Here is a 112,679-nt window from a genome sequence, read left to right as displayed (position 1 = left end):
GGTACAATCCCTTGCTCTTTCAACTTCACAACTTCTTCTGTTAATTGTGCTCGTTTTTTCTCCGCAACTTCATTTCCTTTGATGATTACTGCTACCATTTTAAGATTCCCCCTTAAAGAATTTACAGTGTATCTTTTATATTAGATAAAACGCCGTTAATAAAACGACGAGATTCCTCATCCCCAAATGTTTTAGCAATTTCAATTGCTTCGTTAATTGTTACGTTGTGTGGAATTTCTTCCATGTATTTCATTTCATACACAGCTACACGTAAAATACTGCGATCAACAATACTAATACGCTCAAGCTTCCACTTTTTTAAGTTTTGACGAATCGCTTCATCGATTGCTTCTTTATTTTCTACAAAACCCACTACAAGTGACTCTAGAAACTCATTTGTTTCTTCGCCTTCATCTAGCGTGTTTTCCACTGCTACTTTCGGTTCTAATTCACCTGTAATATCCATTTGGTATAATGCTTGCATTGCTCTTTCTCTAGCCGTCCTACGTTTCATTGTAACTCTCCTTTATGCTTCAAGTCTTTCCTTATACTTTGTTATATTATTATAATTTATAAGCCGTCAATTCACTTACTCTTACAGTTTTCATTGATTTTCCAACCTTATAATACAATGATAATAACACAATTTATCGTTTCACACACGGGTTACAAGGCTGAAAAATAATAAAAAGATTAACTTCAAGTTCCATATCTTATCACAATGTACGTTTTTTGGAAAAACGACACATTTTCTTTTTTATTTCTTATTTTTTGAAATAGTATAATAATTAGAGGATTGTAATTTGTGAAGAAATGAAACGATAAAAAAGATGCCTATGTTACTAGGCACCTTTTCATTCTTACACTGGTTCGATTTCTGTTTTTTGTGTTTCGAATGTTACGCCAACGATGTGAACATTCACTTCTTTTGGCTCAAGTCCTGTCATTGTAAAGAGCGCTTGGCGAATATTGTCTTGAATCTTTTGAGCAACAACTGGAATTGCTACACCAAAATACATTACAACATAAAGGTCAACGATAATATCTTCGTTTGCTAATTCAACCTTTACACCTTTACCATGATTTTTCTTACCTAACTTCTCAACAACATCTGTAGCAAAATTACCGCGCATTGCCGCTACACCTTCTACTTCAGCAGCTGCAATACCTGCAATTACTTCAATTACTTCTGGTGCAATTTCTACTTTACCAAGAGTTGTATCTTGACCCATATCTAACATATGTTCAGCCATGAAAAAAACCTCCTTTAATGTATCACTGCGTCACAAGTTCATGCTCTTCCAAAAATTTCGTATTAAACTCACCTTTTACAAAATCAGGATGATCTAGCAATTGCAAATGGAACGGGATTGTTGTATGTACGCCTTCAATGACAAATTCACTAAGTGCGCGCTTCATTTTTGCAATTGCCTCTTCACGTGTTTTTCCGTGAACAATTAATTTAGCAACCATCGAATCATAGAAAGGTGGGATTGAATATCCCGGATATACAGCTGAATCGACGCGAATACCAAATCCTCCTGGTGGTAAGTACATTTCTACTTTACCTGGAGATGGCATGAATTTTTTGGCAGGGTTTTCCGCATTAATTCGACATTCAATTGCCCAACCATTAAATTGTACTTCTTCTTGCTGTAACGATAACTTTTCTCCTGAAGCAACAAGAATTTGTTCTTTAATTAAGTCCATTCCCGTTACCATTTCAGTAACTGGATGCTCAACCTGAATTCTCGTATTCATCTCCATGAAATAAAAGGTTTTCGTTTTATATTCATAAATAAACTCAACCGTACCAGCACCTGTATAATCAACCGCTACCGCCGCTTTAACTGCCGCTTCACCCATCTGCTTGCGAATATCTTCATCAAGTGCAGGTGATGGACTTTCTTCTAATAGTTTTTGCAAACGGCGCTGAATTGTACAATCACGCTCTCCTAAATGAATGGCATTTCCGTGTGTATCTGCCATTATTTGAATCTCAACATGGCGGAAATCTTCAACGTACTTTTCTAAGTATACACCAGGGTTCCCAAAAGCGGTACTAGCTTCTTGCTGTGTAATTTGAATTCCTTTTATAAGCTCTTCTTCATGGCGTGCAACACGAATACCTTTTCCGCCGCCACCTGCAGTCGCTTTAATAATGACTGGATATCCAATTTGATTAGCAAGCTCGATCGCTTCTTCGGTATTTTTAATAATCCCTTGTGAACCTGGTACAATCGGAACCCCTGCTTCTTTCATTGTATCACGAGCAACGTCTTTTGTGCCCATCTTTGAAATAGCTTCTGGACTTGGACCGATAAAAATCAAGTTACATTCACGGCATAACTCTGCGAAATCTGCATTCTCTGCTAAAAATCCGTATCCCGGATGAATAGCATCGCAGCCTGTTAACTTCGCAACGCTAATAATATTCGTCAAATTTAAATAGCTTTCTTTCGAAATCGTTGGTCCTACACAATACGCCTCATCTGCAATCTGTACGTGAAGTGACTCTTTATCTGCTTCTGAATAAATTGCAACTGTTTCAATGTCCATTTCTTTACAAGCACGAATAATTCGTACAGCAATTTCCCCACGATTGGCTATTAATACTTTTTTTATCATCACAAAGACTCCCTTATTACGCTTTTACAAGAAATAGCGGTTGTCCATACTCAACAAGCTGTCCGTTATTAACAAGAATTTCAACAATTTCGCCCTCTACATCAGCATCAATTTCGTTAAATAACTTCATAGCCTCGACAATACATACGATAGAATCTTTCGATACTCTATCCCCAATACTTACATATGGAGGTGTATCAGGTGAAGATGAAGAATAGAATGTACCTACCATTGGTGAGGTAATCTTATGTAGGTTTTCATCTTGAACAGTTTTCTTCTCTTCTTGCTTCGGTGCTTCTGCTTGCGCTGCTGCTACTGTCGTTTCAACTTCAACAGGCGCTACTGGTTGCATAGCTTGTTTTGCTGCAGGTGCTTGCACAGCAACAACTTCATTACCACGCTTTTTCATTTTGATTGTTGTACCGTCTTTTTTGTATTCAAATTCATCAATATTAGAGCTATCAATTAATTTAATTAATTCACGAACTTCTTGAATTTTAAACATGTAAAATCCACTCCCATACTCTTGTTTGTCCCGTTTTTACAGATTCTCGTCACAAAACTAGATTGACTGTAAAAATACGATGTATTCTATTAGAAAATATATTTCATTAACTAATAGAAATATTTACTATTTCCATCTTACGATAAATTTTTTAAACATTCCAATTTATATTTCTTTATAATAAATCGAAACTCCTGTAAAAAATATTATTCCAATAAAAAATTATTACCTAGTAATAATACCAAGTTTCACACGAAATTGGCAAGACCACTTCAAAAAAAAACATTGACTACTTTTGCAAAACGTTACATAGCAAACACGCCATTCCCTCTCCACTCTTCACCACATCTATAGTCAATAACATATTTTTACCAAATATTAATTTTTGTTTACACGCCGTTCATCATTCCTTCATATAAGAATAGTATGTTCAAAGTGTAGAAAATATATTGTGCTGAGGTGTGGAAATATGATATGGCTCATCCTCTTTTTACCTGCCGTAATCGTTTGGGCATGTGTTCTTTGCATCCACGTCAAATCCGGAAAAAGTAATCATCAGTACCATGAACCATTAATCTTTTACTCACAACGTGTTTCTCCATTCCGAGTTGAACATAGTAAAAATAACTACAAAGACAAAATAGAAAAAAGCTATCGAAAATGATAGCTTTTTTCTATTCACACGTACTTACATACTCTATTCCACTATTTGCATACCCTTTGCTTAGTAAAAGGTAATAATCCGCAGGGAAACCCCCTACGGATTAAAGTTTCACTTATTTCGCTGGTGGATCAAATTTCACACCTACATCTTTTGATCCGCCTTCACTTCTTACAAGTTGAATAATTTTATTTGCTTCTTTCTGTGAATGTTTTGCCGCTTTAACCGTTACTCTAATATCTGTACCATCAGCTCTTACAAGAGCATCTGGATATCCTCCTTGAGATTTAATTACTGTCTCAAGTAATTCTTGCTTCGTTTCCATTGTAGTGATTGCATCAAAGTTATCTTTCGCTTTACTCTTTTCTGTTGCTGAAGATTTCGAAGAATTCATCACTTCTTGTAATTTTGCTTTCGCTTCACTACGTTGATCTTCCATTTGCATACGTAAGGCTGTGAAATTCTCATCACTTGATTGAACTGATACATTACCCTCTTTTTTACTTGTTTCTTTTTTAGTATTTTCTTTTTTGTCTGTTTCTTTATTTGTTGTTTCCTTGCTTGTATTTTCTTTTTTCGAGGTTTCTTTAGGTGCTTCGTTTGTTACTGCTTTATCAGTACCTTGTTTTTCTTGTCCAATCTTTTCACCTGTTGCCGGCGATGCTGTATTCATTTTGTCAGGAGTTGTCACGTAATACACAGATAGTACAACAACTAAACTTAACATCGTTAATAGCCAAACTGTTTGTTTTTTTAACACTTTATTTCCTCCCTATCAATTTTTCGGTGAAACTGAAACGCGATGGGCTGGTACATCTAGCAGCCTTATCACAGCTTCTTTTACCATTGCTTTAACTTGTATATTATCCACTCCCTTTGCTACGACAAGAACACCACGTACTTTCGGCTTCTCTGTTCGTAAAACAACAGGAGTTTCTTTATCCCCTTCACGTATAATGACAGTCTTTTCATCAAGAGACTCGTCCTCTACTTCTCTCTTACCGCCTGTTTTATCTGTTTCACCTGTTGTTTGTGAGCGTTTCACTGTATTTTTCTCTAAAATTTTTTCTTCAGATGAATCTAAATTCACTTTAATCGTTACGTCTTTTACTCCTGCTATTTCTTCTAAAGCAGCTTTTAATTCTTGTTCATACGCTTTTTCATATTTTTCTACATTTGACATACTATCATTATTTTTTTGTCCGAAAGTTGGTAAGTCTTTTTCTTGGTTTTGAGTTTTTTGTTCTTTAAATACAGGTACTTCTTCTTTTTTACTTGAAAATAGACTACTAGAAAACATAAGCAAAATTCCAAGTATGAGTAGGACAAGTAAAAACTTAGGTGTTACCTTTTTACCCTTCTCGTTGCTTTCTTTTTGATCCCCATTCAATAAGTTTCGAAAAAATGAGAACTTCGAATTTTTATCTTTATTGTCCATTTACTCTACCTGTCCTCCCTTCCATTTGAACTTGGATTTGTTTACCCTCTAGTTGCCACCTGCTTGAAAAGAAATCTTTCATTTCCACATTCGTTTCTTCCACTTTTTTTGGAGGCTCTTTCGTATTAATTTCAATTGGCTTTACTGTTTCGATTGCATCATTTTTACTGCGTTCTTTTTCTTTCAACGTCACAACAACAGATTGAATATCTTTCGCCGACTTTACTTCTTCTGTATTTTCTGCTGCGACTATTTGTATTTCAGAGACAGTCATACCATACTTTTTCTCAAACTCTTTTCCTACTTCTTTTTTCATTTTGGTAGCCATCTCTTCTAAACTATATGCACGTGTTAGAGCTTGTATTTCTTTTTTCTTCGAATCTATTGAATTTTTTACAGATCCTTCTGCTACGTACTTTTCTTCATTAAAATTTGCAATTACTTCATTTACATCTGTCTGCAATAATTTAAAAAGAGGCGTTAAAATTAATACAACTAACAAAAGACTTACAACAAATTTAACGTATTTTTGCAAATTCGAATTTGGAAGAATAAGATGAAGCATTGTCGCTAAGAGCAAAAAAACGATAATATTTCTAATCCACTCTGTAACAAATTGCATACTCTTCACCTCCTACCGCATCATAAGTGTAATATTCCCCGCAGCAATAATAATTGTAATACTTAAAAAGAACATAAATGATACGATAGCTAAGCAAGCAAATACGTAAATGATGCTTCGTCCAATAATGTCTAAGCATTGAATAATTGCTCCGCTGCCAACCGGTTGCAATACTGCTGCTGCGAATTTATAAATAAATGCGATACAGAAAATTTGAATCGCTGGAAAGGCAACAATTAAGCATAAAATGACGAGCCCAATAATTCCGACTGTGTTTTTCAATAATCCTGATGCGCTAATAACAGTATCTGCCGCTTCTGTAAACATCCTTCCAACTACTGGAATGAAGTTTCCTGTTACAAATTTAGCAGTTTTCACAGCTATTCCATCAGCAACAGCTGTTGCTGTTCCTTGTACAGATAATACTCCTAAAAAAATCGTTAAAAAAATACCGATAATCCCAACGCTAACATTTTGCAGAAGCTTGGACAATTTCGTCACTTTATATTGATCACTCATTGTACTTACAATACTTAATATCGTTGCCAGTAATAAAAGTGGTAGAACGATATAATTCATAAGAAGCCCACTCGTATTCATTAAGAAAATGATAACCGGATGAAAAAACGATACAGATACAACCCCCCCGCCAGTTGCTATAAGCGCCAGCAAAATTGGCAATAATGCTAATATAAAATCTACCATTGTTTGTATCGTTTCTCTTGCATATGTCATAACGACATAAAAACTATTTAAAGCAAAAATAATAAGTACCATATATACAACAGCATCAGCAATTTTACTTACGCTACTTTTTGAAAAAGCGGATTGCAGTGATTGCAACAATGCACTAAAGATTGTGAGCATAATAAGTGTGCCAAGCAGTTTTCCATTAGCTGCAAGCTCATGAAATAAATATTTTAATAACCCTATCATCCACTCTTTTAGAGAGAATTCTTTTTCTCCCTTTACAAACTCCATAAAACTCCCTTTTTGACTCTCTGGCAAATAGCCTCCATATTTTGTAACAAGCCCGTCCCAAAATTGCTTCACATCTTCAATTCCGAGCTTATCCAATTGTTGATCAACGACGTTTGTTTCTACAGGAGAAGCTTGTACAACAACCGGTAAAGAAAAGAAAAGGAAGCAAGCAAATAGCAGCTTAGCTCCAAACCTCCTCAACATTCACTCCCCCTTATCCCGTCGGTAAAAATCCGAGAATAGTTTCAATTACAACCGTCAAAATAGGAATTGCCATAACGAGAATGAGGATTTTCCCAGCAAGTTCAATTTTCGAAGCGATGGCACCTTGACCAGCATCTTTTGTAATTTGGGCTCCAAACTCAGCAATATAAGCAATTCCAATAATCTTTAGTAACGTTTCCACATAGACGTTACTAACTTTCGCTTCACTCGCTACTCTCTCAATCATTTGTAAAATAGCATGAATTTGATCAATTAAAATAAGAAACATCACGCTACCTACGAACACAATAAATAAAGATGTAATGCTAGATTTATGCTGGTTCAAAACAGCAGCTAAAAACGTAGCAACGAGGCCTAATCCGACAATTTGTATAATTTCGATTCGAACCGCCTCCTTTACTGGAAGAGAAAGACACTTTTAATCTTGTCGAATAGCGTATTAATTAAAAATGCGACATGAAATAAAATGACGACAAAACCGACAAGGATAACCCAATTTGCAATATCCTCACGCTTCAATTCTTTTAGTACAGTATGAATGAAAGCTAAAACAATGCCGATTCCGGCGATTTGAAATATTAATCCAACATCAATGGACATCGCCTTTCTCCCCCCTATAGCAGTAAAATTACAATAAGTAGCCCTGCTAGTACCCCTAAGCTCTTGATCATTTTCTCGTATTGCAGTTGTAAAGCTTTTGCTTCCTCTTCTTCTCTCTCCAAATGTGTAATACATAAGCGAATATGTTTTTGTTGTGATTCACGATCATGTTGCCCGAGCGTTTCACCAAATTGCTGCAGTATTTCAAACTCGGTTTGTTGAAACGCCGTCAACTTCCAATTCTCTTTCAAACTATCTATCCAAGCTTCCCTTACTGTTTGTTCTCCACTTTCTAGTTTTTTAGCGAAACTTTGAAATATCCAATTTAATGGATTCGGCATTTGTTTAACTAATCGCTCGGCAGCCTCTGATAAAGGTGTGTGTCCATACATAATTTCTGCCTCTAATGATTGAAGTGCTGATTTTAATAATCTAAGTTGCCTCGGCCTTTCACTGTATCTTTTAGCGTATGAAAACCCGAAAAAGGTGCTGACCGCAACGATTAACACTGCACCAAATATTTTCACCATACGCCCTCAGCCTTTCTATTTGATAACACTGGTTTTCCATATTTATCTTTCACCTGCATAACCGTTCCTGGACCCCTCGCTTTTGACAACTCCACAAACCTATCAAATATACGAAGCTCTAGCACTGCCTTGAGCGATGGACGTCTCACAACATCCTCATAGGAAAATCCGTGTGCGCTTATAAAAAGCTGAACACCTGCATGCACTGCCTCCATAATTGCTTCACTATCTTCTTTACGACCAATTTCATCTACGATCAAAATATCAGGACTCATAGAACGAATCATCATCATCATTCCTTCTGCCTTTGGACATGCGTCTAACACATCGACTCGGGTACCAAAATCATATTGCGGGATCCCTTTCACACAGCCGGCAATTTCTGACCGTTCATCAACGATCCCCACTTTACAGGAAGGAATTTCCGAAGCACTTACCCCTTGACTCATGCAACGTGCTACATCTCTTAAAAGCGTCGTTTTTCCCGTTTGCGGAGGGCCAATTACCATCGTGTTTAACCATCTTTTTTCATACAAATATGGCAAAAGCGGTTCAGCAATCCCTATTTTTTGACGAGCAATACGAATATTAAAGGAAGAGACATCACGAATCATTTTCACTGCGCTTTTTTCTGTAATGACTTTTCCCGCTAACCCGATTCTATGCCCCCCGCGAAGCGTCACATACCCACGTTTTAATTCCTCTTCCATCGTATAAATTGAGAATTGACTTAACTTATTCAATAAGTAAATAGCATCCTCTGCAGTAGTGATATAGTCATAAAAAAACACCTTTCCGTGTGCAATACACTCTAGCGGTCTTCCAATTCGAACACGAATTTCCTCTAAAGCATCGTATTGCTCACATTCTTCAATTAAGTACTTCATCGTTTTTGGTAAAACTTCTAATACCTCTTTCATCGGCCTCTCCCCACTATACTCGACTTACTATTTCAGTAATGCGATAAAAATACAGCAAATTCCAAGCGCTAGAAAAAAGAGCTTCAAGAAAGAAATTTCACTTGCTACACTCGCTATCCCAATTGTCATTGTTAAAATTAATACGGTAGGTCCAACAAACGCCAACATACCATTTATAAACAACGCTTTCTTCGCATCATTCACATAAAGCATAAGCAAAGCAGCAAATATCTCCGCACTACCTGAAAATAATCGAAGTGCCCCCATAACAAGCACGGATGTTTCCATTGCCGCTAGCCACTGTTTCATTCTTCCACCTTCTCCCGTAACAGTTACTAACTTCGTATTCTAAAAAAGAATATATTTGTACAACCATATGCAGAGGTTGTCTATTTCAGAAGTAAAAACATAATTTTTCTCTAAAGTCTGAATTACAATCTGAATATTCGTATTATTTCATGGTATATTATGGTATATTTAGTTTAAAAGGGGTTTAAACCATGCAGCACGTCACTTTATTACCACTAGATTTATGCTATACAAATGTGATTTTCGAGCTATCAAGTGATCCACATATAAAAAATGCATTGGGGATAACGGTAGAAAACATCGAAGACACGAAAACATTTCTTCTTTTCGCAATAGAAGAAGAGCGTCAAAAGAAATCCTTATCGAGAATGATTGTGAATGAAGAAAATGAAATAATTGGCCTCACCACACTTAAACATATTAATAATGAGAAAAAGCAATCTCACATTGGTAGTTGGCTCGGCTATCCGTACTGGGGAAAAGGCTATAACGAGGCTGCTAAAAAAGAAATCTTTAAAATCGCCTTTTTAGACTTACAACTTTCCTACGTATTTGCTGGTGCTAAAACGAATAATATCCGCTCTTTAAAAGCACAAGAAAAACTACCTTATATTTCATTGCATGTGGAAAACAAGTTTCCAGACGAACACGCTGCACTAGAGAAAGAAGTAAAGTCACCTTGCTCTCTGCATGTCGTGTCACGTGAAAATTTTTTAAACTGGTTGAAATTACAGAATGAGGAGGCAAAATATGAAGGTATTGAAAGTTAGTTTAACCGTTGTAGTAGAATTAGCTCTTATTTATCTTTTTTCATTATTGGTCGGTTGGTCATTTATAGAGACCTTTTTCCTTGGTAGTTTAGCAATATTTGCAATTATGTGGTTAATTATTATGAGTAACCATAGAAATAACATTACAGATCACGCAATAAGTAAAACATTAACTGGCGTTGAGACTGGCGAAATAAAGCCATTTCAAATTGTTTTGACTCCATCTATTATGGGTACTCTTTCACTTGTTTTAGTCAGTTTTATAATAACAGTTATTTACTATCTACCCTATTTCCTATAAAAAAAGCACTCGTGAATTATCACGAGTGCTTTTTTACTATGCACGAGAAACGTATTTACCTTCACCAGTGTTGATGATAAGCATTTCGCCTTCGTTAATGAAGATTGGTACTTGTACAACAAGACCAGTTTCTAATGTAGCTGGTTTTGTTACGTTAGAAGCAGTATCACCTTTAATACCAGGCTCTGTTTCTGTAACTTGTAATTCAACTGTGTTTGGAAGTTCAACACCAAGTACTTCGCCTTGGTAAGTCATAATTGCTACTTCCATGTTTTCTTTTAGGAATTTAAGCTCGCGCTCGATTTGTTTTTCACCAAGTTCGATTTGCTCATAAGTTCCGTTATCCATAAATACGTGAGCCTCACCGCTTGCGTATAAGTATTGCATACGACGGTTTTCGATGTGTGCTTTTTCTACTTTCTCACCTGCACGGAATGTTTTCTCTTGAACAGAACCTGTGCGAATGTTACGTAGTTTAGAACGAACGAATGCAGCACCTTTACCTGGCTTTACGTGTTGGAAATCAAGTACTTGCCAAAGGGCATTGTCCACTGAAATTGTTAAACCTGTACGAAAATCGTTTACTGAAATCATGTAAAAAAATCCTCCTGTGTATTACAAAATAATAAGTTCTTTTGGTGATTTCGTAATTACTTCATTACCTTCACTTGTCACAATGATATCATCTTCAATACGTACGCCGCCAATACCTGGAATATAAATACCTGGCTCTACTGTTACAGCCATACCTGGTTCAAGTACTGTATCAGAACGGAACGCTAAACCTGGTGCTTCATGGAGTTCAAGACCTATTCCATGACCAGTAGTGTGTCCAAAGTATTCACCATATCCTTTTTCCGTTATGTAGTCACGCGTTAGCGCATCAGCCTCGCGACCTGTTAAACCAGCTTTAATACCGTTCACACCACGTAGTTGTGCTTCTAAAACGATATTATAAATTTCTTTTAATTTATCAGATGGTTCACCGACTGCAATCGTACGAGTAATATCAGAGCAATATCCTTTGTAATAAGCGCCGAAGTCTAATGTAACGAAATCTCCTGTTTCTATCACTTTTTCAGATGCCACGCCGTGCGGTAATGCCGAACGAAGACCTGAAGCAACGATAATATCAAACGAAGAAGATGTTGCTCCTTGTTTTCTCATGAAAAATTCAAGTTCATTTGACACTTCAATTTCAGATACTCCCGGGCGAATGAATGATAGAATATGCTCAAAGGCAGCATCTGCAATCTGTGCAGCTTCCTTTAATATCTTAATCTCTGAATCAGTCTTTATCAAGCGTAACTTTTCTACAAGTCCAGAAGTCGGGATAAATTCAGCATCAATCGCTTCCTTATGCACTGAATAAGAACTATATGTAAGAGTATCTTGCTCAAAACCAAGTTTTTGAATTCCAAGCTCTTTCACTTGCTTTGCCACTTCATCAATGATCAATCCTGCGTGCTGTACAACCTCATATCCAACCGCTTGTTTACTTGCCTGCTCGACGTAACGGAAATCTGTAATAAATTGAGCACGATCTTTTGAAATAAGAACAACGCCTGCTGTTCCTGTGAAGTTAGCCATATATCTACGACTATGTTCATTTGTTAACAAAATACCGTCAATGCCAGCCTCATCAAATGCACTTCGTAATCCTTCAATTTTCTCCATTACTCTATGCCCCCCTCAATTTCTCCATTAATGCAAATAACGCTAACTTATAGCCATAAAAACCAAATCCTACAATTTGACCTGCACAAACAGCTGCCGTCACAGATTCATGACGGAATGATTCACGCTGATGAATGTTAGAAATATGTACTTCAATAACAGGAATCGAAATGCTCGCAATGGCATCACGAATCGCATAGCTATAATGCGTAAATGCTCCCGGATTTAAAATGATCCCTTCATATATATCTTCCGCTTCATGAATAATGTCGATAATGGCACCTTCATGATTCGATTGGAAACATTCTAACTCCACTCCCATTGTTTCTGCTTCTTGCTTCATATCTGCTTCAAGTGTCGCTAGCGTGCCCTTTCCATATACATTTACCTCACGAACACCGAGGCGATTTAGGTTAGGACCGTTTACGAGGAGTAACTTTTTCATATTCTTAAAACTCCTTAATATTAATATCTATACAATATTTTAACATAGGAGTTACTTATTTGAATAGTTCGTCTTCTCTTGCCCTTCTTGTTCTACTTTATTGCTATTTACTGCATAAGAAACAGAATATGCTATAAACACACCATATAATATAAAAATACATATTGTCGTTACAATTGTCTCTTTTGGCAAATGGAGCGCACTTTTAATAACAGGAGCCATTAAACCCATCCCAAAAAACAGTAATGCCCACCAAAATAGCCCATAAATAATTCCCGCAATAATCCCTTCAAACTTTGCAAAAAATGCTTTATATAAAAAGGCAATCAAAATTGAAAGAAGTCCCATACACACTATTCCGGACACATTGCCCCATACCCCCTCTTTCCAACTTCCAAACGCAAATGGTAAAAGGAAATAATTCGGTCCCGCCTCCGTGAATGAAAATATATGAAGGAAATACCATATCCCGCCCCAAAAGATTCCACCAAACAAACCGATCTGCACAAAATTCCTTGTTCCTAATTGTTCTTGACTCACATCGACACCTCCGCTCAATAGTATGCCCGAAACTATTTTGAAGCATGTTTAAATCCTGCGAAATTTGTCTATAAAAAGAATAAGAAATGTCCGACTCTCATAATATTTTCCCTTGTCATCTACTTGTATTTGCCGATAAAATAAAGGAAACTCGGTGATTGTCTTATTTCAAAACGACAGAACCCAGTATGACAATTGCCTCTTTTTCTACATAAGAGAGAAACAAATACAGGTTGGTGTTAACATGGCAGAAGAGTCAAAACAAATATATGGCGGGCAAGCGGTCATAGAAGGAGTTATGTTTGGCGGTAGAGAATATACTGTTACAGCGGTTCGTCGTAAAGATAAATCGATTGAATTTTATCGATTACCACGCGTTCGTAATAAAGTATTATCTATCCTAAAAAAAATTCCATTTTTACGAGGGATTGCCGCTATTGTGGATGCAAGTGCGAATGGAGCAAAGCATTTAAACTTCGCTTCTGAACGATTTGACGTCCACCCAGAAGATGATGAACAAATTGCTAATAAAAAAGAAGAACAATCAAAATTAACGATGGTATTAGGAGTTGCAGCTGTTGGCGTTTTATCTTTCATATTCGGTAAAGTCATTTTCACAGCAGTTCCTGCACTATTAGCTGAATTAACAAGACCGATTTTCCCATCTCATACTGGGCAAATCATTGTCGAAAGTGTCATTAAGCTCATGCTATTATTGAGCTATATATACTTTATTTCTTTAACCCCACTTATTAAGCGGGTATTTCAGTATCACGGTGCAGAGCATAAGGTAATCAATGCTTATGAGAATGACCTTCCTCTGACTGTAGAAAACGTTCAAAAGCAAACTCGTCTCCATTATAGATGCGGCAGTAGCTTTATTATATTTACAGTCATTATTGGAATGTTCGTTTATTTCCTAGTCCCTACAGATCCTCTTTGGGCACGAGTTATAAACAGAATTTTATTAATTCCAGTTGTACTTGGTATTTCTTTTGAAGTATTGCAATTTACAAATCGATTACGAGATATTCCCGTATTACGCGTACTTGGATATCCTGGATTATGGCTACAACTATTAACAACGAAAGAACCAACAGATGATCAAGTGGAAGTAGCAATTGCATCGTTTGAAGAATTATTACGTTTAGAGAACAAACAATAATTATTTAAAAATGGTGTTCAACTCCTTTCCTCATCGTTAATATACTAATTTTAATATACGTTTTTAGGAGGTGTCCCTTATGAACGGTCGTTCGTTTACTTTCGCTATATTTGTGCTTATTATCGGATTGGCAATATTCGGCCTTGTTTCATCTGTTATTACAAATCCCATGGGTGTATTAAGAAATATCGGGTACATGTTACTTGTTGTCGGTATCTTTTACTTGCTATACAAGATGTTTACAAATTCCAGTGGTTCTGCAAATTCGCAAAGCTCATATAAGCGTGCGGCAAAACAATCGAACCGCAAACATGGGAAACAAAATGTAGCACCCCTAGGCAATTCTTTCTTTAAGTCAAATACTTCTAATGACAAAAGTAAAAAAGGGAATTCTTCCACTTTGAAACGAAAAAGAAAACAGTCTCATTTAACTGTCATTGAAGGCAAAAAAAGCAAAAAGAAAGACCGTGCTTCCTTTTAGGAAATACGGTCTTTTTTTATACTTTGAAGCACTTCTTTTAAACTTTTCTCTCTCATACTTTCAATTCGAAGATGATGATTTTCAAATGGTAAATTCCGTGTCACATCATTAGGTACCACAACGCACGTTAATCCCGCTGCAATTGCTGCTCTCAATCCATTTAATGAATCTTCAAACACAACAGCTTCAGACGGCTTAATTCCTAATTCTTCTATTGCAATTCGATAAAGAGCTGGATCTGGTTTTACCTTCTCAACATCTTCTCTCGTTTTAATAACTTCAAAATAATCTCGAATCTGTAGCTCTTCTAAAAAATGAATAACCCATTCTCTAGACGAACTAGAAGCTAGTGCGATTTTTAATCCCATTTCTTTCGCTTCTTCTAAATATTCTTTTACCCCGTCACGAGCTTTTGGTATTTTCATTTTCTCTTTATGTAAAGTTGCCACTTTTTCTTTTAATGCACTTTTGTTAAACTTCTCTTTTAATTGATCATTTAAATATGCATAAAGTACCTCATCTGTTGTTCCAATGCATTTCGCAAATTCCTCTAAAGGTAGTTCTTCGCCGTATTCACGAACAGCATCTCTGAAAGAGTGAAACCATATCGTTTCTGTGTCCACAATTAATCCATCAAAATCAAAAATAATTGCTTTCATAATTCTCCCATCCTTTTCGAATTGAAATAAAAAAGGAAACGCCATACGTTCCCCTTAATTACTTTTCTCTTCATTTGCTCTTTGAACACCGCGAAGTGTTTCCACTCGGACTGCATCTTGTTCAAAGTATTCCACTAAATCACCAATGCGATCAATCGCTTCCCAACTTAAATGATGCTCAATTCCTTCTACATCATTGTAAATTTTACCTTCATCCACACCGATAATACGCATAAATTGCTCTAGCAAGTCATGACGATATACGAGACGTTCTCCGATTTTTTTACCTTTTGTTGTTAATACAAGCCCTCTATATTTTTCATAAATTAGATATTCATCTTTGTCTAATTTTTGCACCATTTTTGTTACAGAGGATGGATGTACACTAAGCGCTTCAGCAATATCAGATACGCGGGCATAACCCTTTTCATCAATCAACAAATAAATTTGTTCAATATAATCTTCCATACTAGGGGTAGGCATCGGTTTCCTCCATCCAAGTTCATTTTGCTTATTCCGTACGAAGCAATCAATAAAATGATACACCAGAAAGAATAACGTGACAAGGTGGAAACGAGCCTAAATATATAAAACAAAAAAGAATCTGTATTTGCATACAGACTCCCCTTAAGTAAAGTATTGTATTTCTGCATTAGGAAAAAACTCATTTATATAACCTCTTATCGTTTCTTCCAATACTGCTGCTTCATCTTTTTTATATACGTATTTTCCGATGCCGTATCGTCCCCATTTATATTTACGCTTCTCTTCATCCATTTCAAGTTTCGTCTTCGGATAACGCTCTTGAATGACCTTTTTTGCCGGTTTTGTAAAGCGATGTTGAATTAATTCAAATGTTAAATTTGGTATCGACAAATCTTTTAGTGCATTGTACAGTCGCTCAAATAGTTCACGGTATCCTTCTTCCCACCCTTCATGCATATAAAGCGGCGCAACTATAAATCCAAGTGGATAACCCGCACCTGCTACTTTACGTGCAGCCTCTATTCGCTCCTCAAACGGCGATGTCCCTGGTTCAAAATTTTTAATTACATATCGTGAATTTATACTAAATCGAAAACGAGTTTTCCCATTATGCTTTGCATCTAATAAATGATCAACGTGCGAATATTTCGTGACGAAACGTAAGCGCCCATATTCACTTTCTCCAATGAATTCAATCGCCCGCTTTAATGCATGTGTTAAATGATCAATTCCAACAATGTCTGATGTACACGCTGCTTCAAATCTTGTTATTTCAGGTGCCCTTTCATCCATATATTGCTTTGCCTTCTCAAATATTTCATCAAGATTGACATACACACGAACGTAAGGCTTACTCCCAAGTGTCGTTTGCAAATAGCAATAATGACAATGTCCCATACACCCTGTTGCGAGCGGAATTGCATATTCAGCTGACGGTTTTGACGTATCAAACTTTAGCGTCTTCCTCACTCCAACGACAAGTGTAGCCTTTGCATTACGATACTTTTGCAAATCATTTTCTCCTGGCAAATTTCTAATTTGATTATGTGATGTCGTTTCACGAATTTCTAATCCCATCTTCGTAAACTTCTCATAAAGCTCTTTTCCAAGTGGATATTCAAGTGCCTTTGGTTCAAAGTAAACGAGTTTTGGCATAAATGGTTTCATATGCTTCCCTCCTCTCGTTAGTATGGGAAGCATTGAAAAATTAACACTCATTAAAGTTTTCCACTTCAGTAACTTGCTTTGCAAGTTACTGAATGTTATAATTTGGATAACAGCTACCTTGCACAGCAAGTTACCTAAATAAAAGGTGGTGAAATCATGCACAGCCAAATGTTAAAAGGTGTGCTCGAAGGTTGCATCCTATACATTATTTCACAAGAAGAAGTGTACGGATATGAACTGAGTACAAAATTAAATAAGCACGGCTTTACATTCGTAAGCGAAGGAAGCATATATCCGTTATTGTTACGTATGCAAAAAGAAAAATTGATTGAAGGAACATTAAAAGCTTCCTCACTCGGTCCAAAGCGAAAATATTATCACGTAACCGATAAAGGGTTAGAACAACTTGAAGAATTTAAACAAAGCTGGGGAATGGTTTCTACTACGGTAAATAACTTATTACAGGGGGAATGATAGGGATGAATGCACAAGACATGATTGAATTGAATAATAAAAAACGTGAGCTTCTAACTTCCGAAAACGAGGCTGCTTATGGTGATATGTTAGTATATCTTCGAATATCAAACGTACCCGAGCAACAAATGGAGGAACTGTTACTAGAAATATTAGATCACCTCATCGAAGCACAAGCAGAAAATAAAAACGCTTATGACATCTTTGGAGATAATTTACAATCTTATTGCGATGAACTTATATCAGCTTTACCAACTCAAACAAAGTTAGAAAAAACTTCTTTAATTGGATTTTCTATTAGCTTACTTCTTGCTATACAGTTTGGCATAAATGCAATTATTTCATTTTTTATGTTTCTCTTTGAAAAAAACAATACATTATCAAGTCCGCCTTTTAGCATCCTTGGAACTACTTTGTCTGTTTCAATAATTATACTAGGTATACTATTTATTTTATATTTATTAAAGCGTTACTCCTTTGATCAGAAAATGAATTGGAAAAGAAGAATTCTATTTGGATTCGCATTTGCTACTCCATTTTGTTCCGCTGTATTCTTAAATATTTATTTCCAAAAGCAACCTTATCTCATTTACCATCTAAACTTTTGGCAAAGTGCCTTAATTGCTATCTTATTTTTTATTTTATATAAATTACTATACAAAAAATCAAATTTTTAACAGCCCTTCAAAAGGCTGTTTTTCTTCTGTCTAATTTTACAAATTGAAAAATTTCATAAAGAAAATAAGAAAAATGCAAAATAATTAAAGTTAATTGTTGACGTGATGCTTTTATTATCGGTATCATAAATCTTCGTGAGCAATTATTTTTCGTTATACGATTTTTTTATTATTACTGAATTTTTGAGAGGAGAAATTAGATGTCAGTTAAGAAGAAAACGCAAGTACGCACCGGCAAAATGGTACGTGAACTAATGTTAGCAGACGAAGATGTAAATGCTTCGCTAATTATGGTATATAGTGAAAACGGTGTAAACGCAGAAATTAAAATCGAGGGCTTAACGCCGAAATGTAACGAAGAATTATTTTTGAGCGGAAACGTGGATTGGAACAAGAGTGTTATTTATAAAATTGTTGATTTCACTGGAAACGCTGAAGTTGGTAAAGTTACATTAACAGCGATGAACAAAAACAATGTTTCTCTAGAAATTGAACGCGTTATGTGGAGTAAAGAAAATAAAGACGCTGCCGAGCAAGAAGAAACACAGGTAGAAGCAGCGCCGAAAAAAGAAGTAGTTGTAGAAGCTCCAAAAGCAATTCCACCCGCTCCTAAGCCTGTTACGCGTGTGGAAACACCTGCTATGGCACCTAAGCCTACTCCGGTACCGACACCGAAGCCAGTAAGTGTAGAAGCGGCTGTAGAACTAACTACTCCAGCACCTGTGAAAAAAGTAGTCCCTACTCCAGTTACAAAGCAAGAAACAGCACCGGTTGCTCCTGCAAAACCGAAGCAGCCTGCTTTGACTGAAACAAATTCAAAACTACAAGAAAATTATGTTAAACTCGTGAAAAAGACAATTGAAGTTTGTCAAGATTACGAGCTTGGCATCGACATAGATGATTCTATTGAAAGCTTAAAAGAAGAACTACAAAGCCAAGGTATTAGCGTTACATTTGACAAAGAAATTATGGACGTTGTAAGTCGCCTTCGTTCTTTACAAGATAAAGGAATCAAAGTAGAAAAAGTACTTAATTTACTATAAAAAAATAAGAGGTGGCAATTGCCATCTCTTATTTTTTATAATTCCACTCATTACTTTCATACTTCTCTTTCGCTAACGTTTGAACTTCATGTAACTGTTCTTCTGTTAATTCATATGGAACAAGTTCTGCATCCAATCCTTTTTCAAACCCAATTTCAAACGCTTTAATTAACTGTTCTATCGTAAATGTACGGTCTGTTAATTCATTAATTGCTACCGCTTTAGAAGAAAACATACTTTTCATACGTTCCTTCACACGTTCATTTGGGAATAAAAATAGATCATATAGTTCATCTAAATCAATTTCTAATGGAATCGATCCATGCTGTAAAATAACACCTTTTTGACGTGTTTGAGCACTACCAGCAATTTTTCTTCCTTCCACTACAATTTCATACCAAGATGGTGCATCAAAACATACGCCTGAACGTGGATTTTTTAAATTTTCACGATCTGCTTCTGTTTTTGGAACTGCATAATATGCTTCTAGCCCTAATGCCTTAAAACCATCTAATAAGCCTTGCGAAATAACACGATACGCTTCTGTAACTGTTTTCGGCATATTCGGATGATCTTCAGACACAATAACACTATACGTTAACTCTTTGTCATGTAGTACACCCCTGCCGCCTGTTTGACGACGAACGAATCCATATTTCTTTTCGTTAACTACATCCATATTAATATCTTTTTCAACACGTTGAAAATATCCAACTGTTAATGTTGGTACTTCCCATTCATAAAAACGAATTGTTGGTGGCATTTTCTTTTCACTTTGCCAATTTAATAAACATTCATCTAACGCCATATTAAATGCCGGTGAACATTGACCAGAGTTAATATAACACCATTTTTCTTTTCCCATCCTGCACCTCATATAACCAAGTATTTTTCACATTCTCTAGTCTACCAAATTCGACAAAATTTGTGAAAGAATACGAAATTTCTTCTTATATGCAAATGAATCTGTTGCATAAATACATATGGGCATTATAATATTGAAAGTAGGATAAGAAAAAAGGGAGCGATAGAATCGTGTCAACAACTTGGATTATTTTATTAGCCGTAATCGTAGCATTCATCGGCTACACTGTATGGATGTACTTCTATCAGAAAAAATTAATTAAAACTCTTACAGAAGAAGAATTTCGCGCTGGCTACCGTAAAGCACAGCTTATCGATATTCGTGAAACAGATGAATATAACGCAGGGCACATTTTAGGTGCACGTAACATTCCGTTATCACAAATTCGCCTTCGCCATAAAGAACTTCGTCAAGATCAACCTGTTTACTTATATTGCCAAAGCGGATTCCGTACAGGTCGTGCAGCGCAATACTTAAAAAAACAAGGCTACAAAGATTTCTACCAATTACAAGGTGGATTTAAATCTTGGACAGGCAAAATTAAAAAGAAATAATAACATACAAAAAACTAGCTGAATAAATCAGCTAGTTTTTTCATTTCATCTTATTCGCAATGTATAATAAATTTTGCTTAATCGTGTCTTTATCGCTCTCTTCTACATTCCGATACAATAGCTGATATTCAATTCCTTTCTCTTTCCATAGAAGCGTAGCAAATTCGTCACCACGTTCATAATCATCTTTATTTTTAAAATAAGCAGACGTTCCATTATTTAGTTTCATTTGTTCTTGAAATCGCTTCTCTGCCACGAAATCCGGAAAACTATAAGGAAAGTTCGCGACATTTAACTCAATATACTCATTTCTACCTTGCTCCTGCTGTTTATATTTAATCGTTAAGACAGCCTTCTTTTTCCCAAGCGTTCTTACTTCACCCTTTACATCACTTATAATGTCGTACGGTAAAAACGTTGGAACTTTAAACTTCACCGGAAAATATTTTGGAATTTCCTTTAGCGGAATAGGATCCGTAACACGATCCATAGCTCCTCCTGTTGTTCCCACAAAGTGTTTTTCTTCTTGCATCGTTTGCTGAAACGAACACGAACTAAGTACAAAACTAGAAAACACGAAACAAATGATTCTTTTTTTCAATTTGTTTCCGCCCTTTCATACCGCTCTCTTAACGAACGAAGCGTTGATCCCGCACTAACGGCCCGATTAGTGCCGGCTAATAATCAGTGGGGGATGGCGCCCACTGATTAAAGTTTCACTTTATATGCTCTTCATATTCGCTTTGTCACCAAACTACACCTTTGAAAACTTTCCACGTTATTCTCACACATTTTGACAACACTTTTTGCAAACAAAAAAGACCCCTATCATTCTTACGCCCAAGTGAAAAGGTTACGCGAATAAAAAGAAGTCTTATTAATACCATAGTTTGTGAAAAGCTTTTCAGGTCAAGATTTTTTCTTTCTTATTATTTTCCCTTTATAATAAGAGAAAGAGGTGATACATATGGCCAATATAAAACAAATTGCTAAAACTGCTGGTGTATCGATATCAACTGTTTCTCGTGTCCTGAATAATCACCCTTACGTAAAAGAAGAAAAGCGTAAGCGTGTTCTAGATGCTGTTGAAGAATTAAACTACGCAAAAAATATAAATGCTGTCCATTTAATAAGAGGGAAAACATATACAATTGGCGTTATGCTCCCTTTCATTAACCTCCCCTACTTCAGTACCATTATTGAAGGAATTGGTAACGAAGCATTATTAGCTGGGTATCACATTAATTTATGCCAAACAAATTACGATAGCCTTGAAGAAATTCGTGTTCTTGAAATGATGAAAATGAAACAATTTGATGGGATGATTATTTGCTCCCGGACGAGCTCTTGGGAACAAATTGAACCTTTCGCAAAATTTGCCCCTATTATTTCATGTGAAAAAATGAACCATCCCCTCATTTCATCCATCTACGTAGATCATTATGAAGGCTTTCGTCTCGGTACTACCTATTTACTAAGTAAAGGCCATGAAAAGATCGGAATTTGTTTAGCGAGAAAAACAAGTGTAAATTCCATGGAGCGTGAAAAGGCGTTCGCCGATACACTTTGTAATGAAGGGAAGACGTTGCATCCTGAATGGATTTTCCACCAATGCTATACAATGCAGGACGGAGCACAAATACTCCATCGTATTTTAAATATGAAAAATCGTCCAACTGCTATTTTCACAGCGAACGATCAAGTTGCAGCTGGTTTATTAACAGAGGCTCGAAAACATGGCATCCGAGTACCTGAAGACCTTGCTATCCTTGGATTTGATAATCATGAAATTTCAAAGGCATTAGAAATTTCCACAATTGAACATCCCGGTCTCGCAATGGGCTCACATGCTTTTTCTTTATTCCATAAGCAGATTCAAAGCGAGCAAATTGTCGGCAGTCCAAAAGAGCTTTCATTCCATTTAATTAAGCGAGAGACTGTCTAAAAAGAGCGTTACCTATAACGCTCTTTTTCAGCTCTTCACCTATTGACATTATATTTTTCATCTCATATAATTAACCTAACGAACGGTAGGTAGGGGATGAAAATGACAGCAAACCGCATTAAAGCTGTAGCACTTTCTCATTTCGCACGCTACGGCTATGAAGGAACTTCATTGGCAAATATTGCTCAAGAAGTTGGGATTAAAAAACCATCGATTTACGCACACTTTAAAGGAAAAGAAGAGCTATATTTCATATGCTTAGAATCTGCTCTTCAAAAAGATTTGCAGAGCTTCACAGGCGATATCGAAAGCTTTTCCAATTCGTCCACTGAAGAATTGCTTTTAAAATTATTAAAAGGCTATGCAAAACGATTTGGTGAAAGTGAAGAATCAATGTTTTGGTTACGAACTTCTTATTTTCCGCCTGATGCATTTCGCGAACAAATTATTGATAAAGCAAATGTACACATTGAAAACGTCGGAAAACTTTTATTCCCTGTATTTAAAAGAGCAAGCGAACAAGATGAGCTGCATAACATTGAAGTAAAAGACGCCTTAGAGGCTTTTCTATGCTTACTCGATGGTCTTATGGTTGAACTATTATACGCAGGTTTAAATCGTTTTGAGACACGTTTAGACGCTTCTTGGAAAGTATTTTGGCGCGGACTTTCAAACTGACGGATTGCTCCTTTGCAATGCGTCGTTTTTAAGCACTTTACCTAACGACTGGTAGGAAGGAGAAATGACATATGGCATGGATTTATGTAATCATCGCTGGTATTATTGAAATCTTTTGGGTGATTGGACTAAAAAAAGCGGAGGCACCACTTGAGTGGGCTGGTGTTGCTCTATTAATTACAATTAGTTTCGTCTTATTATTTAGAGCTTATAAAGATTTACCTGTCGGCACTGTATATGCAGTCTTCACAGGAATCGGAGCTGGCGGAATCGTTCTTACAGAGATTTTCATCTTCGGAGAACCTTTCTCTATTGTAAAAGTTTTATTAATCGGTTTAATCTTCTTCGGAGTAATTGGTCTAAAACGAGTAACAGAAGAAAAAGAAACGAAGGAGGCTGCATAAAATGGCTTGGGTATTTTTAATTCTAGCTGGTATTTGTGAAATTATTGGTGTACTCTTTATGAAAGTAGCCACTGAAAAGAAAGGCTGGGCACCAAAAGTTATTTTAATCGCTAACTTCGGCGTAAGCTTCTTCTTCTTATCTCTTGCGATGAACACGTTACCGATGGGAACTGCTTACGCGATTTGGACTGGAATCGGAACTGCTGGAAGTGCACTTCTAGGCATTCTCATTTTCCGAGAATCAGCGGATTGGCGTCGTCTTGCTTTCTTAAGCTGCATTTTATGCGGCGCTGTTGGCTTAAAACTATTAAGCTAACGTGAGGTGAATGTCATGTGGAAAGAAAAAGGGAATCAACTGTTAGCATGGATTACACTCGGGATTGTCATTCTATTACAAATAAGTTTTCATATAATAGAATCATTGTTTCATAAAGTATTATCCATTCTCACATTCTTTCCTAACATGACACTTGAAATTATATCGATTGTTTGGTCCATTATCGCCTCCATTGCAATCGTCATTATATGGGTATCGCCAAACCGTGGAATACATTATTTAAAAAGGACAGTACTTCTGAAAAAGAGTAACTGTCCTTTTTTATATTCATTCAGACTTTCTGTAGAAGTTTGATATGATAAGACAAAGAAGACCAACGATGACAATACTTATACCAATCCCTTTATGCAAATTAGGAAATGGTGATGGTATATCGGAATAAACATTCCCTAATATGAGACCAATTGAAACGAAAAGTACCCCTATTCTATATAACCATTTTCTTTTGTTCATCATTCTCCCCTCCTAAAATTCTTCATACACTCCTTTCTTTTGGACATACTACCTAAAAAAGGAGTGAATAATATGCAAAATTCTATACATAAGCAGATCCTATTTTTATTTTTCTTCTTTCTCATTCTCGTTATCATTTTCAGCTTTATATTACATACTCCAAAAGATGTTGTACCGAATAGTCTCTCTGTTTATAAACTTTTACTTTCATATTGTCGTTATTGAATAAGGTGCCTTTTATAGGGCACCTTTTAAAATTCTCTTTTTTCATATATTTTTACTGAAACGAAGATAGATGCTATGAACATGCATATTGAACCAAAGAATAACAAGGTATTATATAATTGAATTTGTTCCAAGTTGATTTGAAACAAAACTTCTAAAACAACTATCGGTGCCATGAATATTACTATCGTAATAAAAATAGTTTTCTTATACCCTAGCCAAAAGGATATTGGTAATACAAAGCTTAAATACACTAAAATAAAGCTAATACTAGCAACTATTGTCGTTTCAATAAATTCAAATAAGTTAGCCCCGCTCTTCATTCCCATCGTGAAACAACCGACCGTTACACTTATAAAAAGAATAATAATTGCTACTATATATTTCGCATACACAATTTGTTTTCTCAATATTGGTAAACTATTTACTATAACTTCACTCTCATTTTTACTATCTGCTTCAAATGTTTTTACTGTTGCCCCAATTGTAATAATTACTGACATAATGATGAACAGATTTTCCGTATCTGTTAAGGCCATATAAAAGAAAACAGGATACAGTATGTACCAAATTAAAAATTTCCATTGAATGATGAAATCTTTTAAAATTAGTTGCTTGATCATGTATTACACCTCCTAATATAAAAATGTCCCTTCTATAACTCTGCCTCCTGAAACATTTTCATTGAGAGGAACATTGATACGAATATACTCACTAATACTCCGATACCAAGAACACCCATTGCTTGTGTAGCCTCTTGAGAGTGAAGTACTTTTAACATAATTGTTTTATCACCAAAAATATTGCACATAAGACCAATCATACCCATTAAAGGAAAAAGCATAATCAAATTCAAGACAGTAATAACTTTATATCCCCCAATGTAATTAGTCGGTATCGTTACTGCACAATAAATCAAAGTTGCTACTATTGCTGAAAATACTGCATATCCAGGCATAACTATATCTCTGTTCAATAGAATATTTCCTAATATTATGACTATAAAAGTTGTACTCAAACCAGCCATAATAAATAATGAACTTGCAATATATTTAGCTATAACTATCTCTGTTCTCGTTATAGGCAAACTCACTAATATTTTTTCTGTTTTACTTTTCTCTTCATAATAAAAAGAAATAGATATAATCGTACTACATGTTATAAATAACCCTATTGCAATCCCCATTGGTTGGACTAGATTCCTAAAAACAGAGAAAATAGGTATTAAAAAATATAAAGGAAACATCTTCTTCTGCAAGAAAAACTCCTTCAAAATCAATTGCTGCATATAAATTCTCCTCTCTATAAATCACGCGTTTCATAAATTTTAATTGTAAGAAACATAGAAGCGATATAAATACTAAATAATGTAATGAATCCAACTATAAATACACCAAGATGTAATGGATTCACAATCCAATCAATGAATGATGCCGTAGCGCTTTCTCCGTCACCAATAAACATTCCAACAATAACACCTATTCCAGCGGCTCCACCTGTAAATATTCCACGTACTATTTTTGATTTTGTTCCATAATAACTCGGGAATAATGCTGTAATATAAACTAAAGAATATACAGCACCTCTGACTACTACATACCAAGGAATTTCAATATACAAATTAGGATGATAAGCTCCAATATCACCAATGACAGCGATACCTCTTATAAGAAAAACAACTAGCATAGTAGAAATCATGCCACCTACAATGAATATTACACCCGAAATATATCTAGCAATAATGATATCCTTTCGTCCAACAGGTAAACTATTTATAATAACATCACTTTTATTTTTTTCATCCATCGCTATTAGTATCATAGAAGATGATATCGTTATGAGTAAGCAACTCATCGGAAATAACAATTCACCATCTGGCTCTAATCCAAAGAAAACAAGGGGCATAATAAAATAGACTAACCACGTAACCCGAAAAAAGAACAAATCTTTATAGATGAGCTGACGCATAAGCACCTCTCCCTTTCGCAGTGTAAACGATGATATCGTCTAATGTAGGCTTTTCTATTACAACCTCATTTCCAAACCAATCGATAATTGCTTGTTTATCCTTCGCTAAACCTTCAAAACCAAATTTGTTTTTTCGTAATCCAACAAATAGCTCTTTTCCTTCTCGATCCAATAAATCATTACTTCCCTTTACGCTTACGTAGTTCTCCATCAATTCATCTTTCTCACCAGTAAATATAATTTCTCCGTCATTGATAAACGTAATATAATCTGCAATACGTTCTAAATCCGTTGTAATGTGGGTTGAGAATAATACAGATACTTCATCTTCCATTACAATTTCTTGCAACATATCAAGTAATTCGCTCCGAACAACTGGATCTAATCCTGCTGTCGGTTCATCCATAATAATGAATTCGGCATGATGTGAAAGTGCGATTGCAATCGCAAACTTCATTTTCATCCCTTTAGATAGCTCTTTAATTTTTTTATACTTTGGAACTTGCAATCTGTGCATATACGATTGGTATTGATTTTCGTCCCACTTTTTATATAACGGTGCAATAATACGTTTCATTTGTTCACACGTTAAATCTTCGTAGTAATAGTTTTCATCATATACAAAACCAATATTTTGTTTTATGTCCTTTTCGGCTTTCTTATTGTCTTTGCCAAAAATTTTTATATTGCCGCTATCTTTTCTAATTAAATTCATAATCATTTTGATCGTGGTACTTTTCCCAGCACCATTCGGTCCGACAAACCCCATAATATATCCTCGTGGTAATGTAAAACTTATATTTTTCACTGCGAAATCTTCATAACTTTTACAAACATTTTTTAGCTCTAACATCTCTTATTCCCCCTTATATAAACACGCAATCATCTGCTGCAGTTCTTCAAGTGAAAGCTGCAACACTTTACTTTCTTTTACGATTTCTTCAGCCTTACTTTCCAATAGACGTAGCCGCTGTTCTTTTAGTAGTTCATTATTTTTACATGAAACATAAGTCCCCTTCCCAGCAACAGTTTCTATATATCCTTCTTTTTCAAGCTCCTCGTACGCACGCTTCGTTGTAATTACACTAATTTGCAATTCCTTCGCTAAGCTACGAATAGACGGTAATTGGTCTCCACCCTTTAAACCACCATTTAAAATAAGCTGGCTTAATTGTTTTCTTATTTGCACATAAATAGGGTCTTGGGAAGAATTCGAAATAATAATATTCATGTTTTCCTCCAGTTTGTGTATATACTGTATATATCTTATATACACAGTATATACACACCATCCTATTTTTGGCAAGAAAAAAAGACCAACATTTCCCTGTTGGTCTTTCGTATATGTATCACTTTTCAAAGCGATCTAACATCTCGTCTCTCATTCCGAAACTTACTACTGCAATTCCTATATACATAAACAGAAGAAATGCCGGATGAACTGTGTTGTACCAGCTGCTGTCAACGATTAAGTAAATCGTTAATGCCACAACAAGAACAAACGCTAAGATAAACATATAAAAGTGTCTTGTACTACCCATGATAAACTCCTCTCTTCTCACTTCACCATTCAACAGTTTATTTTATCGAATAATTCGATATGACTCAAGGTTAACTTTCTGTTATGTAATCAAGTTCCACCTTTACAATGTCCTCACATGCTATTGAAATGATTGTTCCTTGTTTATCAATTGCCGTCACTTCTCTATTATCCATTACACGATTTGCTACTCTTTCTAACACTTTCCCTTGGTCTCGATAGCAAAATTCTTTTACATCTTTAATTGTTTCTCCATTTTCTAAATGGTATACCATTCTATAACATCGATATCCCACACTTTCACCCCCGTCTTGCTCGTTTTTTCACATATACATAAAAATGAGTAATTTTTGCCTCATCACATCTTCTTAATTTCAATAAAATTCTAACAAAAATAAATACTTTTATCAAACCGACTTTTTCAACAAAACTACCTATAAAACTACACCTTTACACCATTAGGAAACAAAAAATATAATTTTTTAACATTTTCTTCACTATTTCTGCACAAATTCTCCATACAAAAAAAGAACCCGCCGCAGCGAGTTCTTTTTTTGTTATTCTAATCAAACTTGTACAGGAGCTGGCTTTGCATAACGTAAAACTGGTTTACGTGCAGCCATCGTTTCGTCTAAACGTTTAATGACTGTCGTATGCGGTGCTTCTTGTACAACTTCTGGATTTTCTTCTACTTCTTTAGCGATTTGAATCATCTTATCAATGAAACCATCTAATGTTTCTTTTGATTCTGTTTCTGTCGGCTCAATCATAATACATTCTTCCACATTTAATGGGAAGTAAATTGTTGGTGGATGGTAACCGAAATCAAGCAGACGTTTTGCAATATCTAATGTACGTACGCCAAGTTTCTTTTGACGACGACCTGATAATACAAATTCATGCTTACAATGTCTATTGAATGGAAGATCGTAGAATGGCGCTAATCTTCTCATCATATAGTTCGCATTTAATACAGCATACTCAGTTACTGCACGCAAGCCATCTGGACCCATAGAGCGAATATACGTGTATGCACGAACGTTAATTCCGAAGTTACCATAGAATGGCTTCACACGACCAATTGCTTCTGGACGGTCGTAGTTGAAGTGATAACCATTTTCCGTTTTTTCTAAAATCGGTTTTGGTAAGTACGGAATTAAATCAGCTTTCACACCTACTGGACCAGAACCTGGGCCACCACCGCCGTGAGGACCTGTAAATGTTTTATGAAGGTTTAAATGCACAACGTCAAACCCCATATCTCCTGGGCGCGCTTGGCTTAATACCGCATTTAAGTTTGCACCATCATAGTATAATTTACCGCCTGCATTATGGACAATTTCTGCCATTTCTAAAATATTTTCTTCAAATAGACCTAATGTATTAGGATTTGTTAACATAAGTGCTGCTGTTTCTTCATTGACAACACGTTTTAAGTCTTCTAAATCAACAAGGCCATTTTCATTTGATTTTACTGTAATTGTTTCAAAACCAGCTACAGTTGCAGATGCTGGATTCGTTCCGTGAGCAGAGTCAGGCACAATTACTTTCGTACGGTTAAAGTCACCATTTGCTTCATGGTATGCACGAATTAACATTAAACCTGTCCATTCTCCGTGTGCACCAGCTGCTGGTTGTAAAGTAACAGTATCCATACCTGTAATTTCGATTAAATGCTCTTGTAAGTCGTACATTAATTCCATTGCACCTTGTACTGTCTTTTCATCTTGCAGTGGATGAATATTTGCAAATCCTGCGAAACGAGCTACACTCTCATTAATTTTCGGATTATATTTCATCGTACAAGATCCAAGTGGATAGAATCCAGAATCAACACCGTGGTTACGGTTTGAAAGTGCTGTATAGTGGCGCATAATATCAAGTTCAGATACTTCTGGTAGCTCTGCATCTTCTACTCGAATATAATCGCTCTCAAACACATCTTCTAGTTTCACTTCTTCTACATCTAATTTGGGTAAGCTATATCCTACGCGTCCTTCTTTAGTCACTTCAAAGATAAGTGCTTGGTCTTGGTTCTTCATTGGATAGCCCCCATTTCGTTTACAAGTGTGTCAATTTCCTCTTTCGTACGAAGCTCAGTTACCGCTACAAGCATATGGTTTTCATGCTCTTTATAATCACGGCCTAGATCGTAACCGCCGATAATATTCTTTTGTAATAATGCATCGTTTACTTCTTTCACTGGACGTTTGCAATCTACAACAAACTCATTGAAGAGTGGTCCAGCAAATGTTACTGTGAAGCCTTTCGCTTCAAATTGACGTTTTGCATATTGTGCTTTAGAAATGTTTTGACGTGCCATTTCTTTCACACCTTGTTTGCCAAGTGCCGTCATTGCAACAGAAGCTGCTAATGCATTTAACGCTTGGTTTGAACAAATGTTAGATGTCGCTTTATCACGGCGAATATGCTGTTCACGTGCTTGTAACGTTAATACAAATCCACGTTTACCATCTGAATCTACAGTTTGTCCAACAAGACGTCCTGGAATTTTACGCATAAATGCTTTCGTTGTTGCAAAGTAACCACAATGCGGTCCACCAAACTGCGTTGGGATACCAAATGGTTGTGCATCACCGATTACAATATCAGCACCAAATTTCCCTGGTGGTGTTAATGCGCCTAATGATAATGGATTTGAAGAAACGATAAATAATGATTTTTGTTGATGAACGATTTTTTCAATATCAGCTAATTTTTCAACTTGTCCAAAGAAGTTTGGATATTGAACGATTACACAAGCAACTGTATCATCTACTTCACTTTGTAATACGTCTAAATCTGTTACACCATCTTTATGATTAATTTCAACAACTTCAAGATTTTGACCTTTTGCATACGTTTCAAGTACTGCTCTTGATTCTGGATGAACCGCGCTAGATACAAGAATTTTCTTTTTGCGAGTATGGCCAGCTGCTAACATTGCCGCTTCAGCTAAAGCTGTACCTCCGTCATACATAGAAGAGTTTGCTACATCCATTCCTGTTAATTCACAAATCATTGTTTGGAATTCAAAGATTGCTTGTAATTCCCCTTGTGAAATTTCCGGTTGGTATGGTGTGTAAGCTGTATAAAATTCTGAGCGAGAAATAACATGATCTACAATTACTGGAGCATAATGATCGTATACGCCTGCTCCTAAGAAAGAAGCGTATTCTTTTAAGTTAGCATTTTTACTAGCCATTTGAGATAGCTCTTTTAAAAGCTCTGGCTCTGATTTTGCTTCTTTAATTTTTAAATCCCCTTTAAAACGAACACTCTCTGGAATATCAGAGAATAATTCATCGATCGTTTGAACGCCGATCGTTTGTAACATTTCTTTTTTGTCTTCTTCTGTCATTGGAAGATAACGATGCAACATGAAATCTACCCCTCTCCCCGTTACTTTGAACGTTTGTAAAATGGTGTTGGAACAACTACTGCTTTGACGCGTTTATTACGAATTTCAATTTCTACTTCTGTATCAACTGCTGCGTATTTTACATCAATTAGTGCTAAACCAATGCTTTTCTTTAACGTTGGAGATTGTGTACCACTCGTTACTTCCCCAATTTTTTCTTCACCAATAAATACAGGGTAATGCGTACGAGGAATTCCACGTTCGATTACTTCGATGCCGACTAATTTACGAGGCGCACCGTTTTCTTTTTGCTCTTTTAACGTTGCTTTTCCAAAGAAGTCTGCTTCTTTATTTGTTTTTACCGCAAAGCCAATTCCAGCCTCAATCGGTGTAATATCTTTTGATAATTCTTGTCCATAAAGTGGTAATGTTGCTTCGAATCGAAGTGTATCACGAGCACCTAAACCACATGCTTTTAAGCCCTCTTCTGCTCCAACTTCAAGAAGTTTCTCCCAAAGTTTTGCAGCATCTTCACTCTTACAGTAAATTTCGAATCCATCTTCACCTGTGTAACCTGTACGAGATACAAGTGCTGGAATTCCATCTACAAGAATATTGTTTTTAAATTTAAAGAACTTAATTTCTTTCAAATCTTCTGACACAACTTTTTGTAAAATGCCTTCTGCTTTTGGTCCTTGAATTGCAAGCTGTGCAACTTCACTAGAAACATTGACTACTGTCGCATCGCCAATTACATGACTTGCTAACCATTCGTAATCTTTCTCTATATTTGATGCATTGATTACTAATAAATAGTCTTCTTCACCACGTTTGTAGATTAATAAATCATCTACTGTACCACCATTTTCGTAGCACATAGCTGTATATTGTGCGCCCCCTACCTTTAAGGTAGATACGTCATTTGTAACAACACGTTGTAAAAATGCTAAACTATCTACACCTTTTACTTCAACTTCTCCCATATGAGACACGTCGAACAAACCTGCAGCTGTACGTACAGCTTCGTGTTCTTCTTTAATGCTTGAAAATTGAACTGGTAATTCCCAACCACCGAAGTCGATTGTTTTCCCACCATACTTCGCGTATACATCAAATAACGGTGTACGTTGTAATGTAATCATGCTCTCTCCCCCTTATGCTTTGACAAATCAATAAAAGTTGCTTCCTTTTTCTAAACATTTTCATTCTGAAAAGATAGGATATACGGAATCTCATTATATTTTTTTATGAAAGCGTAAATAAAAAATCACTTTCTTGGATAAAATACGAAAGATTCCACACATTTCACACCATTATCCTAACATCATTCGCTATATTTCATCAATATTCTAGCATAAAAAATAATTTAGAATTTTTTATGTTAAAACACAATAAATACAGCTTTTGAGATTTAATACTTTATTATTGTCTATCATATAGCCTTTAATAACGATAATTATGCCTTCTTTTGAGGCAAATCATCATACATTAAAAAATAATTACTTTAGTTTATAAAAGGTGGGAGAGTCGTAATGAATGTCGATATTTCCGTAGATCGGACGTGGCAAAACAATTTTTTAAATAGAATTGATGAAGATGGTCCTTGGACAAACTGGGATTTATATCACTTAGCTTATGAAACAGAAAAATCGTTACTTGTTCCTACTTTTGATGGACTACAAGCACCGAAACATTTATCCCATTTCACGCCGCTTCCGCATCAATTAGAAGTCGCTCAAAATGTGATTGAACAAATGAATGGTAAAGCGATTCTAGCAGATGAAGTAGGTCTTGGAAAAACAATCGAAGCTGGACTTATTTTGAAAGAATACATGGTCCGCGGGCTTGTGAAAAAGGTACTTATACTTGTCCCAGCCTCGCTCGTATCACAATGGGCATACGAGCTGAATACAAAGTTTTTCATTCCCGCTGTAGCACAAAAGAAAAGCTACTCGTGGGAACAAGCTGACGTAATCGTATCATCAATTGATACTGCGAAACGTTCACCACATCGCGATATCGTGTTGAACTTAGAATATGACCTTATTATTATCGATGAAGCACATAAACTGAAAAATAATAAAACAAAAAACTATGAATTTGCACAACGATTAAAAAAGAAGTTTTGTTTATTACTAACCGCTACTCCTGTTCAAAATAAGATTGATGAAATTTTTAACCTTGTTTCTTTATTAAAGCCAGGACATTTAGGCAATCAATCCAACTTTGAAGAATATTACGCTTCCAAAAATCGCTCAGCCGAATCAGATGAAGACTTAAAAGCTCTCATTAACAAAGTAATGGTGCGAAATAGACGACATAATACCGGTATCGATTGGCCGAAGAGACATGTACGTACAATTTTTGTTGAGTTTAATGAACAAGAACAAGCTCTATATAATGATATCGAAAATTGGCGAGGACAAGACGCCTTCACATCTGCTTTCTCATCGTTAACTTTAAAACGGGAAGCGTGTAGTAGTCGTGAGGCTGTTTACTATTCATTGAAAAAGCATGTAGAAAAAAGACAGAAAGAAAATGAACATTATATAAAAGATCCACATATCGATGTGCTAATGGACAAAATTAATCATATTCCTTTCAACTCGAAAGCAACTAAAGCTCTAGAGCTTATAAAAGAAATTGACGATAAAGTCGTCATTTTCACGGAATACCGAGCATCACAGATGTACTTACAATGGTTTTTACAACAACACGGTATTTCTTCTGTCCCATTCCGCGGCGGATTTAAACGCGGGAAGAAAGATTGGATGAAGGAACTTTTCCAAAATCGTGCCCAAGTGTTAATTGCAACGGAAGCTGGCGGAGAAGGCATTAACTTACAGTTTTGTAGCCATATGATCAATTATGATTTGCCATGGAATCCAATGCGTCTTGAGCAAAGAATCGGACGTATTCACCGTCTCGGTCAAAAGAATGATGTTCATATTTATAACTTAGCTACAAAGCATACTGTTGAAGAACATATTTTGAAACTGTTATATGAAAAAATCAACTTATTCGAGCGTGTTATCGGTGAACTCGATGAAATTTTAACGAGAATTAATATGAAAAACATCGACGCGCACATTCAAGAAATTTTCGCGCAATCAAAAAGCGAAGGTGAAATTAGAATTAAGATGGAAAACTTAACATCTATTATCGACTTTGCGAAACGAAATGAAGCTGAGGTGCAAGGCTATGCAGCAACATGAAATTCATAATTACTTATACAATTTCTTTGAGGCGAATAACTGTGAAATTTTAGAACGTTCTCCTCATTTATTAGATGTACAGTTAACAATTGAGATGGATAAATTATTAATGAATCGCCCTTTTTATTGGCACTATCTTGAGAAAACAGGAGGCGTACCGAATCCGATGCGCCTTACTCTTATTACAAATCCAGAAAATGAAGAAAATGAAGAAAATGATGGTGAGCTTATTCACTACGGTTCACCACGTCTACATCAAATTTTCCAAACGACAAAAGAATTAGGCTCTTACATACGTTTATATGAGGATGTAAGACATAATGGGGCAACACATACACCGCTCCACCCTTGGCTCGGTATTAATATAAAAGTTTCCTATCAATGTGATCGAAAAAAAGACATCCTTCACTCGATTGGCATTCATCTCATTTCTGGAACAATGATGGCAAACTTTCATGAAACATTAACAAACATTAAACTTACACCAAAAATACCTGATTTTTGTTTTACGCTCTCGCCCATCATTAAACCTCAAAGTGGTTTACAACGCATAGAAGACGCTTTAAAAAATATAATTGCAGAAGATGACCATACGTGGGCAAAAGAAGCAAGAGTGCGTTGGAATCATGATCTAGACCTTTTAAACCGTTTTTATGAAGAAAGTGACGAACTTCCTGAGAGCTATGAAATTGAAAAACAAGCTCTGCAAGAACAGTATGAACCACGTATTACAGTGCAAATTATTAACGGTGGCCTTTTTTATGTTACCGCGAATCATTTTCTATCTTGAAGAAGCTCCTTCTGCTTTAGAAGGAGCTTCTTTTGAGCTATTTTCTACCCTACTCGCTATCGCCACTACGCTCTTGCTGTTTTTTCTGTGCCATACGTTTCTGCTGTGCACGATCCTTTGCGCTCACATGATTTGCATCAGTTGGAAGATTTTCTTTCGAACGTCCAATTCCATTGCTCATCTTTCCCACTCCTTTTTGCGTTTTTCAAAATACATGTTTATTTTCAGCTAGAGTTTCAATCCTTATACAAAAAAATAAGAGCAGCCATTGGCTACTCTTACTCGCTCACATATTTTTGAAACATATCATGGATGCCTTTATTTACTAGGTTCGAGATCTGCTCGTCAGATTTATTCGGATAACGATCACGCAATCTGATAGATGCCTTCACCATTAAATTTTCTAATACAGAACGGCCACCTTCTCCATAAATAATTTCAGCATATTTAACAAGCCTTCCATCCTCTACTGTTGCTGGATTATGATTGAAGAAAAATTTACTCATTGTCTCCACCTCTCTCTTTTGATAACGTTTACATTTATATAGATTATTTATGTTATTTATTTCACAATATTGTATGCATGTATATTTAATTAGTTTCATTATAAAGCAACATATCGATAGTAAATATGTGATTTTCCGTCCATTTTGTGAACAAACTAAAAATGAAAGCGTTTCCTTTATTATATACTAAAAAAACTTACTACGCTAGGGGCAATTTTTTTCAATCTACTAATCCCTCAAAAATTGATATATTTTTTCTTTTCCCATTAAACCTTATACAATTTTCAGAAATTATATTATAAAATATATGTATGACTTAAGGAGGCTTTGTATGAATCAAAATAAAAAAGCTATATTAGATCTTGTCTTTTATCTCGTAATCCCATTCCTCATTTGGAAATTTGCAAAACCTTATATCGATCCTTATTACGCGATGTTACTTTCCTCTGTTCCGGGGATTATTTATACACTGTATACCTTTAAAAAAGAAAAACAGTTTAACGTGACAGGATTCTTTATTTTAATTACACTCATTTCTAATACAACGGTAGATCTATTATCTGGGTCAGCTGAACGAATGTTATGGAACGATGCGTATTATCACATCGTACTCGGTATTATCGTCATATGTACAATTTTTATAAAAAAACCACTTATGTTATATTTCGCAGCAGATATTGCAGCGCTGCAAGGCCATGACCGCGATAAAAGTCGTGAGCTTTATCGTGATAGTCGTATATATCCAGCACTGCAATATTTAACGTTATTTTTCGGGCTACAATTTATATTAAAAAGCTTTTTAAAAATTTATTTCATCTCTGTTTTTGGTGTAGATGGCTACGGTGAAATGAGAGCGATTATGACCGCTGTCGGCTGGGGCATTTCTATTTGTATCGGAATAGGGTTCGTATGGGTGAACAATAAAATACATGCCGTTACGGAAGAACAAGAATCCGTGCAGTAAACAAAGATCCCCTAGTGTATTACGACACTAGGGGATCTTTGTTTTGCTAGACATATGACTAAAATTTAACTTGATTTTTTTCTTTTACTTTTTACATTTCGATAAAACAAAGCAGCACTCAGCGGCATAACACCAAACCACTTATTCATAAATGGCTCTTTTTCAGCACGGCGTTGTTCTTTCTTTTGTTTTCGATCTTCTTTTGGAGCATCCATATACGACACAAACTGCTGCGTCACAAAGCGAACATAATCATTAGTAGACATATTATCATCACCTCTACTTGATTAGTATGTCCACTTTTTTATACATTAATCTTTTCCTTTAATTCATTCATAATTTGCTTTACAGACTTATTTGTCGTATCGATATGAATATGAGCCTCTTCATAATAAGCTCGGCGTGATTCAAATTTCTTTACGAATGCATCTATATCTTTCTTTTGAAATAGTGGACGTGTCGTATCTTCACGAAGCCTTTCTGCAATTACATTTGGATCACAATATAAATACACGACAGTTCCGTTCTCTTTCATCCACTTGCGATTTTCCGCTCGTTCAATAATTCCCCCACCAGTTGTAATAATGACATTATGGACTGGTAGCGAACGTAACATTTCGCTTTCATATTCCCGAAAAGTCATTTCGCCTTCTTCGGCAAAAATATCACGAATTGCCTTCTTTTGCTTCTCTTCGATTTTTTGATCAGTATCTACAACATCCATTTGAAGTTCTTGACTTAATGCTTTTCCAATTGTTGTTTTCCCTGCTCCCATATAGCCGGTTATGTATATAGATTTCATTTTCTGTCCTCTCAATCGTCATTTATTAATTGTTATTATAACGAAAGATGCTACTTTGTTTAATAAAAAAACGTTTTGTTCTTATACTATGAAGAACAAAACGTAACACTCGCTTTTACTTATAAGTACCTCTTCTCACCCACTGCGTTGCAATCCATTTCTCGCCTTTCGTTACAGGTGCCCCTCCATGTAACGTAAGCTCATTTAGTGATTGATCTTGATAAAAATACTCAAAGTATACTGCCATTCCCTTTCTAGGATGTACAGAAAGATTTAATTTCGGGAAGTACGTTTCCCCGCCTTCTTCTACATCATTTAAATACATTACAAGCGTACTAATACGATTGTTAACAGCTGATCTACTATGTTCCGCAAAATAATCATAGTGTGCTTTATATTGTTGATCCACTTCATAATTTAAAATGTGCAACCCTTCTCCATGCGACGCAGGAACATTCATGATAGATGAAATTCGTTTTTCAATCTTTGAAGTAAGTTCATTGTCTTCCAAAAATGCACCGCTACTTGTTCGAATATCATTTACATCACGTGATGAACCAACTTTAGAACGCTTCATTTTATTTTTAGACATTTCAATCAATTCATCACACTCTTCATCACTTAGTACATTTGCTAATACGACAATAAGAGGTTCTTCGAATTTTGAAATAATGTGTATTTCTCTATCTTCTGTCATAATCGTATTTCCTTTATGATCAAAAATAGTTTGTTCCTTATTTTCACCTATTTGATTGTTATTTGTCATTTCCCTATTCTCCCTAAAAATAATGATTGGATAGCATGAATATATCATATTCTTTCTACCTTTCTCTTTTTTGAGAAAATTTAAACTTTTAATCATTATATTTATCCATTTCTTCTAAAAAGTCAATTCAATTTATAATAGAAACCCCTGGTTTATCTCCATATATTTCACATATTATCCTTCTATCCAATCGACTATTTTTCCATCCTTTTTTCTATACCGAAAGCTCACCGTATAAATTTTTTTGTTTTGTTTCACACTGCAAGGAAATGAAAACCGTATTACTTTCAAGGCGGTACTTCCCACTCGCTTACATTGTCTATTTAACGAGATTCATTTATGATATTAATAGAATTTCCGGAATGAATTACATGAAACATGTAAAAAGAAAAAATTAGTTTCTTCTACAAATTAGTAATCTCTTTTAGTAACCTCAATACAAGACCCCCAAAATAATTGGCGGTCTTGTATAAATACCGTTTTAAAAACTGTTTTAGTTTATCCCGATTTCAAACAGTTTTAATTTTATTTTTAATTCATCAACGAATGTATTATCATTATCTCTTTCCAAATTTATAATTTTATATTTATCATTTACATATTCATCTTCTTTTTTATTAAACGAATCATTAAATGTGACTAGCACAAATTGCATATCTTTATTTTCACCCCAAAGCAAATTACGCGCTCTATACGAATCCTCATCAATCTTTACTGTTTGAGCTGCCTTTACTGAAATTCCCCTTAGGATTTTTGGTTCTCCACCAGTATTTCCTTTTGTATAAGAATCAACAAGTGCAATATCGATTTCATTCTTTCCTTGAAGATGATTTAAATATTTTTGGTTTGTCTCAATTTTGTACTTACCTTTGTCAATTTGGCTTTTACATAGATAATACATAAATCGGTGTACCAAATACTCTGGCAAACTTTTATAGTTTTGATGTATACCCGTCATTTGTATGGAAACGTCTAGAAAAGTTTGATAACAATCTCGAACTTCCACACATGTAATAGAATTTAAGTTTTTTTCAATGTATCTATCTAATTCCATCAAATAAATTTCGGATAGTTTATTTAACATATTTTCCCCTTTTTTATTTTTCTAGGAGAGAATTTAAGATTCTCGACTAAATGAAATTTCAAATTTCCGCCAAAAATAACACTTCTATATTTTCACAAATCTTATCAATAAAATTACTATAAAAATATATATCGAGCATTAAAGAAGGATGTACAAATGCAAAAAGATGTTCTAGTCACCTTTCATTTAAACAAAAGGACAAACAGAACAAATTATCCGCGAACAAAACCTTATAATATAATTTCATGGCTTTTTAAATAAATATTACCCGTTTGCGAAGCATGTCTTCTTTTCAACGATAATAATTGTACTAAATCAATTCTACGTTCTAATACAGCCTTTAAATCACTACCATCCATATTACAAAACATTACATTAAAAATCTCACCGTTTATCTCAAGTACGTTTCAAATCAAAAACTAATATTTTTTCCTTGTTACGACACAAGAAATTTTCAATATGATGCGGTTCTAATATTTGCAGTTCCTTAGGCAGACAATCTTTAGTGACGTAGGGATATTTTTCATCTCTTAAAAAGAATTTTATATGTTTTTCAAGTTCCATTTTACCTATCAAATTAATTATCCCGTCTAATACGCCACGGTGTAAATAAATCACCTTCGGGTATAAGTTAAACATCGCTCCTATTCTAAGAGACGTATCGTACACGCATAACGAACTAAAATTAGGAATTCTCAATTCGTACACAATTATAAAGATATCATCAAAACATGTAGCCCTTTTTATCTCTTCCATAATTAACGGGTCCAATAACCTTTTGGTCATTTCTTCTAGAACTGCTTTTGAGATTTGGCACTGATGTGAATCCCTTTTCAAATTTGGAAGGTACCCCCAAACAGCATCTTTAATTAATTCCTCCATTGACTTCGTTCGATTTTTAAAATCACTTAACTTCCACTCTTCATGGCGAGCATAATTTTTATTGTATATATCTATTAAATCGGCAAGTGCCTTCATGTATTCTCCTCCGAATAAAAGATAATTCTACCCTTTTTACATTAAAACCCAAACACAAATATTTAACAGAACCAAAGTAAAAAACTCATTCTCATTAAAATGATCTTTTTTGCACTTTACTTCTTATCATATACAATCCCAAAGTCATCCTGTAATTCTTTCATATGTTTCATCATTTCTTCCTTAGCCCCCTCTTTATCACCTTGTGTATTTTTTGATGCATATTCTAGAGCACCCTCCATCATATATAATGCATATTCTTGTTTTAAAAGTTGGATTTCTTTCACAAACCACTCTTCGTCTTCTGAAGAAAATGTATTCGCTTTTTTCATCTCATCAAATTTTGGTGCTAATTCTTGAATTTCTTTTGACTTATCTGCACCGTTTGCTGATTGATAGTAAGCCTGTACCAATGCTTCCCCATCTTTAAATAATTTTTCTTCTAAGCTTTTTTTGTTATTAGACCCACATCCTACAAGTAACAAAAGAAATAATAACATATATATAACGCTCATTTTTTTCAACATATCTCATCCCCCCTATTCGTTCCATCTCGTTCCGAATTCCTCGAAACTAATTTGGCTTCATTCCATGTTTACTAAATAACCCTTCAAAAAATTCCTTTATCATTTGTCGGCTCTTCTCTCTATTCATAAATTCAAAACCACCAAATCGATATACCTCATATCCATTGAGTTTCAATTCTCTATCTGCACAAACCATCTCCGAATACTTTCTAGGACTTGAAATATCTCCATCTGAATAATGATGTTTTCCATCTATCTCTAGAACAATTCTTTGGTTGTTGGGAAGTAATAAAAGAAAATCCATACGTTGTCTTGGTAAAAATGTTGCATGGAATCTTTGCTTGACTGTGTATGGATCATAATGCAAATAAACTTGAGGTATTAATGCAGGAAAGTCCTGATTAAACCTCCTTTTAAAAAATCTAAAATAACTATCAAATAGTATTTTTTCAGGGTCTGAATCTAAAGAATTAAGTAATCTCTTATATAGAAAAACCTCATTTTCTGCTCCTATCTCATTTTCCTCTTTACTATCTGTCCACCATTTTAGTAGGTCATCCCAATATAAACCCATGCTTGGAATAGGGCGATCATACACAAGACAATTCTCTTCATGCTTCACTATTTTTATATCATTATTAATGGAATCACTAATTACAATTTCCGGCTTACAACCAACTGCAGCAAAAATAAGATTCTTAGCTGTACCCTTAACTCCCTTTTGAAGTTTATTAATTTTATAAATTGGATAGCCTGATATGTTATCTGTTGGTGAGAACTGATAGCCATCTTTAATCAAATGAGAATCAACAAATGCTATGTACTCCATTTGTTTCGATTCATGGCGCACAATAGGGTGCACAGTTTGTTCTAAAAAACGAATAAAGATTTCATCAGTTGCTGTCAATAATCCTAAATACTCTTCAAATAAATATGGTTCATCCCAGTCTGAATTATTTATCATGTGTTGCCATATATCACCTGAAGCATTCTGAAATCTAGAATCTGTTGAAGGTATATCTTCTAATATCCATATTCGGTTTAAAAAATCTAATAATTCACTTTTCCCTGAGATATCTCCCCTAGAATATAGCTCATCCATTATATTTCTTCTCGTAATCTCACTAATTGAATAAAAACCTGTAGGAGCTGTTTTATGTAAAATCTTCGCCAACGTACTTGTATGTAAATCATAGTCTTGTATGATTCTTTGGGCTAAATCTATCAAAAATAATTGGTCTTTATTTTTTAATCTTCTTTGTACATACACCCTCTTACTTGAAAAAGCTTCAGATTCTTCACCATTTTCCAAGCCATACCTTACACAAACACTAGGCAAATCATACGCTTTTTCATCAACCAAAACACAAGATATCGCATCGATTAATTTATTAATAGACTTCATCTTTATCGCCCCATTATAGAAGAATTCAATTTCAAACATGCTTTATTGGGTACACTGTTGCTATTTCCATCCAACCCTTTTCTCTTCTGAAATACCACTTATAAAGTAAATTATATATTAACAAATTCCACCAATAAACATAAAACTTTTCCACCTTTATTCTCCTTCAGAAACAAGAAATAAAAAAGCACTCGAATTATACTTATCTGAGCACTCAAAAAAACTTTCTTCTTATATGTAACGCTAATTTTTATATTTTTTTCCTAATGTACATCGATATCAAAATTAATTTTAATCGCTTCCTTAATCTTATTTCTCCATACTTCACTTGAAGAAGCGTATAACGTCAAATCATATAACAATCGCAAGAGCTCTTCTTTGGAATTAAAACACTCTTCTTTCCACTTTTGCATGTTCATTTCAATTTGTTCTATTGCTTCTTCTGTGGTGATGAAAAAAAATTTTCCCAATTCCAACTTTCGTCTGCCTCTTTTATACCGAAACTATCTTGAAATGCCAAATTCGAATACATGTTTTCTCCTCGAATTACTTTTCTTTCAAACACACGCTCTCCTCTTTCAACAAAGTATACCCTTTGCCCAATCCTTATCTTTTTTTCCTTCATGATAACCCTCATTTTTAAAATTTTCAAATATTTATTCGCGAAAAACATGTATTTCCTTCAAAATAAATGTAAATAGATTAAAAGGAGTAGATTAGAATGAATTTCCCTAATACTTGGGAGGATTATAATTCTCAATACCTAGAAGTGGCAGAAAATCTTATCCAACATAATCTAATTAATAATGCTTCAATTATTCCAACTATGTACATCGCAAGACATTATATTGAATTACGTACTAAAATGATTGCTAAAATAGCAAAAGTTATGAATGGCGGAGAGCCTAAAAAAGTTACAGGTCATAATTAAAAAACACTTTGGGATGAGTCTTCACATCTAATATTACAAACATTAAATAATCATGGTCTATATTCTCCTCATGTACAAGTGCAACTTCAGCAAATACAAAATTTTATTAACAAAAGAACAAATTGGGATGATGATTCTATGGCATTAAGATATCCTTACGACCTTCATGGTTCTGCATATGAACTTAAAGAGGATATTTCACTATTCAAGAACGAATGGAATAATTGCACGGAAACGCTGGAGTATATTTACAAACAACTCATTACAGACATTCAAAAAGGTACTATACCTTTAACTCAGAATCAAAAAAATAGCCTTCGCAATAATGGTATTATTATTTAATATATGAAAATGAGTCGTATTACCAACGACTCATTTTCATATACCCACTATTTTCTTTAATACATAAGTAGTTATGCTTTAAAATACTCTCTTAATCTCTCACCTCTTGTTAACGCTTCATCTACTGTTACATGCTCAAAAATCCCCTGTTCGGTAATCCTTTTAATTAAAAAAGTTTACATGGTATTAAAAAAAAGGAATTCCAATTATCATTTACAAACATTGAACTAGAAGAATTGTTTCTTATCTCAACATTTATGAAGAAAACCTTTCCTATTTCAAGTTTCATGAAAATTTTCTCGTTCACAAAATTTGAGATAGGACAATTTTGAACCTTGAATACGTTGCCTTTTTATCGAAAAAACTCAGGCTTCTTGAACAAATCTCAAACATGGTGAAGAATAACACTCAGTATTATTAGTATGCAATGTCATCATTACTAAATGCCCCGTCAGACTTGCTCTTATGGATATTATTGCTGTTTCTTCATCACAGATGCCCCTACTAAAATAACATCTGGATCATGACTTGACACTCCCACAGCTAAAGCCGCAAGTCCTACACCTTACGGTGTAACGGATGGGATTCTTGAATGACTAACCGTTCGCAGTTCATTTCTGTTTTGAACAGCCTTCAAGATGAGGGTGTGCCATCACCCCTCCTAAGACAGACCATATAGGTTCTTAGGCTGATTGACTATTACCATCAACCACAGTTGCGTAGCGAATGTTCATCGCCCCAACGATATCACGATGTTTCTCAAATCCACATTGGCACTTATATTTTCTATCTTGTGCTTTGTTCTTTTTAGAACACTTCGGACATGTTTGACTTGTATAAGAAGGATTCACATATTCAGTCTTTATACCAACTAATGTCGCTTTGTACTCAATGAATTGTGCTAGACGAAAGAATGACCAAGTGTGTAGATTTTTTTCGTTTTTACGGCTTGTTCGTGCCGTCTGTCTAATATTCGTTAGTTGCTCTAATCGAATGACAGAGATATTATTATTCGTTGCGAAATCAACGATTTCACGACTCACTTTGTGGTCTTGGTCTTGCATCCATCTCCGTTCTTTATCATCAAGTTGCCGAAGGGCATTCAATTTCTTAGCTTCTCCTAACTTCTTGCGAATACTACGAAACTTACGTTTCATATATTTGTTTTGTCTACCGTTTCCAAAGAAACGAACCTTATCATCGTTCGTGATAGCCACCCCAGGAACTTTGAGACCCAAGTCCACTCCTAAAATCTTTGTTCCTATTTTTTCGTTTGTAGGGATTGTGACAGCTATTTGAGCGATCCATTTAGCAGATTTCTTTGTAATACGAAGTGTACCTAACTTGTGTTTCAACAATTCAAAATTGCGATTATATTTGTCAGTTAACAAAGCACGAATCTTTAAACGAGTTGACCTTCCATTTACCATAAAGGGCATTGAAATGTACGTGAAGTCAAATGAATAGTTTTGGTTATTCCATACGCAAACAGGTTTTTTTAAAATCGGAACGATTTTATATTTACTCTTTTTCACTTTTGTAGAAAATACACTTTTCGCATCTTTAATCGCTTGATTTTTAACCGCACTTGGAAGGTTGGCTTCAATATCCTTTGTGCTTTTCTTCGTGGTTTTCTTCGCTTCAACCATTTCAGATACCAGTATATTAATGAGCTTAATATACTGGGAACTACTTTGTTCCAATAGCCTAATTTGTTTTTCTGTCGGAAGTAATTTAACTTTGATCGTGATAGTTTGTGCCACAAGTTTCACCCCCTCGTTTTTTGACTTTCAACATAATATCGTATCGTTTCACTCGATACATTCCCAGCAGTAGAAATAAAATAAGAACGTGTCCACAGACTTGGCAAATGCGCGAGGTGAGAAAACTCTTCTCTTACACGCTTCGACGTCACTCCTTTAATTTTCGCCATAATATCAGCAGGACTAAGTGTTGGTAGTGCATTTAAGAACAAGTGAACATGGTCTTTATCACATTCCATTGCAATAATAATAATATCTAGTTCGTTACATAACTCTTGAACTAAAGCTTTGAAACGTTCTTCTACTTTTGCATTAAGAAAAATCTTTCTTCTGTATCGTGGGCAAAACACAAAATGGTAGTTAATTAATGAAACGATTGTTTTGTTTTTTCTATAATCATTTATCATGCTCACATCGTATCAGTTTGTTTATAGAACTGCAACAAAAAATAAAGGGTGCCTATTCTTGTCTATCACCGTATGTTTCAATTATCCAAATTAAATCAGCTATTGGTATATGCCCAGTACCACTTGGATCAATATCATATTGTCCATCAGCTGAGGCTTGTGGTAAATATGTTCTAGCTTCCTCGTAATACTCTATATGTAAGCGTCTGATTATTTCTTGGAATTTTACGGTATCCAGTTTATATCTTGCTTGAATACTAAGCAATTTAGATAGACCTTCTGTACCAGTAAACCAATCTAAATGACCGTCAAATAAGAGGACGCCATTATTCTGCGGTGAACTACAATTCCTCACAGACCTATGGTGAACTATTCTAAAGTTTTCACCTATCGTTGTATACTCGTCAGTGCTTTCATCTTGTAAAGAATCCCATTCTAGTATTCCATCCTGATCCGATTCAATAATTTCGCCACAGTTGTCACAGAACCACTGTTCTTTTGCCCTTAACTTTAAATCAAATCCTGCTGTTTCACTACTCATCATACTCCTCCTCATCTCTTTAATATTCAAAAAACAAATCACCTCATAATTATAGTCAATTACCTTTACATTAAATCTTTTCCTATACGTAGTTGCACCGCTACATCCTTCTGCCGGGGCACAATATGTAAATCTGACGCTTGTACCCTACACGCTTCTTTTAAAATTGTATTCGCAAAAATTTCAATCCCATTCATCACTTTTCCCTCCTCACTATGTATATAGCATGAAAACATGCACAATAAAAATTTGGATTTTTGTATTTTCAATAGAGTAAAAAGGAAAAATATGTTTGTGAAATTATGAACAATTTCCGAATTATTGTCTGAAATTACCTATACTCATGTTTATCTGTATTATAATGTTATTATCTTGGATAAAGTGATAAAGGTGGAGATCCTCATGGAACAAGCTTTAAAAATTACAGGTGTTTTAGCTGACCCAACTCGTTATTACATTTATAAATATATTTCGCAAAAACATAGTTACGTAACTGTACAAGAAATTGCAGATGAATTCGATATTCATCCAAACGTAGCACGTTTACATTTATCTAAATTAGAAGATGTTCATATGCTTAAATCGGAAACAAAGAAAACTGGAAAAGGCGGAAGACCAAGCAGATTATATGTCTTATCTGAAGATGTTATTCAATTGCAATTTCCATTCCGTGATTATCAATTGTTAGCAAGAATAGCATTTAATTCTTTACTTAGCCTTGGCGCTGCTGGTGAGAAAGCGCTATACGAAACAGGAAAACAATTCGGGGCCGAATTAATGCAACAACATATGCAACGTTTAAATGTGAGTGAAGGTGCTTTAACAGTAGAACAAAAAGTTCAAATTGCAAAAGAAGCTTTCTCAACAGCCGGCTTATCACCTGCATTTGAATTAAGTGCAGATGGAACAAAAATTTTCTATGATGTACACAATTGTCCATTTAAAGAAGTGGCTGTTCATCATCCAACTGAAATTTGTAACATGCACGGAGATATGATGAAAGGAATTTTTGAAATCCTATTCCCTAACATGGAATTAACTCGAAATGATAGTCTATTAGATGGATGTAAATCTTGTAATTATAAACTAACAATTTAATTTCTCATATAAAAAGAAGCCAATAATAATTGGCTTCTTTTTATATGAATGAATATTTACAATAGTAAGAAAAATAAACTATAATGAAAAGAGGTTTTACTTTTTCTAGAAAAGGAGGGAAATAGCATGGATCGCATGTTTCGCGTTCTCGGCTTTTGGACTGGAATTTTCTCGGTTATGTTTTACGTAGGAGATATGCAACAGGCTGCACTACTATTTTTAGGACAAACAGGTTTCTTCGTACTTTTAAGCTATTTAAAATTAACAGAGCGTATGTATATATACGTATTCGGGGCATATTTAACTGTTTTCTTCATAGGATTTACATACTACACGACATTTTTACTTGTCCCTGGGGCTGGACATTAAAAGATGGCATTTTGCCATCTTTTTTTTAATCCCGGAATTTCCTAGTTGACTTATAGGTTTTATTACCTTATATTCTATATAACAGATTGGAATTAGGGGGAATCAACATGAATACACTGCTTGTCGGAATTAACGTTGCAGTCATGCTCATCTTAGTTGGCGTATTATATTATATGCAACGTAAGCATGTATCTTTTAATAAACGTGTATTTACCGCTTTAGGAGTCGGAATTTTATTCGGTCTTATATTACAATTCATTTATGAGCCAACTTCTAAAGTAATTATTGAATCAAATACTTGGTTTGGCTTAATTGGTAACGGTTATGTGAAATTACTTCAAATGATCGTTATGCCACTTATTTTAGTATCTATTATTTCAGCATTTACAAAATTACAGTTAACGAAAAACCTTGGTAAAATTAGTGGTCTTATTATCGGAATTTTAATTCTTACTACAGGAATCGCTGCAGCTGTCGGTATCGCTGCAAGTGCAGGATTTGATGTATCTGCAACAGGCCTACAACAAGGTGATGCAGAATCTGCTCGTCTGAAACTAGTTGAAGAAAGATTTACTTCTATTGAAAAGACAACAATTCCAGATAAATTATTAGAGCTATTGCCTACAAATCCGTTTCTTGATTTAACAGGCGCTCGTCCAACATCAACAATTTCTGTCGTAATATTTGCAGCCTTTATCGGCATTGCCTTTATAGGTGTAAAACGAAAATATCCAGAACAAGCAGAGCTATTTAAGAAAATGCTTGATGCTGTATATGCAATCGTAATGCGTATGGTAACATTAATTTTACGCCTTACTCCATACGGCGTATTAGCTCTTATGGCAAAAACAGTTGCTGGTAGCGATATAAATGCTATTTTAAAGCTTGGTAACTTCGTGTTAGCCTCTTATGTAGCACTTATCGTAATGTTTATCATTCACTTATTATTAATTGCATTGTCTGGTTTAAATCCAATTCAATATTTGAAAAAAGTGTTCCCTGTACTAACTTTTGCATTCACATCTCGCTCTAGTGCTGGTGCGATGCCATTAAATATTGAAGCTCAAAAAGAAAAGCTTGGTATCTCCGAAGGAATTGCAAACTTCGCAGCTTCATTTGGGGTATCTATCGGACAAAACGGTTGCGCAGGTATTTATCCAGCAATGCTTGCAATGATGGTCGCTCCAACTGTAGGAATTGATCCATTACAACCACAATTTATTTTAACTTTAATCGCTGTTGTTGCTATTAGCTCATTCGGTGTTGCCGGAGTTGGTGGCGGTGCAACATTCGCAGCTTTAATCGTACTATCTACAATGAACTTACCAATCGGTATTGTTGCTCTAGTTATCTCAGTTGAGCCATTAATCGATATGGGTCGTACAGCTCTTAACGTAAGTGGTTCTATGACAGCAGGTCTTATTTCAAGTAAATGGCTTGGTGAATTAGATCAAGATACGTACAATCAAGACGATACAAAAACTGGTGAAATTGCTTCATAATGAAAAAAAGACGCTAACATACAATTGTTAGCGTCTTTTTTATTCCGTTCCCTCTTTATAGATCTTATCTTGAGAATTATCACTCCAAGTATTCTTTTAATTGCTCTTTTAACTCTTCCTCAATCTCATAACAAGATTCATCAGCGAGTTCCCCTACTTTCTTACTACCCAAAATGTTTGATTGAATTGGCATTCCTAAAAAGATTCTTTCGCATTTCCAAATTGGTATATTGTAAAATCCAATCATCTCTTTTTCTTCATCTAATATAGCTATAGCAACTGATGAACCATATCCCACCTCAAAAGGATGCTCTTTATCTTTAACAAGTCCCATATCTAATTCCATGTTTTTTTCTATGTATAAATGCGAATACTCTTTATAAAGTTTAAGTGATATCCGTTCTATTTCCTTCTCCATGCATTGAATTTTCTCTTTCAATTCCAGTGTAAAATCTCGTTCTGTATACTTCATCTCCGTCTCCTTACACATAGAAAAAGAGAATATAATAACATATTCTCTTCTCTCAAATATATTTCATTATCTCACAGCCCGTCCTTTTCACAAATAACCATTTTGTTCGCACCATTTATGAAATTGTCCTACGTCCACCCCAACTAACACGATATCCTTTAGCTCTACATCAATGATTTGTTCTCCAATTACAATAGCAAACTGCGATGCTAATTTTGTCTCGTTTTTCTTTACAATTCCAATTCGGTTCCGATGCGGTCCATCTTTTATATATGCTTTTTGTCCTACAATATCAAAGTTCAAGATTTTCACCTCTTTTACTGCGCTCAAATTGGAAATACGATCTCCACCTCGGAAAATTTCCTTTCATTGCACTATTTCTCTATATATATGACGAAACAATAAAAGAGTCCTTCCTTCTTTACAATTATTTTTTCTTTGTTTCATTTTTGTGATTGAAACGTAAAGTTTATAATAAAATACACTTGGAAGCGCTTTCTATGTAATTTTTTATGTTATAATATAAAAGTAGAACTTCGTAAAGAGGGTTAAAAAAATGAATACAAAAATGATAAAAAAAGTAATTGAAGCATTAAAAGTATATGGCTTTCAGGATGTATCATTCTGTGACAAAACGAGGCAATTTTTATTTCATAACGAAACCGATATTATGAGCGGCTATGCAGAAATAACATATAGTAGTCAATTTGAAAAATTCAACGTACAAATTCATCCAATTGAAACACATCACCAAGCAGAGTTACAAGAGGTTGAAAGACATATACAAGCTTGTATAAGAAAAGTGGAATATTTAAACGCACTTCTTACCGGGCAGACAAAACTAGATGATAAAATTATTATTATGTAAAAAAAGAACGTGATCCAATCACGTTCTTTTTTCATTATATGTTCATCTTTTCCTTTAGTTGTAATCCTGTAACAGATTCTAATACATCCATCGATTCTCCAAATGTCATATCAAAAATTGTATTGTCCTCTATGTACGGAAACTGGCTGAAACGCTTTTCTAACACCTTTACAGCATCTGATGTAAAGTTTGCACTATCAATTCCAAATTCTGTTTCAAGAAGAACGATCCAATCTAACACATGAAAACCTAATCCATTGACGAATGCAATAAGTTTTTCTTCTGGGTTTGAAGATAAGAATACTTGGCGTTCCATCTCACTAAAAAGTTCTTCTCCTAAAATTTCAGCTAACTCATCATCATGTTCACGTTCAACAAGTTCTTCGTAGCCGTAATCATCCACAAGCTCTTCTACTTCTTCACTATCCTGACAAAGCAATTGACTAAGAAGTGCCTCTTTCTTAAATTCACTATTTTGTACGACTTCTAAAAAGCTCGTTTCCCATCCATTTTCTAATTTCATATTATGTACTCCTTTATATACGTTTCTTATCATCACTGTACCCAAAAGATCACTTTTATAACCTTTTAGGTAGTTACATTATTTCACATGATTCATAACATAAGATGCAAACTCAGCTACATCTCCTTCAAAAATATTTATTTCTGGCAAGTGATAGAACGTTGTTTGGAGCGGATTTCCTGCATGATATACATATATCGTTTTCTCTAGTGCAATCGCCATTCCAAACTCTGTATGGCTCCCGTTTCCGCCATCTAATATAAGTAAAAACACATCCGCTTCTTTTACAGCATTTTTTTCTGCCTGACCAATTTCTCTTAATTGTTCTTGATTCACTGCTCTTTCGTTTTTGCTCCAATCATATGTATGGTGCCATCCTGCATGTTTCAGTTCATTTGCTACGGAACATACAAGATGTTTATTTTGGAAACCTGAGGCGATATAAAAATTCATTTATATACACTCCTTCATTATGTATGGGGAAACTCCTTTTTAGCGTTATTTGTTATAGCTATAATAAAGAACAACTTCAAAAAAAATCCCCATCTTTAAAACTTATTTGCGTTTAAATGATGGGATGCTTCATGGTCTTCTTTTATTTTTTGTTTTTTATAACTTTCATCAGCTAACATTTCTAGTTCAGCTGTTATCTCTGACTTTTCAAGCTCTCTTTCTTGCGAAAATTTCCTTGAAATATAAACAATAACACTACCAACGTACAACACAAAGCATATAATAAGTGCAGTATTTTCATAGAGACTTAGCTCCAACACAGTCACTCCTAATCCATTCGTATTTTCACGCCTCATTAATTGGAATTTCTCTATTAACCCAGTTGTTATCCCGCTATTTGAGGGCAGTAAGACTCCCTCCTCAAATTTCAGTAAAAGCAAAGAAGTTAGATGGAGGATGCACCCAACTGATTAAAGTTTCACTTTATTGTAACATAAAAATATCAATTCTTGGAATCTTTCACCCTACTAAAAGAGGCATGATTGTTTCATCATGCCTCTGAAATATTTTGAATGATTGTTTGAATTGCTTCTTTTCCATTATATTTTTTTAGTGCTGTTTTATACTTCTCATTATTTTGATTCAATTCTTCGACATACTTTATCAGAGATTTTACAGTTACATCTTCTTCATATAATACGGAGGCATACCCTTGCCTTTCAAAGGACTCTGCATTTAATATTTGATCTCCACGGCTTGCAAATTTCGATAATGGAATTAAAACCATTGGCTTTTGTAATGTTAAAAATTCAAAAATTGCGTTGGAGCCCGCGCGTGAAATAACAAAATCTGTTACCGCTAATATATCCGGCAGTTCTCCATGTACATATTCAAATTGTCTATATCCTTCTTTATTTTGTAAACTTTCATCAAGGTTACCTTTTCCGCAAAGGTGAACAATTTGATACTTTTTAAGAAGTTCTGGTAATGCTTCTCGAGCCGTATCATTAATTTTCTTCGCGCCCAAGCTGCCTCCCATAATCGTAATAACTGGCTTTTTACGTGAAAAACCTAAAAATGCTAAACCTGTTTCAGGATTTCCCTTCAGCACTTCTTCACGTACAGGAGATCCCGTATATATTACTTTTCCTTTCGGTAAATGCTTCGCTGCTTCTTCAAATGTAACAAATATTTTCGAAGCAAAACGAAGCGCAATTTTATTTGCTAGTCCTGGCGTCATATCAGATTCATGTAATAAAACTGGTACTCTATTTAGCCATCCTCCAATTACGACTGGTACAGATACGAAACCGCCTTTTGAAAAAATCACATCTGGTTTTAGTTTTCGAATCCTTACATACGCATCCATAACACCCTTCATTACAAGAAAAGGATCTTTTATATTTTTCAAATCAAAATAACGACGTAGCTTTCCACTCGAAATACTATAGTAGGGAATGCCTTCCTTTTCTATAATCGTTTTCTCAATACCTTGATGAGAACCAATATAAGAGATATCCCAGTTGTCTTCCTGTAAATGTGGGATAATGGCTAAATTAGGTGTTACATGTCCTGCCGAACCGCCACCTGTAAAGACTATTTTCTTCATACGTCTCCCCCTTCTAGACTATAATACACTAAAATATCTTGCCTCAGGGTGAGAAAATACCATAGCCGTTACGGACGCTTCTGGCTCCATCATGAATCCTTCTGTTAATGAAATACCTATTTCCTCTGGATGAATTAAGCGAAATAGCTTTTCTTGATCTGCAAGTTCTGGACACGCCGGATAACCAAATGACACGCGTATTCCTCTATATTTCGTACGGAAACGTTCTTCCATCGTCAGTTCAGGTGAGTCTGGAATGCCCCAGCGGTCACGAATGAGCATATGTGTTTTTTCAGCAAGTCCTTCTGCTAATTCAAGCGCTAACGATTGAATGGCATGACTACGTAAGTAATCACCTTTCGCCTTCCACTCTTCAGCAATGTCCCGAACTCCTTCCCCAACCGTAACAGATAAGAAAGCAACATAGTCCATCTCATCTCCAATTGGGCGCAAATAATCGCCTAAAGTACGATAGGGGGCCTTTCCTTGTCTAGGGAACGTGAAACGCTCTATAACACGCGTATGATCTTCTGGATCATATATTACAATGTTTTGTCCATCGCTTTGCGCTGGGAAAAATTGATACACTGCTTTTGGCTTTAACCAAGATTGTCCTTCTTGCAATAATTCATCTATTAAATCATTTAATTCATGCGCTCTCTTATCTCCCTCTTTCAAAAGCTTCTTCACATTTCCTTTTAATCCAAGGTGATGCCCAAGTAGCATTTGTCTATTTAAAAATGGAGCGAGATGAAGGGCGGGAATATCGCGTAATACAATTCGTTTTGTTGAATCAGGCACGATAACCTCAGCCTTTGGTAATGGCTCAATTACTGCTGGAATTTCTACTTTCTTCTCCTCTTTTTTTACGATATGAAGATGCCGTTCTTTCTTATCCTGTTTCATCTTCTCACGCTCTTCTTCTTTTTGAAGCTTATTAATAATATCGAGCCCCGTCATCGCATCACTCGCATAACAAACGAGCCCTTTATATGATGGTGAAATCCGATTATCTGTAAACTTTCTCGTTAATGCTGCACCACCTACAACAATGGGAACATCAATATTTGCAGCTTTTAAATCTTCAGCAGTCGTTACCATTTGTTGCGCTGATTTTACTAATAAACCTGAAAGTCCTATAATGTCCGGATTCTTTTCTTGTACTTCTTGAACAATTCGATCTGAACGTACATTAATTCCTAAATTAATAATCTCATATCCGTTATTCGCTAAAATAATTTCAACGAGATTTTTCCCAATATCATGCACGTCACCTTTTACAGTTGCTAATAATACTTTCCCTTTTTTCGCACTATCACTAGATTCCATATATGGCTCTAAATAACTTACAGCAGCTTTCATACTTTCGGCACTTTGCAATACTTCAGCAACAATAAGTTCATTATTATTAAATAGTCGTCCTACCTCGTCCATCCCTGTCATAAGCGGACCGTTAATAATATCAAGAGGTTTTCTTCCTTCTTCAAGTGCAAGACTTAAATCCTCGTGTAATCCTTGTTTCGTACCTTCTACAATATAATTTGCTAGTCTTTCATCAAGCGTTAACGTTTCTTGCACAACGACATCTTTCTTTTTAGCGACTCGGTAAAAGTTTGTAAATTCTTCTAACGTCTCTTTAGTCGTTTCAAACAGTAATGCATCTGCAAGGTGTTTTTCTTCCTCTGGAATCGACGCATAGCGTTCTAATTTTTCCGTATTAACAATCGCGTAATCTAATCCAGCCTTCGTAGCATGATATAAAAAGACGGAATTCAATACTTCACGTCCAGCTGGTGGTAAACCAAATGATATGTTACTTACACCTAAAATCGTTAAACACTCTGGTAACGCTTCTTTAATAAGACGAATTCCTTCTATAGTCGCTGCCGCTGAACCAATATATTCTTCATCACCTGTCCCTACTGGAAACACAAGTGCATCAAAAATAATATCTGACGGACGTATTCCATATTTCGTCGTTAATAATTCGTAACTTCTTTTTGCAATTTCTAATTTTCTTTCAGCACTTACTGCCATACCATCTTCATCGATTGTACCAACTACAATTGCAGCACCATACTTACGAAGAAGCGGTGTTACCTTTTCAAAACGCTCTTCTCCATCTTCTAAATTAATAGAGTTGATAACAGCTTTTCCTTGAATATAAGTAAGTGCTCTTGCCATAACATTTTCATCCGTTGAATCAATCATAATCGGTACTTTTAACACTTTCGTAACTTCTGTCAAAAATTTCTCCATATCTTCTATTTCATCACGATCAGGATCTGCCATACAAATATCAATAATATGAGCATTTTTCTTCACTTGCGCCCTTGCCACTTCAGCAGCCTCTTCAAATTTCCCTTCTGCTACTAATCGTTTAAATTTACGTGATCCAATAACATTCGTTCTTTCACCTACAAATAACGGTCTCATAGACTCATCGTATTGCAGTGCCTCCAATCCACTAATTCCATGTCCTTCTCTCTCATGATGGTCACGAGGCTTAAGAGATGCTAGCGCGGATTTCATTGCTTTTATATGTTCTGGTGTCGTGCCACAACAACCACCGATAATATTAACCCATCCTTCTTCAGCAAATCGCTTCACCTTTTCAGCAAGAGAAGATGGAGATTCATGGTAATGTCCATCTTCATCAGGAAGACCTGCATTTGGATAACAAGAAATGTAACACTCCGATAAATCAGATAGTGAACGAATATGGTCCCTCATAAACTCCGGACCAGTCGCACAGTTTAATCCAACAGATAATGGTTTCATATGTTCTACTGATAAATAAAAAGCTTCAATTGTTTGCCCAGCCAGAGTCGTTCCCATTGGCTCAATCGTTCCTGAAATCATAATAGGAACCGTTTTTTTCATTTCTTCAAAAGCAGCTTGAATTCCAATATAAGCTGCTTTCACGTTACGCATATCTTGACTCGTCTCAACGAGTAATACATCAACTTCTCCTTTTAACAATCCTCGTGCCTGCCTTGTATAAGCCTCAATCAATTCTTCAAAAGTCACACCACCTGTAACACTAATTGCTTTCGTTGTTGGTCCCATTGCTCCCGCAACATATACTTCCTTCCCGCTTTCTTTAACAGCTTGCTTCGCCAAAAGTGCTGCCTTTTCATTTAGTTCTTCATCTAAATGAGACAGCTCATAATCACTTAGTACAATATTCGTTGCCCCAAATGTATTTGTTTCAATAATATCCGCTCCAGCTTCAATATAAACTTTATGAATTTTTAAAATAACGTCTGGTCTTGTTTCTACTAAATATTCATTACAGCCCTCGTACTCTTCTCCTCCGAAATCTTCAGCAGTTAAATCCTCTTGCTGAATCATTGTCCCCATTGCCCCATCTAATATTAAAATGCTATTCTGTAATTTTTCTTCTATACACTTCATCAATTAATACCTTCTTTCACTTCTTGCTTTTCTCTTACATATTTAACAAGATGTTCTGTAATTTCATACTTTAAAAATGGTGTAATAAGATAAATACCATTAAAATATTTCATCGCTATGTCGATTAATTCTTGCGAAATGCGAATCCCTTCCTCAATTGCTGCCTCTTTCGTTTCGTGTCCATCCATTCTCTCTCTTATTTCTTCAGGAAGAGTAATACCCGGCACCTCAAAATGAAGAAAATCTGCATTCCGCTTACTTACTAACGGCATAATTCCAATAAAAATAGGTTGTTCCAAATGCTTTGTCGCTTCATACACTTCTTCAATTAGCGCGATATCGTAAATTGGCTGAGTTAAAAAATACTCCGCTCCAGCATCTATTTTTCGTTCCATTCGCTTAACCGCTGCTTTTAAGTGCCTCACGTGAGGATTAAATGCGCCGCCTACAGAAAACCTTGTCGCCGGTCCAATTGATTTCCCTAAAATTGAACGTCCATCGTTCATTTCTTTAATCATTTTAATGAGCTCAATAGAGGATAAATCATATACAGAAGTTGCACCGGGAAAATCACCAACGCGCGCTGGATCACCAGTTAAAGCTAGCACTTCTTCCATCCCTAACGCCGATAAACCTAACAAATGAGATTGTAGTCCAATGACGTTATGATCTCTACACGTTAAATGTGTCAATACTGGGATATCATGCTTGGTTAATAACGCACCCATTGCCATATTCGAGATGCGAGGCGATGCTAATGAATTATCTGCTAGAGTAATAGCATCTGCTCCCGCTCTTTTTAACGCTCTTGCTCCTTCAAAAAAACGCTGTGTATCTAACGTTTTCGGTGGATCTAATTCCACTACAACTGTCGTTTGTTTTTTCGCTTTCTCTGCTAGAGTGACGTGAGCCTTCGAACGTTTCTCATGCGTATGAACGACTTTCGGCCTTTGAATCGTGTCTTTTTCTATTACAGGGGTAATATTCGCAACAGCGCGCTTCATACTTTGAATATGTTCTGGAGTCGTACCACAACAACCACCCAATAATCGAATACCTTGCTCAATAAATCTCGGTGTCATCGCTTCAAAATAAGCTGGGCTTCCCTCATATACATAACGTCCCTCCACATAATTCGGGAGACCTGCATTTGGGTATGCTGATAAATAGCCATTTTGCGGAATCGATATCATTTTGAAAGCTTCCGTCATATGAAGCGGCCCTAGTTGACAATTCAATCCAACAACATTTGCACCGCAATCTATAAGTTGCTTTAATATTTCATTGACATCATTTCCATTTTGAGTCGTACCTGCTTCATGTAACGCTAATTGAGCAACAATTGGAATATTCGTTTGCTTACGCAATACTTTAACGGCATGAAGTAATTCAAATTCATCGTAAAAAGTTTCTAATAGTAATCCATCAACCTGTTCTTCTAGTAAAGCCCCTGCCTGTTCAAGTAGCATAAACTCCCTTTCCATATCAGTCGTTGTAACGGCTCCGATGTGTTTCATACCACCAATTGTTCCTAAAATTGCATTTCTGTCTGTAACAGATGCTTTCGCCAGTTTTACTGCCGCTCTATTAATTTCTGTAACTTGATTTTCTAAACCATACATACGTAATTTCGTCTCATTTGCCCCATACGTATTCGTTTGAATTACATCTGCTCCAGCAGCTACATATTGTTTATGAATCGATATAATTAAGTCTGGATCAGATACATTCAATTCTTCAAAGCTACTTTGCAAACCATGTGAATGCAATAACGTCCCAACCGCACCATCACCTATTACAATTCCTTTTGATAATAAATCTAGTAATTTCACGAATCTCCCTCATTTCTATCAATATAAAAACCCCCTCTTCACTTTGAAGAGGGGGACATAATCGTTCCTCCTCTTATTATGCAAAACATTCGTTTTGCAGGTATTAGCACCGTTTCAAACATTTCGTTTGAAGGTTGCCGGGTTTCACAGGGCCTTTCCCTCCACCGCTCTCAATAAGAGTTGTCTTTATTATTTTATTTATGTAGCTAAAAGGAAATGCGTTCCCCTTTTAACAATGTTTGTTAATTTTTTAATAAATTTAGCATGCACAAAAGTAAAAGTCAATGATACTTGCGGAAAAATAAAAATTATTTAAAATAAACTTGCAATTCAATTATCTTTTGTTGTAAAGTTAAAAACATAATAAAAATTTCATACGAACATTCTTATCTAGAGAGGTAGAGGGACTGGCCCTATGACGCCTCAGCAACCATTAACAGTTTGTTAATAAGGTGCTAATTCCAGCAAATTGTGAAAGATTTGACAGATGAGAAGAAGACTCTATTCAAACCGAAAGCCTTCTTCTTAGAAGGCTTTTTTTATTTTATATTCACTTAATGTTTCAATTTAAAAAGGAGGAATTTTCACATGTCAACAATCGAAACGAAACTAGCACAAATCGGAAATCGCAGTGAAACTACAACAGGAACGGTTAATCCACCGGTTTATTTCTCAACCGCTTATCGTCACGAAGGAATTGGTAAATCTACTGGCTTTGACTATTCACGAACTGGCAATCCAACTCGCGGTCTTTTAGAACAGGCGATCGCAGACTTAGAATATGGCGAACAAGGTTATGCCTGTAGTTCAGGGATGGCGGCTGTTCTCCTCGTCCTTTCTCTATTCCACTCTGGAGACGAACTTATTGTATCTGAAGATTTATACGGAGGAACGTATCGATTATTTTCTGAGCACGAAAAAAAGTGGAATGTTCGATGTAGATACGTAAATACACAATCTATTAAACAAATTGAGCAAGCTATCACAACTGAAACGAAGGCTATTTTCATAGAAACTCCAACTAATCCATTAATGCAAGTTACTGATATTGCTGCTGTCGCAACTGTAGCGAAAAGGCACGGACTACTTCTTATTGTAGACAACACATTCTACACACCTTATATACAGCAACCATTAACAGAAGGTGCTGACATTGTACTCCATAGCGCAACGAAATATTTAGGGGGACATAACGATGTACTAAGCGGACTTGTCGTTGCAAAAGGAATGGAACTTTGCGAGGAAATCGCTCATTATCATAATGCATCAGGCGCGGTTTTAAGCCCATTTGACTCATGGTTATTAATTCGCGGTATGAAAACGTTAGCGCTTCGCATGAGACAACATGAAGAAAATGCGAAAGCAGTTGTTGCATATTTAAATGATGAAAACGGGGTGACAGATGTATTTTATCCAGGAAGAGGCGGCATGATTTCATTCCGCCTTAAAGATGAAGCTTGGATTAATCCATTCTTACAATCTTTATCCTTAATTACATTTGCAGAAAGTCTTGGTGGTGTAGAAAGTTTAATGACTTATCCAGCAACGCAAACACATGCTGATATTCCTGAAGATATTAGAACAGCAAACGGTGTATGCAATCGTCTTCTTCGATTCTCCGTTGGCATTGAAAATAGTAACGATTTAATTCAAGACTTAAAGCAAGCCATTAAACTCGTAAAAGAAGGTGTAAAAATATGAGCTATTCTATAGATACACTCTTACTACACAACCAATATAAACATGACTCACAAACGGGCGCTGTGAACGTTCCCATTTATAACACATCAACTTTTCACCAGTTTGATGTAGATACGTTCGGAAAATATGACTATAGCAGGTCAGGAAATCCAACTCGTGAAGCTCTTGAAGATATCATTGCTTTATTAGAAGGTGGAACAAAGGGATTCGCCTTTGCATCAGGCATTGCAGCGATTTCCACTGCATTCCTCCTTCTTTCACAAGGTGATCACGTACTCATTTCAGAAGATGTATACGGAGGCACTTACAGAGTGATAACTGAGGTACTCTCCCGTTACGGTGTTTCACATACATTTGTTGATATGACCAATTTAGAAGAAATAAAACAAAACATTAAACCAAATACAAAGCTCTTTTATGTAGAAACACCTTCTAACCCACTTTTAAAAGTGACAGATATCCGCGAAGTTTCTAAACTTGCAAAATCTATTGGCGCTCTTACTTTTGTTGATAATACTTTTTTGACACCACTATTCCAGAAACCACTTGAACTTGGAGCTGATGTCGTTCTTCATAGTGCTACAAAATTTATTGCTGGTCATAGTGATGTTACTGCCGGATTAGCAGTAGTAAAAGATGCAGAACTCGCTCAAAAGCTTGGATTTTTACAAAATGCATTCGGTGCTATTTTAGGGCCTCAAGATTGTTCTCTCGTACTTCGTGGCCTAAAAACATTGCATGTACGCCTCGAGCATTCAGCTAAAAATGCCAATAAAATTGCACATTATTTACAAGAGCACACTAAAGTACAAAATGTCTATTATCCTGGATTACAAACGCATCTCGGATTTGATATTCAACAATCTCAAGCAACATCAGCTGGAGCGGTCTTATCGTTTACTTTGCAGTCAGAAGATGCACTCCGCCAATTTTTGTCAAAAGTAAAATTACCCGTTTTTGCAGTTAGTTTAGGAGCGGTAGAGTCAATTCTTTCTTACCCAGCAAAAATGTCACATGCAGCACTGTCGCAAGAAGCTCGTGATGAAAGAGGGATCTCTAATTCATTACTTCGGTTATCAGTTGGCCTTGAAAATGTTGACGATTTAATATCCGATTTTGAAAATGCCCTTTCTTATGTAGAAGAACCTGTAAATGTATAGAATGAATAGAAGATATGAAATTAAGTTTTCATATCTTTTTTTATGCTGTCTACCATACTCGTTTTAGTGCTTTTCTGTCTATATAGTTCATTAAAAAATAAAATTTTTATCTATTTCCAAGTAATTTATTAATTGATATATTAAGAAATAAAAAAGGAGCAAAAATAATGGATACTTGTACAGATATTTTAATCGTTATCGATTTACAAAATGGAGTATGTTATAGCGGAGAGCATTTATTTGATTTACAGAACTTACTAACAAAAGTAAATCAAAGAATTTCTTCATACAGAAAATTAAATAAACCAATCCTTTTTGTTCAACATTGTGATGATGATTTAGTACCCGAGAAAGAAAATTGGGCTATTCATACCGATCTAGATGTTCAAGAACAAGATTTTTTTGTAAGAAAAACACATGCAAATTCATTTTATAAAACAAACTTAAAAGAAATTTTAGATCAATTATCTGTAAAGCGCATTGAATTTTGTGGTGCCCAAACAGAGTACTGTATGGATGCTACGATTAAGTTTGCCCACGGACTGGGATACGAAAACTTTATGGCACAGAAAACAACCTCTACGTTGAAGAATCCTTTTATGTCCGCAAAAGAGACGATTGATTTTTACGAGAACATATGGAATCACAGGTTTTTAACGTTGCTAAAAGATGAATTTTAGAATAAATGACTAATGACTTGATTATCCTAAGATTTATCAGCTGTAATCAAATATTTCGTTATCATCATAAAGAAGCGAATTACATTCAGCTTCTTTTCTTTTAAACTGTTTTATATTCTATATATATCATTACAATTCCTTTGTCATATTATTTTAAAAATTTTGTATATTCATTTGAAAGAATAAGAAAATCATGATAAAATTGTGTTACAAATATATCTATATCTTTCAATTTTTAAAACGCATCGAAATTTTCACCCAAAAATTTTATTTTACAAAAACGTGCTAATTTACCTATTTTATTTACATCAGGGTCTCTTTTCTTACAATTTCTTTACTTTAGGACTTTTTTTCTGCAACAACTATTTTCTTTTCTTTAAATTTTTGGTATGTATAGTATGGTATAATAGCTCACACGGAGGTGGAAAAGAACATGTTAGAAACCTTTCAAAAAGAATTAGAACTATATGAAAGTAATGCAGAATTATTAAAAGTACTAGCTCATCCTGTTCGTTTATGTATCGTAAAAGGATTAATTGAGCGCGGTCCAAGCAACGTTTCTACAATGTATACTGGCTTAAACATGCCACAATCTACAATTTCACAGCATTTAGCAAAATTAAAAAGCGCTAAAATCGTTTCTAGTGAAAGAAAAGGATTAGAAATTTATTACAAAGTAGAGAACGAAACAATAATTCAACTCGTTCGCGTATTATTAGGTTAGGGACTAATAATCGAAGAAAAAGAACGTATTCTATATTTTTCATCTCATATCTTTAATATAAATATATATCATGAGAGGAAATATATAATACTACATAAGTCGTATTAAAAAACAAGACACAGTATATACTGTGTCTTGTTTTTTTATATTGTTACATACTGCTCCAAATGCAAATGTTGCATATCTTTTGTATGTATAACAACATCAAACGCACTCCCTACTCCTCCATTCAAAATCATAGAACGAACTGCTCGATTTTTTTTTTGCGTTTCAGAAAAAGGATTCGTATCTTGATGGCTCGTAAGCTGTTCTAATATTCCTGCAGCTAACAAGAACTCAGATTGTTTCTTATGCCATACTGCACTCATTCCCTGCAGACTAAACATCTCAGTTAGCTCGTCCCAATGAATATGAGTAGTAAGATCCATTTCACCTGGATACGCTAGTGGGTTTCGTATTAGCTTATGCTGATAATACCCTCGCAAACTTCCTTCACGGTGTGCTGGATGCATCCATTCTTCTTTTGTGTATCCGTAATCAACTGTAATACATATACCTTTTTGAAACCATTTCGCAATTTCTTTTATATACTCCTCCATCACAATTGGTACTTCAAAACGTTGCCCTTCAGCAATATGAATATTATATTTCAATAAATATCGACCAATTCTTTTATCTAACGGCCTACATACTTCTGAAAGGTTTCCTTCCTCTGTATATGTAATACGTACTTCATACAACATACCATTTCTTTTCTCAATTATTTCAACAGGAAATGCATCAAACAACTCATTCGAAAAAAGAATTCCCTCGAAAGAATCTCCCATTTCACTATAGGAGGTATAGTACGATACATTAGAAAATGAGCCAAGTTGCTCCTGCTGTAATTTCCTATGAAAAGGGCTCACTTCAATCATTGAATAGTTTAAATCAATAAAGGTTTTTGGAGATAATTGCTTCCATTCTTGTAAAACATCATAGGCAAACTTTCCAGTTCCCCCACCAACCTCACAAATATTCGAAGCAACTTCACCATTTTCAACAAGACGAATAAAAAGTTTAGCAAAAGTTTTTGCAAAAACAGAGGATACATTGCTACTTGTAAAAAAATCCCCTTTTCTTCCAATCTTTTCACGTTCTTTCATATAATATCCATGACCTTCTGTATACAATACAAGGTTCATATACGTACTATATGAAATTGAATAATCCTTTTCTTTCCCCATCCATTCTCTTAAAATGAGCTCCATTCCCATAATGACTCCTTATTGTAAAAACGGATTATTTTCTTTTTCAAAGCCAATGCTTGTTTCTGGACCATGTCCACATAACACCGCTGTTTCATCTGGTAATACAAATAATTTCTCTTCAATACTTCCAATTAATTCAGCAAAACTTCCACCAGGCAAATCTGTTCTTCCAATGCTCATTTGGAACAATACATCTCCTGAGAATACAGCATTCGCCTCTTTACTATAATAAGAAATACTTCCTGGAGAATGTCCCGGCGTCTCAAAAATTTCAAAATTAAATGATCCAATTGTTAATGTACCTTCTGCATCAATAATATGATCCGCTGGTTTTGCTGTAATACTGCGGTTCATCATAAAAATTTGAGAGCCGTTTACAGTTGCATCTCCTAACCAATCTGCTTCTTCTTTATGTACGTATACAGGAATATAAAAAGCGTCTCTTACCGCATCAACAGCACCGATATGATCAAAGTGAGCATGTGTTAATAAAACCGCCAATGGTTTTAATTGTTCTTCTTGTAAATATGTAACGAGCTTTTCACCTTCATGACCAGGGTCAAAGATAATGCACTCTTTTTGATCGTTCATTAAAATATAAGCATTGGTTTGCAATGGGCCTAACGGCATTTGTATCCATTTCATATGAAATCTCCTCCAGTTATTAAACTTACTTTTAATGATACAACATTTCTTTCTCTGAGGAAAAGAAAGGATGCTATCTCGACAATCATTTTTAAAACATGTACAATATAAAAGAGTAAATATTCCAAAAACTCATAATAAGAAATGGGTAGACAGAGGAGGATATTGTATGGGCCTTGTTATCATTTTTACACTTGTCACTCTGTTAGCTGTATTTGCTACGCTTAGAACACTTCGTGAAAAAAACTTTTTCGCGAGCGGCTTTGCAATTGCAACTGTACTCGTTTTCGGATGGTTTACGATCATGACTGTTCTATATAACGGGTATCCACCAGCAGCTTAATTCGTTTACACTTTATTCTTCATCGAGATTTCACACAAAAAGAGGAAGGGTTCCCCCTTCCTCTTTTCATATTTCACATCTTATATCATCTTCGCTTCGTATTTGTGCTTTTTTACAAGCCAAGCTCCTCCGATAACACCTGCATCATTACCAAGTGTTGCAATAGCTAACTTCGTGCTCTTTACAGCACGTGAGAAAGCGTATTGCTCGAAATAGCGTTGAATTGGTTCTAATAGCGCATCTCCAGCTTTAGACACGCCTCCACCAATAACAATTTTCTCTGGGTTCAACGTACTAGAAAGGTTCGCTACAGCTAATCCTAAATAAGAAGCTACTTTTTCTACTACTTCGCCTGCTAATTCATCACCTTGTCCAAGTGCTTCAAAGACATCTTTTGATGTAATACGTCCTTCTTCAGCTAACATAGAACGCAACATGCTTTCTTTATTAGTCTCTTGTATTTTTTGCATAGCAACACGTACAATACCTGTTGCAGATGCTACTGTTTCTAAGCAACCAGACTTCCCGCAATTACATGGGAAAGCATTTTCTGTAACTACTGTAATATGTCCAATCTCACCAGCAGCACCACTCACGCCGTGTACAATCTCACCATTGGCGATTACACCACCACCAACGCCCGTACCAAGTGTCATGCAGATTAAATCTTTTGCACCTTCACCAGCACCTTTCCACATTTCACCAAGCGCTGCTAAGTTTGCATCATTATCAATAACAACAGGTAATCCTGTTTCTACTTCTAATAAATCTTTTAGCGGATAGTTTTTCCACCCTAAATTAACCGCTTCATAAATCATTCCAGATGCCACATGTACAGGGCCAGGAGCTCCCATACCAATACCAATTAACTTGCTCTTCAATTCGCCTAATTCTTCTAGCTTTTTATCAATTGCTTTCGCAACATCAAGTGTAATATGTTTTCCTTGCTCACCTGTATTCGTAGGGATTTCCCACTTATGTAAAATTTCACCGTATACATTAATAAATGCTAATTTAATCGTTGTACCACCAAGGTCAACACCAACTAACCATTTCTCTTCCATGTTGCTTACCTACCTTTATCTAATTCTTATTTAGCTCTTTTTGAATTTCTTGCTTCAATAAAAATAAAGCTGTTTGATAGTCTTGTGGATCGATTAGCTGTGATTGATTTAATTCACGCAATTCATCTTGCATTAATTGTAAATCTGCAATTCGATCTCCCGTATAAATAATCGTACCAAATTTCTTTAGCAATTGCTGAATATCATAAATAGATACCATTTCATCACCCTCTATGCTCGCTTACTATAAAAAATTATAATAAGAAAACGTTCACATATTTTATTATAATCAAGAAGAAAAAGTCTCGTCAATTTTTATTTGTCTAGACAAGCTCATTTATGAGCATTGTTCCTTTTTCTGTAATAATTTTTTCTATATTTTTATCAAATGGCTCTACCGGAATGTGTTTTACCATTTGAAAACCATACGCTAATGATAGCGTTTTCCCTTTATAATGCACGAGATAACGATCATAATAGCCACCGCCGTACCCAATTCGCTCTCCTCGTTCTGTATAAGCTACGCCCGGCACAATTTGAAGATCAATTCCATCCACATTCACTTCTTCCGTAAGCCCGGGAATCGGTTCGCGTAAATTCATATACACCGTTTCTAATTGATCAAAATTATTAATTTGCCGGAAGGACATCGTTCTTGTTCCTTTATTACACTTAGGAACTACAACTTTCTTTCCTTCTTCCCAAGCTTTTTCAATAATAGGATATGTATTCACTTCATTTTCCATTGAAAGAGTAATTCCAATTGTTTTAGCTTCAATCCACTCTTTTTGCGCATACAGCAAAAATGCAATCTGTTCTGATAAAGTTGTATACTGTTCTTCTGATAAAGAATTCATGTGTTCTATTATTTGTTTACGCAAACGCACTTTCTCTTCTTTCACACATTTCCCCCCTACAGTGACACTTTTCTCTATGATGATAGTGTATCACTTTTAACATAGGAATCGAATAAAAAAAGAAACAGTAGGAAAATATTCCTACTGCTTACTTTGTTTCACGGTGTAACGTAGACTTCTTGTCACGCTTGCAATACTTTTTAAGCTCGATACGCTCAGCGTTGTTACGTTTATTTTTCTTTGAGATATAGTTACGATCTCCGCATTCTGTACATGCTAGAGTAATATTCACACGCATTCTTATTTCCCTCCAGTACTAATAACTTAAATCAGACTATACTATAATACCACTTTTAAAATAAAAATTCTACACCTTTTGATATTGTCTAATTTTTTCTATAAGATTTTTCATGTTTTCCCTTGCTATTACTGGGTTTCTAGCATGTGAATACACTAAAAATTTTGGTTGTTTTGTGTCAGAAACGATATAAGACCACTCTTTTTCAGTATATTTGAACTGTACTCCTTCAAATATACCTTCTCCCTTCCTTTCTATATCATCCAATAATTTCCTCATAATTTCCCCTTTTTCATTCCATGAACATACCACTTCATCATAAAGTAAATAGAGCGGCGGTGATTGCTCTACTATGCTGAGAAACGTTTTTCCTTGCAATGCTATTAGCTCGAATAATTTTCCAATTCGATATAAAATATCTCGCTTCCACCTTACTTGAAACGACTTTCTTTCATCCTGCGTATAAAATAGAAGATAACATTCTCCTAACTTCAAAGACATCGGGTAAATATTTCCTGTCGATTCGAGTAAGAAATCCGGAATATCTACCTCTTCCAAATCTGTACCCTGGTAAATATTACTATGTTTATCGTATAACTCGAAATGATTTCCTTGCTCAGAAAACATAAGAGCCATATTCGCTTTACTTGATTTCATCAAAGCTTTCACATGATCTTTTTGTTCGCTTGCATAAATCCATGTAACTGTACAACCAAGTCTTTGCAGAAAGAGCATAAGTAAATGTTGCAACGTATCATTTCTCTTATTAATAAGAAGATGAAACTTCTGCATCTGTATTTTCTCGATATCAATATGCTCCAATATAACTTCTATATACTCATTCATAGAAACATGAACCAGCTCATTACGCCCCATTTCTTTCTCATGTACGTAATAAAACAATTCGGACATATATACTTGTTCTATCTCTTTTTGCTGCTTATACGTTAACGGCATGCCAGCTTGACTGTATAACTTTATAACAATCTCATTCTCATTCTCCACTTGAATGAAAACACCACCTGCACATTGCAAATGATGAACACTATATTGAAAAAGTGACTCGTTCATTTCTTTACATTCCATCGTATGAATCCCTATACCATGAATAGCATGTAAAAATAAATTTTTATAAGAGGTTGTTTCTATATTTTCTTGACTTCCAATTAATATACTCTCTCCTTTTGTAAAAAGAGATCCATACGCCATCGCAATCTTCACGATAAACTGGGGAGTAATTTCAACATTCCCTCTTCCTACAATGCGGCTTTTTTGTAACCAACCTGCACTCATTTCACTCTCTTGAATACCAGCTGCTCCTACTATCGAATGACTATCAATAGCCTTATAAGGCCATAGTTTTCCTTTTTGCTTAATTACCGTGCTTCTCCCAATATGACAGTGATCCGCTACAACGCTTTTTTGAAACAGTGTAACGTCATCTTCAACTATTGTACGCTCTCCTATTGTCGTTTCTAATAGTTCACAATACTTCCCAATGTGGGCATTTGCAAAAACAATACTTTTTTGAAGATGAGAATAATTTGAAACGATACTATTTTTCCCAATAATAGAATATGGCTCAATTACAGCTCCTGTACCAATCTTTGCTCCTTCTCCAATAAAAGAGGGGCCATGAATTTTCGTCCCTTTGCCAATCGTCACCCCTTCTCCCATCCATACCATCGGTAATACTTCCGTATAAGGAATAGGTACTTGTAACTTTTTCGTTAACAAATCAAATTGTGCTTGTCGATATTGATTAAATGTGCCGATATCTAACCAATAACCTTCTGACAAATATGCGAATAACACATTTTTATTTGCCAATAACGGAAACACATCATGACTAAAATCAAAAAATTGCCTAGGCGGTATGTAAGAAAAGATTTCTGGCTCCATAATATATATGCCTGTATTCACAACATTAGAGACTACCTCATTCCAGCCCGGCTTTTCTATATATCGTGTAACCTCCTGGTCTTTATTCATTACAACCAATCCAAATGAGAGTGGATTTTCTACTTCTTTCACAAACATTGTTACTATTCTTTTCTTTTGTTCATGAAACCTAATTCCTTCTGATAATTGAAAGTCAGTTAATGCATCCCCACTTATCACAACAAATGTTTCATCTAAAAATTGTTCTGCTTGTTTAATACTCCCTGCTGTACCAAGCGGAGGAGAGTCTTCAAAATAATACAAGTTAACTCCCCATTTACTACCATCACCAAAATATTGCTTAATGGTCGTACTCATATATTGAACAGTAATTGCAATTTCACGAATACCATGCTGGCGTAATAACTCAATATTGTATTCTAAAACTGGTTTTTCTAATAACGGTAACATCGGCTTTGGAGTATTACATGTTAATGGTCTAAGGCGTCTTCCTTTTCCTCCAGCTAAAATAACCCCCTTCATATACTTCAGCCTCCACTTATATAATGTTCAGTAGCTCCATATACCATATGTATATTCTCTATCCCACATGAACTAGCAGCATAAACTTGATTAGTTAAACGAATCCTCATTTAAAAGACCCTATAATTAAATGTCCCACCTATAAAAACGTACGGTTCAAACTCAAAGAAAGCGCTTACTATTAATTGATAAATAATACTTATTAACGAACAACATATATACTAATTTTCCCATTACATTATGATACATCTTATCATCATAAACTAAAGGAAACAACGAGCTTTTTTTGTCATGTTTTGACTAAAAAAAGCAGGTGATTTCTCATCACCCGCTTTAATTCCTACTCATTCAATAAATAATGCTTTCCTTTTACTAAATAAAAGACATTTTCAGCAATATTTGTAATATGATCTGCTACACGCTCAATATATCTCGCCACAAATGATAATTGTGTAATTTGCGTAATTGCTTCTGGTTGTTCCGGAACTGAAGATATAAACTCACGAATTGATTTTCCATATATTTCATCAACAGAATCATCCATTTCAGCGATTTGTTTCGCAAAAGTTAAATTTTCTTGTTCATATGCTTCTAACGCTAAATGCAACATCTCATTTGCAATCGCAAACATTTCATCCAGGTTGTGCAAACTAACAGCCACTTCTTTTTCCCCAAGACGAATTGTAGCCTTTGCAATATTAACAGCATGATCTGCAATACGCTCTAAATCTGTCGCTGTTTTAATTGAAATAAAGATCCTTCTTAAGTCACTTGCTACAGGTTGCTGCTTCGTAATAAGCATAAGTGCAAGATCGTTTATTTCCTCTTCTAAATTATCCATGCGGTAATCACCATCAATGACCTCTAACGCTTTCTCTACATCCCTTGTATGCAGACCTTCCATAGCAATCAATAAAGCCGCATTTGCTAATTCTCCAAGCTCGATTACCTTTTGCTGTAACACTTTTAAATCACCTTGAAACTGTTCTCTTACCATTTTTTCTTCCCCCTCAATATTATGTGCCATTATATATAAAGTGAAACTTTAATCAACCCTCATCAATCGGGCTTTTACAGGCGGCCCGCCATCTAACTTCTTTGCTTTTGTGGAATTTTGAAATCCGGTCTTACTGCCCGCAAATAGCGGGATAAATCTCCTACATAGCCTCTTACACTTGTAATAAAACTTAAAATAAAGGAAGTATTACTTCCCTATTAAAGTGAGATAAAAATAAGAAATGCCCTCTGTTAAGAGGGCATTTTCTCTTAGCTTTGCGACGATATCAGCCAAAGCGACCTGTAATATAATCTTCTGTACGCTTATCTGAAGGAGTCGTAAATAATTTGTTTGTATCTGTATACTCCACAACTTCCCCGCTTAAGAAGAAAGCAGTTTTGTCTGAAATACGCGCTGCTTGTTGCATATTATGCGTTACGATAACAATACTAAAGTCTTTCTTTAACTCTTGAATTAATTCTTCTACTTTTAATGTTGAAATTGGATCTAATGCCGATGTTGGCTCATCCATTAAAATAACGTCTGGCTCAATAGCTAAGCAGCGTGCGATGCATAGACGCTGTTGCTGTCCACCAGATAAACCGTATGCATTATCGTGCAAACGATCTTTTAATTCATCCCAAATCGCTGCTCCACGTAAACTTTTTTCAACAATTTCATCTAATGTCTTTTTGTCACGAATACCATGGATTTTTGGACCGTATGCTACATTCTCATAAATAGATTTTGGAAATGGATTTGGCTTTTGGAACACCATTCCTACATGTGTTCTTAATTCTTCAACTGGATATGATTTATCAAATATATTGCGTTCTCTATATTCAATTACACCTGTAGTTCGAACGATCGGTACTAACTCTACCATGCGATTTAACGTTTTTAAGTACGTTGATTTACCACAGCCACTTGGACCGATAATGGCTGTAACTTCATTCTCATGAATACTTAAATTAATATCTTTTAAAGCATGGTCTTCCCCGTACCATAAATTTAAGTTTTTCGTATCAAATACTACTTTCTTTGGCGCAGTCTCGATTTTCTCTTCGTTTTTCACCTGTACATTTACTACTGTTGCTACCATTTGAATTCCCCTTTCATCCACTTCCAACTTATTTTCGATTTCGTAACCATAAAACAAATATATTGATAAATAGCAACAAACCTAACAAAACAATCATCCCAGCTGCTGCTACATACTGAAATTCTTCTTGTGGCCTACTCATCCAATTAAAAATTTGAATTGGTAAAACTGTAAATCTATCAAACATACTAAATGGAACATAATTCGCAAACGCAAGTGCCCCGATCACTAATAGTGGTGCTGCTTCTCCAATTGCTCTTGATATCGCTAACGTACAGCCCGTTATAATCCCCGGGAAAGCATATGGCAATACAATTTGATACATCGTTTGCCACTTCGTAGCACCTAATCCGTAAGAACCCTCTAATAATACACTTGGTACTGATCGGATTGCTTCTTGACTCGCCACAACAACTGTTGGTAAGACGAGTAAACTCATCGTCAGTGCTGCTGCAACTATACTCTCTCCTAAATGAAGAGCATATACAAAAATAGTTAAACCAAGCAATCCAAATACAACGGATGGTACTCCTGCTAACGTTTGATTATTAATCTCTACTATTTTTTTAAATAGAGATTCCTTCGCATATTGCTCTAAATAAAGAGCTGTTCCAACTCCAAATATAAAAGAAACAGGTATAACAATACTCATAAATAATATTGTCCCTGACAAAGCTGCAGCAATACCAGCTTCTTTCGGATTACGTGAAGCGAAATTTGTAAAGAAATCTATTGAAAGATAACTTATGCCTTTTTCAACAATTTGAAACAGTAACACAGACAAAATTACGATTGAAAATAAAATTGCTATATAAAATAACAATTTGTAAATTCGATCTTTTAAAAAGCGTGATGCCATGTTTTTTTGTATTTTATTATGATTCAACATTCGCATATTATGTCATCCTCCTAAAACGGCGCATAATAGACTGCGAAATGATGTTCATAATAAAAGTAAACATAAATAAAGTTGCACCTACAGCATACATGCTGTAATACGTAACCGTTCCATGCGGAGCATCACCTAAACTTACTTGCACAATATAGGCTGTTAACGTTTGAATAGAATGTGTCGGATCAAGCGATACATTTGGTGTGGATCCTGCTGCAATTACAACGATCATCGTTTCACCAATTGCACGAGAAGCCGCTAATATAATTGCTGCCATAATCCCTGTAAAAGCGGACGGAAACACCACTTGTTTTACCATTTCAAACCGCGTCGCTCCGAGTGCTAATGAAGCTTCTTTCGTCCCTTTCGCCACAGATCTCATCGCGTCTTCAGATAGAGATGCAACTGTAGGCATCATCATAAATCCGATAACGATTCCTGGACTAATCGCATTAAAAAACTGTAAATCTGGTATAATCCTTTGTAAAAGCGGTGTAACAATTGTTAATGCAAAAAAACCGTATACAATTGTCGGGATACCTGCTAATAGCTCTAACATCGGCTTTAATATTTTCCGTGCACTATTTGAAGCATATTCGCTTAAAAATACAGCACACGCTAAACCGATAGGAATTGCCACAAACATAGCAAGCGCTGTTACAAGGAACGTTCCACATATAAGTGGTACTATACCAAATTTAGGATCTTCAAAAAATGGTAACCATTCTTTCTCCGTCAAAAAGGAGTATAGTGATATTTTTTGAAAAAACATGATTGTTTCATTAGAGAGCGTAAAAACAATTCCAAGTGTCGTCACAATAGAAACGCTAGCAATTATTTTTAGTAATAAAGGTACTATTCGATTGATTCGCTGCGTTTTTTTTCTTTGCTTTTTATTTCTTTCAATCAAATGTTGTACAGAAAATGTAATTTGATTTTTGTCATTATGAGCCAAAGATGAAAACCCCTTTCCACCCTGACATTACCTTTTTATTTCTGTTAACATACGCAGCTGTTCATTGTATTTTTCTTTTCGCAATTTTACATAACCGACCTCTTCAGCGAGGTTACCAACATGCTGAATCATAAACTCAACATAGTTTGCTACATTCATTTTATTTCGGATAGATGCATTATTCACATAAGTAAGTAGCGGCCTAGATAACGGCTTATATTTACCTGATTGAATGGTCTCTTTCGTCGGAAATACACCATTTACTTTTATTGCTTTCACCTTATCTCGATTAGCCATATAATAAGCATATCCTACAAAAGCAATGGCATGTTTATCATTCATTACCCCTTGCATAATAACTTGATCGTCTTCAGACAAAGAGACTTTTTTTACAATGCGATGATTTTGTAAGATGACATTTTGAAAATAATCATACGTACCAGAGTCTACGCCTGGTGCATAAAAGTTCACTTGTTCACGTGGCCATGTTGAATGAATTTGTGACCATCGCTTCTCACTTCCATCTTCACTCCACAGTAGACGTAACTCGTCTACTGACATATCGTCTACCCATGTATTGTGCCAATTCACAACAATTGTAAGACCATCGTTAGCCACCTCAAAAGGTGTGAATTGAATAGAATTTTTCTTCATTTCATTTTTCTCGACTTGTTTCATTACTCTCGAAGCATTATTTATATCTACTTCTCCTTTACCGAAACGATTAAATCCTCCCCCAGTTCCAGAAATACTGATGGAAATTTTCACGTCTGGATGCACCTTTGTATATTCCTCCGCTACTGCTTCTATAATAGGAAAAACCGTTGAGGATCCATCAACTCTCACTTCTCCCGTATTATTTAAAGCAAATGCAGTAGACATTTCAAAACAGAGGAACCATATTGATAGTACGAAAATTTTAATCGGTGTACGCATCCATTTCACGTGTTCTTCCTCCTAGAAGTAACCGGAAATAACAGGATTACAGATATAAGAATACTGCTAAACTATTAATTCGGTTTTAATTGTTTGTAAAAGTTTTGTAAAGTTCCACAAAGATCAACATACGATACAATTTTAATCAGTAGTAGCTATTCATTTTCTCTGATGATTTCCCTATAAAACAGTTATCCCCTATCTCATCATATACAAGTATCATTTATACGGCCGCGTGTTTTTCAGTGTTGTATACTTGTCCACATTTATTACACGATATGCATAAACCATAAAAAAAAGCACACTATCTTTTCAGATAGTGTGCTTTTTTACAATTTTTTTATTCATCATCTTGATCTTTATTTTTATTGTCTTTGTCATCTTTTGGAGTTTCACCATTTACTTCTTTGTTTTTCAAATCAAAGTAAGCGTCCATAATTTCACGACCAATATATCCATTAATACCAGTCTTATCATCATGTACCCACGGAACGACAACAGAGAATGCTACTTCTGGATCTTCAAGTGGCGCATAACCTACTAATGTTAGGTTATATGTTTCCACACGTTCACCGTTTGCCTTTCTACCAATCTCTTTATCTCCGCCATACACAGTTTGCGCGGTACCTGTCTTCCCTGCCGCTTTATATTTTGCACCTGTAAAGTATTTTGTAGCTGTACCACCTGAATCATTATACACTTGTCTAAATCCTTCTTGAACACGTTTAATTTGCGACTCTGGCATATCAACACGATTTAATACTTTCGGTTCCATAGATTGAACAACTTTCCCAACTTCATCTGGTTTCACTGCTGGTTGACGAATTTCTTTTACAACTTGTGGTTGCATACGATATCCGCCATTGGCAATCGTCGAAATATATTGCGCTAATTGAAGCGGTGTATACGTATCATACTGTCCAATTGATAAATCTAGTAAGAAACCTGGTTGACTACTTCTACCCATCTGACCAGCAGATTCATTGGGTAAATCAATTCCTGTTTTTACACCCAGTCCAAACTGTCCGAAATAATAACGCATCGTATCAAATGCTTTTTGAGGTATATCTAACGTACCACCTCTCACATATGGAACACCAGCGATATTCATCGCTGTTTTAAACATATAAACGTTAGAAGACATTTTTAAAGCTGTAAGGTCATTAATATATCCCATCGTTTTCCAAGACGACTTCGTAGGTGTACCTTTTAATTTAATTGGTTCATCCAATTGTACTGCCCCTGGTTGAATCGCACCAGTTTGATATCCAGTAAGTACTGTTGCACCTTTTACAGTTGACCCCATCGGATAAGAACTTGTCATGGTACCTAATGCAAAGTCATTTACTTTCGTTTGACCATCTTCATTAACTAATTGTTTCCCAGCCATGGATAAAACTTCACCATTTTTCGGATTCATCATTACAACGAATGCGCGATCTAAAAGAGGTTCGCTTCCTTTAAATCTCATTAAATTATTCGCAAGAATATCTTCTACACGCTTTTGTAATTCCATATCAATTGTTAAGTTCAAGTCATTACCACTTTGCCCTTTTGATACATTAATCGTTTCTAAAATATTACCGTTTTTATCTGTAACATTTCTAACTTCTGCTTTCGTACCGTGCAGGCTATCTTCATACTGTTGTTCAAGATAACTTTTGCCTACTCGATCATTCCGATTATAATCACGGACAAGATAGTAATCTAGTCTTTCTCTCGGTAAGCCTTCATCAGATGTCGACACCCCACCAAGTACACTTCGGAATAAATCATCGTACGTATATTTTCGATCCCAATCAACATTCGTATCTACACCTGGTAATGCTGCTAGGTTTTCACTAATAATCGAATATTCCTTTTCTGTAGCATCCTTTTTAATAACTTGAGGTGTCATTGCATATCCGCCGTCCATCTTACTTTTAATCGCTAATATTTCTAGATCTTTTGCGGATAATTGATTAATCTCTTCTTCTGTTACACGACTTCGCTGACGCTCGTCTAATTCTTTATCATCAATTTTTTTATCTTTAAACTCTTGACGATCTTTATTCGTAATTTTTTCTTTAGCTTCCTCTTTATGCATAGCAAGCCAATAATCTTTTTTATCGCGATCTGTTAATTTATCTGTCGGTACTTCAATCAAATCTGCTAGCTTTTTCGCTGTTTCTAAGCGATCCTCTGCCGTTGATCCTTTCATTTTTGTAAATGTAATAGTACGAATGGCTGCATTATCTACTACAGGTCGCCCATAACGGTCAAATATTTTCCCACGCGGTACAGGATTACTTATCGTTGAGTTTTCTTTCTTCTCCACTTCATTCTTATATTCTTCACCGCGAACAATTTGTACATATCCGAGCCTTACAATAACCGCGGAGAACATTAAAAACACGCAGAAAAACAGCACGTTTAACCGAAAAGGAACGTGGGTCTTTTTCTTATTTTGCTTCTGCTTCTTGCTCATACAAACCCCCTCTACCAACAGCTATGTAATGTGAAAGGGACACCTTCATACAGGTGTCCTCACTGCTGTTTTACATCTTTTTCTATTCTAGCATAAAACAAACGAGAAGTTAACCTTCTGGTTCAGTTTGATTCTGCGTAGTTCCTTGCGTTACAACACTTGTTTTATCTGCATTTTCCCCATCATATTTGACATTTTTAACTGCAAAATAAATAAGAAAATGTCCAGCACCTAAAATACATAATAAGTAAGGTAAACTTTTTTCAGGTGGAAAGAATAGTACAGCACATAAAAAACTTAAAATGGAACAGATTCTTCCGGCATTTAACCATAACTCCCGGACAACGACATATTCCACACGCCATTCTCTCGCATTTTTAGCTCTACCAATTACGTCATATGTCATTGACCCGTATGGAACAAGTAAAATAGGATATGCAACCGCAATACATGCCGCATAAATAAGTAATTTCGTGTATGTAACATTGAAAATAACTAAAAAGACGACAGCATATAAAATAATGCCCCCAAGTAAAATTGCTTTTTTTCGCCACTCTTTCTTTAACATGCGAGCGACCAAGTAATAACATACAAAGGATACAGCAGAGTTCACTAAACTATATTTCCCTAATGCGAACTCACTATTAGTTGCTAAATACACATATACTGAAATGACAAAAATAAACGTTCCTTCTCTCAATCCTTGGACAAAATGAGCTCGTGTAATCTTTCCCCAATTTTTATCAACTCTTCGTTCTTTCAATACTTGCACAATTTCATAACGCCCTTCACATTCTCTTTTAGATAAAAAGAAACTTAAGACGACAGCAATTGCAAATAAAACTAATGAAAGAAAGAATATAACAGTATAACCACTCCATTTCTCCATGCGTGAAATTGTGTATCCTGCTGCTATTGGTCCAATCATCCCAGAGAAAGATGTAAGAAGTCCAAGAAATCCATTAAAGAAATCTCTTGTTTCTGGTTCTGTAATTTCAAATGTCAATAAGTTAAAAGCCAACCAGTAAAAACCGTATCCTACTCCTAAAAGAGCCCCCATTAATAAAATATACTGAGAAGCACTTTTTCCAGCCACTAAAACAACGATAAAAAAAATTGCGAGCGTTCCTACTCCTATTCGTAATAAAATCGAGCGATCGATACGTTTCGCTAATTTCCCCCCTACAAGAAATGTGAGAGGCTGTAATACAACGCTGGCCAAATTATACAAGCCAAGATTCACATAATTTTGTGTTTGCTTCCATAAATAAATATTTACAAACGTATTCGATAAAGAAATTGCGAGCGTGTATAAACCTCCTATAAGGAGCAATAACACTAAATCCCGATTCACTTCAACGTCACCAATTATATGTTTCCACTTCATACACAACTCTCCTTTACTTCATGTTCTAGTCTTCCAAAGACAAGCCCAATTATGTAAAAGGAAAGCATAGAAAAAAGCTAGGGGCTCTCCCCTAGCTTTTTTCTATATTTATTACGATTATTTTGCTTCTTGGTAACGTTTTTCAGCAGCGTTCCAATCTACAACGTTCCAAAATGCGCCGATGTAGTCTGGACGACGGTTTTGGTAGTTTAAGTAGTAAGCGTGCTCCCAAACATCTAAACCGATAACTGGAGTTTTACCTTCAGTTAAAGGAGAATCTTGGTTTGGAGTGCTTGTTACTTCTAACTCACCATTGTTTACTACTAACCAAGCCCAACCAGAACCGAAGCGAGTTGCGCCAGCTTTTGCGAATTCTTCTTTGAATGCATCGAAGCTACCGAATTTCGCTTCAATTGCAGTTGCAAGTTCACCTACAGGTTGTCCTCCGCCGTTTGGAGATAAGATTGTCCAGAAGAATGTATGGTTAGCGTGTCCGCCACCATTGTTACGTACTGCTGTACGGATCGCTTCTGGTACTTCGTTTAAGTTTGCAACTAATTCTTCTACGCTTTTGTCAGCTAATTCTGCATGACCTTCTAAAGCAGCGTTTAAGTTTGTAATATACGTATTGTGATGTTTTGTATGATGGATGTTCATTGTTTCTTTGTCAAAGTGAGGCTCTAAAGCATCATACGCATAAGGTAAATTTGGTAATTCGTGTTTTGCCATTGTTATATTCCTCCCAGTTTATGTATTGCCACTTAGTGACATACAACTTCATTCTACCCTAATTGCCATAGGGTGCAAACAAATAAATCACATTGTCTTGCTATCATTAAAGTAGCAAAATTCCCACTTCTTTTCAATTAAAATGCTCATATATTCCGTAAAAAAAGCTTCCTTCTACAAGGAAGCTTCCTGCTAACATAATAAACATGCGAAATGGATATGGACCCTGTAGGACTCGAACCTACGACCGGACGGTTATGAGCCGTCTGCTCTAACCAGCTGAGCTAAGGGTCCATAATTATGTATGTAACAACATATCAAATAAAGGAATTCCTATCGGATATGCCCTTTAAGAAAGGTAAGATAAATTTACCATATAGAAAAGAAAAGTGTCAATTGTATTTTTCTTATTTAAAAGAAGAAAGTTAATAAAAAGAAATTTAGTTATCTCCACTATATGTAAATATAATATATCTTGAGATTCTCTAGATTCCTACGTTACAATGATTTTATACATACATAAAGGAAGTGAATCTATGTCCATATTTACCCAATTCGTAAAAAGCATATACTCGCCTAAAGATATGGCGCTATTCCGTTTTCAAAAAATCGGTAAAACCATTTTGTATATTATGCTACTTTGCTTAATTACTACTATTCCAAGAACTTTTTTGTACGGTAGTTTTATCCAAGATGGTGTAGGCATGGTAAATCAAGTCATCGATAAAGATTTACCTGACTTTAAGATTGAAAATGGCGAACTAAAAGCCGATATTGATCAACCCATTGAAAAAGAAGAAGGAAATGCACTTTTCGTATTTGATCCAAATTCAACAGACCTAGAAAAATATCAAAATAAAACAGGTTTATTTGTTTTAAAAGATAAAGTAGTCTCTATGGGAAATGGTCAAACACAAACGTATTCTTATAACGATTTGTTAGGTGCATCTCTTGAGAAAAAAGATCTACAAGAATTTATTTCTTTATTCGATAATATTTATCCAATTTTATTATTCGTTATCGGATTCTTAGTGTACCTATTCCAATTATTCATCACTTTTGTAGGCGTGACCTTACTTGCGTTCATCGGTTCTGCTATGAGCGGTCAACGTAAACTATCCTATAAACAAGTTTGGACACTAACTGCATACAGCTACACAATCCCAACCATTTTCTTCATGATTATGGATTTATTCAAAATCGTCGTACCTGGGGCAACATTCATTTATATCGCTGTTGTTTTAATCGTTCTATACTTAACGATTAAAGAGGTACCCCAACCGAAAGAAAAATAAAAAAATGCCTAAATAGGCATTTTTTTTTTGGACAAGCATATATTCCTAGCAAAGGAGTGAAGAATATGAAGAGGTTAGGTATATTCCTATTCGTGCTTGTTCTCTGTTATGTATTTTATTACGATATAAAAATCGGTACTTTACCGATGTTAAGTTCATATAAAAAAACAACCTCTGCCCAAACGATTAAAAAAGAGAACGCAGACAGCCAACAAAATAAAGAGAATAAAACAGAAAAAGAAACGGATACATCTTATAAAACAATTGAAGTAAAAACTGGTGAGACAGTTCTTTCTATTACAGAACAAATTAACAAGAAAAAAATTCCTTCCATAGAAAAAGTCATTGACGACTTTAAACTATTAAACAAAAGTACATCTGCTACAAAAATCCAAATTGGAAAGTCTTATAAATTCCCGTTATATCAATAAGCTATCACTTAATCCTTGTCAATTACATAAAGGCGCTGATACAATAGTAAAAGTGAAACCGAGCACTTCGGTTTCTATAGCCCTATATCACGTATACTATCATTGATATGAGGGACTAAATAAGAAACTTCTTTTATAAGGAGAGCGATCTATTCGTGAATGAAATGACTCATCGTACAAAAACACGTCCAGTTAAAGTCGGTAATTTAACAATCGGCGGTAATAATGAATTAATTATACAAAGTATGACAACAACAAAAACACATGATGTTGAAGCAACAGTTGCTGAAATCAAGCGTTTAGAAGAAGCCGGCTGTCAAGTCGTCCGCGTTGCCGTTCCAGATGAACGCGCAGCAGATGCTATTGCTGATATAAAAAAACAAATCAACATTCCACTTGTTGCTGATATTCATTTTGATTATCGCCTTGCTTTAAAAGCAATTGAAGGTGGCATTGATAAAGTACGTATCAATCCAGGTAATATTGGTCGTCGCCATAAAGTAGAAGCTGTTGTAAATGCAGCAAAAGAGCGCGGTATTCCAATCCGTATTGGTGTAAACGCCGGTTCATTAGAGCGTCACATTTTAGAAAAGTACGGGTACCCAACTGCAGATGGTATGGTTGAGAGCGCGCTACATCATATTAAAATTTTAGAGGACTTAGATTTCCACGATATTATCGTATCTATGAAAGCCTCTGATGTTAACTTAGCAATCGAAGCATACGAGAAAGCTGCTCGCGCTTTTGATTACCCATTACATTTAGGTATTACAGAATCTGGAACATTGTTTGCTGGAACTGTAAAAAGTGCCGCTGGTCTTGGAGCAATCTTAAGTAAAGGCATCGGAAATACACTACGTATTTCATTAAGTGCTGATCCAGTTGAAGAAGTAAAAGTTGCTCGTGAATTATTAAAATCATTCGGTCTTGCGTCTAACGCAGCGACACTTATCTCTTGTCCAACTTGTGGTCGTATTGAAATCGATTTAATTAGCATCGCTAACGAAGTGGAAGAATACATCTCTACACTTCAAGTACCAATTAAAGTTGCAGTACTTGGTTGCGCTGTAAATGGCCCTGGTGAAGCTCGTGAAGCTGATATCGGTATTGCTGGTGCACGTGGAGAGGGATTATTATTCCGTAAAGGGCAAGTCGTTCGTAAAGTACCAGAAGAAACAATGGTAGAAGAACTGAAAAAAGAAATCGACGTAATTGCTGCTGAAATGGCTGCTGAACGAGAAAAAGAAAAAGAGACACAAGAACAATAAAAAGAAGGTTGCCACAATATTTGTGAGCAACCTTCTTTTCTACGTAAAAAAGCTCGTCAGTTATATAACCGACGAGCTTTTACTTTGCACATTTTGGACAACGACCATATATTTCAAACTTATGACCCGTTACTTCATAACCAGTAAAATCTTTATTCATAAAATCCATTGGGCAGGAAGTAATCTCTTTCGTCCCCCCACAATCCAAACAAATAAAATGATGATGATGTTCCATAATAGAACAAGTAAAACGAAAATGTTTTTCACCATTTAATTCCGTTTGTTCTAAAACACCAATCTCAGCAAAAACTGTTAAGTTACGATAAATCGTATCAAAACTAAGCCCTGGATAGTCGTCTTTCATATGCTCTAAAACGTCTTTCGCAGTTAAATAACGATTATGTGCTGCAAATAATCTGAGCATCTCTTCTCTTTTTCCAGTATGTTTGTATCCTTTTTCTTTCATTAGGCGTAAAGCTTCCGTTAGATTCATACCTATCCCTACTTTATGCAGTTTTTTTCTTCTTCCATAAAATCGCACCGATTAAAATAAGAACTGCTATCATAACAATTGTACCACCTGGCGCTAAATCAAGTTGATACGAAGCAAACATTCCACCAATAACTGCAATTTCACCAAATAAAATGGAAAAGAAAATTGTTTGTTTAAATCCTTTAGCAATACGAATACTCGCTGCAACTGGCAACGTCATTAATGATGATACGAGAAGAACCCCTACTACACGCATTGATACTGCAATGACAAGAGCAACTAATATAATGAAAATAAAGTGAATCCATTTCGCTCTTAAACCAGTTGATACTGCGTATTCCTCATCAAATGATAGTAGAAACAGCTCTTTATATAATAAAATAATTGTCGCAACAACAACAATTGCTACAATCCCAATAATAATTAAATCCGTACTTGTTACAGCACTAACACTACCAAATAAATAACTAAATAAGTCTGTGTTAAATCCATTTGCAAGTGAAATGAAAATAACTCCAACTCCCATCCCTGCCGAAAGGATAATCGGAATTGCTAATTCTTGATAGTGCTTATATACAGTTCTTAACTTTTCGATTAGTAGCGCTCCACCAATTGAAAAAATCATCCCCATATATAAGGGGTTTAAAAATCCACCTGTAAAAATGGTTTTTTCAAGTAATAAACTTGCTGCAATACCTGATAACGTCACGTGACTTAATGCATCCGCAATAAGAGATAAACGACGAATAACAACAAACACACCAATTAGCGGTGCAACAAGTCCAATTAAAATACCTGCGTATAAAGAATTACGTAAAAAGTCATATTGTAAAAAATCTTGTATCATTATATCCTCCCGTGATGCTCATGTTCGTGTTCTAAACGATGAACATGATGTCCATATAAGACGGACATTTCTGCATCTTCTAACTCTCGGAACTTCTCTACATTTCCATGGAAATGTAGATGTTGGTTTAGGCATGCAACATGTGTTACTTTTTCGGTAACAGCTCCCATATCATGAGTAACAAGAATTAATGTGATTCCCAACCTTTTGTTTAAATCCTCTAATATTTCGTAAAAACTTTCCACATTTTTTACATCAATTCCAACAGTAGGCTCGTCTAAAATAAGCAATTCAGGATCACTAACGAGCGCACGAGCAATAAATACACGCTGTTGCTGTCCACCAGAAAGCTCTCCAATGTTACGACCTTGAAACTCACTCATCCCTACATCAGCAATTGCTTTTTCTACCTTTTTCTTATCTTCTTTTGTGAAAAAGCGAAAAAGCCCTTTTTTCGAAACAAGTCCCATTGACACAACTTCAGAAACAGTTGCTGGAAAACCAGAATTGAAACTATTTGCCTTTTGGGATACATAACCAACTTTGTTCCATTCCTTAAACTTCTTACTATCAACGCCAAACACGCGAATGCTTCCTTCTTTTGGCTTTAAAACGCCTAATAAACACTTAAGTAAAGTTGATTTACCTGAACCATTCGGTCCCACTAAACCTAAAAAAGCTCCCTTCGGAACTTGCAAATTAATATTTTCTAACACATTCCGATCTTCGTATCGGAATGTTAAACCTTCAATCTCTAATATATTATTCATAGCATCTCACCTATTTTAATTCAGAATGATTCCGATTTATTTCTATTTGAATTATAGTACAGCTTATTATAGTTGTAAACCAATCTGCCTAAAATATATCTATTTTTTCAAGAAACCTTACTATTATAACAAAAAGCAGAGAAAAATTCTCTGCTTTCGAAAAATATTCCTATAAATTTTTAGTGAATAGCCGATTTAAACTTACCACCATTTGTCTCTTGCGTGTTCATAATCGTCACAAACGCATTTTCATCAATTTCATGCACAATTGATTTTAACTTCGTCACTTCTAGACGCGTTACAACTGCATAAATAACTTCTTTTTCTTTATCCGTGTAACCACCTTTTGCTACCAGCTTTGTAGTTCCACGGCCAAGACGATGCAAAATCGCGTTTGATACTTCCTCGTATTGATCAGATACAATTAAAACCGCCTTCGTTTCATCTAGCCCTTGAATTACTGTATCGATCGTTTTAAATGCAATATAGTAGGTCATAACAGAATACATCGCTTGTTCCACACCAAACACAAATGCTGCCCATGCAAAAATAAATAAGTTCACAAACATTACGAATTCACCAACAGAGAACGGTAATTTCTTCGTTAATAAAATCCCCATAATTTCAGTTCCATCTAACGACCCACCATGACGAATTACAAGTCCTACACCAAGACCTAAAATAAGCCCACCAAACACTGTCGCTAAAATAGGTTCTGTTGTAAATGGTGGCACCGCATGTAACGTTGACTCAATGAAAGCTAACGCTACAATACCAAATGTCGAAGATAACATAAATGTTTTTCCAATTTGCTTATAACCCGAATACATAAATGGGATATTGAGAACAACGACTAAAGTAGAAAAACTTAACCACCAAATGTTAGGAGTAAGATAATCTAATATAAGAGAAATACCAATAATTCCACCATCAATAATTTTATTTGGCATTAAAAATAGTTCAATCGCTACCGCCGCGCATGCTGCTCCAAAAATAATCATAACTAAACGATAAATGAGATGAATAACACTTTCTTTTCGATGTTGCTTTTGCTCCATAGGTCCTCCCTTTACTCTTTTTCTGTAGTTTTGTCCTTATATTATAACATACGCTTCTTTTCCTCATGAAAAAAGAAACTCCATACGAATATGTACAAGCTATATGCTCATATATTTCGATAGAAGAACGCGTGAAGGAGGATAACAAGATGAACCTCATAAAACAAATTGTTAATAAAAAATTAAATCATATTTCTACAAAAGAGTTATTAAAATATAGCAAAGAATATGAAGTTTCTATTACGACTGCACAAGCTGACCAAATCGTTTTACTTATGAAAGGTAAAAATATTAATATTTACGATAACAACGAGCGACTAGAGCTCTTAAAACAGATCGCAAGAGTAACTTCCCCTGCCACTGCCCAACAAGTAAATACATTATTTCAGCAACTACTAAAATAAGGAGGGGATTTCCCCTCCTTATTGTGCTTTAATTTTTTCAAGAATCCCTTCATCAAAATTACCGTTTTTCAGCATTTCGATTTCCAATTTGTATGGTGGTTTCTTATCTTTTTTATCTTCCCCTACATACGGTGTTTCAAGAATTTTTGGTACATGCATTAACTGTGGATGATGTACAATGTGATGCAATGCTTTATACCCAATGTGACCAAATCCAATATTTTCATGACGGTCTTTTCCTGCTCCGCGTACATTTTTACTATCGTTAATATGAAGTACTTGTAAACGATCTATACCAACGATCTTATCAAATTCGTTTAACACGCCGTCAAAGTCATTTACAATATCATATCCTGCATCGTGCGTATGGCACGTATCAAAGCATACAGATAGCTTTTCATTATATTTTACACCATCAATAATCTTTGCAATTTCTTCAAAGCTACGACCGCATTCTGTTCCTTTTCCTGCCATCGTCTCTAATGCAATGTTAACCGTCTGTTCTGGCGTTAATACTTCATTAAGCCCTTTAATAATTTGTTGAATACCAGCATCTGCTCCAGCACCAACGTGCGCTCCTGGGTGAAGAACAATTTGTTTCGCTACACCTAATGCCGATGTTCTTTCAATTTCCATACGAAGGAAGTCTACACCTAATTGGAATGTTTCTGGCTTTGTCGTATTCCCAACATTAATAATATACGGTGCATGGACGATAATCTCCTCAATTCCATTCAGCTCCATATGTTTTCTTCCTGCTTCTATGTTCAATTCTTCAATTGGTTTTCTTCGTGTATTTTGCGGTGCACCTGTATAAATCATAAACGTCGTTGCACCATATGAAACAGCCTCTTCACTTGCTGCTAATAACATTTTCTTACCACTCATGGAAACATGAGATCCAATCTTTAACATACAATCACCTCTTCAATATACAATAGATATAATGATAGCATAATTTGTAGAAATATGTAGTGAATTGTTTGTTCACAAAAGACGCACTACACAAATTTATTTGACTATTTAAACAGACTATACTCTTCATTTAAATTAGCGGGATTAAAAAAAGATAAGGGAAACCCCTTATCTTTTTTTATTGCTATATTTTCTCTTCACTTTGTCACGTTCTGTTGCAAGTTTACGTTTATAGTTTGGTTTTACTTTTTTCGGTTTTTTAATAACTTTCGTTGCCATAACATCAAGTTCGTCATTTGGTTTTTTACGGCTCTTACGACGACGACGCTCACCTAAATCCGCCCACTCATCTCCACGTAAATCTACATGTTTAAACTCGATATGACGTTGTTTTTCTAAGCTATCTAACGCTTCTTCGTTTGCTGGATCATAAATCGTCACTGCAATACCAGAATGCCCCGCACGTGCTGTTCTTCCAACGCGATGAACGAAGAAATCTAAATCTGATGGTAGCTCATAGTTAATAACATGGCTAATCCCTTCAATATCAATACCACGTGCTGCTAAATCAGTCGCAACAATATATTGGAATTCAAGGTCACGAATTTGTTTCATCATTTTTTTACGATCACGTGGTGATAAATCCCCGTGAATTCGTCCAACTTTTAAGCCGCGTTCCATTAATCCATCAGCAACTTGATCCGCCATCTTTTTCGTATTCGTGAAAACAACTGCTAAATAAGGTTTAAATTGAAGTAGCATTTTATTCACTAAATCAATTTTATTACGATGTTTAGAAGGCACTAAATAGTGTTCAATGTTTCCAGCTGCAACTTGTTTTGGATTGATATGAATATGCTCTGGATTCTCCATATATTTCTTCAGAAACGGTTTTAGTTTTTGAGGAATTGTTGCAGAGAAAACTAGCATTTGCAAGTTTTTAGGCATACGTGCTGCAATTTTATCTACATCATGAATAAATCCCATATCAAGCATTAAGTCTGCTTCATCGACAATAATCGTATTTGCTTTATGAACAAATAATGCTTGTTCTTCAACTAAGTCTTTAATACGCCCTGGTGTCCCAACTACGATATGAGGTTGTTTTTTCAATTTTTCAATTGAACGTTGTTTATCAGTTCCACCAATTAAACAACGCGCTGTAATCATTTGATCTTCCGCACAGAATTTTGTTAATTTCACAATCTCTTCGTAAATTTGTTGTGCTAACTCACGAGTAGGTGCTGTAATAACAAGTTGTACTTCTTCACGGCTTGCATTAATTCTGTTTAATGTAGGAAGTAAGTATGCATGTGTTTTCCCAGAACCTGTTTGGGATTGCCCAATTACACTTACACCTTTTTTCACGACCGGGAAAATTTTCTGCTGAATTCCTGTCGGCTCTGTAAAGCGTAGTTCACGAACTGCATCTATTAAAAATGGTTTAAAATCATACTGTGTAAAAGTTTTTTGTGTCATAAGTTACACCTTCTTTCTAAAATTTCTACTGCGCGCACAAATCAGTCAAGTCTACATTATATCGAAATCTACAAGTAAAATCCATCTTTAGTTTAGGTTTTCACTTCAAAAACTAACCTTCTTCCCTTTTATTGCATATTGTATGTGTATATACCTAACTGAAGAAAGGAGGATTTCTCACATGTTTCCGAAATCCCCTACAAGGCAAATGTATCCGAATCAAGGACAACAACCTTATACACCATATCCCATTCCACAACTACCACCAATGGCGCAAAAAAAGAAAGGTTTTCTTGCTAAGCTTTTTAAAAAACACGATCCAACCGAGCCTTTTATGCAAATGGTTCCGCCTTACCGACAAATGGAAGGCCCACCGATGATGCATCAGCAACCACCGCCGCAGCAATATCAACAGCAATATCAGCAGCAATACCAGCAACAATATCCTCAGCAACATCCACAATATCAACCATACATGCAGCAACATCCTGAGCAAATGATACCGCCTCAAATGTATGAATCAAATGAAACGCGCGGCGGGGCAGCAACTACAGCTGCAGCAAGCAGTGGCATCGGCAGTTTTTTTTCGAATTTAATTTCGAATCCAACTAATATGATAAATAACATCGAAAAAGTATCCCAAGTCGTTCAATCTGTAGGTCCTGTCGTCGAACAGTACGGTCCTATTATGCGTAGTCTACCAAGCATTGTTAAAATCCTCACCTCTGGAAAAAGTACGGAAGAAAATCAAACGGAAAATGTAACAGAGCCAGTTGAGGTAAAAAATCCGCCTCCTACACCTCAAAAAAAGAAACGAAAACGAAAGAAAATAGTGATTGAACCTGTAATAGAAAAAGAGTTACCGAAAGAACCAGTTCAACAAACAGCAACAAAACCAAAACTATATGTGTAACAATCCTTTGTTTTCTATCCACTCCTCCTTTATAATGTAAAAGACTATGCACAAAAGTATCCCTTGTTTAGAAGGAGAGGATTACTCATATGAAAATTGTTAAAATTTCCCCTCGTGGTTATTGCTACGGTGTTGTCGATGCAATGGTAATTGCACGTAATGCCGCATTAGATAAATCATTGCCGAGACCCATTTATATTTTAGGTATGATTGTTCACAATAAACATGTTACAGACGCTTTTGAAGAAGATGGAATCATCACATTAGACGGTCCAAGTCGCTTAGAAATTTTAGATAAAATTGATTCTGGTACTGTTATTTTCACTGCACACGGTGTTTCTCCAGAAGTTAAACAACGCGCAAAAGAAAAAGGTTTAACAACAATCGATGCCACTTGTCCAGATGTTACCAAGACGCATGACCTTATCGAAGCTAAGAAAGCGGAAGGGTATCATGTCATTTATATCGGTAAAAAAAATCATCCAGAGCCAGAAGGCGCAGTCGGTATTGCACCTGACATCGTTCACCTTATCGAAAGAGCCGATGATTTAAAAACATTAGAAATCCCAACAGATAAAATTTTAGTAACGAATCAAACAACAATGAGTCAATGGGATGTTCAACATTTGATGGAGGACATTCAAAAAAAATTCCCAACAGCAGAATTCCATAAAGAAATTTGTTTAGCAACCCAAGTTCGCCAAGAAGCTGTCGCTAAACAAGCTGATGTTGCAGACTTAACAATTGTTGTTGGTGATCCGAAAAGTAACAATTCAAATCGCTTAGCACAAGTATCACAAGAAATCGCAGGTACAAAAGCATATCGAGTTGCTGATGTAAGCGAAATCCAATTAGAGTGGCTACAAGGTGTAGAAAACGTAGCTGTTACAGCAGGTGCTTCTACTCCAACTCCAATTACAAAAGAAGTTATCGCTTTCTTAGATCAATATGACCCAATGAATCCCGCTACATGGGAGAGAGTTCGAAAAGTACCGTTACAAAAAATATTACCTCGTGTAAAAGTGAAAAAAGAACAATAATAAAAACCGTTGCCTATATGAGCAACGGTTTTTATTTTTCTTATACAAATGTAAATGGATCTGTATGTAATTGCGAAGCATGAATGTGTACATTGAGTTTCTTTGCATCCACTTTTTCTTGTAATTGCTTTTGCACACCTTGCTTCATTACTTTTTCAACGTTATGTCCTGGGTCAACTATATTTAAACCGAGCATCATCGCATCATGAGCAACATGATAATACATGTCACCTGTTACATATACATCCGCTCCTTTAAATTTAGCTTGATTGATGTATTTGTTACCATCACCACCAAGTACAGCTACTTTGCGCACTTTATCATCTAATTTCCCAACAACTCGTGCACCCTTTACATCTAATGATTGCTTTACATGTTCTGCAAACTGTCCAAGTGTCATTTCTTCTTTTAAGTATCCTATTTTCCCAAGCCCTAATGTTTCGCCTTTGTTATCAAGTGGATACACATCATACGCTACTTCTTCATATGGATGTGCCGTTACCATCGCTTTAATCACTTTTCGTTGTAGTGAAACTGGAATAATCGTTTCGATTCGCACTTCTTCTACGCGCTCTAACTGTCCAGTTTCCCCTACATAAGGATTTGTCCCCTCTTGAGGTACAAACGTACCTGTACCCTCGCTACTAAACGTACAGTGGCTATAATTGCCGATATGACCAGCACCTGCGTCTCCTAATGCTTTTCGTACTTCTTCTGCATGAGTTACTGGCACAAACACAACAACTTTTTTCATTTCTTCCGCATATGTTGGTGCTAGAACTTCTGTATTTTGCAACCCTAACGCCTCAGCAAGTAAATCATTTACTCCGCCCTTGGCAACATCCACATTTGTATGCGCTGCATAAATGGCAATATCATTTTTAATACACGTTTCAATAATTCTTCCGTACGCTTTATCTGTATGAATCGCTTTTAACGGATTAAAAATTAAAGGATGATGCGCGATAATGACATTCGCTCCTAATTGAATCGCTTCCTCCACAACTTCCTTCGTTACATCTAACGCAATCAATACGTGTTGTACAGATTTATTAAGCGCTCCAATCTGCAGACCAATTTTATCTCCTTCCATCGCCAAATGCTTCGGATACATACTTTCAAATAAAGAAATAATTTCATGGCCGTTTGGAATTTTACTCATGATAAAATCTCCCCTATCATTTTCATTTTCGCTTCTACTTCTGCACGTTTCGCTTTTGTTTCTTCAGAATTAGCCGCACGTTCTAACTGTTTTAAAATATTTTGGAAGTTTTTCAATTCCCCTTCCCATTTCTCACCAAAAGCTTCATTTTTCTCTTTTATTAGAAATGGCCCCATAAACAATCCCGCTTGTTTATTTTCCGAGTAAGGTGCTTCGACATTTCCTCGCTCTCCTACTAAAATCTCGTAAATTTTCCCATCTTCTTTTACGATTTTTTCATGGATAAGCTCCCAACCATTTTCAACAAACCATTCACGAATATGATGTGCTGCAATATTCGGCTGTAAAATTAAACGTGTTACACCTTCTAATTTTTCTTTACCACTTTCTAAAATGTCACGAATTAACGCTCCGCCCATTCCAGCAACCGTAATAACATCTACTTCTCCTGGCGCGATAACAGCTAATCCATTCCCTTTACGTACATCTACTTTATCTTGTAAGCCACTTTCAGCTACAGTTGCTTGTGCAGAACGAAATGGTCCATCTACAACTTCTCCTGCAACTGCTTTTGTAGCAATATTATTTATAATTGTATAACACGGTAAATACGCATGATCCGATCCAATATCAGCAACTGTAGATCCTACTGGTATTTCACGCACAACTTCTTCTAATCGTTTTGAAAGCTTTACTTCATTCATGTATTTCCATTACTCCTTCTCTTGTCAGTCTGTCTCCATGATAATGAATTTATAGTAGTTGTTGCAAGCCCATAACAACAATTCACTTCTATATCATTCATCGTATTTTAGAAAATATAGAAAAACAAGCCCTTTGCATAAGCAAAAGGCTTGTCATACGGGACTTTATTTTTTCTTCGATAACCAATCAGCTACTTTAGTGGCTTGATCAGCTGGAACTATATTGGCAGGCATATTGCCCTTTCCTTTCGAAAGAATTTCTTTAATTTCATCCTTTGAAAGTTTCCCACCAATTTTTTGTAAGTTAGGTCCTACCGCCCCTTGTAACTGATCACCGTGGCAGCTCGTACAGCTTTGCTTCACAATATCCTCTGGTTTTGATGCTGTTTGTGCTGGCTTCCCGCCATTTTTTGCATCAGCTAACTCTTTAGATTTATTTAGCCCCTGAAATGAAAATACAAACATAACGATAATACCTAATGCTGCAATAAGAGCGAACGGAATCAGCGGATTACGTTTCATATCTCTTCTCCCCCCTCTATACCCCTAAATAGTTAGATGATTCAGTCATTTCCATTGTACTTGAAAACGCTCTATCAGAAAAGAGTAAACTACTACTTGTTAAAAATATTCCATAAATTCAGTTTATTGTTTTTTATTGTCATATAGCTTATTATTTCGATAATTATTAACGTTTCTCATCATATTTTTCGCTTTTCTACATATATTTTTGTATAGAATAAACAAAATTAATCGAAAAATCGAAAAATGAGCATTTGCAAATCAAAAGACAATTCTGTAAAATAAATTACAAGAAATTGTAATCGTTGCCGATAGCTAAATTTTAACAAAAATTAACAAAATAAAAAAGTTTACTTCACAAAGGTGAAGTAAACTTAAAAAATAACCTATTCTAAGAAATCCTTAAGACGCTTACTACGACTTGGATGTCTTAATTTGCGAAGTGCTTTTGCTTCAATTTGACGGATACGCTCTCTCGTTACGCCGAATACTTTCCCAACTTCTTCAAGCGTACGAGTTCGTCCATCATCTAAACCGAAACGAAGACGCAGAACATTTTCTTCACGATCTGTTAGTGTATCTAACACATCTTCTAATTGTTCTTTTAGCAATTCATAGGCTGCATGGTCCGCAGGCGATGTTGCTTCTTGGTCTTCAATAAAGTCACCTAAATGGGAGTCATCTTCTTCACCAATTGGTGTTTCAAGAGAAACTGGCTCCTGTGCAATTTTTAAGATTTCACGTACTTTTTCTGGAGCAAGATCCATTTCTTCACCAATCTCTTCAGGAGACGGTTCGCGACCTAAATCTTGTAATAATTGACGTTGTACACGAATTAACTTATTAATCGTTTCAACCATATGAACTGGAATACGAATTGTTCGCGCTTGGTCTGCAATGGCACGTGTAATAGCTTGGCGAATCCACCAAGTTGCATACGTACTAAATTTGAAACCTTTACGATAATCGAACTTTTCAACAGCTTTAATTAGACCCATATTACCTTCTTGAATTAAGTCTAAGAAAAGCATACCACGGCCTACGTAGCGCTTTGCAATACTTACTACAAGACGTAAGTTTGCTTCTGCAAGACGACGTTTCGCTTCTTCATCGCCTTCTTCAATACGCGTTGCAAGTCGAATTTCTTCTTCTGCAGATAGTAAGTCTACACGACCAATTTCTTTTAAATACATACGAACAGGATCGTTGATTTTAACCCCAGGTGGTACACTTAAATCATTGAGGTCAAACTCTTCTTCTGTTTTTGTAATTTGGCGATTATTAGGGCCTTCTTCGTTGTCATTATCACCAACTAAGTCAATGCCTTGTTCACCTAAATATTCATAGTATTCATCCATTTGATCGGATTCAATTTCAAATCCATTCATGCGTTCTGCAATCTCTTCATATGTAAGAACGCCACGTTTTTTTCCGAGCTCAGTGAGTTGCTCTTTCACTTGCTCAAGGGTCATTTCAGTTTCAATTTGTTTAGAACGAGCTGGTTTGTCAGCCATCTGTTCCCCTCCTTACGCGAGATACAAACATTCATTATACTAAAACTTTATCAAAAAAGCTATTTTCTCGCTTTTTGATTTTGTAAATATGCTACATAATATTTAGCAGCCTCTACAGGATCTGTTTTTTCCATTTGTTTCACTTTAAAGATGATCTCCATCTTTTCAAGTTTTTCCTGATGGCGTCTAAGCGTCTCCAAATGGCCTTGCAACACTTCTTCTGTGTATTCTGGATTAATAAATTCATCCGTCGAAATATCAGTGATAATATTTTTCAACTTTTCATCAGAGAGCCAACTTAAAAATGTTCCGACTGAAGGTTCATTTCCCTTTTCATAATATGCGTATAGTTCATATAAAATCCCTTTATGTTCTTCTGTATGAAAATCTTCTATATGGGATTCCATACGAACAGCTACTTCTGCACTTTGCAACATATGGTAAATAATTTCTCTTTCCGCTCTTTCAAAACCTGTTAACTTCGGTTTTGTTTGAACGACTTGAGACGGTTTAGCAACCTGCTTTATTTGTTTTTGCTGTACCTTTTGTTCTTTGCGATATTGGTGCAATTGATTCAAAAGTGTTTCCATTGAATACGAAAATTCTTGCGATAATGACTTCAAATATGACTCTGCCTGCATCGCATCTTGTAACAACGATAACTCTTTTAAAACACTTTTCACATATTCTTCTTTGCCAGACTCATCTTGCAAATTTTTCCCTAAACGCAAATAATTTATTTTAAAACCAACAAAACTCACACTTGATTTCACAAGATTTTCAAAAGCGGTAGTCCCATATTGTTGCACATATTCATCAGGATCAAGCTTATCTGGCAAGGATGTGACTTTCACTTGGCAACCAACTTTTAGCAATAATTGCCCTGCTTTCATCGTCGCTTCTCGCCCTGCTTTATCACCATCATAGCAAAGAACAACAGTTTCAACGTTACGTCGCAGAAGTTTTGCTTGTTCTTCAGTTAAAGCCGTTCCCATTGTCGCAACGGCTTCTTCCACGCCACTTTTTACCGCAGCTAGTACATCGGCATATCCTTCAAAAAGAACCACTTGCCCACGCTTTCTAATAAACGGTCTTGCTTGGTGGAAGTTATACAACAATTTACTTTTGTGAAAAATCGGCGTTTCCGGGCTATTTAAATATTTTGGAGTGTCATCTCCTAACGCCCTTCCACTAAACGCTATCACCTTACCTTGTAACGTATAGATCGGGAACATAACTCTTCCACGGAAGCGATCGTAATGACTACCATCCTTCTCACTTCTTATTAGAAGGCCAGCTTGTTCCATACTAGACAGCGATAAACCTCTTTTTTGTAAAATTTTCGTCGCTGCATCCCAAGCAGGTGATGCATAACCAATTTCAAACTTCTCAATCATCTCTTTCGTAATACCACGGTTTAATAAATATGAAAGTGCTTCATTTCCCTCTTCCGTATTTACTAATAAATGATGATAATACTTTTTCAATAATTCATGAGCTTGTTGCATGATGACAGTGTCATCAGATATGTCTTCTTGTTGTCCTTGCCCTGATGTGTACTCCGCAACCGCAATTCCATTTCTTTCGCCTAGCTTTTGAACAGCCTCGGTAAAAGCCAGTCCTTCCATTTTCATTAGAAATGAAAATACATTTCCGCCTTCTCCACATCCGAAGCAATGAAAAATTTGCTTATCAGATGAAACAGAGAATGAAGGAGAATTCTCACCATGAAATGGACAAAGGCCGAAATAGTTACGCCCCTGTTTTCTAAGTTGAACGTATTCACCAATTACTTCTACAATATCGGATGATGTCCGAATCTGTTCAACAACTTCTTCGGGAATTCTGTTCCCCATAACTCCATCTCCGTGTCGTATTTTGTATTCGATATAAATTAAAAAATTCCTTTATAATTCGACAATATTTTTCTAAACTTGTTAGAAAGTGTTGCCGATTACATTGTATAAACGGTTTTGAACCTTTCCTATAGGTCCTTTATCTGCATAAATCGCAGATACATACCTGCTATATAAAATTGTATACATTTGCTCATCTGTTACAAATGTACCTCTTAGAAACAATACATATACACCTTTTTACAAGAACAGTAGCAAGTCACATATACTGTTTGATCTTGAGATCTGTAGCTTTTTCATGTTGATCCATATAACAATCAACTCCATTTTGTTCAGTATCTACAAAGATCCAATTGCCTTGCTATTTCCTTAAAGGATGAGCATATGATGCGACAAACAAAATTCCGACATGAAATTCCGCTCCAACTTGCACAATTTCATTCTTCACGGGACATGCATCTATACCAACTAATATGTTGTTGATGTTTTGCATATTTCTGTATTCTACATCCCTTCTGTGAATCCTTCCATAATGTGCGTTTTCTTGTATAGATTTTGTCGATTTAACGTAATTACATGTCTTTTTCGTAAATCCTATCCCTAGTTTATTCTGAAAAATTAAAGTCTAAACGTAAAATATAGGTTTTTATCACAATTTTTTATTATAATATATTTTCTTCAACTACGCTACATATCCCTTTATTTTTTCATCTTACATTTCAGGATGACAAACTCACACCTTGAATATACTAAAAGACAAAGGAGTATAAGTATAACCATTACACTACAATCTATTACAAAATCCATAGATATCATATTTCACCAGAGCGAAAAAAGCACATTCACCTTTGGTAAATGTGCTAAAACATTTTTTGGTTTTGCACTGCATTCACAATAATATTTGCTGTTTCTTCAATCGCTTTATTGGATACATCGATTACTTGGCAATTTATTTTACTAATTACTTCCTCAAAGTGATCAATTTCTTCTTGAATACGATTAATATTTGCATACGTTGCTCCATCACTTAATCCAAGTGATTTTAATCGTTCTTTTCGAATATGATTTAACTTATCTGGCGTAATTTTCAAACCGAAACATTTTTCTTTTGCCACTTGATATAGTTCTTCAGGTGGGTCAACTTCTGGTACGAGTGGTACATTCGCAACTTTCAAGCGTTTGTTATGAGCTAAATATTGAGAAAGTGGTGTTTTTGATGTACGCGAAACACCAATCAACACGATATCTGCTTTTAAAATACCTCTTGCATCTCTGCCGTCATCATACTTCACAGCAAACTCAATCGCTTCAATTTTTTTAAAGTATTCTTCATCTAACCTACGGACAACACCTGGCTCATACCTCGGCACTTGCCCCGTAATTTCTTCAATTTGATCAATAAGAGGGCCGATAATATCGTATGCCTCTACCCCTTCTCTTGCAGCCTCCGTCACTAAATACTGGCGCATATCAGGCTTAACTAACGTAAAACATATAAGTGCTTGATTACTCTTAGCAATCGAAATCACTTCTTTTAATGTCCCTGTATCTTCTACATACGGTACACGTCTAATATCAGGAGCAAACGGGAATTGCCCCATTGCTGCTCGAACAACCAAATCAGCCGTTTCCCCTACAGAGTCAGATACGACATATACGATTTTATTATCCATTACATTACCTCACTTTAAACAAATTACACTTATTCGTTATTTACTAAATTTACAAACGCACGTGTAATATTTGTTTTTGTAATTCGCCCAATCACTTCTAAACCTTGTTTCGTATCTTTTACAACTGGCATTGCATCAATCTGTCTTTCTATTAATTCCATCGCAATATCATATAAAGAATCCTCTCTACGACACATCGCAATGTTTGGCATCCTTGTCATGATAATATTAACCGGAAGAGAGGTTAAATCCTGCTTTCCTAAGCTCGCTCTTAATAAATCTTTACGAGACACAACCCCAACTAATAGAGTCATCTGATCTACAACGAACAATGTACCAACGTCCTCTAAAAACATCGTACAAATTGCATCGTATACGGAAACATTTTTATCAATTACAACCGGTCTAGATTGATAATCTTGTACTTTAATTTTCTTAACAGCTTCAGATAATAGCTGTCCCCCAGTTTTACCCGTATAAAAATAACCTACACGTGGACGTGCTTCTAAATAACCAGCCATCGTTAAAATTGCTAAGTCTGGTCTTAGCGTCGCACGTGTTAGACCCAATTGCGCTGCAATTGATTCCCCTGTAATAGGACCGTGATCTTTTACAATCTGAATGATATGTTCTTGCCGTTTATTCAGCTCTATGATAATCACCACCTTTAATGCACAACGAAAAAAGTTATACTATCTCTTAAATATTATATACTAAATATGCTATTCGAAAAAGAAAGTATGTAAAAAGGACCGTATACGGCCCAAAATTATATTTGAAACTTATCAAGTTGTTCTAAGAAACGTCTTGATTTCAAATAAATTCCGCAATATTCATCATAATATGTATTCAATACTAAACGCATTTGTTTTTTTGTGCTATCCTTTACCGATACATTTCCGAGCCTATGTAAATCGAAATGGAAGAAAAGACGTAATAATTTATGAACAGCTTCTCCTACCGGTATACGATATGGGTCTTGCTCTGCATGACGTGAGCACAGAAAACCGCCTTCCCTGACGGAGAAGGCGACAAAGTCTGTTTCTTGATGACAAATCGCACATGTATCAAAGTACGGGCGCATCCCTAATACCGGAAGCATTTTCGTTTGATAAATTAATGATAATACTTCTGAATCAACACCCTCACACATATAATGCAACGTTTGATATAACATTTCAAATAAATACGGATTATGTTTTTTATCTTCTGTTGCTTTATCAGTTAACTCAACAATAAATGATGCATAAGCAGTTAAAAATATATCCTCGCGAATTTCTTTCATAGTTGAAATAATCTCGCCTTGTTGCAATGTTCCAAGCCCTGATCCCATTTGAATAAGAAAATGGCCATGTGTCATTAATTGCGACACAGATGCTAACCGGCTTTTCGGTTTTTTTGCCCCTCTTGCCATTGCACTTATCTTACCAAGTTCTCTTGAGAATATTGTAACAATCTTGTTCGTTTCTCCGTAATCTGTCGTACGGATAACGATGCCCTCAACTTTTTGAAACATGTTCGTCACCATCCAAGGTTTGAACAAAACGGGTCAAGAAATTGGAGAGTCTAGATGTGCTAGCTCCTCTTCATGTTGATCCATCTCATCGTTTACGTCTTTTTCCATTTCTTTCAAAAGCAAGTACGTTTCAATGCTTCCTGTTTTGGAGAAAAACTTCCAGGTAAAATCTAGCATAAGAATCCACCTTTCTCAATAAGCGTAGCCTATAAACCAATTTCCTTTGTTGTTATTAAATTGACCCATTTTGTCCATTTTCATGTGAGAAAAATTTTTCCTAATTTATCAAAGTTCATAAAAACCAATAATCAGCGGATGAACAAACCATCCACTGATTACAGCTTTACTATATTTTAATACTCGTCTTCACGGAAACCAAGGTCTCGAAGCTGTGACAGCTTGTTACGCCAATCTTTTTGCACTTTTACCCATACTTCTAAAAATACTTTAGAACCAAGTAGCGCTTCAATATCAAAACGAGCTCGCTTACCAACTTCTTTTAACATTTTCCCTTGTTTTCCGATGATGATTCCTTTTTGCGATGCACGTTCAACAACAATCGTTGCATTTATATAAACTGCGCCGCCCTCACGCTTTTGAATCGCATCGATAACAACAGCCACAGAATGCGGCACTTCTTCACGTGTTAAATGTAGTACTTTCTCACGAATAAGCTCCGCAATAATAAATCTCTCCGGATGATCCGTTACTTGATTATCTGGATAGTATTGTGGTCCTTCTGGTAAATACTTTTTAATTGTTCCAATTAAAGCATCCACATTATTACCGTCTAACGCAGAAATTGGTACAATCTCTGCAAACTCATGTAGTTTACGATATTGATCAATTAACTCTAGTAATTGTTCTGGATGAAGTTGGTCAATTTTATTAATTACTAAAAATACTGGTTGTTTCGTTTCTTTTAATTTCTCAATGATGAATTCCTCACCACGACCAAATCCTTCAACTGCATTGACCATAAACAGAACAATATCAACTTCTTTCAATGTCGTTTGAGCCATCTTTACCATGAAGTCGCCTAATTTATGTTTAGGTTTATGTATTCCTGGTGTATCAATGAAAATAACTTGTGAATCATTTTCTGTATATACACCTTGAATTTTATTACGAGTTGTTTGTGGCTTATCACTCATAATAGCAATTTTCTGGCCGATAATACGGTTTAAAAATGTAGATTTTCCAACATTCGGTCTGCCAATAATAGAGACAAAACCTGATTTATAACCTTTTCTATTCATGTAAATCCTCCGCTAAAAATGCTCCTGGTAACAATTCTCCGACTGTCGTCTCTTGAACGTCACCATGTAAATTTGATAAGTATACTTTCGTATCCTGTTTACATAATTCTACCATAACTTGTCGACATGCTCCACAAGGAGGTACTGGACGCTTTGTATCTGCTACAACCGCAATGGCTACAAATTCTTTATCTCCTTCAGAAACCGCCTTAAATAAAGCTGTTCTTTCAGCACAATTACATAAGCCATATGATGCATTCTCAACATTACATCCACGATATACTTTTCCATCGCTCGTTAATAATGCTGCACCTACTTGAAATTTAGAATATGGTACGTACGCTTGTTTACGCGCTTCGATTGCTTCTAAAATTAATTGTTTACTATTCATATTCCCGCATCCTTCCTGTTCACAGCTATGAAGAGATACACTCTCTCATTAAAGGCCCTTACGGCACTTCCAAAGCTTAATAAAAGCTTCGGAATGCAACTATACCATATACGGTAAAAAGATAATAGCACCAATTATAACAGCTATAATTGCAAACAATAAAACCGCTCCTGCTGCAACATCCTTTGCAATTTTTGCAAACGGATGAATATCAGCAGTCGCTAAATCTACTGTTTTTTCTACAGCCGTATTTACCATTTCTAAACTCATTACACTCCCTATTACAATAAGTAATATCATCCACTCTATTTTCGTAATATGGAAATAAAAGCCGCAGCATATAACAATGACTGCGGCTAAATAATGAATTTTCATATTTCGTTCATGACGAAGACAAAAGAACATACCAGCTATAGCATATCCAAAACTATCTATAAGTTTTCCTTTTTTCATCGTCCTAATCCAAAAGCTTCTAAAATTTCTTTTTGTCTTCCGAACATTTCTTTTTCTTCTTCTTCTGTCATGTGATCATAACCAAGCAAATGTAAAAAGCCATGTAACGCCAAAAATCCAAGTTCACGATCGAAAGAATGGCCGTACTCTTCAGCCTGCTCTTTCGCCCTTGGAATAGAGATAATAAGATCACCTAACATGCGCGGCATCTCTGCACCAACAATCTCCATTTCCCCTTCTCCCATCTCTTCCATGGCAAAGGATATTACATCTGTAGGTTGATCTTTATCTCGGTAATCACGATTAATTTCTCTAATGCGCTCATTATCTACAAATGTCACCGATACCTCCGCGCCATCCTCGATATTTTCCATTTGAGCTGCCTTTTCTAACACTTCACGAATTAAACTCATATACGCTTCTTTTACTTCTTCTGTTTCATCAATAAAATCAATTAACAAACTCATTCTTTCTCCTTTTCTTCCGGAATTTCCGGATATGTAATACGCGAATGGAAAATACCATTTAACGTTTCACATAACGTTTTCCCAACGATTTGTAGTTCCTTAAACGTCAAATCACATTCACTAAATTGACCGTCTTGCAATCGATCTTTAATAATGCTTTGCACTAAATTATTAATTTGTTCTGGCGTTGGGTGATTCATAGAACGTACCGCAGCTTCTACACTATCAGCAATACCAACAATTGCCGATTCCTTCGAAGTTGCTTTTGAACCCGGATAACGGAACATCTCTTCTGTATATTTTTCTTTATCTTCTTTAATCGCTTTATAATAAAAATATTTCAGTAACGTTGTACCGTGATGTTGCCCAGCGATATCAATAATTTCTTGTGGAATATGATATTCTTCGAGCATTCTTACTCCATCCGTTACGTGAGCAATTATAATATCTTTACTCGTTACAGGATCTAATTTATCATGCGGGTTTTCAATCCCCATTTGGTTTTCAATAAAGAATTGTGGTTGTACTGTTTTTCCTACATCATGATAATATGCCCCTACACGCGCTAATACACCATTTGCCCCGACTGCTTCGCAAGCAGCTTCAGAAAGATTCGCTACCATTACACTATGATGATATGTCCCTGGCGCTTCTAACAAAATTCTGCGTAAAAGCGGATGATTTGGACTTGATAGTTCCATAAGCTTCATACTTGATACGATTCCAAGTCCACTTTCTAAATATGGTAAAATCCCCATAGCCAAAACGGATGATATAATCCCTGAAAGTGAAGCCATTAATAATTGCGTACCAATTTCAAGAGGCGAAAAATTCCCATTACGTAATAATAAGAGCGCCGCCAATACGACTACATTTAATACAGAAACGAGTATACCAGCTTGTAAAATCATTGTACGACGATTTTTTTCTCTCAAGAAAATACTAACCGATAATGAACTTAACAATACGTAAATCCCTACACTATAATTTAATGTACTCGTTACTCCTTCATTAAACATAATACTTCCGCATACAGAAAAAATCATACTCGTTAAAAAGACAAATCGATCACCAATCATTAATTTCACAAGTATTGTTCCCATCGCAACCGGGACAACATATGCAATCCCTGCATATTCAAGTTTTTGAAACAAACTAATGATTTTCATTAAAACGATTGTGATAGACAAAATTGTGATATACGCTAAAACATACGGTCTATCTTCTCTTTTTCTCTTTAAAAATAATTCAAATTGTTTATGCATAAAGTATAGTAACACACCAATGAGTACCGCTAATCCAACATAAGGTTGAAAACCGTTCCCTTTTTCTAACAAGCCAACTAATTTCAACTGATTATACACATCACTTGAAATTGTTTCACCTTCTCTAACGAGAACTTGTCCTTGAAGAATATAAACAGGTGGAACTAAATCTTCCTCTGCTTTTCTCTTCTCTTTCGTTAAGATCGGGTCATAAAAATAATTCGCTGAAATTGCATATCTTCCTAGCGCCTTAATTGACTCTTTTAAACCATTATCAACATTAACACTATTCATCTCACTTACATATCGTTCTTTCGCATCTTTCAATTCGTCCATTTTAATGTGCTCAGTCATGATACTATTAATCGCTGTGACCGCAGCATCTTTCGCTAATACTAATTGGCTCGAATCTGCATTAATCAAATTCAGTAAGTTTGAATCAGATAATTCTTTCGTTAAGTCAGCGGGTAGTTTCTTTTTTAACTTGTCCACTTTCTCAGCATCAGTCATCTTTTTTTGATCATCCGGTCCAACAGCTTTAATCTCTTGCACCACTTCATCCACTTTAGCAAAGACGTCATTCACAATATCAACTTTATTTTGTTTATACTCACTTTTATATGTATATTGATCTTCAACTTTTGTAGAGGCTTCTTTTTTCTTTTTATCCGTTGTAACTTTATCTTCAATTTTTATAGGAGAATGGATTGTCTTTTTCGCAATAGAATACATGTTAACATCTAATTGCTCTGGTTTTACATTATTCATAAGCGCAAAAAACAGCACTGCTCCTAATACAACGTAAGAAATCCAACTTAGTTTTTTCGAATGTTGTAAATTACGAAACCACTTAGAAATTTCTTGAGATCTTGACATGATTTCAATACCTTCTCCTCTCCAGAAATAAAGTGAAACTATTTATAGCTTTCATTTCTTCTACCCAACGATACTTTGAGGTAACATTTTATACACCAGTACCTATAGTTTATTTTCCTTATCTTTCATGATAGTAAAAAATATGCCGTTCGCCAACCTTATCATACAAAAAGAAATGATCCTGACAAATAGGATCATTCCATTTTATCATATGCCTCAATAATACGTTGCACCAATGGATGTCTGACAACGTCTGTTTGTTCTAATGTAATAAATGACAGACCTGATACACCAGATAAAATATTAGCAGCTATAGATAGCCCTGATTTTACCCCTTTTGGCAAGTCTACTTGTGAAGGGTCCCCTGTAATAACCATTTTAGAACTAAAACCTAATCTTGTTAAAAACATTTTTATTTGAGCACCCGTTGTATTTTGAGCCTCATCTAAAATAACAAATGAATCATCAAGCGTACGCCCCCTCATATAAGCAAGCGGCGCGATTTCAATTACTCCTCGTTCCATCATACGCTGCGTATATTCTTGTCCAAGAATATCATGTAAGGCATCATATAATGGGCGTAAGTATGGATCTACCTTCTCTTTCAAATCCCCTGGTAAAAAACCTAAATTTTCTCCAGCTTCTACAGCAGGTCTTGTTAGAATGATTTTCTTTACATATCCTTGTTTTAAAGCTCTCACAGCCATTACTACGGCTAAGTATGTTTTTCCAGTTCCTGCAGGCCCTATCCCAAAGACAATATCATTCTTCTTCATTGCATGAATATATCGTCTTTGCCCCATTGTTTTTACACGAATGGATTTACCTTTTGCAGTCTTGAAAATTTCTTCTTCATATAACTCTTCAAATTGAGCAACTTTCCCTTGTTGTGCGAGCTGAATTGCATACGCAACATCTCTCTCTGAAATTGATATACTTTTACGAATTACAACAAGTAATTGCTGTAAGATTTTTTCTACGAGTGTCACCGTTTCAACTGCCCCAGATACATGAACAGTTTCTCCTCTAGTTACGATCGATACATTCAGTTCTCGTTCAATTACTTTTAAATGCGCATCATTGACTCCAAAAAGAGCGATTGCTTCGTTAGTATTTTCCAATTGTTGGTTCATTTCTACTAATTGTTCTGCCATTACTCAGTCTCCTTGAATATCGGATTCGGATATTGGTTGTGGCTCTGCAATATTTTCAATCACAGTATAATGCAATGTGACTTTTAGTTGATCCGCCTCAACCTCTTTACTCAAAATCTTATCACTTACAATCATAGCATGTTCATCCAATTTTTTCTTTAGTTCTTTTTCGGCCATCTCTTTCGCTACTTTCAGCGCTTGCTTTTCTGTATATTCTCGGTTCGCTTCTTCCTCTTCTCTCACAACATCTTTTTCATATGCAATCGGCAGTGTAAAACCAAATAATTTCACATCATGCTTTACGCTTTCAGTACGAGAGCGTTTATACTTATCATGTTGAAATCCCCATATTTTTATTTTCGTACCCCCAAATTTAAGAAAATGTTCATTGTATACATTACCAGTATACACTTGGAATTGCGTCTTTAACGGGACATCCACCTTAGATGTATACCACGTTTCGCCATACACAATACCTTTCGCTGAAACAATCGTTGGACTTTCCTCATTACCATATATTCCCGATACGAGAATCTGCCCTTTTTCCACATGATCATTTTTCAGTACAACCGGCTTTCCAACTTCTACAAACGTTTTTGTAATAATCGCTTCTTTTTTTGCTACTAAATTTTGCGGCATTTGTTCCTTTTCTTTTTTCGGTTCGTTTTTTTCAACAATTTTAAAATGATACGTCGTTCCTCTTACTTCTAATCCCGCCCAAGTAATGGCATTAATATTATCTGTCAAATGACGTTGTACATCTTCTACATTCGGCATTTGAAACTGTAGTTTTCCTTTTTTAATACCCATTTTATCCAATTCTTTCATCAATATATATTCTGTTTCAGGTTTTGCTCCTGTAATTTCAATTTTCCAAACCATATTGGACATTGCAATCACGCCAAAAAAGAAAATTAAAAACCCAATTAAAAATCCACTGTTTTTAATTAAACGCTTATTCCAAAAAGGAAAACCATAACGTCCAATAAAGTATAATTTACATTCATTTTTTCTATAAATTGGTTTTATTTTTTTCACATCGCGTAACAACATACAAAAAACTAACGTTTCATCAGCTATCTTCTTAACATCCCAAACTAATAAATTCCTCCGTACACATTCATTAACAAACCGTTCCGCTCCTCTACCTTCAATTCGCACTTTTACATATCCAAGCCACTTTATAAACCATTTATTTTTCATTTACCACCTTCACTACCTTTCTAAAAGTAGATTTGAAGCATTAAAATAGCTCGTACTAAAATGAAACAAAGTAAAACTGTAATCGATCTCTATCAACGAAACTTTTACAGGATAAAGAAGAAAAACTTCACTAATGGAAGTTTCACTTCAATCACCTTTTTTTTCATTTTCTAAAAATGTTACTTGCTCAATTATCCCTTCGAGCAAAAGCTCTTCTGGAAGAATCGTTTTAATAACAAAGGATTGTCCTTTAATTAGTAATTGACCGTGTTTTAAAAGCAATCGCACTTCTTTATCTGAAAACACTAATAGTCCCCGATGATTTTCTATATAAATATGTATTTGCCCAACAAGAGTAATCCGAGGTAGATCCATTAATACATCCACTGGTAGGTCTACTTGTTTTGTTAACCAATTTTTCATTTGTTCTAATTTCTTCATCTCGAAAGACCCCCCTCTCATCCCATATATGTATTTCTTCACAAGTGCCTATCGTGTTATAACGACTTCACTAACATAACTATATTCTGTAAGAGTTCATATCATGTTAATAAAACAGTCGCTATATGAAATCATATTTATCGGGACAATGATGGATCAGAGGATGTGATCCTTAATAATAGAAGTATTAATACAAGAATATGCGCCCCTAGGGGATATCAGTACAAGTTGCATGAAGAAATTGAGCCTAGCGAGAAGTTAGAAACTTGAAAAACCCTGTTACAATTTGTTCTGGGCGTGACATACTGACCATAGAATAAGTAGTTGTCATTCATTAGACAAATGAAATAAAATTCGAAAAAGAAATTGCTCCACTCTAAATTTTACGTTGTAAGTAAGAATACTTTATAGGTAGTTGTTATATGAATTTCAAAAAATATTAGGATTCACTAAAAAACAAAAAAATGAATTAATAAGCGAGGAAATACGAAAGGAAATTGGATTTAGTCAAGAAATTTTGAATGTTATAAAACAAGTCACTGACAGTAGCATCTAGCCCTTCTATGCAACTGATTCAAAATCTAAAATAGCTGGAGTCTCTGTCGTTACCTTTGAAGATTATGCTGAACAGCAAGTTATAAAACTTCAATCTGAGCTTCAGCCCCCCATACTTAGCTTTTATTTGTGAAAGAAGTTTTAGTCAAGGAAGTAAGAGTAAGTGTAGCATTGGAAGTATACAAGGAAATGGCCAATTTGATATCCTTGCAATCCAACCAACAAATGGCGTTAATTACGAAGTTAGCAATAAAGATGTTATTTTTAAACTAAGAAAATGGAATGATCGCTATCCTTTTATCATAATCAGTGCAGATTATGACTGGGTTGATACCATTTTTAGCGTGTTACCTACAGACGCCGAAATGCAATCTTTCGCGCAAGAAATGTATGAATTTTGTCCAGATATAGTGGAACAAGGAACAGAAAGCATTGAGGAGTTAGTCGAAGAAATTAAGAAAACGAAAAAGCTTTTTTTATGGTGGGATTAATCATAACTAAGGCCGTTACCCTTTTTTACATACCAGAGGCGTTTCTATCACTTACAGAAACGCTTTTTAAGCAATATAGTGTTTTTCCTTAATAAGAACAATAAAAAAACGTCTCATACGAAATGAGACGTTTTTTTATGCTAATAGCTGGATAACCAACTTATTCACAAGTGATCCGTCTGTTTTACCTTTTACTTTCGGCATAACAGCAGTCATCACCTTACCCATATCTGCTTTAGAAGTCGCACCAACTTCAGAAATAACTTGTTTGATTACATCAACTAGTTCTTCTTCAGTTAATTGCTCTGGCAAATATGCGCTTAAAATCTGAATTTCACTTTGCAGTTTATTAACAAGGTCTTCACGACCAGCTTTTTTAAATTCAAGGAGGGAGTCCTTATACTGTTTTACTTCACGAGCTAAAACTGTTACTTCCTCTTCTTCAGTAAGAGTATGTTGCAGTTTAATACCTTCATTTTGTAAAGCAGCCTTAACCATACGAATAACGGTTAATTTTTCTTTTTGTTTATTCTTCATCGCTTGTTTCATATCATCGTTTAAACGACCGAGAAGACTCATAACTTACACCCTCTCTTAGAATTTACGCTTTCTTGCCGCTTCAGATTTCTTCTTACGTTTTACACTTGGTTTTTCATAAAACTCGCGCTTTCTTGCTTCAGCAAGTGTACCAGTTTTAGAAACCGATCTTTTAAAACGGCGAAGTGCATCCTCCAAAGACTCGTTTTTACGAACGACTGTTTTTGACATTCTCTTTCCCTCCCTCCGAAACATCACACTTACATACTAACTTCAGCATGCAAAAAGAAACACTTCTTCAGCATGTCTTTTACGATTATAATACATTTTATCACTTTAGGTCAACTATTTGGCAGAATAAAAGAAGAATAGAAGCATTTCCTTTTCAAAAGTTATACAAATATCTAGTATCCTTCTTTCATGAAGACAACTATATTTTTATCATTTCAACTTTTTTCATACAGGGATGCACGAAACGCCTCCCTACCTTCTAGTACTTAACCGCTTCAAATAAAGAAAGCATGCAAACCATTTCCGGTTGCACGCTCTTTTTTATGCGCTTGCTGATTCTTTTTTCACATCATCTTCAAGAACACGAACAAATTGCGCTTCGTTATATGGATAGCCAGCCTTCGTAATTTTCACTTTCACTAGCTTACCAATTAATTCTTCTGATCCTTCAAATACAATTTTCAAGTAGTTATCTGTATACCCTACATATAACCCTTCACGGTCGCCGTCTTTAAATTGCTCTTCTGGAATGATTTCAAGCACTTCACCTTCAAACGCTGATGCATATTCTTTCGCTAATTGATTAGATAGCTCAATTAAACGATGAACACGATCGTTCTTCACATCTTCAGGAACTTGATCTTCCATGCGTGCTGCAGGTGTTCCTGTACGTTTTGAATAAGGGAACACGTGTAACTCAGAGAAGCGGTTCTCTTTAATGAAATTGTATGTTTCCATGAATTCTTCTTCTGTTTCACCTGGGAAACCAACGATTACGTCAGATGTAATCGCAAGGCCTGGTAACGCTTCTTTCAAACGATCTAAACGCTCTTGGAAGAATTCCATCGTATATTTACGACGCATACGTTTTAATACAGTATTAGAACCAGATTGCAACGGAATATGCAAGTGACGTACAACTACTTCAGATTTATCTAACACTTCAATTACTTCATCTGAAATTTGACTCGCTTCAATAGAAGAAATACGAAGACGTTTTAATCCGCCTACTTCCGCTTCCATATCACGAAGTAATCCAGCTAAGTTATAATCTTTTATATCTTCGCCGTATCCACCTGTATGAATACCCGTTAATACGATTTCTTTATAGCCTGCATCCACTAATTGTTGTGCTTGTTTAATAACCTCTTTTCCATCACGAGAACGCATTAAACCACGCGCCCAAGGAATGATACAGAATGTACAGAAGTTATTGCAACCCTCTTGTATTTTTAAAGACGCACGTGTACGATCCGTGAAATAAGGTACATCAAGTTCTTCGTACACACGTGTTTTCATAATATTGCGGACAGCATTAATTGGTTGACGCTCTTTACGGAATTCTTCGATGTAACCTAACATCTTTTCACGATCCTGTGTACCAACTACAATATCTACACCTGGAATCGCCATAATTTCAGCTGGAGATGTTTGTGCATAACATCCCGTTACGCAAATAACTGCATCTGGATTTTGACGCACAGCACGTCTGATTACTTGACGGCTTTTTTTGTCCCCAGTATTCGTTACTGTACATGTGTTAATAACATAAACATCAGCTTTCTTTTCATATTCTGTTCTTTCATAACCACCTTGTTTAAACAATTGCCAAATGGCTTCTGTTTCATAGTGGTTTACTTTACAACCTAACGTATGGAACGCAACAGTTGACATTGATCATCACCCCATCAATTCAAAATGATACGAAGCAGCACTTAACGCGTATAACGGCGCCGTTTCTGTTCTTAAAATTCTTGGTCCTAAACTACATGGTACAAATTTATGTTCACGAAGCGCTGTAATCTCTTCCTCAGCTAAACCGCCTTCTGGGCCAAATACAATCAATAGCTTTTGACCTGGTTTCATTGTCGTTAAAGCTTTCGCAAAATTAGATTTCTCGCCTTGTTTCGCTTCCTCTTCGTAAGCAACAAGACAAACATCATACTCACCACTCATTGTAAGCAGTTGCTTAAATGATGCCGGAGCATGTACTTCCGGAATTTCACTTCTATGTGATTGTTCCGCAGCTTCTTTCACAATTTTTCTTAAACGCTCAACTTTTTTATCAGCTTTTTTCGCATCCCATTTTACGATAGAGCGAGATGCTTGAAATGGTAAGAATGCAGCTGCCCCAAGCTCAGTTCCTTTTTGAAAAATCAACTCTAGCTTGTCTCCTTTTGGCAGTCCACTTGCAATCGTCAAGAAAACAGGAAGTTCACTTGACGCCTCTACCCATTCTACAATAGCCGTATTAATAAATTCACTGGTAATTTCATCAATTGAACATACTGCTGTTTTTCCGTTTACACAGCAATAAATTTGATCGCCAGCTGTCATACGCATTACTCTCGCAATGTGATGTACATCATCACCTACAATGCGAATTTTTGCTTCACTTACATGTTTTTCTTCTACAAAATAACGTTGCATATAATCACCTTAGTAGAGTTTCGTTCCTTTCGTAAGTCAACACTTACGAAAAGAACGAAACATTATCATTTTTCATATAACAAACGGCAAGTCCCTCACCTTATAGTGAGAGACTCCCCTTTTCATTATAGACTAAAATCTATATTACGCATTTCGTGCAATAATTGCTACCCAATCTTCCATTCGTAAAACTTCTTCAATTGTAAATCCAGCTTGTTCTAACGCCTCAGAAATTACTTTTTCCTTCGCAGCAATAATGCCCGATGTAATAAATAATCCACCTGACTTCACAACTCTCGCTGCATCTTCAGGGAATAAAAGAATAATTTCTGCTAATAAGTTAGCTACGATTAAATCAACAGGACCTTCAATACCTTCTAAAAGACTATTTTGCCCAACAGACACGATATCATCTGTTTTATTTAAACGCACATTCATTTCTGCACTTTCAACTGCAACCGGATCTAAATCATATGCTTGAACAGAAGACGCACCTAATTTTGCCGCTGCAATACTAAGCACACCAGAACCTGTTCCTACATCAATGATAGCGTCACCTGGCTGTACTGTTTTTTCTAAAGCACGAATACACATCGTTGTTGTTGGATGAGTTCCTGTACCAAACGCCATACCTGGGTCTAATTCAATGATTTTTTCATCAGGAGAAGATGGTGTATATTCTTCCCACGTCGGTACGATTGTGAATGTATCAGAAATTTGTACTGGATGGTAATATTTTTTCCAAGCAGTAGCCCAATCTTCTTCATTGACTTCGTTAACGGTAATATTTCCAGTACCAATTTCAATGTCGTAAGATGGAAGCACATCAATAGATGATTTTACACCTGCAATCGTTTCATGTAAAGAATCCGTTTGCGGGAAATATGCTTTTATTAATACACCTTCCGCCGGATATTCATCTGGATTCAATGCATAAATTTCACCATATTGTTGCTCGCGCTCTTTCGTTAACTCCGCTGGATCCTCAATCGCAACTCCGCTAGCACCAGCTTCATGTAAAATATGAGAGACAGCTTCTACTGCTTCTTCTGTTGTATGAATACTAATTTCTGACCATTTCACAATTTACCAACTCCATTTTTTATTTCCATTATTCCCCTTTGAAAGCACGTTTAAGCTTTCCGAATAAACTATCATCCTGCTCTTCTTGTCCTGCAAATTCACGTAATAAATCTTTTTGCTGTGAAGTCAATTTCGTCGGTACAACAACGCGAACGACTACATATTGATCTCCTTGACCGTATCCACGTACGTTCGGAGCACCTTTTCCTTTTAGGCGGAATTCTGTTCCTGTTTGTGTTCCTGCTGGAATTTTCAGCTTCACTTTACCATGAACAGTAGGAACTTCCACTTCATCACCAAGCGCCATTTGCGCAAATGTTAATGGCATTTCGCAAATAATATGATCTCCTTCACGCTCGAAGAATTCATGATTTCTTACATGAACGACTACATATAAGTCTCCTGCTGGTCCGCCATTTACGCCGGCTTCACCTTTTCCAGACACACGAATTTGTTGACCATTATCGATACCCGCTGGAATTTTAACATTGATTTTTTTACGTTTACGAACTTTACCTGAACCGTGACATGTCGTACATTTTTCTTTAATAATTTGTCCAGTTCCTGAACAATG

At 35.6% G+C, this 112,679-nt stretch carries 135 protein-coding genes, 1 tRNA gene, 6 pseudogenes and 2 riboswitches (1 of these 144 running past the window's edge); of the genes and pseudogenes, 36 read left to right on the top strand and 106 right to left on the bottom strand.

Annotated features, from left to right (window positions below; genetic code table 11):
* From folD to accB, 5 genes are all read right to left on the bottom strand, one after another.
* Positions 1 to 98, bottom strand: the 5' end (the start) of a protein-coding gene (folD, locus tag MR160_RS06120) for a bifunctional methylenetetrahydrofolate dehydrogenase/methenyltetrahydrofolate cyclohydrolase FolD (protein WP_000226733.1). Its footprint begins 763 nt before the window's first position; only the first 98 of its 861 coding nucleotides appear in the window; it begins with the start codon at positions 96 to 98; the stop codon falls past the left edge of the window.
* 23 nt (positions 99 to 121) lie between these two features.
* On the bottom strand, positions 122 to 514 hold the full coding sequence (gene nusB / locus MR160_RS06115) for a N utilization substance protein NusB (RefSeq protein ID WP_000830247.1): 393 nt from the start codon (positions 512 to 514) through the stop codon (positions 122 to 124).
* Positions 515 to 860: 346 nt separating this feature from the next.
* The gene (locus tag MR160_RS06110) at positions 861 to 1,253 is read right to left on the bottom strand and encodes an Asp23/Gls24 family envelope stress response protein (RefSeq protein WP_000807630.1); all 393 of its coding nucleotides are present in this window, start codon (positions 1,251 to 1,253) and stop codon (positions 861 to 863) included.
* A 22-nt stretch (positions 1,254 to 1,275) separates the two neighbouring features.
* A complete protein-coding gene (gene accC / locus MR160_RS06105; RefSeq protein ID WP_000592870.1) occupies positions 1,276 to 2,628 on the bottom strand; it encodes an acetyl-CoA carboxylase biotin carboxylase subunit in 1,353 nt (450 codons plus the stop codon).
* Between the two features lie 16 nt (positions 2,629 to 2,644).
* A complete protein-coding gene (gene accB, locus MR160_RS06100) occupies positions 2,645 to 3,133 on the bottom strand; it encodes an acetyl-CoA carboxylase biotin carboxyl carrier protein (RefSeq protein ID WP_000472862.1) in 489 nt (162 codons plus the stop codon).
* A gap of 469 nt (positions 3,134 to 3,602) precedes the next feature.
* On the opposite strand from accB, the gene MR160_RS06095 reads away from it, so the two are divergent.
* Positions 3,603 to 3,797: a hypothetical protein gene (locus MR160_RS06095; RefSeq protein WP_003309905.1), complete on the top strand. Its 195-nt coding sequence runs from the start codon at positions 3,603 to 3,605 to the stop codon at positions 3,795 to 3,797.
* 112 nt (positions 3,798 to 3,909) lie between these two features.
* Here MR160_RS06095 and MR160_RS06090 read toward each other — a convergent pair whose 3' ends face one another.
* Genes MR160_RS06090 through MR160_RS06050 form a run of 9 tightly spaced genes read right to left on the bottom strand, consistent with a single transcriptional unit; the run spans position 3,910 to position 9,419 of the window.
* Complete coding sequence (locus tag MR160_RS06090; protein WP_242297104.1) at positions 3,910 to 4,554, bottom strand: SpoIIIAH-like family protein; 645 nt, start codon at positions 4,552 to 4,554, stop codon at positions 3,910 to 3,912.
* A 15-nt stretch (positions 4,555 to 4,569) separates the two neighbouring features.
* Positions 4,570 to 5,232, bottom strand: coding sequence for a stage III sporulation protein AG (gene spoIIIAG, locus MR160_RS06085; RefSeq protein WP_000368886.1), 663 nt, complete (start codon positions 5,230 to 5,232; stop codon positions 4,570 to 4,572).
* Positions 5,222 to 5,854, bottom strand: a complete 633-nt coding sequence (gene spoIIIAF, locus MR160_RS06080) for a stage III sporulation protein AF (RefSeq protein ID WP_001161037.1) — start codon at positions 5,852 to 5,854, stop codon at positions 5,222 to 5,224. The genes spoIIIAG and spoIIIAF overlap by 11 nt, the downstream gene beginning before the upstream one ends.
* A 12-nt stretch (positions 5,855 to 5,866) precedes the next feature.
* A complete protein-coding gene (spoIIIAE, locus tag MR160_RS06075) occupies positions 5,867 to 7,039 on the bottom strand; it encodes a stage III sporulation protein AE (RefSeq protein ID WP_000946111.1) in 1,173 nt (390 codons plus the stop codon).
* A 10-nt stretch (positions 7,040 to 7,049) separates the two neighbouring features.
* Positions 7,050 to 7,433, bottom strand: coding sequence for a stage III sporulation protein AD (gene spoIIIAD / locus MR160_RS06070; RefSeq protein WP_079245909.1), 384 nt, complete (start codon positions 7,431 to 7,433; stop codon positions 7,050 to 7,052).
* Positions 7,434 to 7,456: 23 nt separating this feature from the next.
* A complete protein-coding gene (gene spoIIIAC / locus MR160_RS06065) occupies positions 7,457 to 7,660 on the bottom strand; it encodes a stage III sporulation protein AC (RefSeq protein WP_000020914.1) in 204 nt (67 codons plus the stop codon).
* 14 nt (positions 7,661 to 7,674) lie between these two features.
* Positions 7,675 to 8,190 carry a stage III sporulation protein SpoIIIAB gene (gene spoIIIAB / locus MR160_RS06060; RefSeq protein WP_063675672.1) on the bottom strand — a complete coding sequence of 172 codons (516 nt, stop codon included), beginning with the start codon at positions 8,188 to 8,190 and terminating at the stop codon, positions 7,675 to 7,677.
* Positions 8,184 to 9,110: a stage III sporulation protein AA gene (gene spoIIIAA, locus MR160_RS06055; protein WP_000665903.1), complete on the bottom strand. Its 927-nt coding sequence runs from the start codon at positions 9,108 to 9,110 to the stop codon at positions 8,184 to 8,186. The genes spoIIIAB and spoIIIAA overlap by 7 nt, the downstream gene beginning before the upstream one ends.
* Positions 9,111 to 9,137: 27 nt before the next feature.
* On the bottom strand, positions 9,138 to 9,419 hold the full coding sequence (locus MR160_RS06050) for a YqhV family protein (RefSeq protein ID WP_000816050.1): 282 nt from the start codon (positions 9,417 to 9,419) through the stop codon (positions 9,138 to 9,140).
* A 191-nt stretch (positions 9,420 to 9,610) separates the two neighbouring features.
* Between MR160_RS06050 and MR160_RS06045 the strand changes: the two genes are divergently transcribed.
* The gene (locus tag MR160_RS06045; RefSeq protein ID WP_001164990.1) at positions 9,611 to 10,189 is read left to right on the top strand and encodes a GNAT family N-acetyltransferase; all 579 of its coding nucleotides are present in this window, start codon (positions 9,611 to 9,613) and stop codon (positions 10,187 to 10,189) included.
* On the top strand, positions 10,170 to 10,490 hold the full coding sequence (locus MR160_RS06040; protein ID WP_000866225.1) for a hypothetical protein: 321 nt from the start codon (positions 10,170 to 10,172) through the stop codon (positions 10,488 to 10,490). The genes MR160_RS06045 and MR160_RS06040 overlap by 20 nt, the downstream gene beginning before the upstream one ends.
* Before the next feature lie 36 nt (positions 10,491 to 10,526).
* Here the strand turns inward: MR160_RS06040 and efp are convergent, their stop codons facing one another.
* Genes efp through MR160_RS06020 form a run of 4 tightly spaced genes read right to left on the bottom strand, consistent with a single transcriptional unit; the run spans position 10,527 to position 13,152 of the window.
* Positions 10,527 to 11,084: an elongation factor P gene (gene efp, locus MR160_RS06035; protein ID WP_000626513.1), complete on the bottom strand. Its 558-nt coding sequence runs from the start codon at positions 11,082 to 11,084 to the stop codon at positions 10,527 to 10,529.
* Positions 11,085 to 11,105: 21 nt separating this feature from the next.
* Positions 11,106 to 12,167 (bottom strand): Xaa-Pro dipeptidase, encoded by a 1,062-nt coding sequence (pepQ, locus tag MR160_RS06030; RefSeq protein ID WP_000411021.1) that lies wholly within the window; start codon positions 12,165 to 12,167, stop codon positions 11,106 to 11,108.
* Positions 12,168 to 12,171: 4 nt separating this feature from the next.
* A complete protein-coding gene (aroQ, locus tag MR160_RS06025) occupies positions 12,172 to 12,612 on the bottom strand; it encodes a type II 3-dehydroquinate dehydratase (protein ID WP_000735141.1) in 441 nt (146 codons plus the stop codon).
* 51 nt (positions 12,613 to 12,663) lie between these two features.
* On the bottom strand, positions 12,664 to 13,152 hold the full coding sequence (locus tag MR160_RS06020; protein ID WP_000076883.1) for a YqhR family membrane protein: 489 nt from the start codon (positions 13,150 to 13,152) through the stop codon (positions 12,664 to 12,666).
* 244 nt (positions 13,153 to 13,396) lie between these two features.
* Here MR160_RS06020 and MR160_RS06015 point away from each other — a divergent pair, with 244 nt between their 5' ends.
* Together MR160_RS06015 and MR160_RS06010 are read left to right on the top strand one after the other, a co-directional pair.
* The gene (locus tag MR160_RS06015; protein ID WP_000807119.1) at positions 13,397 to 14,317 is read left to right on the top strand and encodes a DUF1385 domain-containing protein; all 921 of its coding nucleotides are present in this window, start codon (positions 13,397 to 13,399) and stop codon (positions 14,315 to 14,317) included.
* A gap of 79 nt (positions 14,318 to 14,396) precedes the next feature.
* Complete coding sequence (locus tag MR160_RS06010) at positions 14,397 to 14,798, top strand: SA1362 family protein (protein ID WP_001014463.1); 402 nt, start codon at positions 14,397 to 14,399, stop codon at positions 14,796 to 14,798.
* Here the strand turns inward: MR160_RS06010 and MR160_RS06005 are convergent.
* From MR160_RS06005 to splB, 3 genes are all read right to left on the bottom strand, one after another.
* Entirely contained in the window at positions 14,795 to 15,457 is a 663-nt protein-coding gene (locus tag MR160_RS06005) for an HAD family hydrolase (protein ID WP_014894887.1), read from the bottom strand. The genes MR160_RS06010 and MR160_RS06005 overlap by 4 nt on opposite strands.
* A 54-nt stretch (positions 15,458 to 15,511) precedes the next feature.
* Positions 15,512 to 15,940, bottom strand: a complete 429-nt coding sequence (gene mntR, locus MR160_RS06000) for a transcriptional regulator MntR (protein ID WP_001143081.1) — start codon at positions 15,938 to 15,940, stop codon at positions 15,512 to 15,514.
* Between the two features lie 144 nt (positions 15,941 to 16,084).
* Complete coding sequence (gene splB / locus MR160_RS05995) at positions 16,085 to 17,110, bottom strand: spore photoproduct lyase (RefSeq protein WP_000802106.1); 1,026 nt, start codon at positions 17,108 to 17,110, stop codon at positions 16,085 to 16,087.
* A 156-nt stretch (positions 17,111 to 17,266) separates the two neighbouring features.
* Between splB and MR160_RS05990 the strand changes: the two genes are divergently transcribed.
* From MR160_RS05990 to MR160_RS05980, 3 genes are all read left to right on the top strand, one after another.
* On the top strand, positions 17,267 to 17,584 hold the full coding sequence (locus tag MR160_RS05990; protein ID WP_000556083.1) for a PadR family transcriptional regulator: 318 nt from the start codon (positions 17,267 to 17,269) through the stop codon (positions 17,582 to 17,584).
* Positions 17,585 to 17,589: 5 nt separating this feature from the next.
* On the top strand, positions 17,590 to 18,261 hold the full coding sequence (locus tag MR160_RS05985) for a DUF1129 family protein (RefSeq protein ID WP_000993585.1): 672 nt from the start codon (positions 17,590 to 17,592) through the stop codon (positions 18,259 to 18,261).
* Between the two features lie 200 nt (positions 18,262 to 18,461).
* A complete protein-coding gene (locus MR160_RS05980; RefSeq protein WP_000111891.1) occupies positions 18,462 to 19,304 on the top strand; it encodes a hypothetical protein in 843 nt (280 codons plus the stop codon).
* A gap of 28 nt (positions 19,305 to 19,332) precedes the next feature.
* Here the strand turns inward: MR160_RS05980 and MR160_RS05975 are convergent, their stop codons facing one another.
* Positions 19,333 to 20,169, bottom strand: a complete 837-nt coding sequence (locus MR160_RS05975) for a lipoate--protein ligase family protein (protein WP_000514075.1) — start codon at positions 20,167 to 20,169, stop codon at positions 19,333 to 19,335.
* Positions 20,170 to 20,339: 170 nt separating this feature from the next.
* Between MR160_RS05975 and MR160_RS05970 the strand changes: the two genes are divergently transcribed.
* Positions 20,340 to 20,723 (top strand): rhodanese-like domain-containing protein, encoded by a 384-nt coding sequence (locus tag MR160_RS05970; RefSeq protein WP_000108654.1) that lies wholly within the window; start codon positions 20,340 to 20,342, stop codon positions 20,721 to 20,723.
* A gap of 40 nt (positions 20,724 to 20,763) precedes the next feature.
* On the opposite strand, the gene MR160_RS05965 is transcribed toward MR160_RS05970, so the two are convergent.
* Entirely contained in the window at positions 20,764 to 21,300 is a 537-nt protein-coding gene (locus MR160_RS05965; protein ID WP_043311738.1) for a hypothetical protein, read from the bottom strand.
* Positions 21,301 to 21,690: 390 nt separating this feature from the next.
* Between MR160_RS05965 and MR160_RS05960 the strand changes: the two genes are divergently transcribed.
* The 5 genes and pseudogenes from MR160_RS05960 to MR160_RS05940 all read left to right on the top strand — a co-directional run bounded on the left by MR160_RS05960 (position 21,691) and on the right by MR160_RS05940 (position 24,338).
* Positions 21,691 to 22,668, top strand: a complete 978-nt coding sequence (locus MR160_RS05960) for a LacI family DNA-binding transcriptional regulator (protein ID WP_001273991.1) — start codon at positions 21,691 to 21,693, stop codon at positions 22,666 to 22,668.
* 96 nt (positions 22,669 to 22,764) lie between these two features.
* Positions 22,765 to 23,346 carry a TetR/AcrR family transcriptional regulator gene (locus tag MR160_RS05955; protein ID WP_002082177.1) on the top strand — a complete coding sequence of 194 codons (582 nt, stop codon included), beginning with the start codon at positions 22,765 to 22,767 and terminating at the stop codon, positions 23,344 to 23,346.
* 71 nt (positions 23,347 to 23,417) lie between these two features.
* Positions 23,418 to 23,750: a DMT family transporter gene (locus MR160_RS05950; RefSeq protein WP_000312340.1), complete on the top strand. Its 333-nt coding sequence runs from the start codon at positions 23,418 to 23,420 to the stop codon at positions 23,748 to 23,750.
* 1 nt (position 23,751) lies between these two features.
* A complete protein-coding gene (locus MR160_RS05945) occupies positions 23,752 to 24,066 on the top strand; it encodes a DMT family transporter (RefSeq protein ID WP_000312623.1) in 315 nt (104 codons plus the stop codon).
* A gap of 15 nt (positions 24,067 to 24,081) precedes the next feature.
* A pseudogene (locus MR160_RS05940) lies at positions 24,082 to 24,338 on the top strand (DUF3975 family protein).
* A gap of 16 nt (positions 24,339 to 24,354) precedes the next feature.
* On the opposite strand, the gene MR160_RS05935 reads toward MR160_RS05940, so the two are convergent.
* The 11 genes from MR160_RS05935 to gcvT all read right to left on the bottom strand — a co-directional run bounded on the left by MR160_RS05935 (position 24,355) and on the right by gcvT (position 32,776).
* Positions 24,355 to 24,543, bottom strand: coding sequence for a hypothetical protein (locus tag MR160_RS05935; protein WP_002162502.1), 189 nt, complete (start codon positions 24,541 to 24,543; stop codon positions 24,355 to 24,357).
* A gap of 248 nt (positions 24,544 to 24,791) precedes the next feature.
* Positions 24,792 to 25,388, bottom strand: a complete 597-nt coding sequence (locus tag MR160_RS05930; RefSeq protein ID WP_242297103.1) for an ABC-2 transporter permease — start codon at positions 25,386 to 25,388, stop codon at positions 24,792 to 24,794.
* 32 nt (positions 25,389 to 25,420) lie between these two features.
* Positions 25,421 to 26,053 carry an ABC-2 transporter permease gene (locus tag MR160_RS05925; RefSeq protein ID WP_001186571.1) on the bottom strand — a complete coding sequence of 211 codons (633 nt, stop codon included), beginning with the start codon at positions 26,051 to 26,053 and terminating at the stop codon, positions 25,421 to 25,423.
* A gap of 14 nt (positions 26,054 to 26,067) precedes the next feature.
* Entirely contained in the window at positions 26,068 to 26,733 is a 666-nt protein-coding gene (locus tag MR160_RS05920) for an ABC-2 transporter permease (RefSeq protein ID WP_001249441.1), read from the bottom strand.
* On the bottom strand, positions 26,714 to 27,586 hold the full coding sequence (locus MR160_RS05915; protein WP_000891299.1) for an ABC transporter ATP-binding protein: 873 nt from the start codon (positions 27,584 to 27,586) through the stop codon (positions 26,714 to 26,716). The genes MR160_RS05920 and MR160_RS05915 overlap by 20 nt, the downstream gene beginning before the upstream one ends.
* Before the next feature lie 3 nt (positions 27,587 to 27,589).
* Entirely contained in the window at positions 27,590 to 27,964 is a 375-nt protein-coding gene (locus MR160_RS05910; RefSeq protein ID WP_001021345.1) for a GntR family transcriptional regulator, read from the bottom strand.
* 118 nt (positions 27,965 to 28,082) lie between these two features.
* Positions 28,083 to 28,274, bottom strand: a complete 192-nt coding sequence (locus MR160_RS05905; protein WP_000535933.1) for a hypothetical protein — start codon at positions 28,272 to 28,274, stop codon at positions 28,083 to 28,085.
* 70 nt (positions 28,275 to 28,344) lie between these two features.
* A complete protein-coding gene (locus MR160_RS05900; protein WP_000262496.1) occupies positions 28,345 to 28,548 on the bottom strand; it encodes a DUF3929 family protein in 204 nt (67 codons plus the stop codon).
* A 291-nt stretch (positions 28,549 to 28,839) separates the two neighbouring features.
* Positions 28,840 to 30,315: an aminomethyl-transferring glycine dehydrogenase subunit 2 gene (gene gcvPB / locus MR160_RS05895; RefSeq protein ID WP_000795713.1), complete on the bottom strand. Its 1,476-nt coding sequence runs from the start codon at positions 30,313 to 30,315 to the stop codon at positions 28,840 to 28,842.
* Positions 30,312 to 31,655 carry an aminomethyl-transferring glycine dehydrogenase subunit 1 gene (gcvPA, locus tag MR160_RS05890; protein WP_242297102.1) on the bottom strand — a complete coding sequence of 448 codons (1,344 nt, stop codon included), beginning with the start codon at positions 31,653 to 31,655 and terminating at the stop codon, positions 30,312 to 30,314. Before gcvPA ends, gcvPB begins: the two co-directional genes overlap by 4 nt.
* A gap of 20 nt (positions 31,656 to 31,675) precedes the next feature.
* Positions 31,676 to 32,776, bottom strand: a complete 1,101-nt coding sequence (gene gcvT, locus MR160_RS05885; protein WP_000631776.1) for a glycine cleavage system aminomethyltransferase GcvT — start codon at positions 32,774 to 32,776, stop codon at positions 31,676 to 31,678.
* Positions 32,777 to 33,166: 390 nt separating this feature from the next.
* On the opposite strand from gcvT, the gene MR160_RS05880 reads away from it, so the two are divergent.
* Together MR160_RS05880 and MR160_RS05875 are read left to right on the top strand one after the other, a co-directional pair.
* Positions 33,167 to 34,849, top strand: coding sequence for a DEAD/DEAH box helicase (locus tag MR160_RS05880; RefSeq protein ID WP_001100040.1), 1,683 nt, complete (start codon positions 33,167 to 33,169; stop codon positions 34,847 to 34,849).
* Complete coding sequence (locus tag MR160_RS05875) at positions 34,836 to 35,639, top strand: YqhG family protein (protein ID WP_001183974.1); 804 nt, start codon at positions 34,836 to 34,838, stop codon at positions 35,637 to 35,639. The genes MR160_RS05880 and MR160_RS05875 overlap by 14 nt, the downstream gene beginning before the upstream one ends.
* A gap of 49 nt (positions 35,640 to 35,688) precedes the next feature.
* Here the strand turns inward: MR160_RS05875 and MR160_RS34800 are convergent, their stop codons facing one another.
* Positions 35,689 to 35,820 (bottom strand): hypothetical protein, encoded by a 132-nt coding sequence (locus MR160_RS34800; RefSeq protein WP_000064665.1) that lies wholly within the window; start codon positions 35,818 to 35,820, stop codon positions 35,689 to 35,691.
* A 97-nt stretch (positions 35,821 to 35,917) separates the two neighbouring features.
* Entirely contained in the window at positions 35,918 to 36,145 is a 228-nt protein-coding gene (locus MR160_RS05870) for a hypothetical protein (protein ID WP_000032702.1), read from the bottom strand.
* 73 nt (positions 36,146 to 36,218) lie between these two features.
* Here MR160_RS05870 and MR160_RS05865 point away from each other — a divergent pair, with 73 nt between their 5' ends.
* Entirely contained in the window at positions 36,219 to 36,335 is a 117-nt protein-coding gene (locus tag MR160_RS05865) for a hypothetical protein (RefSeq protein ID WP_003279814.1), read from the top strand.
* 141 nt (positions 36,336 to 36,476) lie between these two features.
* Positions 36,477 to 37,109: a VC0807 family protein gene (locus MR160_RS05860; protein WP_001073111.1), complete on the top strand. Its 633-nt coding sequence runs from the start codon at positions 36,477 to 36,479 to the stop codon at positions 37,107 to 37,109.
* A gap of 65 nt (positions 37,110 to 37,174) precedes the next feature.
* Here the strand turns inward: MR160_RS05860 and MR160_RS05855 are convergent, their stop codons facing one another.
* The 11 genes and pseudogenes from MR160_RS05855 to MR160_RS05805 form a co-directional block, all read right to left on the bottom strand.
* Complete coding sequence (locus tag MR160_RS05855; RefSeq protein ID WP_000106083.1) at positions 37,175 to 37,375, bottom strand: YqzE family protein; 201 nt, start codon at positions 37,373 to 37,375, stop codon at positions 37,175 to 37,177.
* 38 nt (positions 37,376 to 37,413) lie between these two features.
* Complete coding sequence (locus MR160_RS05850) at positions 37,414 to 37,911, bottom strand: shikimate kinase (protein WP_000836666.1); 498 nt, start codon at positions 37,909 to 37,911, stop codon at positions 37,414 to 37,416.
* A gap of 115 nt (positions 37,912 to 38,026) precedes the next feature.
* Positions 38,027 to 38,677, bottom strand: coding sequence for a 2OG-Fe(II) oxygenase (locus tag MR160_RS05845; protein ID WP_000183864.1), 651 nt, complete (start codon positions 38,675 to 38,677; stop codon positions 38,027 to 38,029).
* A gap of 174 nt (positions 38,678 to 38,851) precedes the next feature.
* A pseudogene (comGG, locus tag MR160_RS05840) lies at positions 38,852 to 38,984 on the bottom strand (competence type IV pilus minor pilin ComGG); the annotation flags it as partial.
* A gap of 186 nt (positions 38,985 to 39,170) precedes the next feature.
* Positions 39,171 to 39,761, bottom strand: coding sequence for a hypothetical protein (locus MR160_RS05835; protein WP_000932828.1), 591 nt, complete (start codon positions 39,759 to 39,761; stop codon positions 39,171 to 39,173).
* Between the two features lie 230 nt (positions 39,762 to 39,991).
* Positions 39,992 to 40,132, bottom strand: coding sequence for a hypothetical protein (locus tag MR160_RS05830; RefSeq protein ID WP_000458735.1), 141 nt, complete (start codon positions 40,130 to 40,132; stop codon positions 39,992 to 39,994).
* Positions 40,133 to 40,157: 25 nt separating this feature from the next.
* Positions 40,158 to 40,739, bottom strand: a complete 582-nt coding sequence (locus MR160_RS05825; RefSeq protein WP_000645177.1) for a hypothetical protein — start codon at positions 40,737 to 40,739, stop codon at positions 40,158 to 40,160.
* Positions 40,740 to 40,855: 116 nt separating this feature from the next.
* A complete protein-coding gene (locus tag MR160_RS05820) occupies positions 40,856 to 41,266 on the bottom strand; it encodes a hypothetical protein (RefSeq protein ID WP_000914529.1) in 411 nt (136 codons plus the stop codon).
* Between the two features lie 46 nt (positions 41,267 to 41,312).
* On the bottom strand, positions 41,313 to 42,671 hold the full coding sequence (locus MR160_RS05815; protein ID WP_242297101.1) for an AbiJ-related protein: 1,359 nt from the start codon (positions 42,669 to 42,671) through the stop codon (positions 41,313 to 41,315).
* 263 nt (positions 42,672 to 42,934) lie between these two features.
* The gene (locus MR160_RS05810; protein WP_098311419.1) at positions 42,935 to 43,147 is read right to left on the bottom strand and encodes a hypothetical protein; all 213 of its coding nucleotides are present in this window, start codon (positions 43,145 to 43,147) and stop codon (positions 42,935 to 42,937) included.
* A complete protein-coding gene (locus MR160_RS05805) occupies positions 43,102 to 43,296 on the bottom strand; it encodes a hypothetical protein (protein ID WP_015945896.1) in 195 nt (64 codons plus the stop codon). The genes MR160_RS05810 and MR160_RS05805 overlap by 46 nt, the downstream gene beginning before the upstream one ends.
* A gap of 96 nt (positions 43,297 to 43,392) precedes the next feature.
* On the opposite strand from MR160_RS05805, the gene MR160_RS05800 reads away from it, so the two are divergent.
* Together MR160_RS05800 and MR160_RS05795 are read left to right on the top strand one after the other, a co-directional pair.
* Positions 43,393 to 43,602 (top strand): hypothetical protein, encoded by a 210-nt coding sequence (locus MR160_RS05800; RefSeq protein ID WP_001010741.1) that lies wholly within the window; start codon positions 43,393 to 43,395, stop codon positions 43,600 to 43,602.
* Between the two features lie 138 nt (positions 43,603 to 43,740).
* Positions 43,741 to 43,944: a hypothetical protein gene (locus MR160_RS05795; RefSeq protein ID WP_001218242.1), complete on the top strand. Its 204-nt coding sequence runs from the start codon at positions 43,741 to 43,743 to the stop codon at positions 43,942 to 43,944.
* Between the two features lie 407 nt (positions 43,945 to 44,351).
* Here MR160_RS05795 and MR160_RS05790 read toward each other — a convergent pair.
* The 5 genes and pseudogenes from MR160_RS05790 to MR160_RS05770 form a co-directional block, all read right to left on the bottom strand.
* Positions 44,352 to 44,470, bottom strand: a pseudogene (locus tag MR160_RS05790) (ATPase, T2SS/T4P/T4SS family); the annotation flags it as partial.
* A 157-nt stretch (positions 44,471 to 44,627) separates the two neighbouring features.
* Positions 44,628 to 45,707 carry an RNA-guided endonuclease InsQ/TnpB family protein gene (locus MR160_RS05785; RefSeq protein ID WP_000079433.1) on the bottom strand — a complete coding sequence of 360 codons (1,080 nt, stop codon included), beginning with the start codon at positions 45,705 to 45,707 and terminating at the stop codon, positions 44,628 to 44,630.
* Between the two features lie 5 nt (positions 45,708 to 45,712).
* Positions 45,713 to 46,114: an IS200/IS605 family transposase gene (tnpA, locus tag MR160_RS05780; RefSeq protein ID WP_000606460.1), complete on the bottom strand. Its 402-nt coding sequence runs from the start codon at positions 46,112 to 46,114 to the stop codon at positions 45,713 to 45,715.
* A gap of 52 nt (positions 46,115 to 46,166) precedes the next feature.
* Entirely contained in the window at positions 46,167 to 46,655 is a 489-nt protein-coding gene (locus MR160_RS05775) for a hypothetical protein (RefSeq protein ID WP_000093739.1), read from the bottom strand.
* 68 nt (positions 46,656 to 46,723) lie between these two features.
* A pseudogene (locus tag MR160_RS05770) lies at positions 46,724 to 46,852 on the bottom strand (competence protein ComG); the annotation flags it as partial.
* A gap of 205 nt (positions 46,853 to 47,057) precedes the next feature.
* On the opposite strand from MR160_RS05770, the gene MR160_RS05765 reads away from it, so the two are divergent.
* The 3 genes from MR160_RS05765 (at position 47,058) to MR160_RS05755 (ending at position 49,624) form a co-directional block, all read left to right on the top strand.
* Positions 47,058 to 47,753 carry a helix-turn-helix transcriptional regulator gene (locus MR160_RS05765; protein WP_000434110.1) on the top strand — a complete coding sequence of 232 codons (696 nt, stop codon included), beginning with the start codon at positions 47,058 to 47,060 and terminating at the stop codon, positions 47,751 to 47,753.
* Positions 47,754 to 47,879: 126 nt separating this feature from the next.
* Positions 47,880 to 48,122: a DUF2626 domain-containing protein gene (locus MR160_RS05760; protein ID WP_000375619.1), complete on the top strand. Its 243-nt coding sequence runs from the start codon at positions 47,880 to 47,882 to the stop codon at positions 48,120 to 48,122.
* 107 nt (positions 48,123 to 48,229) lie between these two features.
* The gene (locus MR160_RS05755) at positions 48,230 to 49,624 is read left to right on the top strand and encodes an L-cystine transporter (RefSeq protein ID WP_001094344.1); all 1,395 of its coding nucleotides are present in this window, start codon (positions 48,230 to 48,232) and stop codon (positions 49,622 to 49,624) included.
* Between the two features lie 79 nt (positions 49,625 to 49,703).
* Here the strand turns inward: MR160_RS05755 and MR160_RS05750 are convergent, their stop codons facing one another.
* Positions 49,704 to 50,096 carry a hypothetical protein gene (locus MR160_RS05750; protein ID WP_000877908.1) on the bottom strand — a complete coding sequence of 131 codons (393 nt, stop codon included), beginning with the start codon at positions 50,094 to 50,096 and terminating at the stop codon, positions 49,704 to 49,706.
* A gap of 87 nt (positions 50,097 to 50,183) precedes the next feature.
* Complete coding sequence (locus MR160_RS05745; protein ID WP_001008326.1) at positions 50,184 to 50,399, bottom strand: DUF3912 family protein; 216 nt, start codon at positions 50,397 to 50,399, stop codon at positions 50,184 to 50,186.
* Positions 50,400 to 50,652: 253 nt separating this feature from the next.
* On the opposite strand from MR160_RS05745, the gene MR160_RS05740 reads away from it, so the two are divergent.
* Positions 50,653 to 50,964, top strand: a complete 312-nt coding sequence (locus MR160_RS05740) for a hypothetical protein (RefSeq protein WP_001093240.1) — start codon at positions 50,653 to 50,655, stop codon at positions 50,962 to 50,964.
* A 34-nt stretch (positions 50,965 to 50,998) separates the two neighbouring features.
* Here MR160_RS05740 and MR160_RS05735 read toward each other — a convergent pair whose 3' ends face one another.
* From MR160_RS05735 to MR160_RS05710, 6 genes are all read right to left on the bottom strand, one after another.
* On the bottom strand, positions 50,999 to 51,487 hold the full coding sequence (locus MR160_RS05735) for a hypothetical protein (RefSeq protein WP_000764264.1): 489 nt from the start codon (positions 51,485 to 51,487) through the stop codon (positions 50,999 to 51,001).
* Positions 51,488 to 51,565: 78 nt separating this feature from the next.
* Positions 51,566 to 51,940 (bottom strand): nucleoside 2-deoxyribosyltransferase, encoded by a 375-nt coding sequence (locus MR160_RS05730; RefSeq protein ID WP_079245917.1) that lies wholly within the window; start codon positions 51,938 to 51,940, stop codon positions 51,566 to 51,568.
* Between the two features lie 95 nt (positions 51,941 to 52,035).
* On the bottom strand, positions 52,036 to 52,296 hold the full coding sequence (locus MR160_RS05725; RefSeq protein ID WP_001250699.1) for a DUF3966 domain-containing protein: 261 nt from the start codon (positions 52,294 to 52,296) through the stop codon (positions 52,036 to 52,038).
* A 194-nt stretch (positions 52,297 to 52,490) separates the two neighbouring features.
* On the bottom strand, positions 52,491 to 53,549 hold the full coding sequence (locus MR160_RS05720) for an undecaprenyldiphospho-muramoylpentapeptide beta-N-acetylglucosaminyltransferase (protein WP_000724743.1): 1,059 nt from the start codon (positions 53,547 to 53,549) through the stop codon (positions 52,491 to 52,493).
* Positions 53,550 to 53,567: 18 nt separating this feature from the next.
* Entirely contained in the window at positions 53,568 to 56,966 is a 3,399-nt protein-coding gene (metH, locus tag MR160_RS05715) for a methionine synthase (RefSeq protein WP_242297100.1), read from the bottom strand.
* Entirely contained in the window at positions 56,966 to 58,798 is a 1,833-nt protein-coding gene (locus MR160_RS05710) for a bifunctional homocysteine S-methyltransferase/methylenetetrahydrofolate reductase (RefSeq protein WP_000770367.1), read from the bottom strand. The genes metH and MR160_RS05710 overlap by 1 nt, the downstream gene beginning before the upstream one ends.
* A 70-nt stretch (positions 58,799 to 58,868) precedes the next feature.
* Positions 58,869 to 58,978, bottom strand: a riboswitch (SAM riboswitch).
* A 203-nt stretch (positions 58,979 to 59,181) separates the two neighbouring features.
* Positions 59,182 to 59,292: riboswitch (SAM riboswitch) on the top strand.
* Positions 59,293 to 59,386: 94 nt separating this feature from the next.
* On the opposite strand from MR160_RS05710, the gene metI reads away from it, so the two are divergent.
* The 4 genes from metI (at position 59,387) to MR160_RS05690 (ending at position 63,063) form a co-directional block, all read left to right on the top strand.
* Positions 59,387 to 60,499: a cystathionine gamma-synthase/O-acetylhomoserine thiolyase gene (metI, locus tag MR160_RS05705; protein WP_000103880.1), complete on the top strand. Its 1,113-nt coding sequence runs from the start codon at positions 59,387 to 59,389 to the stop codon at positions 60,497 to 60,499.
* Positions 60,496 to 61,659, top strand: a complete 1,164-nt coding sequence (gene metC, locus MR160_RS05700) for a cystathionine beta-lyase (protein WP_000122298.1) — start codon at positions 60,496 to 60,498, stop codon at positions 61,657 to 61,659. The genes metI and metC overlap by 4 nt, the downstream gene beginning before the upstream one ends.
* Before the next feature lie 167 nt (positions 61,660 to 61,826).
* Positions 61,827 to 62,339 carry a cysteine hydrolase family protein gene (locus MR160_RS05695; RefSeq protein ID WP_000379186.1) on the top strand — a complete coding sequence of 171 codons (513 nt, stop codon included), beginning with the start codon at positions 61,827 to 61,829 and terminating at the stop codon, positions 62,337 to 62,339.
* Between the two features lie 433 nt (positions 62,340 to 62,772).
* A complete protein-coding gene (locus MR160_RS05690) occupies positions 62,773 to 63,063 on the top strand; it encodes an ArsR/SmtB family transcription factor (RefSeq protein WP_000894377.1) in 291 nt (96 codons plus the stop codon).
* Positions 63,064 to 63,206: 143 nt separating this feature from the next.
* Here the strand turns inward: MR160_RS05690 and MR160_RS05685 are convergent, their stop codons facing one another.
* Complete coding sequence (locus tag MR160_RS05685; RefSeq protein WP_000525134.1) at positions 63,207 to 64,319, bottom strand: class I SAM-dependent methyltransferase; 1,113 nt, start codon at positions 64,317 to 64,319, stop codon at positions 63,207 to 63,209.
* A gap of 9 nt (positions 64,320 to 64,328) precedes the next feature.
* Positions 64,329 to 64,958 (bottom strand): MBL fold metallo-hydrolase, encoded by a 630-nt coding sequence (locus MR160_RS05680; RefSeq protein WP_000871230.1) that lies wholly within the window; start codon positions 64,956 to 64,958, stop codon positions 64,329 to 64,331.
* Positions 64,959 to 65,127: 169 nt separating this feature from the next.
* Here MR160_RS05680 and MR160_RS05675 point away from each other — a divergent pair, with 169 nt between their 5' ends.
* Positions 65,128 to 65,301 (top strand): DUF2759 domain-containing protein, encoded by a 174-nt coding sequence (locus MR160_RS05675; RefSeq protein WP_000524852.1) that lies wholly within the window; start codon positions 65,128 to 65,130, stop codon positions 65,299 to 65,301.
* A gap of 80 nt (positions 65,302 to 65,381) precedes the next feature.
* On the opposite strand, the gene glcK is transcribed toward MR160_RS05675, so the two are convergent.
* From glcK to MR160_RS05605, 14 genes are all read right to left on the bottom strand, one after another.
* Positions 65,382 to 66,365: a glucokinase gene (gene glcK / locus MR160_RS05670; RefSeq protein ID WP_000391701.1), complete on the bottom strand. Its 984-nt coding sequence runs from the start codon at positions 66,363 to 66,365 to the stop codon at positions 65,382 to 65,384.
* Positions 66,366 to 66,384: 19 nt separating this feature from the next.
* Positions 66,385 to 66,585, bottom strand: coding sequence for a YqgQ family protein (locus tag MR160_RS05665; RefSeq protein WP_000253699.1), 201 nt, complete (start codon positions 66,583 to 66,585; stop codon positions 66,385 to 66,387).
* 103 nt (positions 66,586 to 66,688) lie between these two features.
* Positions 66,689 to 67,267 (bottom strand): 5-formyltetrahydrofolate cyclo-ligase, encoded by a 579-nt coding sequence (locus tag MR160_RS05660; RefSeq protein WP_000656858.1) that lies wholly within the window; start codon positions 67,265 to 67,267, stop codon positions 66,689 to 66,691.
* A 103-nt stretch (positions 67,268 to 67,370) separates the two neighbouring features.
* The gene (rpmG, locus tag MR160_RS05655) at positions 67,371 to 67,520 is read right to left on the bottom strand and encodes a 50S ribosomal protein L33 (RefSeq protein WP_001265616.1); all 150 of its coding nucleotides are present in this window, start codon (positions 67,518 to 67,520) and stop codon (positions 67,371 to 67,373) included.
* 69 nt (positions 67,521 to 67,589) lie between these two features.
* The gene (locus MR160_RS05650; protein WP_000679330.1) at positions 67,590 to 69,944 is read right to left on the bottom strand and encodes a sugar phosphate nucleotidyltransferase; all 2,355 of its coding nucleotides are present in this window, start codon (positions 69,942 to 69,944) and stop codon (positions 67,590 to 67,592) included.
* Between the two features lie 340 nt (positions 69,945 to 70,284).
* Positions 70,285 to 70,941, bottom strand: coding sequence for a phosphate signaling complex protein PhoU (gene phoU / locus MR160_RS05645; protein ID WP_000251245.1), 657 nt, complete (start codon positions 70,939 to 70,941; stop codon positions 70,285 to 70,287).
* A 286-nt stretch (positions 70,942 to 71,227) separates the two neighbouring features.
* Positions 71,228 to 72,043: a phosphate ABC transporter ATP-binding protein gene (gene pstB / locus MR160_RS05640; RefSeq protein WP_000226681.1), complete on the bottom strand. Its 816-nt coding sequence runs from the start codon at positions 72,041 to 72,043 to the stop codon at positions 71,228 to 71,230.
* A 28-nt stretch (positions 72,044 to 72,071) separates the two neighbouring features.
* Complete coding sequence (pstA, locus tag MR160_RS05635; protein ID WP_001242568.1) at positions 72,072 to 72,938, bottom strand: phosphate ABC transporter permease PstA; 867 nt, start codon at positions 72,936 to 72,938, stop codon at positions 72,072 to 72,074.
* A 1-nt stretch (position 72,939) separates the two neighbouring features.
* Positions 72,940 to 73,890, bottom strand: coding sequence for a phosphate ABC transporter permease subunit PstC (gene pstC / locus MR160_RS05630; protein WP_000940890.1), 951 nt, complete (start codon positions 73,888 to 73,890; stop codon positions 72,940 to 72,942).
* A gap of 27 nt (positions 73,891 to 73,917) precedes the next feature.
* Positions 73,918 to 74,835, bottom strand: coding sequence for a PstS family phosphate ABC transporter substrate-binding protein (locus MR160_RS05625; RefSeq protein WP_000871825.1), 918 nt, complete (start codon positions 74,833 to 74,835; stop codon positions 73,918 to 73,920).
* A 331-nt stretch (positions 74,836 to 75,166) separates the two neighbouring features.
* Positions 75,167 to 77,293: a peptidoglycan D,D-transpeptidase FtsI family protein gene (locus MR160_RS05620; RefSeq protein WP_000038981.1), complete on the bottom strand. Its 2,127-nt coding sequence runs from the start codon at positions 77,291 to 77,293 to the stop codon at positions 75,167 to 75,169.
* A gap of 109 nt (positions 77,294 to 77,402) precedes the next feature.
* Positions 77,403 to 78,680: an MFS transporter gene (locus MR160_RS05615; RefSeq protein ID WP_000871390.1), complete on the bottom strand. Its 1,278-nt coding sequence runs from the start codon at positions 78,678 to 78,680 to the stop codon at positions 77,403 to 77,405.
* 117 nt (positions 78,681 to 78,797) lie between these two features.
* Positions 78,798 to 79,409: a superoxide dismutase [Mn] gene (sodA, locus tag MR160_RS05610; RefSeq protein ID WP_001052031.1), complete on the bottom strand. Its 612-nt coding sequence runs from the start codon at positions 79,407 to 79,409 to the stop codon at positions 78,798 to 78,800.
* Between the two features lie 220 nt (positions 79,410 to 79,629).
* Positions 79,630 to 79,703, bottom strand: a tRNA-Ile gene (locus MR160_RS05605).
* 242 nt (positions 79,704 to 79,945) lie between these two features.
* Here MR160_RS05605 and yqgB point away from each other — a divergent pair.
* From yqgB to ispG, 3 genes are all read left to right on the top strand, one after another.
* Complete coding sequence (yqgB, locus tag MR160_RS05600) at positions 79,946 to 80,704, top strand: protein YqgB (protein ID WP_000021895.1); 759 nt, start codon at positions 79,946 to 79,948, stop codon at positions 80,702 to 80,704.
* 65 nt (positions 80,705 to 80,769) lie between these two features.
* Positions 80,770 to 81,135: a protein YqfZ gene (gene yqfZ, locus MR160_RS05595; RefSeq protein ID WP_242297099.1), complete on the top strand. Its 366-nt coding sequence runs from the start codon at positions 80,770 to 80,772 to the stop codon at positions 81,133 to 81,135.
* Between the two features lie 164 nt (positions 81,136 to 81,299).
* Positions 81,300 to 82,403, top strand: coding sequence for a flavodoxin-dependent (E)-4-hydroxy-3-methylbut-2-enyl-diphosphate synthase (gene ispG, locus MR160_RS05590; protein ID WP_153578351.1), 1,104 nt, complete (start codon positions 81,300 to 81,302; stop codon positions 82,401 to 82,403).
* A gap of 79 nt (positions 82,404 to 82,482) precedes the next feature.
* Here the strand turns inward: ispG and MR160_RS05585 are convergent, their stop codons facing one another.
* From MR160_RS05585 to MR160_RS05570, 4 genes are all read right to left on the bottom strand, one after another.
* On the bottom strand, positions 82,483 to 82,896 hold the full coding sequence (locus tag MR160_RS05585) for a Fur family transcriptional regulator (RefSeq protein ID WP_001054516.1): 414 nt from the start codon (positions 82,894 to 82,896) through the stop codon (positions 82,483 to 82,485).
* A gap of 13 nt (positions 82,897 to 82,909) precedes the next feature.
* On the bottom strand, positions 82,910 to 83,743 hold the full coding sequence (locus MR160_RS05580; protein WP_000613815.1) for a metal ABC transporter permease: 834 nt from the start codon (positions 83,741 to 83,743) through the stop codon (positions 82,910 to 82,912).
* Positions 83,743 to 84,513 (bottom strand): metal ABC transporter ATP-binding protein, encoded by a 771-nt coding sequence (locus MR160_RS05575; protein ID WP_001059662.1) that lies wholly within the window; start codon positions 84,511 to 84,513, stop codon positions 83,743 to 83,745. The genes MR160_RS05580 and MR160_RS05575 overlap by 1 nt, the downstream gene beginning before the upstream one ends.
* Before the next feature lie 179 nt (positions 84,514 to 84,692).
* Positions 84,693 to 85,571: a YitT family protein gene (locus tag MR160_RS05570; RefSeq protein ID WP_000435962.1), complete on the bottom strand. Its 879-nt coding sequence runs from the start codon at positions 85,569 to 85,571 to the stop codon at positions 84,693 to 84,695.
* A gap of 149 nt (positions 85,572 to 85,720) precedes the next feature.
* On the opposite strand from MR160_RS05570, the gene MR160_RS05565 reads away from it, so the two are divergent.
* Complete coding sequence (locus MR160_RS05565; protein ID WP_001048959.1) at positions 85,721 to 85,975, top strand: DUF2624 domain-containing protein; 255 nt, start codon at positions 85,721 to 85,723, stop codon at positions 85,973 to 85,975.
* Positions 85,976 to 85,993: 18 nt separating this feature from the next.
* Here MR160_RS05565 and MR160_RS05560 read toward each other — a convergent pair whose 3' ends face one another.
* Positions 85,994 to 86,890 carry a deoxyribonuclease IV gene (locus MR160_RS05560; protein ID WP_000912458.1) on the bottom strand — a complete coding sequence of 299 codons (897 nt, stop codon included), beginning with the start codon at positions 86,888 to 86,890 and terminating at the stop codon, positions 85,994 to 85,996.
* A 168-nt stretch (positions 86,891 to 87,058) separates the two neighbouring features.
* On the bottom strand, positions 87,059 to 88,369 hold the full coding sequence (locus tag MR160_RS05555; protein ID WP_000192443.1) for a DEAD/DEAH box helicase: 1,311 nt from the start codon (positions 88,367 to 88,369) through the stop codon (positions 87,059 to 87,061).
* A 181-nt stretch (positions 88,370 to 88,550) separates the two neighbouring features.
* On the opposite strand from MR160_RS05555, the gene MR160_RS05550 reads away from it, so the two are divergent.
* Both MR160_RS05550 and MR160_RS05545 read left to right on the top strand, forming a co-directional pair.
* Positions 88,551 to 89,282: a YqfQ family protein gene (locus MR160_RS05550; protein WP_242297098.1), complete on the top strand. Its 732-nt coding sequence runs from the start codon at positions 88,551 to 88,553 to the stop codon at positions 89,280 to 89,282.
* A gap of 89 nt (positions 89,283 to 89,371) precedes the next feature.
* Positions 89,372 to 90,322: a 4-hydroxy-3-methylbut-2-enyl diphosphate reductase gene (locus MR160_RS05545; RefSeq protein WP_000706658.1), complete on the top strand. Its 951-nt coding sequence runs from the start codon at positions 89,372 to 89,374 to the stop codon at positions 90,320 to 90,322.
* A gap of 40 nt (positions 90,323 to 90,362) precedes the next feature.
* Here MR160_RS05545 and MR160_RS05540 read toward each other — a convergent pair whose 3' ends face one another.
* The 18 genes from MR160_RS05540 to yqfC all read right to left on the bottom strand — a co-directional run bounded on the left by MR160_RS05540 (position 90,363) and on the right by yqfC (position 106,778).
* Positions 90,363 to 91,484: a Nif3-like dinuclear metal center hexameric protein gene (locus MR160_RS05540; protein WP_000036249.1), complete on the bottom strand. Its 1,122-nt coding sequence runs from the start codon at positions 91,482 to 91,484 to the stop codon at positions 90,363 to 90,365.
* Positions 91,481 to 92,188: a tRNA (adenine(22)-N(1))-methyltransferase gene (locus MR160_RS05535; protein WP_001006546.1), complete on the bottom strand. Its 708-nt coding sequence runs from the start codon at positions 92,186 to 92,188 to the stop codon at positions 91,481 to 91,483. The genes MR160_RS05540 and MR160_RS05535 overlap by 4 nt, the downstream gene beginning before the upstream one ends.
* Before the next feature lie 165 nt (positions 92,189 to 92,353).
* On the bottom strand, positions 92,354 to 92,710 hold the full coding sequence (gene cccA, locus MR160_RS05530) for a cytochrome c550 (RefSeq protein ID WP_000828142.1): 357 nt from the start codon (positions 92,708 to 92,710) through the stop codon (positions 92,354 to 92,356).
* A gap of 386 nt (positions 92,711 to 93,096) precedes the next feature.
* Complete coding sequence (gene rpoD / locus MR160_RS05525; protein ID WP_000764066.1) at positions 93,097 to 94,224, bottom strand: RNA polymerase sigma factor RpoD; 1,128 nt, start codon at positions 94,222 to 94,224, stop codon at positions 93,097 to 93,099.
* Between the two features lie 59 nt (positions 94,225 to 94,283).
* The gene (dnaG, locus tag MR160_RS05520; RefSeq protein ID WP_000528221.1) at positions 94,284 to 96,080 is read right to left on the bottom strand and encodes a DNA primase; all 1,797 of its coding nucleotides are present in this window, start codon (positions 96,078 to 96,080) and stop codon (positions 94,284 to 94,286) included.
* Between the two features lie 81 nt (positions 96,081 to 96,161).
* Positions 96,162 to 96,305: a hypothetical protein gene (locus MR160_RS05515; protein WP_000479749.1), complete on the bottom strand. Its 144-nt coding sequence runs from the start codon at positions 96,303 to 96,305 to the stop codon at positions 96,162 to 96,164.
* A gap of 635 nt (positions 96,306 to 96,940) precedes the next feature.
* Entirely contained in the window at positions 96,941 to 97,753 is an 813-nt protein-coding gene (locus MR160_RS05510; RefSeq protein WP_000368949.1) for a pyruvate, water dikinase regulatory protein, read from the bottom strand.
* A gap of 29 nt (positions 97,754 to 97,782) precedes the next feature.
* Complete coding sequence (gene ccpN / locus MR160_RS05505; protein WP_000583756.1) at positions 97,783 to 98,415, bottom strand: transcriptional regulator CcpN; 633 nt, start codon at positions 98,413 to 98,415, stop codon at positions 97,783 to 97,785.
* A 107-nt stretch (positions 98,416 to 98,522) separates the two neighbouring features.
* Positions 98,523 to 99,269, bottom strand: a complete 747-nt coding sequence (gene recO / locus MR160_RS05500; protein ID WP_000487007.1) for a DNA repair protein RecO — start codon at positions 99,267 to 99,269, stop codon at positions 98,523 to 98,525.
* 33 nt (positions 99,270 to 99,302) lie between these two features.
* The gene (locus tag MR160_RS05495; protein WP_000883924.1) at positions 99,303 to 99,446 is read right to left on the bottom strand and encodes a YqzL family protein; all 144 of its coding nucleotides are present in this window, start codon (positions 99,444 to 99,446) and stop codon (positions 99,303 to 99,305) included.
* Positions 99,447 to 99,622: 176 nt separating this feature from the next.
* The gene (gene era, locus MR160_RS05490) at positions 99,623 to 100,528 is read right to left on the bottom strand and encodes a GTPase Era (protein ID WP_001080236.1); all 906 of its coding nucleotides are present in this window, start codon (positions 100,526 to 100,528) and stop codon (positions 99,623 to 99,625) included.
* Positions 100,521 to 100,919: a cytidine deaminase gene (locus tag MR160_RS05485; RefSeq protein WP_001086287.1), complete on the bottom strand. Its 399-nt coding sequence runs from the start codon at positions 100,917 to 100,919 to the stop codon at positions 100,521 to 100,523. Before MR160_RS05485 ends, era begins: the two co-directional genes overlap by 8 nt.
* Positions 100,920 to 101,018: 99 nt before the next feature.
* Positions 101,019 to 101,372, bottom strand: a complete 354-nt coding sequence (locus MR160_RS05480; protein WP_000715475.1) for a diacylglycerol kinase family protein — start codon at positions 101,370 to 101,372, stop codon at positions 101,019 to 101,021.
* Entirely contained in the window at positions 101,369 to 101,839 is a 471-nt protein-coding gene (ybeY, locus tag MR160_RS05475; RefSeq protein ID WP_000054680.1) for an rRNA maturation RNase YbeY, read from the bottom strand. The genes MR160_RS05480 and ybeY overlap by 4 nt, the downstream gene beginning before the upstream one ends.
* Positions 101,836 to 103,980, bottom strand: a complete 2,145-nt coding sequence (locus MR160_RS05470) for an HD family phosphohydrolase (RefSeq protein ID WP_000091515.1) — start codon at positions 103,978 to 103,980, stop codon at positions 101,836 to 101,838. The genes ybeY and MR160_RS05470 overlap by 4 nt, the downstream gene beginning before the upstream one ends.
* A 194-nt stretch (positions 103,981 to 104,174) precedes the next feature.
* The gene (locus MR160_RS05465; protein WP_000840522.1) at positions 104,175 to 105,134 is read right to left on the bottom strand and encodes a PhoH family protein; all 960 of its coding nucleotides are present in this window, start codon (positions 105,132 to 105,134) and stop codon (positions 104,175 to 104,177) included.
* A gap of 3 nt (positions 105,135 to 105,137) precedes the next feature.
* Entirely contained in the window at positions 105,138 to 106,337 is a 1,200-nt protein-coding gene (yqfD, locus tag MR160_RS05460) for a sporulation protein YqfD (protein ID WP_000792496.1), read from the bottom strand.
* Between the two features lie 147 nt (positions 106,338 to 106,484).
* Positions 106,485 to 106,778, bottom strand: a complete 294-nt coding sequence (yqfC, locus tag MR160_RS05455) for a sporulation protein YqfC (RefSeq protein ID WP_000732269.1) — start codon at positions 106,776 to 106,778, stop codon at positions 106,485 to 106,487.
* A 415-nt stretch (positions 106,779 to 107,193) separates the two neighbouring features.
* Here yqfC and MR160_RS35065 point away from each other — a divergent pair.
* Positions 107,194 to 107,824: pseudogene (locus tag MR160_RS35065) on the top strand (DUF4253 domain-containing protein).
* 135 nt (positions 107,825 to 107,959) lie between these two features.
* On the opposite strand, the gene MR160_RS05445 reads toward MR160_RS35065, so the two are convergent.
* The 6 genes and pseudogenes from MR160_RS05445 to dnaJ all read right to left on the bottom strand — a co-directional run.
* Positions 107,960 to 108,403, bottom strand: a complete 444-nt coding sequence (locus tag MR160_RS05445; RefSeq protein WP_000054582.1) for a GatB/YqeY domain-containing protein — start codon at positions 108,401 to 108,403, stop codon at positions 107,960 to 107,962.
* A 15-nt stretch (positions 108,404 to 108,418) separates the two neighbouring features.
* Positions 108,419 to 108,592, bottom strand: coding sequence for a 30S ribosomal protein S21 (rpsU, locus tag MR160_RS05440; RefSeq protein ID WP_000048061.1), 174 nt, complete (start codon positions 108,590 to 108,592; stop codon positions 108,419 to 108,421).
* 321 nt (positions 108,593 to 108,913) lie between these two features.
* Entirely contained in the window at positions 108,914 to 110,266 is a 1,353-nt protein-coding gene (mtaB, locus tag MR160_RS05435) for a tRNA (N(6)-L-threonylcarbamoyladenosine(37)-C(2))-methylthiotransferase MtaB (protein ID WP_000108679.1), read from the bottom strand.
* 6 nt (positions 110,267 to 110,272) lie between these two features.
* A complete protein-coding gene (locus tag MR160_RS05430; RefSeq protein WP_242297097.1) occupies positions 110,273 to 111,022 on the bottom strand; it encodes a 16S rRNA (uracil(1498)-N(3))-methyltransferase in 750 nt (249 codons plus the stop codon).
* Positions 111,023 to 111,166: 144 nt separating this feature from the next.
* Entirely contained in the window at positions 111,167 to 112,105 is a 939-nt protein-coding gene (gene prmA / locus MR160_RS05425) for a 50S ribosomal protein L11 methyltransferase (protein WP_000872098.1), read from the bottom strand.
* Between the two features lie 28 nt (positions 112,106 to 112,133).
* A pseudogene (dnaJ, locus tag MR160_RS05420) lies at positions 112,134 to 112,679 on the bottom strand (chaperone protein DnaJ); the annotation flags it as partial.

The organism is Bacillus cereus group sp. BfR-BA-01382, from assembly GCF_022663475.1.
Taxonomy (GTDB): domain Bacteria; phylum Bacillota; class Bacilli; order Bacillales; family Bacillaceae_G; genus Bacillus_A; species Bacillus_A thuringiensis_S.
This window is presented reverse-complemented; position numbering and strand designations above follow the sequence as displayed.

Excerpts from the sequence above, each read along its gene's own strand:
- MR160_RS05960 (WP_001273991.1), top strand. The coding sequence starts at position 21,691 with ATGGCCAATATAAAACAAATTGCTAAAACTGCTGGTGTATCGATATCA.
- MR160_RS05585 (WP_001054516.1), bottom strand. The coding sequence starts at position 82,896 with ATGAATCTAACGGAAGCTTTACGCCTAATGAAAGAAAAAGGATACAAA.
- MR160_RS05680 (WP_000871230.1), bottom strand. The coding sequence starts at position 64,958 with ATGAAATGGATACAAATGCCGTTAGGCCCATTGCAAACCAATGCTTAT.
- accB (WP_000472862.1), bottom strand. The coding sequence starts at position 3,133 with ATGTTTAAAATTCAAGAAGTTCGTGAATTAATTAAATTAATTGATAGC.
- MR160_RS05950 (WP_000312340.1), top strand. The coding sequence starts at position 23,418 with ATGGCATGGATTTATGTAATCATCGCTGGTATTATTGAAATCTTTTGG.
- MR160_RS05860 (WP_001073111.1), top strand. The coding sequence starts at position 36,477 with ATGAATCAAAATAAAAAAGCTATATTAGATCTTGTCTTTTATCTCGTA.
- MR160_RS05690 (WP_000894377.1), top strand. The coding sequence starts at position 62,773 with ATGTTAGAAACCTTTCAAAAAGAATTAGAACTATATGAAAGTAATGCA.
- rpoD (WP_000764066.1), bottom strand. The coding sequence starts at position 94,224 with ATGGCTGACAAACCAGCTCGTTCTAAACAAATTGAAACTGAAATGACC.
- spoIIIAB (WP_063675672.1), bottom strand. The coding sequence starts at position 8,190 with ATGGTGAAAATATTTGGTGCAGTGTTAATCGTTGCGGTCAGCACCTTT.
- metC (WP_000122298.1), top strand. The coding sequence starts at position 60,496 with ATGAGCTATTCTATAGATACACTCTTACTACACAACCAATATAAACAT.
- MR160_RS05545 (WP_000706658.1), top strand. The coding sequence starts at position 89,372 with ATGAAAATTGTTAAAATTTCCCCTCGTGGTTATTGCTACGGTGTTGTC.
- yqgB (WP_000021895.1), top strand. The coding sequence starts at position 79,946 with ATGTCCATATTTACCCAATTCGTAAAAAGCATATACTCGCCTAAAGAT.
- tnpA (WP_000606460.1), bottom strand. The coding sequence starts at position 46,114 with ATGATAAATGATTATAGAAAAAACAAAACAATCGTTTCATTAATTAAC.
- glcK (WP_000391701.1), bottom strand. The coding sequence starts at position 66,365 with ATGGAAGAGAAATGGTTAGTTGGTGTTGACCTTGGTGGTACAACGATT.
- MR160_RS05555 (WP_000192443.1), bottom strand. The coding sequence starts at position 88,369 with ATGACACAAAAAACTTTTACACAGTATGATTTTAAACCATTTTTAATA.
- MR160_RS05805 (WP_015945896.1), bottom strand. The coding sequence starts at position 43,296 with ATGAAGGAAAAAAAGATAAGGATTGGGCAAAGGGTATACTTTGTTGAA.
- MR160_RS05720 (WP_000724743.1), bottom strand. The coding sequence starts at position 53,549 with ATGAAGAAAATAGTCTTTACAGGTGGCGGTTCGGCAGGACATGTAACA.
- spoIIIAE (WP_000946111.1), bottom strand. The coding sequence starts at position 7,039 with ATGTTGAGGAGGTTTGGAGCTAAGCTGCTATTTGCTTGCTTCCTTTTC.
- nusB (WP_000830247.1), bottom strand. The coding sequence starts at position 514 with ATGAAACGTAGGACGGCTAGAGAAAGAGCAATGCAAGCATTATACCAA.
- MR160_RS05905 (WP_000535933.1), bottom strand. The coding sequence starts at position 28,274 with ATGGGTAGTACAAGACACTTTTATATGTTTATCTTAGCGTTTGTTCTT.
- MR160_RS05510 (WP_000368949.1), bottom strand. The coding sequence starts at position 97,753 with ATGGATAATAAAATCGTATATGTCGTATCTGACTCTGTAGGGGAAACG.
- MR160_RS05760 (WP_000375619.1), top strand. The coding sequence starts at position 47,880 with ATGGATCGCATGTTTCGCGTTCTCGGCTTTTGGACTGGAATTTTCTCG.
- MR160_RS05755 (WP_001094344.1), top strand. The coding sequence starts at position 48,230 with ATGAATACACTGCTTGTCGGAATTAACGTTGCAGTCATGCTCATCTTA.
- MR160_RS05765 (WP_000434110.1), top strand. The coding sequence starts at position 47,058 with ATGGAACAAGCTTTAAAAATTACAGGTGTTTTAGCTGACCCAACTCGT.
- MR160_RS05615 (WP_000871390.1), bottom strand. The coding sequence starts at position 78,680 with ATGAAGTGGAAACATATAATTGGTGACGTTGAAGTGAATCGGGATTTA.
- MR160_RS05915 (WP_000891299.1), bottom strand. The coding sequence starts at position 27,586 with ATGTTAGAGCTAAAAAATGTTTGTAAAAGTTATGAAGATTTCGCAGTG.
- MR160_RS05870 (WP_000032702.1), bottom strand. The coding sequence starts at position 36,145 with ATGAGTAAATTTTTCTTCAATCATAATCCAGCAACAGTAGAGGATGGA.
- ispG (WP_153578351.1), top strand. The coding sequence starts at position 81,300 with ATGACTCATCGTACAAAAACACGTCCAGTTAAAGTCGGTAATTTAACA.
- ybeY (WP_000054680.1), bottom strand. The coding sequence starts at position 101,839 with ATGAGTTTGTTAATTGATTTTATTGATGAAACAGAAGAAGTAAAAGAA.
- efp (WP_000626513.1), bottom strand. The coding sequence starts at position 11,084 with ATGATTTCAGTAAACGATTTTCGTACAGGTTTAACAATTTCAGTGGAC.
- MR160_RS05675 (WP_000524852.1), top strand. The coding sequence starts at position 65,128 with ATGGGCCTTGTTATCATTTTTACACTTGTCACTCTGTTAGCTGTATTT.
- MR160_RS05900 (WP_000262496.1), bottom strand. The coding sequence starts at position 28,548 with ATGGTATACCATTTAGAAAATGGAGAAACAATTAAAGATGTAAAAGAA.
- MR160_RS05880 (WP_001100040.1), top strand. The coding sequence starts at position 33,167 with ATGAATGTCGATATTTCCGTAGATCGGACGTGGCAAAACAATTTTTTA.
- MR160_RS05540 (WP_000036249.1), bottom strand. The coding sequence starts at position 91,484 with ATGAGTAAAATTCCAAACGGCCATGAAATTATTTCTTTATTTGAAAGT.
- MR160_RS05935 (WP_002162502.1), bottom strand. The coding sequence starts at position 24,543 with ATGATGAACAAAAGAAAATGGTTATATAGAATAGGGGTACTTTTCGTT.
- pepQ (WP_000411021.1), bottom strand. The coding sequence starts at position 12,167 with ATGGAGAAAATTGAAGGATTACGAAGTGCATTTGATGAGGCTGGCATT.
- MR160_RS06005 (WP_014894887.1), bottom strand. The coding sequence starts at position 15,457 with ATGAAAGCAATTATTTTTGATTTTGATGGATTAATTGTGGACACAGAA.
- MR160_RS05445 (WP_000054582.1), bottom strand. The coding sequence starts at position 108,403 with ATGAGTCTTCTCGGTCGTTTAAACGATGATATGAAACAAGCGATGAAG.
- MR160_RS05855 (WP_000106083.1), bottom strand. The coding sequence starts at position 37,375 with ATGTCTACTAATGATTATGTTCGCTTTGTGACGCAGCAGTTTGTGTCG.
- MR160_RS05865 (WP_003279814.1), top strand. The coding sequence starts at position 36,219 with ATGCATGTATATTTAATTAGTTTCATTATAAAGCAACATATCGATAGT.
- spoIIIAF (WP_001161037.1), bottom strand. The coding sequence starts at position 5,854 with ATGCAATTTGTTACAGAGTGGATTAGAAATATTATCGTTTTTTTGCTC.
- MR160_RS05470 (WP_000091515.1), bottom strand. The coding sequence starts at position 103,980 with ATGTCAAGATCTCAAGAAATTTCTAAGTGGTTTCGTAATTTACAACAT.
- MR160_RS05495 (WP_000883924.1), bottom strand. The coding sequence starts at position 99,446 with ATGCTAGATTTTACCTGGAAGTTTTTCTCCAAAACAGGAAGCATTGAA.
- MR160_RS05685 (WP_000525134.1), bottom strand. The coding sequence starts at position 64,319 with ATGGGAATGGAGCTCATTTTAAGAGAATGGATGGGGAAAGAAAAGGAT.
- MR160_RS05920 (WP_001249441.1), bottom strand. The coding sequence starts at position 26,733 with ATGCGTCAGCTCATCTATAAAGATTTGTTCTTTTTTCGGGTTACGTGG.
- MR160_RS05485 (WP_001086287.1), bottom strand. The coding sequence starts at position 100,919 with ATGAATAGTAAACAATTAATTTTAGAAGCAATCGAAGCGCGTAAACAA.
- MR160_RS05825 (WP_000645177.1), bottom strand. The coding sequence starts at position 40,739 with ATGAAGGCACTTGCCGATTTAATAGATATATACAATAAAAATTATGCT.
- splB (WP_000802106.1), bottom strand. The coding sequence starts at position 17,110 with ATGAAACCATTTATGCCAAAACTCGTTTACTTTGAACCAAAGGCACTT.
- metH (WP_242297100.1), bottom strand. The coding sequence starts at position 56,966 with ATGAAGTGTATAGAAGAAAAATTACAGAATAGCATTTTAATATTAGAT.
- MR160_RS05750 (WP_000877908.1), bottom strand. The coding sequence starts at position 50,096 with ATGAAGTATACAGAACGAGATTTTACACTGGAATTGAAAGAGAAAATT.
- MR160_RS05550 (WP_242297098.1), top strand. The coding sequence starts at position 88,551 with ATGTTTCCGAAATCCCCTACAAGGCAAATGTATCCGAATCAAGGACAA.
- MR160_RS05980 (WP_000111891.1), top strand. The coding sequence starts at position 18,462 with ATGTCAGTTAAGAAGAAAACGCAAGTACGCACCGGCAAAATGGTACGT.
- MR160_RS05845 (WP_000183864.1), bottom strand. The coding sequence starts at position 38,677 with ATGACAAATAACAATCAAATAGGTGAAAATAAGGAACAAACTATTTTT.
- MR160_RS05910 (WP_001021345.1), bottom strand. The coding sequence starts at position 27,964 with ATGAATATTATTATTTCGAATTCTTCCCAAGACCCTATTTATGTGCAA.
- accC (WP_000592870.1), bottom strand. The coding sequence starts at position 2,628 with ATGATAAAAAAAGTATTAATAGCCAATCGTGGGGAAATTGCTGTACGA.
- sodA (WP_001052031.1), bottom strand. The coding sequence starts at position 79,409 with ATGGCAAAACACGAATTACCAAATTTACCTTATGCGTATGATGCTTTA.
- mtaB (WP_000108679.1), bottom strand. The coding sequence starts at position 110,266 with ATGTCAACTGTTGCGTTCCATACGTTAGGTTGTAAAGTAAACCACTAT.
- rpsU (WP_000048061.1), bottom strand. The coding sequence starts at position 108,592 with ATGTCAAAAACAGTCGTTCGTAAAAACGAGTCTTTGGAGGATGCACTT.
- spoIIIAC (WP_000020914.1), bottom strand. The coding sequence starts at position 7,660 with ATGTCCATTGATGTTGGATTAATATTTCAAATCGCCGGAATCGGCATT.
- spoIIIAG (WP_000368886.1), bottom strand. The coding sequence starts at position 5,232 with ATGGACAATAAAGATAAAAATTCGAAGTTCTCATTTTTTCGAAACTTA.
- MR160_RS05815 (WP_242297101.1), bottom strand. The coding sequence starts at position 42,671 with ATGAAGTCTATTAATAAATTAATCGATGCGATATCTTGTGTTTTGGTT.
- MR160_RS05945 (WP_000312623.1), top strand. The coding sequence starts at position 23,752 with ATGGCTTGGGTATTTTTAATTCTAGCTGGTATTTGTGAAATTATTGGT.
- MR160_RS05575 (WP_001059662.1), bottom strand. The coding sequence starts at position 84,513 with ATGAATAATATATTAGAGATTGAAGGTTTAACATTCCGATACGAAGAT.
- MR160_RS06040 (WP_000866225.1), top strand. The coding sequence starts at position 10,170 with ATGAAGGTATTGAAAGTTAGTTTAACCGTTGTAGTAGAATTAGCTCTT.
- yqfD (WP_000792496.1), bottom strand. The coding sequence starts at position 106,337 with ATGAAAAATAAATGGTTTATAAAGTGGCTTGGATATGTAAAAGTGCGA.
- MR160_RS06110 (WP_000807630.1), bottom strand. The coding sequence starts at position 1,253 with ATGGCTGAACATATGTTAGATATGGGTCAAGATACAACTCTTGGTAAA.
- MR160_RS05740 (WP_001093240.1), top strand. The coding sequence starts at position 50,653 with ATGAATACAAAAATGATAAAAAAAGTAATTGAAGCATTAAAAGTATAT.
- MR160_RS05465 (WP_000840522.1), bottom strand. The coding sequence starts at position 105,134 with ATGGCAGAACAATTAGTAGAAATGAACCAACAATTGGAAAATACTAAC.
- MR160_RS05560 (WP_000912458.1), bottom strand. The coding sequence starts at position 86,890 with ATGTTAAAGATTGGATCTCATGTTTCCATGAGTGGTAAGAAAATGTTA.
- MR160_RS34800 (WP_000064665.1), bottom strand. The coding sequence starts at position 35,820 with ATGAGCAATGGAATTGGACGTTCGAAAGAAAATCTTCCAACTGATGCA.
- aroQ (WP_000735141.1), bottom strand. The coding sequence starts at position 12,612 with ATGAAAAAGTTACTCCTCGTAAACGGTCCTAACCTAAATCGCCTCGGT.
- MR160_RS05955 (WP_002082177.1), top strand. The coding sequence starts at position 22,765 with ATGAAAATGACAGCAAACCGCATTAAAGCTGTAGCACTTTCTCATTTC.
- dnaG (WP_000528221.1), bottom strand. The coding sequence starts at position 96,080 with ATGGGGAACAGAATTCCCGAAGAAGTTGTTGAACAGATTCGGACATCA.
- yqfZ (WP_242297099.1), top strand. The coding sequence starts at position 80,770 with ATGAAGAGGTTAGGTATATTCCTATTCGTGCTTGTTCTCTGTTATGTA.
- MR160_RS05735 (WP_000764264.1), bottom strand. The coding sequence starts at position 51,487 with ATGAAATTAGAAAATGGATGGGAAACGAGCTTTTTAGAAGTCGTACAA.
- MR160_RS05725 (WP_001250699.1), bottom strand. The coding sequence starts at position 52,296 with ATGAGGCGTGAAAATACGAATGGATTAGGAGTGACTGTGTTGGAGCTA.
- gcvPB (WP_000795713.1), bottom strand. The coding sequence starts at position 30,315 with ATGAAGAACCAAGACCAAGCACTTATCTTTGAAGTGACTAAAGAAGGA.
- MR160_RS05620 (WP_000038981.1), bottom strand. The coding sequence starts at position 77,293 with ATGAGCAAGAAGCAGAAGCAAAATAAGAAAAAGACCCACGTTCCTTTT.
- metI (WP_000103880.1), top strand. The coding sequence starts at position 59,387 with ATGTCAACAATCGAAACGAAACTAGCACAAATCGGAAATCGCAGTGAA.
- MR160_RS05570 (WP_000435962.1), bottom strand. The coding sequence starts at position 85,571 with ATGGAGCAAAAGCAACATCGAAAAGAAAGTGTTATTCATCTCATTTAT.
- MR160_RS05565 (WP_001048959.1), top strand. The coding sequence starts at position 85,721 with ATGAACCTCATAAAACAAATTGTTAATAAAAAATTAAATCATATTTCT.
- MR160_RS05665 (WP_000253699.1), bottom strand. The coding sequence starts at position 66,585 with ATGGTATCTATTTATGATATTCAGCAATTGCTAAAGAAATTTGGTACG.
- MR160_RS05480 (WP_000715475.1), bottom strand. The coding sequence starts at position 101,372 with ATGAAAAAAGGAAAACTTATAGATAGTTTTGGATATGCTATAGCTGGT.
- recO (WP_000487007.1), bottom strand. The coding sequence starts at position 99,269 with ATGTTTCAAAAAGTTGAGGGCATCGTTATCCGTACGACAGATTACGGA.
- pstA (WP_001242568.1), bottom strand. The coding sequence starts at position 72,938 with ATGCGAATGTTGAATCATAATAAAATACAAAAAAACATGGCATCACGC.
- era (WP_001080236.1), bottom strand. The coding sequence starts at position 100,528 with ATGAATAGAAAAGGTTATAAATCAGGTTTTGTCTCTATTATTGGCAGA.
- MR160_RS05875 (WP_001183974.1), top strand. The coding sequence starts at position 34,836 with ATGCAGCAACATGAAATTCATAATTACTTATACAATTTCTTTGAGGCG.
- pstB (WP_000226681.1), bottom strand. The coding sequence starts at position 72,043 with ATGGTAGCAACAGTAGTAAATGTACAGGTGAAAAACGAAGAGAAAATC.
- MR160_RS05775 (WP_000093739.1), bottom strand. The coding sequence starts at position 46,655 with ATGAGTAGTGAAACAGCAGGATTTGATTTAAAGTTAAGGGCAAAAGAA.
- mntR (WP_001143081.1), bottom strand. The coding sequence starts at position 15,940 with ATGCCTACCCCTAGTATGGAAGATTATATTGAACAAATTTATTTGTTG.
- MR160_RS05650 (WP_000679330.1), bottom strand. The coding sequence starts at position 69,944 with ATGAAGGGGGTTATTTTAGCTGGAGGAAAAGGAAGACGCCTTAGACCA.
- MR160_RS05835 (WP_000932828.1), bottom strand. The coding sequence starts at position 39,761 with ATGTTAAATAAACTATCCGAAATTTATTTGATGGAATTAGATAGATAC.
- MR160_RS05430 (WP_242297097.1), bottom strand. The coding sequence starts at position 111,022 with ATGCAACGTTATTTTGTAGAAGAAAAACATGTAAGTGAAGCAAAAATT.
- MR160_RS05990 (WP_000556083.1), top strand. The coding sequence starts at position 17,267 with ATGCACAGCCAAATGTTAAAAGGTGTGCTCGAAGGTTGCATCCTATAC.
- MR160_RS05930 (WP_242297103.1), bottom strand. The coding sequence starts at position 25,388 with ATGATCAAGCAACTAATTTTAAAAGATTTCATCATTCAATGGAAATTT.
- MR160_RS06095 (WP_003309905.1), top strand. The coding sequence starts at position 3,603 with ATGATATGGCTCATCCTCTTTTTACCTGCCGTAATCGTTTGGGCATGT.
- MR160_RS06045 (WP_001164990.1), top strand. The coding sequence starts at position 9,611 with ATGCAGCACGTCACTTTATTACCACTAGATTTATGCTATACAAATGTG.
- MR160_RS05820 (WP_000914529.1), bottom strand. The coding sequence starts at position 41,266 with ATGTTGAAAAAAATGAGCGTTATATATATGTTATTATTTCTTTTGTTA.
- gcvT (WP_000631776.1), bottom strand. The coding sequence starts at position 32,776 with ATGATTACATTACAACGTACACCGTTATTTGATGTATACGCGAAGTAT.
- spoIIIAA (WP_000665903.1), bottom strand. The coding sequence starts at position 9,110 with ATGAAAGAGGTATTAGAAGTTTTACCAAAAACGATGAAGTACTTAATT.
- MR160_RS05795 (WP_001218242.1), top strand. The coding sequence starts at position 43,741 with ATGGCATTAAGATATCCTTACGACCTTCATGGTTCTGCATATGAACTT.
- MR160_RS05800 (WP_001010741.1), top strand. The coding sequence starts at position 43,393 with ATGAATTTCCCTAATACTTGGGAGGATTATAATTCTCAATACCTAGAA.
- gcvPA (WP_242297102.1), bottom strand. The coding sequence starts at position 31,655 with ATGTTGCATCGTTATCTTCCAATGACAGAAGAAGACAAAAAAGAAATG.
- rpmG (WP_001265616.1), bottom strand. The coding sequence starts at position 67,520 with ATGCGTGTGAATATTACTCTAGCATGTACAGAATGCGGAGATCGTAAC.
- MR160_RS05975 (WP_000514075.1), bottom strand. The coding sequence starts at position 20,169 with ATGGGAAAAGAAAAATGGTGTTATATTAACTCTGGTCAATGTTCACCG.
- phoU (WP_000251245.1), bottom strand. The coding sequence starts at position 70,941 with ATGGTAAGAGAACAGTTTCAAGGTGATTTAAAAGTGTTACAGCAAAAG.
- MR160_RS05925 (WP_001186571.1), bottom strand. The coding sequence starts at position 26,053 with ATGCAGCAATTGATTTTGAAGGAGTTTTTCTTGCAGAAGAAGATGTTT.
- MR160_RS05695 (WP_000379186.1), top strand. The coding sequence starts at position 61,827 with ATGGATACTTGTACAGATATTTTAATCGTTATCGATTTACAAAATGGA.
- MR160_RS06010 (WP_001014463.1), top strand. The coding sequence starts at position 14,397 with ATGAACGGTCGTTCGTTTACTTTCGCTATATTTGTGCTTATTATCGGA.
- MR160_RS06015 (WP_000807119.1), top strand. The coding sequence starts at position 13,397 with ATGGCAGAAGAGTCAAAACAAATATATGGCGGGCAAGCGGTCATAGAA.
- MR160_RS05535 (WP_001006546.1), bottom strand. The coding sequence starts at position 92,188 with ATGAATGAAGTAAAGCTTTCAAAACGATTAGAAGAAGTTGTGCGTGAA.
- MR160_RS05985 (WP_000993585.1), top strand. The coding sequence starts at position 17,590 with ATGAATGCACAAGACATGATTGAATTGAATAATAAAAAACGTGAGCTT.
- yqfC (WP_000732269.1), bottom strand. The coding sequence starts at position 106,778 with ATGAAGAAATTAGAACAAATGAAAAATTGGTTAACAAAACAAGTAGAC.
- MR160_RS05850 (WP_000836666.1), bottom strand. The coding sequence starts at position 37,911 with ATGAAATCTATATACATAACCGGCTATATGGGAGCAGGGAAAACAACA.
- MR160_RS05730 (WP_079245917.1), bottom strand. The coding sequence starts at position 51,940 with ATGAATTTTTATATCGCCTCAGGTTTCCAAAATAAACATCTTGTATGT.
- MR160_RS06050 (WP_000816050.1), bottom strand. The coding sequence starts at position 9,419 with ATGAAACAGTGGCTAGCGGCAATGGAAACATCCGTGCTTGTTATGGGG.
- MR160_RS05580 (WP_000613815.1), bottom strand. The coding sequence starts at position 83,743 with ATGATACAAGATTTTTTACAATATGACTTTTTACGTAATTCTTTATAC.
- cccA (WP_000828142.1), bottom strand. The coding sequence starts at position 92,710 with ATGAAACGTAATCCGCTGATTCCGTTCGCTCTTATTGCAGCATTAGGT.
- MR160_RS05830 (WP_000458735.1), bottom strand. The coding sequence starts at position 40,132 with ATGTTTTGTAATATGGATGGTAGTGATTTAAAGGCTGTATTAGAACGT.